The sequence below is a fragment of the Neoaquamicrobium sediminum genome, from assembly GCF_013240295.1.
Classification (GTDB): domain Bacteria; phylum Pseudomonadota; class Alphaproteobacteria; order Rhizobiales; family Rhizobiaceae; genus Aerobium; species Aerobium sediminum.
In genome coordinates, this window is record NZ_JABETK010000001.1 from 1,375,231 (window position 1) to 1,490,573 (window position 115,343).

At 64.1% G+C, this 115,343-nt stretch carries 96 protein-coding genes and 20 pseudogenes (2 of these 116 only partly in view); 34 read left to right on the forward strand and 82 right to left on the reverse strand.

Features of this window, described 5'->3' with window-relative positions:
* The 6 genes and pseudogenes from HK436_RS33440 to mtnK all read right to left on the reverse strand — a co-directional run.
* A pseudogene (locus tag HK436_RS33440) lies at positions 1–392 on the reverse strand (di-heme oxidoreductase family protein) (it extends 1,119 nt beyond the left edge of the window).
* A gap of 24 nt (positions 393–416) precedes the next feature.
* Complete coding sequence (locus HK436_RS06605) at positions 417–1,679, reverse strand: imelysin family protein (protein ID WP_173188251.1); 1,263 nt, start codon at positions 1,677–1,679, stop codon at positions 417–419.
* A 76-nt stretch (positions 1,680–1,755) separates the two neighbouring features.
* The gene (locus tag HK436_RS06610) at positions 1,756–2,892 is read right to left on the reverse strand and encodes an alpha-hydroxy acid oxidase (RefSeq protein ID WP_173188253.1); all 1,137 of its coding nucleotides are present in this window, start codon (positions 2,890–2,892) and stop codon (positions 1,756–1,758) included.
* Between the two features lie 121 nt (positions 2,893–3,013).
* A complete protein-coding gene (locus HK436_RS06615) occupies positions 3,014–4,234 on the reverse strand; it encodes an alpha-hydroxy acid oxidase (protein ID WP_173188255.1) in 1,221 nt (406 codons plus the stop codon).
* Between the two features lie 80 nt (positions 4,235–4,314).
* Complete coding sequence (mtnA, locus tag HK436_RS06620) at positions 4,315–5,406, reverse strand: S-methyl-5-thioribose-1-phosphate isomerase (RefSeq protein WP_173188257.1); 1,092 nt, start codon at positions 5,404–5,406, stop codon at positions 4,315–4,317.
* Complete coding sequence (gene mtnK, locus HK436_RS06625) at positions 5,403–6,671, reverse strand: S-methyl-5-thioribose kinase (protein ID WP_173188259.1); 1,269 nt, start codon at positions 6,669–6,671, stop codon at positions 5,403–5,405. The genes mtnA and mtnK overlap by 4 nt, the downstream gene beginning before the upstream one ends.
* 162 nt (positions 6,672–6,833) lie before the next feature.
* Between mtnK and HK436_RS06630 the strand changes: the two genes are divergently transcribed.
* The 10 genes and pseudogenes from HK436_RS06630 to HK436_RS06675 all read left to right on the forward strand — a co-directional run bounded on the left by HK436_RS06630 (position 6,834) and on the right by HK436_RS06675 (position 18,240).
* Positions 6,834–8,339 (forward strand): sugar ABC transporter ATP-binding protein, encoded by a 1,506-nt coding sequence (locus tag HK436_RS06630; protein ID WP_173188260.1) that lies wholly within the window; start codon positions 6,834–6,836, stop codon positions 8,337–8,339.
* Positions 8,339–9,325 carry an ABC transporter permease gene (locus HK436_RS06635; protein WP_173188262.1) on the forward strand — a complete coding sequence of 329 codons (987 nt, stop codon included), beginning with the start codon at positions 8,339–8,341 and terminating at the stop codon, positions 9,323–9,325. The genes HK436_RS06630 and HK436_RS06635 overlap by 1 nt, the downstream gene beginning before the upstream one ends.
* Positions 9,326–9,371: 46 nt before the next feature.
* Positions 9,372–10,418 (forward strand): substrate-binding domain-containing protein, encoded by a 1,047-nt coding sequence (locus HK436_RS06640; RefSeq protein WP_173188264.1) that lies wholly within the window; start codon positions 9,372–9,374, stop codon positions 10,416–10,418.
* A gap of 120 nt (positions 10,419–10,538) precedes the next feature.
* On the forward strand, positions 10,539–11,495 hold the full coding sequence (locus tag HK436_RS06645; RefSeq protein ID WP_173188266.1) for a sugar-binding transcriptional regulator: 957 nt from the start codon (positions 10,539–10,541) through the stop codon (positions 11,493–11,495).
* A 36-nt stretch (positions 11,496–11,531) separates the two neighbouring features.
* A pseudogene (locus HK436_RS06650) lies at positions 11,532–13,588 on the forward strand (bifunctional aldolase/short-chain dehydrogenase).
* Positions 13,589–13,808: 220 nt separating this feature from the next.
* A complete protein-coding gene (locus tag HK436_RS06655; protein ID WP_173188268.1) occupies positions 13,809–14,810 on the forward strand; it encodes a sulfate ABC transporter substrate-binding protein in 1,002 nt (333 codons plus the stop codon).
* A gap of 78 nt (positions 14,811–14,888) precedes the next feature.
* Entirely contained in the window at positions 14,889–15,710 is an 822-nt protein-coding gene (gene cysT / locus HK436_RS06660) for a sulfate ABC transporter permease subunit CysT (protein ID WP_173188270.1), read from the forward strand.
* Positions 15,707–16,603 carry a sulfate ABC transporter permease subunit CysW gene (cysW, locus tag HK436_RS06665; RefSeq protein ID WP_173188272.1) on the forward strand — a complete coding sequence of 299 codons (897 nt, stop codon included), beginning with the start codon at positions 15,707–15,709 and terminating at the stop codon, positions 16,601–16,603. The genes cysT and cysW overlap by 4 nt, the downstream gene beginning before the upstream one ends.
* A pseudogene (locus HK436_RS06670) lies at positions 16,600–17,621 on the forward strand (sulfate/molybdate ABC transporter ATP-binding protein). Before cysW ends, HK436_RS06670 begins: the two are co-directional and overlap by 4 nt.
* Before the next feature lie 157 nt (positions 17,622–17,778).
* Positions 17,779–18,240, forward strand: a complete 462-nt coding sequence (locus tag HK436_RS06675; protein WP_173188274.1) for an RrF2 family transcriptional regulator — start codon at positions 17,779–17,781, stop codon at positions 18,238–18,240.
* On the opposite strand, the gene HK436_RS06680 is transcribed toward HK436_RS06675, so the two are convergent.
* The 5 genes and pseudogenes from HK436_RS06680 to HK436_RS06700 all read right to left on the reverse strand — a co-directional run bounded on the left by HK436_RS06680 (position 18,237) and on the right by HK436_RS06700 (position 23,879).
* Positions 18,237–18,392: a hypothetical protein gene (locus HK436_RS06680; protein WP_173188276.1), complete on the reverse strand. Its 156-nt coding sequence runs from the start codon at positions 18,390–18,392 to the stop codon at positions 18,237–18,239. The two genes, HK436_RS06675 and HK436_RS06680, sit on opposite strands and share 4 nt — an antisense overlap.
* Before the next feature lie 127 nt (positions 18,393–18,519).
* Complete coding sequence (locus HK436_RS06685) at positions 18,520–20,163, reverse strand: ABC transporter ATP-binding protein (protein ID WP_173188278.1); 1,644 nt, start codon at positions 20,161–20,163, stop codon at positions 18,520–18,522.
* 1 nt (position 20,164) lies between these two features.
* Positions 20,165–21,319 carry an ABC transporter permease gene (locus HK436_RS06690; RefSeq protein WP_173188280.1) on the reverse strand — a complete coding sequence of 385 codons (1,155 nt, stop codon included), beginning with the start codon at positions 21,317–21,319 and terminating at the stop codon, positions 20,165–20,167.
* Positions 21,320–21,329: 10 nt separating this feature from the next.
* Entirely contained in the window at positions 21,330–22,247 is a 918-nt protein-coding gene (locus HK436_RS06695; protein ID WP_173189993.1) for an ABC transporter permease subunit, read from the reverse strand.
* 64 nt (positions 22,248–22,311) lie between these two features.
* Positions 22,312–23,879 (reverse strand): annotated as a pseudogene (locus HK436_RS06700) (peptide ABC transporter substrate-binding protein).
* Positions 23,880–24,232: 353 nt separating this feature from the next.
* On the opposite strand from HK436_RS06700, the gene HK436_RS06705 reads away from it, so the two are divergent.
* The gene (locus HK436_RS06705) at positions 24,233–25,327 is read left to right on the forward strand and encodes an acyltransferase family protein (RefSeq protein ID WP_173188282.1); all 1,095 of its coding nucleotides are present in this window, start codon (positions 24,233–24,235) and stop codon (positions 25,325–25,327) included.
* Positions 25,328–25,343: 16 nt separating this feature from the next.
* Here the strand turns inward: HK436_RS06705 and HK436_RS06710 are convergent, their stop codons facing one another.
* Together HK436_RS06710 and HK436_RS06715 are read right to left on the reverse strand one after the other, a co-directional pair.
* Positions 25,344–25,964: a ribonuclease D gene (locus tag HK436_RS06710; RefSeq protein ID WP_173188283.1), complete on the reverse strand. Its 621-nt coding sequence runs from the start codon at positions 25,962–25,964 to the stop codon at positions 25,344–25,346.
* Positions 25,965–25,981: 17 nt separating this feature from the next.
* Complete coding sequence (locus tag HK436_RS06715; protein WP_173188284.1) at positions 25,982–27,361, reverse strand: M20/M25/M40 family metallo-hydrolase; 1,380 nt, start codon at positions 27,359–27,361, stop codon at positions 25,982–25,984.
* Between the two features lie 434 nt (positions 27,362–27,795).
* Here HK436_RS06715 and polA point away from each other — a divergent pair.
* Positions 27,796–30,680 (forward strand): annotated as a pseudogene (polA, locus tag HK436_RS06720) (DNA polymerase I).
* Between the two features lies 1 nt (position 30,681).
* Positions 30,682–31,308: a LysE family translocator gene (locus HK436_RS06725; RefSeq protein ID WP_312860513.1), complete on the forward strand. Its 627-nt coding sequence runs from the start codon at positions 30,682–30,684 to the stop codon at positions 31,306–31,308.
* 17 nt (positions 31,309–31,325) lie between these two features.
* Here the strand turns inward: HK436_RS06725 and rpe are convergent, their stop codons facing one another.
* The 11 genes and pseudogenes from rpe to HK436_RS06780 all read right to left on the reverse strand — a co-directional run bounded on the left by rpe (position 31,326) and on the right by HK436_RS06780 (position 42,876).
* Positions 31,326–32,009: a ribulose-phosphate 3-epimerase gene (gene rpe / locus HK436_RS06730; RefSeq protein WP_173188285.1), complete on the reverse strand. Its 684-nt coding sequence runs from the start codon at positions 32,007–32,009 to the stop codon at positions 31,326–31,328.
* A 70-nt stretch (positions 32,010–32,079) separates the two neighbouring features.
* Positions 32,080–33,138, reverse strand: a complete 1,059-nt coding sequence (locus HK436_RS06735) for a sugar phosphate isomerase/epimerase family protein (protein ID WP_173188286.1) — start codon at positions 33,136–33,138, stop codon at positions 32,080–32,082.
* Positions 33,139–33,163: 25 nt separating this feature from the next.
* Entirely contained in the window at positions 33,164–33,991 is an 828-nt protein-coding gene (locus HK436_RS06740; protein ID WP_173188287.1) for a TolB family protein, read from the reverse strand.
* Positions 33,988–35,598, reverse strand: a complete 1,611-nt coding sequence (locus tag HK436_RS06745; RefSeq protein ID WP_173188288.1) for a glycoside hydrolase family 43 protein — start codon at positions 35,596–35,598, stop codon at positions 33,988–33,990. The genes HK436_RS06740 and HK436_RS06745 overlap by 4 nt, the downstream gene beginning before the upstream one ends.
* Positions 35,599–36,643: pseudogene (mgrA, locus tag HK436_RS06750) on the reverse strand (L-glyceraldehyde 3-phosphate reductase).
* Positions 36,644–36,696: 53 nt separating this feature from the next.
* Positions 36,697–37,844 (reverse strand): annotated as a pseudogene (locus HK436_RS06755) (Gfo/Idh/MocA family protein).
* Between the two features lie 11 nt (positions 37,845–37,855).
* Positions 37,856–38,601 (reverse strand): annotated as a pseudogene (locus tag HK436_RS06760) (sugar phosphate isomerase/epimerase family protein).
* A gap of 25 nt (positions 38,602–38,626) precedes the next feature.
* Positions 38,627–39,727 (reverse strand): ABC transporter ATP-binding protein, encoded by a 1,101-nt coding sequence (locus HK436_RS06765; RefSeq protein ID WP_376769152.1) that lies wholly within the window; start codon positions 39,725–39,727, stop codon positions 38,627–38,629.
* Positions 39,728–39,735: 8 nt separating this feature from the next.
* Positions 39,736–40,669 (reverse strand): annotated as a pseudogene (locus tag HK436_RS06770) (carbohydrate ABC transporter permease).
* Entirely contained in the window at positions 40,662–41,555 is an 894-nt protein-coding gene (locus HK436_RS06775) for a carbohydrate ABC transporter permease (protein WP_173188290.1), read from the reverse strand. Before HK436_RS06775 ends, HK436_RS06770 begins: the two are co-directional and overlap by 8 nt.
* Positions 41,556–41,637: 82 nt before the next feature.
* Positions 41,638–42,876 (reverse strand): ABC transporter substrate-binding protein, encoded by a 1,239-nt coding sequence (locus HK436_RS06780; RefSeq protein ID WP_173189996.1) that lies wholly within the window; start codon positions 42,874–42,876, stop codon positions 41,638–41,640.
* 405 nt (positions 42,877–43,281) lie between these two features.
* On the opposite strand from HK436_RS06780, the gene HK436_RS06785 reads away from it, so the two are divergent.
* Entirely contained in the window at positions 43,282–44,325 is a 1,044-nt protein-coding gene (locus tag HK436_RS06785) for a LacI family transcriptional regulator (protein ID WP_173188292.1), read from the forward strand.
* A 9-nt stretch (positions 44,326–44,334) separates the two neighbouring features.
* Here HK436_RS06785 and gnd read toward each other — a convergent pair.
* The 14 genes and pseudogenes from gnd to HK436_RS06855 form a co-directional block, all read right to left on the reverse strand.
* A pseudogene (gnd, locus tag HK436_RS06790) lies at positions 44,335–45,773 on the reverse strand (NADP-dependent phosphogluconate dehydrogenase).
* 139 nt (positions 45,774–45,912) lie between these two features.
* Positions 45,913–46,323: a RidA family protein gene (locus HK436_RS06795; RefSeq protein ID WP_173188294.1), complete on the reverse strand. Its 411-nt coding sequence runs from the start codon at positions 46,321–46,323 to the stop codon at positions 45,913–45,915.
* A gap of 51 nt (positions 46,324–46,374) precedes the next feature.
* Positions 46,375–47,064, reverse strand: coding sequence for an ABC transporter ATP-binding protein (locus HK436_RS06800; protein WP_173188296.1), 690 nt, complete (start codon positions 47,062–47,064; stop codon positions 46,375–46,377).
* A complete protein-coding gene (locus HK436_RS06805; protein WP_173188298.1) occupies positions 47,061–47,810 on the reverse strand; it encodes an ABC transporter ATP-binding protein in 750 nt (249 codons plus the stop codon). The genes HK436_RS06800 and HK436_RS06805 overlap by 4 nt, the downstream gene beginning before the upstream one ends.
* On the reverse strand, positions 47,803–48,783 hold the full coding sequence (locus tag HK436_RS06810) for a branched-chain amino acid ABC transporter permease (RefSeq protein ID WP_312860573.1): 981 nt from the start codon (positions 48,781–48,783) through the stop codon (positions 47,803–47,805). Before HK436_RS06810 ends, HK436_RS06805 begins: the two co-directional genes overlap by 8 nt.
* 10 nt (positions 48,784–48,793) lie before the next feature.
* Positions 48,794–49,714 carry a branched-chain amino acid ABC transporter permease gene (locus HK436_RS06815; RefSeq protein WP_173188302.1) on the reverse strand — a complete coding sequence of 307 codons (921 nt, stop codon included), beginning with the start codon at positions 49,712–49,714 and terminating at the stop codon, positions 48,794–48,796.
* A 196-nt stretch (positions 49,715–49,910) separates the two neighbouring features.
* Positions 49,911–51,056, reverse strand: a complete 1,146-nt coding sequence (locus HK436_RS06820) for an ABC transporter substrate-binding protein (RefSeq protein ID WP_173188304.1) — start codon at positions 51,054–51,056, stop codon at positions 49,911–49,913.
* A gap of 112 nt (positions 51,057–51,168) precedes the next feature.
* Positions 51,169–51,948 (reverse strand): tryptophan 2,3-dioxygenase, encoded by a 780-nt coding sequence (gene kynA / locus HK436_RS06825; protein ID WP_173189998.1) that lies wholly within the window; start codon positions 51,946–51,948, stop codon positions 51,169–51,171.
* 59 nt (positions 51,949–52,007) lie between these two features.
* Positions 52,008–53,636 (reverse strand): AMP-binding protein, encoded by a 1,629-nt coding sequence (locus HK436_RS06830; protein ID WP_173188306.1) that lies wholly within the window; start codon positions 53,634–53,636, stop codon positions 52,008–52,010.
* Positions 53,633–54,784: an acyl-CoA dehydrogenase family protein gene (locus tag HK436_RS06835; protein ID WP_173188308.1), complete on the reverse strand. Its 1,152-nt coding sequence runs from the start codon at positions 54,782–54,784 to the stop codon at positions 53,633–53,635. The genes HK436_RS06830 and HK436_RS06835 overlap by 4 nt, the downstream gene beginning before the upstream one ends.
* Positions 54,784–55,596 carry an enoyl-CoA hydratase family protein gene (locus HK436_RS06840; RefSeq protein WP_173188310.1) on the reverse strand — a complete coding sequence of 271 codons (813 nt, stop codon included), beginning with the start codon at positions 55,594–55,596 and terminating at the stop codon, positions 54,784–54,786. The genes HK436_RS06835 and HK436_RS06840 overlap by 1 nt, the downstream gene beginning before the upstream one ends.
* Complete coding sequence (locus HK436_RS06845) at positions 55,593–56,066, reverse strand: MarR family winged helix-turn-helix transcriptional regulator (RefSeq protein WP_173188312.1); 474 nt, start codon at positions 56,064–56,066, stop codon at positions 55,593–55,595. Before HK436_RS06845 ends, HK436_RS06840 begins: the two co-directional genes overlap by 4 nt.
* A 2-nt stretch (positions 56,067–56,068) precedes the next feature.
* On the reverse strand, positions 56,069–56,824 hold the full coding sequence (locus tag HK436_RS06850) for an SDR family NAD(P)-dependent oxidoreductase (RefSeq protein WP_194248445.1): 756 nt from the start codon (positions 56,822–56,824) through the stop codon (positions 56,069–56,071).
* A complete protein-coding gene (locus tag HK436_RS06855) occupies positions 56,824–59,115 on the reverse strand; it encodes a bifunctional salicylyl-CoA 5-hydroxylase/oxidoreductase (protein WP_173188316.1) in 2,292 nt (763 codons plus the stop codon). The genes HK436_RS06850 and HK436_RS06855 overlap by 1 nt, the downstream gene beginning before the upstream one ends.
* A gap of 150 nt (positions 59,116–59,265) precedes the next feature.
* Between HK436_RS06855 and HK436_RS06860 the strand changes: the two genes are divergently transcribed.
* Positions 59,266–60,096, forward strand: a complete 831-nt coding sequence (locus HK436_RS06860; RefSeq protein ID WP_173188318.1) for a hormone-sensitive lipase — start codon at positions 59,266–59,268, stop codon at positions 60,094–60,096.
* Positions 60,097–60,291: 195 nt separating this feature from the next.
* Complete coding sequence (locus HK436_RS06865; protein ID WP_173188320.1) at positions 60,292–60,528, forward strand: Lrp/AsnC ligand binding domain-containing protein; 237 nt, start codon at positions 60,292–60,294, stop codon at positions 60,526–60,528.
* Positions 60,529–60,531: 3 nt separating this feature from the next.
* Here the strand turns inward: HK436_RS06865 and HK436_RS06870 are convergent.
* The 19 genes and pseudogenes from HK436_RS06870 to HK436_RS06960 form a co-directional block, all read right to left on the reverse strand.
* A pseudogene (locus HK436_RS06870) lies at positions 60,532–62,117 on the reverse strand (FGGY-family carbohydrate kinase).
* On the reverse strand, positions 62,114–62,791 hold the full coding sequence (locus HK436_RS06875) for an HAD family hydrolase (protein WP_173188322.1): 678 nt from the start codon (positions 62,789–62,791) through the stop codon (positions 62,114–62,116). The pseudogene HK436_RS06870 and the gene HK436_RS06875 overlap by 4 nt, the downstream one beginning before the upstream one ends.
* Positions 62,792–62,820: 29 nt before the next feature.
* Positions 62,821–64,298, reverse strand: a pseudogene (locus tag HK436_RS06880) (mannitol dehydrogenase family protein).
* 1 nt (position 64,299) lies between these two features.
* Positions 64,300–65,072, reverse strand: a pseudogene (locus HK436_RS06885) (L-iditol 2-dehydrogenase).
* Positions 65,072–66,069: pseudogene (locus HK436_RS06890) on the reverse strand (ABC transporter ATP-binding protein). The pseudogenes HK436_RS06885 and HK436_RS06890 overlap by 1 nt, the downstream one beginning before the upstream one ends.
* 17 nt (positions 66,070–66,086) lie before the next feature.
* Complete coding sequence (locus tag HK436_RS06895; RefSeq protein WP_173188324.1) at positions 66,087–66,911, reverse strand: carbohydrate ABC transporter permease; 825 nt, start codon at positions 66,909–66,911, stop codon at positions 66,087–66,089.
* Positions 66,912–66,923: 12 nt separating this feature from the next.
* Positions 66,924–67,795, reverse strand: a pseudogene (locus tag HK436_RS06900) (carbohydrate ABC transporter permease).
* Positions 67,796–68,045: 250 nt separating this feature from the next.
* A complete protein-coding gene (locus HK436_RS06905; protein ID WP_173188344.1) occupies positions 68,046–69,356 on the reverse strand; it encodes an ABC transporter substrate-binding protein in 1,311 nt (436 codons plus the stop codon).
* Between the two features lie 141 nt (positions 69,357–69,497).
* Positions 69,498–70,394, reverse strand: a complete 897-nt coding sequence (gcvA, locus tag HK436_RS06910) for a transcriptional regulator GcvA (RefSeq protein ID WP_173188346.1) — start codon at positions 70,392–70,394, stop codon at positions 69,498–69,500.
* Positions 70,395–70,692: 298 nt separating this feature from the next.
* Positions 70,693–71,649 (reverse strand): sugar-binding transcriptional regulator, encoded by a 957-nt coding sequence (locus tag HK436_RS06915; RefSeq protein WP_173188348.1) that lies wholly within the window; start codon positions 71,647–71,649, stop codon positions 70,693–70,695.
* A gap of 112 nt (positions 71,650–71,761) precedes the next feature.
* Positions 71,762–72,196: a universal stress protein gene (locus HK436_RS06920; RefSeq protein ID WP_173188350.1), complete on the reverse strand. Its 435-nt coding sequence runs from the start codon at positions 72,194–72,196 to the stop codon at positions 71,762–71,764.
* A 13-nt stretch (positions 72,197–72,209) separates the two neighbouring features.
* A complete protein-coding gene (locus tag HK436_RS06925; protein WP_173188352.1) occupies positions 72,210–74,882 on the reverse strand; it encodes a TRAP transporter permease in 2,673 nt (890 codons plus the stop codon).
* 91 nt (positions 74,883–74,973) lie between these two features.
* The gene (locus tag HK436_RS06930) at positions 74,974–75,954 is read right to left on the reverse strand and encodes a TAXI family TRAP transporter solute-binding subunit (RefSeq protein WP_173188354.1); all 981 of its coding nucleotides are present in this window, start codon (positions 75,952–75,954) and stop codon (positions 74,974–74,976) included.
* A gap of 89 nt (positions 75,955–76,043) precedes the next feature.
* The gene (locus tag HK436_RS06935; RefSeq protein WP_173188356.1) at positions 76,044–76,895 is read right to left on the reverse strand and encodes a beta-keto acid cleavage family enzyme; all 852 of its coding nucleotides are present in this window, start codon (positions 76,893–76,895) and stop codon (positions 76,044–76,046) included.
* On the reverse strand, positions 76,895–78,247 hold the full coding sequence (locus HK436_RS06940; RefSeq protein ID WP_173188358.1) for an aspartate aminotransferase family protein: 1,353 nt from the start codon (positions 78,245–78,247) through the stop codon (positions 76,895–76,897). The genes HK436_RS06935 and HK436_RS06940 overlap by 1 nt, the downstream gene beginning before the upstream one ends.
* Entirely contained in the window at positions 78,244–79,131 is an 888-nt protein-coding gene (locus HK436_RS32890; RefSeq protein WP_173188360.1) for a MurR/RpiR family transcriptional regulator, read from the reverse strand. Before HK436_RS32890 ends, HK436_RS06940 begins: the two co-directional genes overlap by 4 nt.
* A gap of 72 nt (positions 79,132–79,203) precedes the next feature.
* The gene (locus tag HK436_RS06950) at positions 79,204–80,436 is read right to left on the reverse strand and encodes an MFS transporter (protein WP_173188362.1); all 1,233 of its coding nucleotides are present in this window, start codon (positions 80,434–80,436) and stop codon (positions 79,204–79,206) included.
* A 161-nt stretch (positions 80,437–80,597) separates the two neighbouring features.
* Complete coding sequence (locus HK436_RS06955) at positions 80,598–81,164, reverse strand: thioredoxin family protein (protein ID WP_173188364.1); 567 nt, start codon at positions 81,162–81,164, stop codon at positions 80,598–80,600.
* A gap of 180 nt (positions 81,165–81,344) precedes the next feature.
* Positions 81,345–81,851 (reverse strand): YciE/YciF ferroxidase family protein, encoded by a 507-nt coding sequence (locus tag HK436_RS06960; RefSeq protein ID WP_173188366.1) that lies wholly within the window; start codon positions 81,849–81,851, stop codon positions 81,345–81,347.
* Positions 81,852–82,218: 367 nt separating this feature from the next.
* On the opposite strand from HK436_RS06960, the gene HK436_RS06965 reads away from it, so the two are divergent.
* Positions 82,219–82,368, forward strand: a complete 150-nt coding sequence (locus HK436_RS06965) for a hypothetical protein (RefSeq protein WP_173188368.1) — start codon at positions 82,219–82,221, stop codon at positions 82,366–82,368.
* Position 82,369: 1 nt separating this feature from the next.
* On the opposite strand, the gene HK436_RS06970 is transcribed toward HK436_RS06965, so the two are convergent.
* From HK436_RS06970 to HK436_RS07015, 10 genes are all read right to left on the reverse strand, one after another.
* Positions 82,370–82,735, reverse strand: a complete 366-nt coding sequence (locus HK436_RS06970) for a DUF1850 domain-containing protein (RefSeq protein WP_173188370.1) — start codon at positions 82,733–82,735, stop codon at positions 82,370–82,372.
* A gap of 1 nt (position 82,736) precedes the next feature.
* Positions 82,737–84,854, reverse strand: a complete 2,118-nt coding sequence (locus HK436_RS06975) for a TRAP transporter permease (protein ID WP_173188372.1) — start codon at positions 84,852–84,854, stop codon at positions 82,737–82,739.
* Between the two features lie 90 nt (positions 84,855–84,944).
* On the reverse strand, positions 84,945–85,901 hold the full coding sequence (locus HK436_RS06980) for a TAXI family TRAP transporter solute-binding subunit (RefSeq protein ID WP_173188374.1): 957 nt from the start codon (positions 85,899–85,901) through the stop codon (positions 84,945–84,947).
* A 198-nt stretch (positions 85,902–86,099) separates the two neighbouring features.
* The gene (locus HK436_RS06985; RefSeq protein ID WP_173188376.1) at positions 86,100–87,434 is read right to left on the reverse strand and encodes a sigma-54-dependent transcriptional regulator; all 1,335 of its coding nucleotides are present in this window, start codon (positions 87,432–87,434) and stop codon (positions 86,100–86,102) included.
* Positions 87,431–87,769 carry an ATP-binding protein gene (locus HK436_RS06990; protein ID WP_173188378.1) on the reverse strand — a complete coding sequence of 113 codons (339 nt, stop codon included), beginning with the start codon at positions 87,767–87,769 and terminating at the stop codon, positions 87,431–87,433. The genes HK436_RS06985 and HK436_RS06990 overlap by 4 nt, the downstream gene beginning before the upstream one ends.
* Entirely contained in the window at positions 87,766–89,223 is a 1,458-nt protein-coding gene (locus tag HK436_RS06995) for a sensor histidine kinase (RefSeq protein ID WP_173188380.1), read from the reverse strand. The genes HK436_RS06990 and HK436_RS06995 overlap by 4 nt, the downstream gene beginning before the upstream one ends.
* Before the next feature lie 64 nt (positions 89,224–89,287).
* Positions 89,288–89,905 carry a LysE family translocator gene (locus HK436_RS07000; protein ID WP_173188382.1) on the reverse strand — a complete coding sequence of 206 codons (618 nt, stop codon included), beginning with the start codon at positions 89,903–89,905 and terminating at the stop codon, positions 89,288–89,290.
* Positions 89,906–89,973: 68 nt separating this feature from the next.
* Complete coding sequence (locus tag HK436_RS07005; protein WP_173188384.1) at positions 89,974–90,678, reverse strand: glutathione S-transferase N-terminal domain-containing protein; 705 nt, start codon at positions 90,676–90,678, stop codon at positions 89,974–89,976.
* Between the two features lie 115 nt (positions 90,679–90,793).
* On the reverse strand, positions 90,794–92,011 hold the full coding sequence (locus HK436_RS07010; RefSeq protein ID WP_173188386.1) for a beta-ketoacyl-[acyl-carrier-protein] synthase family protein: 1,218 nt from the start codon (positions 92,009–92,011) through the stop codon (positions 90,794–90,796).
* Between the two features lies 1 nt (position 92,012).
* Positions 92,013–92,267, reverse strand: coding sequence for an acyl carrier protein (locus tag HK436_RS07015; RefSeq protein ID WP_173188388.1), 255 nt, complete (start codon positions 92,265–92,267; stop codon positions 92,013–92,015).
* A gap of 189 nt (positions 92,268–92,456) precedes the next feature.
* Here HK436_RS07015 and HK436_RS07020 point away from each other — a divergent pair, with 189 nt between their 5' ends.
* The 5 genes and pseudogenes from HK436_RS07020 to HK436_RS07040 all read left to right on the forward strand — a co-directional run bounded on the left by HK436_RS07020 (position 92,457) and on the right by HK436_RS07040 (position 94,827).
* Positions 92,457–93,296: an urease accessory protein UreD gene (locus HK436_RS07020; protein ID WP_173188390.1), complete on the forward strand. Its 840-nt coding sequence runs from the start codon at positions 92,457–92,459 to the stop codon at positions 93,294–93,296.
* A 13-nt stretch (positions 93,297–93,309) separates the two neighbouring features.
* Positions 93,310–93,612: an urease subunit gamma gene (locus HK436_RS07025; RefSeq protein ID WP_173188392.1), complete on the forward strand. Its 303-nt coding sequence runs from the start codon at positions 93,310–93,312 to the stop codon at positions 93,610–93,612.
* Between the two features lie 9 nt (positions 93,613–93,621).
* Positions 93,622–93,876 (forward strand): DUF1272 domain-containing protein, encoded by a 255-nt coding sequence (locus tag HK436_RS07030; RefSeq protein ID WP_173188394.1) that lies wholly within the window; start codon positions 93,622–93,624, stop codon positions 93,874–93,876.
* Between the two features lie 38 nt (positions 93,877–93,914).
* Positions 93,915–94,510: pseudogene (locus tag HK436_RS07035) on the forward strand (HupE/UreJ family protein).
* Between the two features lie 11 nt (positions 94,511–94,521).
* The gene (locus tag HK436_RS07040; RefSeq protein WP_173188402.1) at positions 94,522–94,827 is read left to right on the forward strand and encodes an urease subunit beta; all 306 of its coding nucleotides are present in this window, start codon (positions 94,522–94,524) and stop codon (positions 94,825–94,827) included.
* A 32-nt stretch (positions 94,828–94,859) separates the two neighbouring features.
* On the opposite strand, the gene HK436_RS07045 is transcribed toward HK436_RS07040, so the two are convergent.
* Positions 94,860–95,342 carry a hypothetical protein gene (locus tag HK436_RS07045; RefSeq protein ID WP_173188403.1) on the reverse strand — a complete coding sequence of 161 codons (483 nt, stop codon included), beginning with the start codon at positions 95,340–95,342 and terminating at the stop codon, positions 94,860–94,862.
* Positions 95,343–95,528: 186 nt separating this feature from the next.
* Positions 95,529–95,984 (reverse strand): hypothetical protein, encoded by a 456-nt coding sequence (locus HK436_RS07050; protein ID WP_173188404.1) that lies wholly within the window; start codon positions 95,982–95,984, stop codon positions 95,529–95,531.
* Between the two features lie 215 nt (positions 95,985–96,199).
* Between HK436_RS07050 and ureC the strand changes: the two genes are divergently transcribed.
* From ureC to HK436_RS07090, 9 genes and pseudogenes are all read left to right on the forward strand, one after another.
* Complete coding sequence (ureC, locus tag HK436_RS07055; RefSeq protein ID WP_173188405.1) at positions 96,200–97,912, forward strand: urease subunit alpha; 1,713 nt, start codon at positions 96,200–96,202, stop codon at positions 97,910–97,912.
* A gap of 35 nt (positions 97,913–97,947) precedes the next feature.
* Positions 97,948–98,244 carry a putative quinol monooxygenase gene (locus HK436_RS07060; protein WP_173188406.1) on the forward strand — a complete coding sequence of 99 codons (297 nt, stop codon included), beginning with the start codon at positions 97,948–97,950 and terminating at the stop codon, positions 98,242–98,244.
* Positions 98,245–98,323: 79 nt separating this feature from the next.
* Positions 98,324–98,395, forward strand: a pseudogene (locus tag HK436_RS31220) (hypothetical protein); the annotation flags it as partial.
* A 101-nt stretch (positions 98,396–98,496) separates the two neighbouring features.
* On the forward strand, positions 98,497–98,871 hold the full coding sequence (locus HK436_RS31225) for a glutathione S-transferase C-terminal domain-containing protein (RefSeq protein ID WP_244648881.1): 375 nt from the start codon (positions 98,497–98,499) through the stop codon (positions 98,869–98,871).
* A 104-nt stretch (positions 98,872–98,975) separates the two neighbouring features.
* Positions 98,976–99,248: pseudogene (locus HK436_RS33980) on the forward strand (urease accessory protein UreE); the annotation flags it as partial.
* 114 nt (positions 99,249–99,362) lie between these two features.
* Positions 99,363–100,088, forward strand: coding sequence for an urease accessory protein UreF (locus HK436_RS07075; RefSeq protein WP_376769133.1), 726 nt, complete (start codon positions 99,363–99,365; stop codon positions 100,086–100,088).
* Between the two features lie 168 nt (positions 100,089–100,256).
* The gene (locus tag HK436_RS07080; RefSeq protein WP_312860515.1) at positions 100,257–100,526 is read left to right on the forward strand and encodes a DUF3995 domain-containing protein; all 270 of its coding nucleotides are present in this window, start codon (positions 100,257–100,259) and stop codon (positions 100,524–100,526) included.
* Complete coding sequence (gene ureG, locus HK436_RS07085) at positions 100,523–101,164, forward strand: urease accessory protein UreG (protein ID WP_173188407.1); 642 nt, start codon at positions 100,523–100,525, stop codon at positions 101,162–101,164. The genes HK436_RS07080 and ureG overlap by 4 nt, the downstream gene beginning before the upstream one ends.
* 39 nt (positions 101,165–101,203) lie before the next feature.
* Complete coding sequence (locus tag HK436_RS07090) at positions 101,204–101,974, forward strand: class II aldolase and adducin N-terminal domain-containing protein (protein ID WP_173188408.1); 771 nt, start codon at positions 101,204–101,206, stop codon at positions 101,972–101,974.
* 3 nt (positions 101,975–101,977) lie between these two features.
* On the opposite strand, the gene HK436_RS07095 is transcribed toward HK436_RS07090, so the two are convergent.
* From HK436_RS07095 to HK436_RS07110, 4 genes are all read right to left on the reverse strand, one after another.
* Complete coding sequence (locus tag HK436_RS07095) at positions 101,978–102,595, reverse strand: nucleoside triphosphate hydrolase (RefSeq protein WP_173188409.1); 618 nt, start codon at positions 102,593–102,595, stop codon at positions 101,978–101,980.
* A 24-nt stretch (positions 102,596–102,619) separates the two neighbouring features.
* Positions 102,620–103,306 (reverse strand): D-lyxose/D-mannose family sugar isomerase, encoded by a 687-nt coding sequence (locus HK436_RS07100; RefSeq protein ID WP_173190001.1) that lies wholly within the window; start codon positions 103,304–103,306, stop codon positions 102,620–102,622.
* A gap of 9 nt (positions 103,307–103,315) precedes the next feature.
* Positions 103,316–104,239, reverse strand: coding sequence for a D-alanyl-D-alanine carboxypeptidase family protein (locus HK436_RS07105; protein WP_244648590.1), 924 nt, complete (start codon positions 104,237–104,239; stop codon positions 103,316–103,318).
* Between the two features lie 91 nt (positions 104,240–104,330).
* Positions 104,331–104,990, reverse strand: coding sequence for a peroxiredoxin (locus HK436_RS07110; RefSeq protein ID WP_173188410.1), 660 nt, complete (start codon positions 104,988–104,990; stop codon positions 104,331–104,333).
* 353 nt (positions 104,991–105,343) lie between these two features.
* On the opposite strand from HK436_RS07110, the gene HK436_RS07115 reads away from it, so the two are divergent.
* Positions 105,344–105,751, forward strand: a complete 408-nt coding sequence (locus HK436_RS07115) for a hypothetical protein (RefSeq protein ID WP_173188411.1) — start codon at positions 105,344–105,346, stop codon at positions 105,749–105,751.
* A 37-nt stretch (positions 105,752–105,788) separates the two neighbouring features.
* Here the strand turns inward: HK436_RS07115 and HK436_RS07120 are convergent.
* Positions 105,789–107,377: pseudogene (locus HK436_RS07120) on the reverse strand (peptide chain release factor 3).
* A 183-nt stretch (positions 107,378–107,560) separates the two neighbouring features.
* Between HK436_RS07120 and HK436_RS33445 the strand changes: the two are divergent.
* A pseudogene (locus HK436_RS33445) lies at positions 107,561–109,454 on the forward strand (PhoX family protein).
* Positions 109,455–109,507: 53 nt separating this feature from the next.
* Here HK436_RS33445 and HK436_RS33450 read toward each other — a convergent pair.
* The 7 genes from HK436_RS33450 to HK436_RS07155 form a co-directional block, all read right to left on the reverse strand.
* Entirely contained in the window at positions 109,508–110,053 is a 546-nt protein-coding gene (locus tag HK436_RS33450; RefSeq protein WP_376769134.1) for a YhaZ family DNA alkylation repair protein, read from the reverse strand.
* Positions 110,050–110,607: a hypothetical protein gene (locus HK436_RS33455; RefSeq protein ID WP_376769135.1), complete on the reverse strand. Its 558-nt coding sequence runs from the start codon at positions 110,605–110,607 to the stop codon at positions 110,050–110,052. The genes HK436_RS33450 and HK436_RS33455 overlap by 4 nt, the downstream gene beginning before the upstream one ends.
* Before the next feature lie 107 nt (positions 110,608–110,714).
* Positions 110,715–111,653: a glutaminase gene (locus HK436_RS07135; RefSeq protein WP_173188412.1), complete on the reverse strand. Its 939-nt coding sequence runs from the start codon at positions 111,651–111,653 to the stop codon at positions 110,715–110,717.
* Positions 111,654–111,705: 52 nt separating this feature from the next.
* Positions 111,706–112,296, reverse strand: coding sequence for a glutathione binding-like protein (locus tag HK436_RS07140; RefSeq protein WP_244648592.1), 591 nt, complete (start codon positions 112,294–112,296; stop codon positions 111,706–111,708).
* Positions 112,293–112,766 carry an SRPBCC family protein gene (locus HK436_RS07145; protein ID WP_173188413.1) on the reverse strand — a complete coding sequence of 158 codons (474 nt, stop codon included), beginning with the start codon at positions 112,764–112,766 and terminating at the stop codon, positions 112,293–112,295. Before HK436_RS07145 ends, HK436_RS07140 begins: the two co-directional genes overlap by 4 nt.
* Positions 112,766–113,098 carry an ArsR/SmtB family transcription factor gene (locus HK436_RS07150; protein ID WP_173188414.1) on the reverse strand — a complete coding sequence of 111 codons (333 nt, stop codon included), beginning with the start codon at positions 113,096–113,098 and terminating at the stop codon, positions 112,766–112,768. The genes HK436_RS07145 and HK436_RS07150 overlap by 1 nt, the downstream gene beginning before the upstream one ends.
* Positions 113,099–113,231: 133 nt before the next feature.
* Entirely contained in the window at positions 113,232–114,137 is a 906-nt protein-coding gene (locus HK436_RS07155; protein WP_312860574.1) for a haloalkane dehalogenase, read from the reverse strand.
* Between the two features lie 26 nt (positions 114,138–114,163).
* On the opposite strand from HK436_RS07155, the gene HK436_RS07160 reads away from it, so the two are divergent.
* A complete protein-coding gene (locus HK436_RS07160; RefSeq protein WP_173188416.1) occupies positions 114,164–114,610 on the forward strand; it encodes a MarR family winged helix-turn-helix transcriptional regulator in 447 nt (148 codons plus the stop codon).
* A 9-nt stretch (positions 114,611–114,619) separates the two neighbouring features.
* On the opposite strand, the gene HK436_RS07165 is transcribed toward HK436_RS07160, so the two are convergent.
* On the reverse strand, positions 114,620–115,343 hold the 3' portion of the coding sequence (locus HK436_RS07165; RefSeq protein ID WP_173188418.1) for a class II glutamine amidotransferase. 77 nt of this gene lie beyond the right edge of the window; only the last 724 of its 801 coding nucleotides appear in the window; its start codon lies beyond the right edge, outside the window — the gene reads right to left on this strand; its stop codon occupies positions 114,620–114,622.

Consider the following 115,343-nt stretch of genomic DNA (forward strand, 5'->3'; position numbering starts at 1 on the left):
CCCCGACCGTCCTTGATGTGGCAGGCCTGGCAGGCGCGTGCATTGAAAAGCGGGCCCAGCCCGTCCGAAGCGATCGTCGACGACGGCGCGGTGACCCAGTCCTTGCGGAAAAGCCCGTTGCCGACCAGAAAACGCTGCTCGTCCTCGAAAACGAGATTCTCACCGGGATGAGAAAGCGCGTTGGCGTCGGAGACGCGTTTGGTGGTGCCTGCCCCGCCCTGCATCAGCTCGAATGGCTCCGGCCGGGAGAAATCCGTCGCAGGACGCGTCACGGCCTCGACGCGGGCACGATCGGCCTCGGAAAGGTCTTCGCGTGACGACTGCGCCGCCGCGACGGTTGCTGGCATAAGCAGCAGTGCGACGGTCAGGAGCCTGGCGGAAAAGCTTGGCATGGTCCCGCGGTTACGAACCGCTCCCTATTCGAAGACGGCGTCGGGATTGTCGAGGCTGTCGGAACCTTCGATGGTGACACCGCCAAGGTCAAGCGCTGCGATCACGCGTTCGAGCGAGCGGGTCTGCTTGACCAGCCCGTCGATGACGGCCTGCACCACCGCATTGCCCTCATCGTTGCCCTCGCCGATCATCTGGTCATAAGCCTCGCCGGCTTCCGCGCGCGCCTTGAGCGCGGTTGCCGCTTCCACGGTCGCTGCAAGATCGGCCTCGATCTCGTCGGCGACCGCCGCATCCTTCTCGCGCACGAATTCGGCCAGAGAGGCACCCGACACAGTGGATCCGTCAACGCGCTGGTAGCTGCCGTGATAGACGTTCGAGATGCCCAGCACGTCGTAGTAGTGCGAATTGTGAGTGTTGTCGGAGAAGCAGTCGTGCTCCTCCTCCGGGTCATGCAACAGCAGCCCGAGCTTCATGCGTTCGCCCGCCAGTTCGCCGTAGGACAGGGAGCCGAGACCGGTGAGGATGGCCGAAAGCCCGGCCTCGGGCGATTCCTCGGTCAAGGCCGCACGCGCCGCGCCATCGGTCTGCCAGTTGGCGACCATTTCCTCGAGATCGGCGATCAGAAGATCCGATGCAGCCGCGAGATAGGCGGCGCGACGGTCGCAATTGCCGTTGCTGCAATTGGCTGTGTCGAAATCAGTCGCCGGGCGTGCGCCGGCGCCAGCGTCCGTGCCGTTGAGGTCCTGCCCCCAGAGCAGGAACTCGATCGCGTGGTAGCCGGTCGCGACATTCGCCTCGATGCCGCCGATCTCCTGAAGCGACTGGATCAGCTTGGGCGTAATCTCCGAGGCGTCGACCGTCTGTCCGGCGGCGCTGACGGAGGCGTTGGCAATGATGTTGACGGCGTAGAACTGGTTGGTGTCGCTCTCCATGCCGTAGCTTGGGTCGACATAGTCGATGAGGCCTTCATCGAGCGGCCAGGCATTCACGCGGCCCTCCCACTCGTCGACGATCGGATTGCCGAAGCGGAAAGCCTCCGTCTGCTGATAAGGCACGCGGGCGGCAAGCCAGGCTTCGCGCGCGGCCGTCAGATTGCCTTCGGTCGGGTCGGCGGCCAGCGCCTCGATCGCGCCATCTAGCTGCTGCGCCGTTTTCAGACTGTCCTCGTAGCCGGCCAGCGCGATGTCGGCATAGGTATCCAGAATGGCGGCAGGCTCGGCAGCCTGCGCCTGCGCGCATAGCGCCAGCGGAGCAGCAGTCAGAAGCAGAATGCGGGCGATCGACATGGCGGTAATCCTCCGTGGTTGCCCGCTATATCTCACGCTAAAACATGAATATCAAGGTCAGCTTATGAAGCGTTTCCTAGCGCGCCAGTACCGAGCCGTCCACGTCGGTGATGCGTCGCTTGCCGCACAGTGCCATGGTGATGTCCAGCTCCTTGCGGATGATTTCCAGCGCCAGCGTCACGCCTTCGCGGCCCATGGCCCCGAGCCCGTAGAGGAACGGGCGGCCGATATAGGTGCCCTGCGCACCAAGGGCGATGGCCTTCAGGACGTCCTGACCGGAGCGGATGCCGCCGTCGACATGAACCTCGATCCGCCCATCGACGGCCTCCACGATACGCGGCAGCATCGAGATCGACGACCTTGCGCCATCAAGCTGGCGGCCGCCGTGATTGGAGACGATGATCGCGTCGGCGCCCGTCTTCGCCGCCATGCGGGCATCCTCCTCGTCAAGAATACCCTTGATGATGAGCTTGCCGCCCCAATGCTCCTTGATCCAGGCGACGTCGTCCCATGAAAGCTTCGGGTCGAACTGCTCGGCGGTCCAGGACGACAGGGACGACAAGTCGCCCACGCCCTTTGCATGGCCGACGATGTTGCGGAAGGTACGCCGCTGCGTGCCCAGCATCGCAGCACACCAGCGCGGACGCAGCGCCATGTCGAACAGGTTGGCAATCGTCAGCTTGGGCGGCGCCGACAGTCCGTTGCGGACGTCCTTGTGGCGCTGGCCGAGGATCTGCAGGTCGGCGGTGAGCACGAGGGCGGAGCAATTCGCAGCCTTGGCCCGGTCGATCAGATTGCGCACGAAGTCGCGGTCGCGCATCACGTAGAGCTGGAACCAGAACGGCTTCGTCGTCACCGACGCCACATCCTCGATCGAGCAGATGCTCATCGTCGACAGCGTGAAAGGAACGCCGGCCGCTTCGGCCGCCTGCGCGGCCAGCATCTCGCCGTCTGCATGCTGCATACCGGTCAGTCCGGTGGGCGCCAAGGCCACGGGCATCGATACCTTCTCGCCGATCATCGTCGTTTCCAGCGAGCGGTCGGTCATGTCGACCAGCACACGCTGGCGCAGCTTGATGTCGGCGAAGTCCTCCTCGTTGGCGCGATAGGTGCCTTCGGTCCACGCGCCGGAATCGGCGTAGTCGAAGAACATGGTCGGCACGCGCCGCCTGGCGAGTTCCTTCAGGTCGGCGATGGTGAGGAGATGGGACATTGCGTGGCCTGCATGCGGATGAACGTCTGGCCTTGCGGCCGGCTGGCATTTCGGATGCCGGAATTTTTGCCCCCGGCAAAGAAACCAAATGCCTGCGGATGCCCCGCTCTGCAAGTCTTCTCTATGCCGAAGCGTCTGTTTCCGCCGATCGCGCAAGCCGGATCAGCATACGGGGATACATCTCGTCCAGTGTGTTGATGCCCAGCAGCGCCATGTTCCGGTCGATCTCGTCGTGAAGGATGGAAAAGGCGTGGCGCACGCCGGGCTCACCGCCGATGGCGGCGGCATAGATGAACGGCCGGCCCAGAAAAACGAACGACGCGCCGAGCGCCAGCGCCTTCAACACGTCCGTTCCGCGCCGGAATCCGCCATCGATCATCACCGGGATCCGGCCGCCGATCTCCTCGGCGACCGCGGGCAGGATACGCAGCGGAGATGCCGTGCCGTCGAGCTGCCGGCCGCCATGATTGGACAGGATCACGCCGTCGGCGCCGCGATCGAGCGCGATGCGTGCATCTTCGCGCGTCATGATGCCCTTGACGATGAAACGCCCGTTCCACCGCTTGCGGATGAGGTCGAAATGATCCCAGCTCAGCCTGTCCTTGGGGCCGAACTGGCGCACGACATTGCGCGACAGGATCGCCGATCCGCGCTCGACCGACGCATTCTCGAAATGCGGCATGCCGTGCCGGACAATCGTCCGCAGAAAGGTTCCAAGGCTCCAGCGCGGCCGCACCATGCCATCCCAGAACAGGCGCGGGGTGGGGCGCATCGGCGTCGAGAAGCCGTTGCGGATGTTGTTCTCGCGATTGGCCATGACCGGCGTGTCCACCGTCAGCACGAGCGTACCGAACCCCGCCTGGGCGACACGATCGACGAGCGCCAGCATCCAGCGCTCCTCTCCGGGCACGTAGGCCTGAAACCAGGCCTGAGGATTGGCGGCGGCGATCTCCTCCAGCCGGATCAGCGACGTGCCGCTCATGATCATTGGCATGCCGCTGGCGGCGGCAGCCTGCGCCAGCACCAGATCGCCGCGATAGGCGGAAAGCGCGCTAAGACCGACGGGCGCGATGCCGAAGGGTGCGGCATAGGTTGTGCCGAAAAGCTCCCGCTTCTGCGAGCGTTTGGAAACGTCGATCAACGCGCGGGGCAGGAAACCGATCTCGGCAAAGGCCGCGCGATTGTCATGGAGCGACGCGTTGGTTTCGGCGGCACCCGAGACATAGCCGAAGACCGGTCTCGGCAGATGCCGCCGCGCCGCCACCTCGAAATCGTCGAGCGCCAGAATGTTGCGCAACCGGCGCGGGGCCGTTGCGGGCGTCCCGTCATATTTCACGCTCATGCAGTTCTTCCCCTGACGACAGGAAGACCATCTTCGCGCCGGCGGACGCACCCCGCAACCGCAAAAGACCTGCTGGCGGATCAGCTTTCGGGAAACAGCCCCTTCAACCCTTCGGCTGAGGCTTCGGCGACACCGCGCTCTGTGATGAGACCGGTCACGAGCCGCGCCGGCGTCACGTCGAAGGCGGGATTTGCCGCCTCGGTCTCGTCCGGCGATATGCGAACCTGCACCACCTCGCCGGAGGGCGCGCGGCCCCAGACCAGAGACACCTCGTCCCCCGAACGCTCCTCGATCGGGATTTCGGCGAGCCCATCCTTCACCGTCCAGTCGATGGTTGGCGACGGCAGGGCGACGTAGAACGGAACGCCGTTGTCGCGCGCGGCCAGCGCCTTCAGATAGGTGCCTATCTTGTTGCAGACATCGCCATTGGCCGTGGTGCGGTCGGTGCCGACGATCACCATGTCGACCTGGCCGCGCTGCATGAGATGGCCGCCGGCATTGTCCACGACCAGCGTGTGCGGCACGCCGTGGCCGGCCATCTCCCATGCGGTGAGCTGCGCGCCCTGATTTCGTGGCCGTGTTTCGTCAACGTAGACGTGGACGGGAATGCCCTCTTCCGTGGCCATGTAGATCGGCGCGGTGGCGGTGCCATAGTCGACGGTCGCCAGCCAGCCGGCATTGCAATGGGTGAGGATGTTGACGCTTTCGCCCGGCTTCTTCGACGCGGCGATCTGGCGGATCAGCGTCAGGCCGTGCGAGCCGATCGACCGGTTGAGTTCGACGTCCTCGTCGGCGATCTCCGCGGCGCGCGCGTAGGCGGCGTCGGCGCGTTTAGCCACGGGCAGCGGCTTCAGGAGCCGCGTCATCTCATCAAGCGCCCAGCGCAGGTTGATCGCCGTCGGACGTGTCTCGTGAAGCGTATGCCATACCGCTTCCAGCGCTTCGTCAGACGGATCGGCGCGCATGGCGAGGGCGACACCGTAGGCTGCGGTGACCCCGATCAGCGGCGCGCCACGCACCCACATGTCGCGGATGGCTGTCGCAACGTCCTCTACGCTCGACAGGGTTACGATCCGGAACTCGTGCGGCAGCCAGCGCTGGTCGATGATGTCGACCGCTCTGCCATCGTCGTTCAGCCAGATGGTACGGAAATGTTTGTCACCGACCCTCACGCCACCGCTCCCGTCTCGATCAGCGCTGCAAGCGCATTGGCTTCCTTCATGCCGTTCAGATGGGCACGGTTGACGGCGATCTGCCGTCCGAACTTGAGCGCTTTCGCCTCACATTGCGCCCGCATGTCAGGATCCTCGATCGTCTCGAAGTCGGCGTTGTGCGCGAGACCGAGGATGCGGCGGTGAATCTCGATGCCGGCGAAACCGAGCAGGTCGACCCACATCTCGCGCAGCAGCTCGCCCCGCGCCTGCTCCGCGCCGAGCGGGTCGTCCTGCGCTTCGAACAGGCTCTTCTGGTAGAGGATGCCGTTCCGCTCGGTGCGCCACAGGCGCGAAAACTCGGCCAAGAAGCCGTTCCAGCAGCGCTCCTGCACATCCAGAAGGTAGGCGCGCATCGCATCGCGATTGCCCTCCTGCTCGTGGCCCGACTGGGAGAAATAGGACATCCAGAAATTGGCGAAGAGCATGCCGACATCGAAGGCCATCGGGCCATAGAAGGCGAATTCGGGATCGATGACCCTGGTGTCAGTCTCCGTGACCATGATCGAGCCGGTGTGCAGGTCGCCATGCACGAGCGTCTCCGCCCGCGCGGCAAAGATGTGCTTCATGCGCTGCGCGGCAACCTTGAGGTCGCGGTCGGCACGCAACTGCGCCACCAGACCGTCGAGCTGCGGTGAGGTGTGCGAATTCATCTCCGCGTCGAAATAGGGGTCGGAGAAAACCAGGTTCTCGGTAATGTCGCACAGTTCGACATTGTCGGCGAAGAGCGCCAGATCGGCCTTGCGCTCCCGGGTCTGCATGGAAAGGTCCGACCCACGGAAAAGCGTGCGCGCCATGAACAGCGCCAGGTCGTCGGCGATGCGCGGCAGCATCCGGCCGTCGATCAGCGCACGGCGCAGGATCACGTGCGGCGACAGAAACTCCATGACGATCAGCGCCTGCTGCTCGTCGAAATGGAAGATCTCCGGCACCTGGCCGGGCGCGCGTGCAGCCTGGCGCGTCAGCGTGTGGTATTCGAAGAAGGAGCGCTTAAGCGGCAGCGGCCAGCTCTCGCCGACAAGGCGCACATAGGGCAGGGCCTGCTTGACGATCAAGCTGCCTTTGTCGCCGTCGACGATGAACACCAGGTTGAGGTTGCCATCGCCGACCTCGCGGACGCGCCATGCGGACGGATCGTCTCCGAGACGGGCGCGCAGCGCCTCCAGCCCACCCAGCCTCGGGCCCAGCGTTTCGGCATTCAGCGCCTCGAAAGATGCGGCGTCCATGCAACTCCTCCCGTCACTGAGCATGGTTGCGGATACGGTCTTGATACGCCGGTTCTCCGCCTCTGAAGGAAAACGCTAGAGACGAGACTGGCAATTGTCAATCATGTTGACAATTGCCGATACAGTGCCGTAGCGTCCGGTGCCAGGGAGGAGTTGGCGGCCATGGAAGCCATGTTCCGCATTGCGGGTCTGGAGAAGGCGTTTGGCCCCATTCGGGTGCTGAGCGACGTCGATCTCGAGTTGCGCGCAGGCGAAGTCACCGTGCTGATGGGAGCCAACGGCGCCGGCAAGTCGACGCTGGTGAAGGTGATCAGCGGCGTGCATGCGCGCGACCGCGGAACGATGCATCTTTCAGGCGAGCCGTTCGATCCCGCCTCGCCCGCCGAGGCGATCCGCGCCGGGGTGGTGACGGTTCACCAGAACATCAATGACGGCGTGGTGGCCGCCCTCGACGTCGCCACGAACCTGACCATGGACAGGCTCACCGGCAAGGACGCGCCTTTGCTTTTCAATCCGCGCCGCGTCAGGCGCGAGGCGCAGGCGGTCGCCGACCGGCTTGGGCTGCAGGTCAACCTTTCCGCCAGCATCTCCGAGCTTTCGCTCGCCGACCGGCAGATGGTGGCAATCGCGCGCGCCATGGCGCACGAGCCCAAGGTTATGATCCTCGACGAGCCGACATCGTCGCTGTCGAGCGCGGAAGCCAACCGCCTGTTTGCGGTGGTCGAGCGGCTGCGCGAGCATGGCGTCGCCATTCTCTACATCTCGCATCGCATGTCCGACATCCGCCGCATCGCGGACCGCATCGTCGCGTTGCGGGATGGGGTGATTGCGGGCGTCTTTGCCGACAAGCCGCTCGACTACGAGGGCGCGGTCGACGCGATGCTCGGCCGGGCTATGGATTTATCGACGGTATCGGTGAAGGACGCGACGCGAAAGGTCTTCGAAGCCAAGGACCTGCGCATCGCAAGCCAGGCCAGACCCTTTTCGCTCGCGGTCGGCGACGGCGAGGTGGTCGCGATCACCGGGCTTGTCGGCGTCGGCAAGACCGCGCTGGCGGAAACGCTGTTCGGTGTGCGCCGACCGCTCGGCGGGACGATGACGCTGGAGGGGCGCGAGTATCGCCCTCGTTCGCCGGCCGACGCCATAGAAGAAGGCGTCTTTCTCGTCGCCAAGGATCGTGCGGAAAGCGGCATCGTCGCCGATTTCAATCTCTACAAGAATATGAGCCTGCCGTTCCTGCGCCGCCTCGCGCGGCTGGGCGTGTCGCAGCCGCGCGCCGAGCGCGCCATCGCCCGCCGGCAGATCGAGGATCTCGGCATCGTCTGCCGTGGCGAGCGCGACCGGATGCAGACCCTTTCCGGCGGCAATCAGCAGAAGGTGATGGTAGCGCGCTGGACTGCGCAGCCTTCCTCGCTGCTGATCCTTGACGAGCCCTTCCAGGGCGTCGACATCGCCGCAAGGCGCGACATTGCGGCGAAGCTGCGCGCCGGCGCGGCGGGTAGGGCAACGCTCCTTCTCCTGACCGAACTCGACGAGGCGCTCGAGACCGCCGACCGCATCCTCGTGATGTCGGAACACACCATCGTTGGCGAGCACCGAAACGCCGGCCTGGACATGGACAGACTGCTGGCGCAGGTCGCCGGCGAAGATATACGAGGCGCCGCCTGATGGCCGACACCGTCATCCGCTACGGATTCCTGGCCCTTCTGGCCGCACTGATAGTGTTCTTCGCGTTCGCCGCACCCGGCTTCGCCTCGCCGCAGAGTGCCGTCTTCATCTTCCAGTCGGTTGCCATCACCGGCATCCTCGCACTGGGCGTGACGGCAACGCTCGTCGTCGGCGGCTTCGACCTGTCTATCGGCTCAGTCGCCACCAGCGCGATGATGGCAGCCGCCTACGCGATGGTGGTGCTGGAGCAGAACGCGCTTGTCGCGGTGCTCTTCTGCCTGGCCATCGGCGCCCTGGTCGGCCTCGTCAACGGCATCATCATCGTCTACATGCGCGTGCCCGACCTGCTTGCCACGCTCGGCATGATGTTCCTGCTGGTCGGGCTGCAACGCATACCCACGGAAGGCCGCTCCATCGCCACAGGCATGACCATGCCCGACGGCTCGACGGCGACCGGCACGTTCAGCCCGACGTTCCTGGCGCTGGGGCGACACCGGCTCGACTTCTTCATCGACAACCTGCTTCCGGTCTCCGTCGTGGTGTTGCTGGTGCTGGCGGTCCTGATCTGGTTCTTCCTCGAATTCACGCGGTTCGGGCGGATGATGTATGCGGTCGGCAGCAACGAAAAGGCGGCTGAACTCGCAGGGGCGCCGGTCAAGGCCTACAAGATCTGGGCTTATGTCATCTCCGGCGTCTTCGCCTCGATCGGCGGCATTCTGCTCGCCGCGCGCTTGGGCCGCGGCGACATCGCCTCCGGCAACAATCTGCTGCTCGATTCGGTGGCCGCCGCGCTGATCGGCTTCGCGGTGCTGGGTGCCGCCAAGCCGAACGCCTTCGGCACGGCGATCGGCGCTCTTTTCGTGGGCGTCCTGCTGCAGGGGCTGACGATGATGAACGCGCCCTACTACACGCAGGATTTCGTCAAGGGCGCGGTTCTCGTCGTCGCGCTCGTCTTTACATTCGCGCTCTCCAACAGGGCGAGATGAAGGGTTCAACAAGGCTGCAACAAGCCACAGAGTGGAGGAAACGAGCATGAGCATTACTCGCAGGACATTCAGCGCCCTTGGCCTTGCCGCGGCCGCGGGCATCTTCGCCTTGCCGGCGCTGGCACAGGACCGGCCGGCGCCGTTCGACAATGCCGCCGACGTCCAGATCGCGCTGGTGCGATACCTGTCCACCGGCGACTTCTTCCAGGCCTATCTGGCCGGCGTCGAATCGCAGGCCAAGGCGCTGGGCGTCGACCTGCGCGTGCTGGACAGCCGTCAGGATGCCGCGCTGCAGGCCGACATGGTCGACCAGGCGATCGCGCTCGGCGTCGACGGCATCATCATCCAGCACGGCCTGACCGAATCGATGAAAGAGGCCGCCCAGCGTGCAGTCGACGCTGGCATCAAAGTCGTCGCCTTCGACGTGAATGTCGAGAACGAGGCGATCCCGCAGATCGAGCAGTCGGACCGCGACCTCGCAAGGCTCGCGCTGGAACAGGCTATCGAGGACAATGGGGAGGCCTGGAAGGCAGCCTATGTCTACGTTGCCGGCATCGCCCCGCTCGACCGGCGCGACGAGACCTGGCGCGAATTCAAGGAGCGCTATTCGGGTATCGAGGAAGTCGCCATGTTCGGCACGCTCGACAATCCGATCGCCAACTCCGTCGCCAATCAGGCGCGCTCGGTGCTGACCGCCAATCCTGGGATCCAGGTCGTGTTCGCACCCTATGACGAGTTCGCGAAAGGCGTGAAGATCGCGGTGGACGAAGCCGGGCTTTCCTCGGACATCAAGATTTATTCGGCCGACATTTCCACCGCCGACATCTCGGCAATGCGCGAGCCCGGCAGTGCATGGGTCGCGACGGCCGCCACCAACCCGGCCGTCGTCGGCCAGGTTTCGGTGCGCGCGCTCGCCATGATGCTCGCAGGCGAGGAGCCGGGCGCCAGCGTCATCGTGCCGCCGACGCTGATCACGCAGGCCGAACTCAACGACAGCGACATCAAGAACATGGAGGAATTGTCGGCCAAGATGCCCCAGTTCAACCATGCCGACGTCGCCATGCCTGAGTGGATGCCGAACCCGAACGAGTAGGCGGTTTCAAGCTTCGGGCGGGGCGGTTCGCAACGGACCGTCCCGCCCGTTTCACTTTACCGGTCTCGCTCGCGCGCAGTACGTACTTTTGTCATGACGACGAAAGGAAGGGACAGAGCCATGCCAATCCGCCCCGGCGACCAGATCGTGCACAAGGCCGCGTGGCTCTACTACACGCATGGCCTGCGGCAGGACGAGGTCGCGCGGCGTCTCGACATTTCGCGCGCATCGGTGGCGCTCTACCTGCGCAAGGCGCGAGAAAGCGGCATCGTCACCATCGCCACGTCGACGCATCTCTTTGCCAGCGACGTGCTGGCACGGCGCGTGGAGGACACCTACGGGCTCGCCGGCGTGTGGGTCGCGCCTGAAACGGGACCGGTCTTCGAGCCTGCCGTCGAAATCCCGGCACTGGCGGCAAGCGTCTTCCTTTCGCTGGCGGCCAGCGGCCAGAAGATAGGCATCGCCTGGGGCCGAACGGTCTATTCGATCGCAGACGTCATGTCCTATGCAGATCTTCAGGACGTTACCGTCGTGCAGCTTTGCGGCAATCTCGGCGCGCCCTACTCCTACCGGCCGGACCAGTGCACGATGGAAATCGCCCGGCGACTCAATGCCAAGGGCCTCAATTTCTACGCACCGCTGGTCCTGTCGAGCGAGCGTCTGGCGCGCGAACTGCGGGACGAACCGGTGATCCGAGAGCAGCTCGCGGGTGTGTCGGATTGCGATCTGGCGCTGTTTTCGGTCGGCATGGTCGACGAGGACGCCCACGTGGTCAAATGCGGCGCGATGACCGCCGACGAGGTGCACGCCGTGCGCGATCGCGGAGCGGCGGGCGTCATCGCCGGCCAGATGATCGACGCCACGGGCGAGCTCCTCGACTGCGACTACAATCGCCGGGTCATTTCCGCCGACTTCGCCTCTTTCCGGCATATCCCGAAGCGGATGATGGTCGTGCAGGAAAGCGCCAAGCTCGACCCGCTCAAGGCCGCCCTTGCCGGCAAATTCGCAACCCATCTGGTGCTTTCGCAAAGCATGGCCGAACGCCTTCTCGCCGAAGCGGCCGACGCTGCGGCCTGACATTCGTATCCTCCCAAAACCACTGACGGACAAGACATGAAGAACCTCTGGAAAGACACCGACGCCGAAGCCCTGGTTGCCGCCTATGGGCAAAAGGGCGTCGAGCGCGACCTTGCGCTGCGCGTCTACACCACCCGCCTGCTGGGCGGAGAGCCGCGCCTCGTGCTGCATGGCGGCGGCAACACCTCCGTCAAGCTCGAGGCAACCGACCTCGTCGGCGACCACTGGCCGGTGCTGTGCGTGAAGGGCAGTGGGTGGGACATGGGCGTGATCGAACCGCAGGGCCTGCCGGCAGTGAAGCTCGCGCCGCTGCTCAAGGCGCGCGCGTTGGAGAGCCTTTCCGACGAGGACATGGTGTCGCTGCAACGCGCCAACCTGATCGATCCCGGCTCGCCGAACCCGTCTGTCGAAACGCTGCTGCACGCCTTCCTGCCGCAAAAGTTCGTCGACCACACCCATTCGACAGCCGTGCTCGCCATCGTCGACCAGGGCGACGACAGTGAAGCGCTGATCCGCAAGGTGTTCGGGCCGAAGATGGGATACGTGCCCTATATCAAGCCAGGCTTCGATCTCGCCAAGGCCGCAGCTGAAATCTACGATCAGGATCCTTCGGTCGAGGGGCTCATCCTCGACAAGCACGGTATTTTCACATTCGCCGAGACGGCGAAGGATGCCTACGATCTGATGATCCGCTACGTCACCGTGGCGGAAGACTATGTGGCGCAGAACACCGCGAACCCGCTGGTGCCGGTCACGCTACCCAAGCGCCTGCCGGACCCGGCGCAGATAGCCCCCTGCTGCGCGGGGCGGTCGCGATGCGCCACGGCGAAGGCCGCTTCGACCGGATGGTCAGCGACTTCCGTACGTCGCCCACGATCCTGGAATTCCTGAACGCGGAAGGGCTGGAGCGTCGCGCCGCCCGAGGCGTTTCCACGCCCGACCTTTCGATCCGCATCAAGACGGGTCCAATGGCGCTGCCTGCACCCGACGCCGACAATCTGGACGCCTATGCCGAGACGGTGAAGACGCATGTCGCCGACTATGTCGCCGAATACACCCGCTACTTCGAGGAGAACGACGCGCGCGACGAGGTGAAGCGCACCATGCTCGACCCGATGCCGCGGCTTCTGCTCGTGCCGGGGCTGGGCATGTTCGGTTTCGGCCGCACGCTGAAGGACGCGAAGATCGCCTCCGACGTCGGCGAGATGTGGATCGAGGCCGTGCGCGGCGCCGAAGCGATCGGCGATTTCCGCCCGCTTGCCAAGTCCGACCTTTTCGAGCTCGAATACTGGTCGCTGGAGCAGGCCAAGCTCGCCGGCAACAAGCCGAAGCCGCTGACGGGGCAGGTCGCGCTTGTAACCGGCGGCGCCGGCGCCATCGGGGCCGCAACGGCAAAGCTGTTCGCCAGCCAGGGCGCACATGTGGTTGTCGTCGACCTCGACGCTGAGAAGGCAAAAGAAGCGGCCAAGGCTGCAGGCAACGGCTCGATCGGCGTCGGTGCCGACGTGACGAAGCCGGAAGACATCGCCGCCGCCTTCGAACAGGCCGTGCGCAATTACGGTGGCGTCGACATCGTGGTCTCGAACGCGGGAGCCGCCTTTGAAGGCGGTATCGGCGAGTTGGACGACGCGCTGCTGCGCAAGAGCTTCGAGCTCAATTTCTTCTCGCACCAGAACGTCGCGCAAGCGGCCGTGCGCATCTTCAAGCAGCAGGGCACCGGCGGCACGCTGCTGTTCAACACCTCCAAGCAGGCGGTCAATCCGGGTCCGAAATTCGGCGCCTACGGCATACCGAAGGCCGCAACGCTGTTCCTGTCGCGGCAATACGCGCTGGAATATGGCGGCATCGGCGTGCGCGCCAATGCCGTCAACGCCGACCGCATCCGCTCCGGCCTGCTTACCGATGAGATGATCGCCAACCGCTCGAAGGCGCGCGGACTTTCCGAAAAGGACTACATGTCCGGCAACCTGCTCGGGCTGGAGGTGACGGCCGAACACGTGGCGCAGGCCTTCCTGCACCATGCGCTGGCCGAGCGCACGACCGCCGACGTCACAACCGTCGATGGCGGCAACATAGCGGCAACGCTGCGCTGAGCCGTTACACACTCGCCCGCGTCGCGCCCTCTGGCGGCGACGTGGGCAACATCACTGCGCGTATCTACCTTCTCGTAGATGGAAAATCCTGAACTAGCCTTATTGCAGGGTGTATTTTCTATTTCCTAGACATACGAACCCTTAAACGTACCTCTTCCGCGATTGCGAAGGCGGATATTCTGCGTGTATTGGACGCATGTCCTTCCTCACGGAGTTCCTCATGAAACGCCTTCTTCTCGCCGGCGCCGCCGCCGCGCTCCCTTTCGCCGCGCCCGCGCAGGCGCAATCGCCGGACAAGATCCTCAACTCCTCCTACGACATCGCCCGCGAGCTTTTCGCCGCGATCAACGAGGCCTTCGTGCCCGCCTATAAGGCGCAGACCGGACGCGACGTTACGGTGGACCAGTCCCACGGCGGAACCTCGGCCCAGGCGCGCTCGATCGCCGAAGGCCTTGAGGCGGATGTGGTGACCTTCAACCAGACGACCGACATCGATTTCCTCGTGCAGCAGGGCTTCGTTTCGGAGGACTGGCAGAGCGAGTTCCCGAATAACGCCTCGCCCTACTACTCTTTCCCGTCGTTCCTCGTCCGCGAAGGCAACCCGAAGAACATCACCGACTGGGACGATCTCGCCCGTGACGATGTGGAAGTGATCTTCCCCAACCCCAAGACCTCCGGCAACGCACGCTATACCTATCTCGCCGCGGTCGCCTACGCCAAAGAAGCCTTCGGGGACGACGAGGAGAAGATCGCGGAATTCGTCGGCAAGATCTTCGACAATGTCCCGGTGTTCGATACCGGCGGCCGTGGTGCCACTACGACGTTCATCGAGCGCGGCATAGGCGACGTGATCATCACATTCGAGGCCGAGACCCGCTCGATCGCCCGCGAATATGGCGAAGACAGCTACGACAGCGTCGTGCCGTCGGTGAGCCTGCTGGCCGAGTTCCCGGTGGCCATTGTCGACCGCGTTGCCGAGCGGCGCGGCAGCCAGGAACTGGCGAAGGATTATCTGGATTTCCTCTATTCGGAAGAGGGACAGCGCATCGCCGCAACGTTCGGCAATCGCGTCCACGATGAAAAGGTGACGGCCGAGTTTGCCGACCAGTTTCCCGAGGTGCGCTTGGTGACGGCCGAAGACGTCTTCGGCGGCTGGGACCGCATCCAGGAGGAACACTTCGCTTCGGACGCCAAGCTCGACCAGATTTTCGGCGACCGCTGAGTCCGTCAATTCGCTAGTGTGCGGCCGGCGGTTGGAAACCCGCCGGCCGCAACCCTTGCCCCGAAAGGTCCAGCGATCTTGAGACGTCGAATTCTGCCCGGTCTGCCGCTGTCGCTTGGCATCACGCTGTTCTATGTGGCGCTGATCGTGGCGTTGCCGCTCGGCGCGCTCATCTTCAAGGCCGCCAGCCTCGGACCCGAGGAATACTGGCGCATCATTTCGTCATCCCGCGCCATAGCCAGCTACCGCGTCACGGCCTTGTCCGCGCTCGCCGCGACGGCGTTCGGCCTCGTCTTCGGGCTGGCGCTTGCCTGGGTCCTGGTCCGGTACGAATTTCCCGGTAAACGGCTGATCGACGCGCTGGTCGACCTGCCTTTCGCGCTCCCGACCGCGGTTGCCGGCATCGCCCTTACCTCGCTATTCGCGCAGAATGGCTGGCTCGGCTCGATCCTCGCCTCGGTCGGCATTCAGGTCGTCTACACGCCGCTGGGCATCATGGTGGCCATGTTCTTCACCAGCCTGCCCTTCGTGGTGCGCACGGTGCAGCCTGTGCTGGAAGACCTCGATCCGGCGCTCGAAGAAGCCGCGCAGTCGCTCGGCGGTTCGGATGGCACGATCTTCCTGCGCGTGATCCTGCCACTGCTGACGCCTGCGCTTCTGGCCGGCCTGTCGCTTTCATTCGCGCGCAGCCTCGGCGAGTTCGGCGCCGTCATCTTCATTGCCGGCAACCGCCCCTCTTCGACCGAGATCACGGCGCTGCTGGCCTTCATCCGTCTCGAGGAATTCAACTACAGCGCCGCGGCAGCGATCGCTTCGGTGCTGCTGTTCACGGCCTTTGTCATGCTTGCCGTGACGAACTACCTGCAGGCGCGCGCCCTGCGCTACATGGCGAGGGCATGACTATGGCGCAGCACCCCGCCAAACCGCCACGGGTCGGCGATACGCCCGCCATTCGCTGGACACTGATCGCCTTCGTCGTTTTCTTCGGCTCGCTTCTCGTGCTGGCACCGCTGCTGGTGATCTTCACGCAGGCTTTCGCGCTCGGTATCGGCCATTTCGCGGAAACCATTGCGCTTCCGGATACGCGACACGCGATCTTCCTGACCGTACTGACGGCACTGATCGCCGTGCCGCTCAACACGATCTTTGGCATCGCGGCCGCCTGGGCGATCACCAAGTTCGAGTTCTGGGGGCGGCGTTTTCTGCTGATCGTGATCGAAATCCCGTTCTCGATCTCGCCGGTGGTCGCGGGCGTTGCCTATCTCTTCGTCTACGGGCTTCAGGGCCTGTTCGGCCCGGCGCTGCAATCGGCCGAGATACAGATCCTGTTCGCCCTGCCCGGTATCGTGCTCGCCTCGATGTTCGTCACCGCGCCGTTCGTCGCGCGCGAGCTGATCCCATTGATGCAGGCGCAGGGGCGGGACCTCGAAGAGGCGGCGACCTCGCTGGGCGCCTCGGGCTGGCGTACATTCCTGACCGTGACGCTGCCCAATATCCGCTGGGCGCTGCTCTATGGCGTGGTGCTCTGCAACGCGCGTGTGATGGGCGAGTTCGGCGCGGTCTCGGTGGTGTCCGGAAAGATCCGCGGCCAGACCAACACGCTGCCGCTGCACATCGAGCTGCTCTATCACGACTACAACACCGTCGGCGCATTCGCGGCCGCCTCGATACTCGCCGTGCTTGCGCTCGTCACCATTGTCGCCAAGCTCGCGCTGGAGCGCCGCGGCGCGGGACGCGCAGGCCGTCCGGCGCTGGCCAGCCCAACAGTCGCCATCCAGGAAAAGACGTCATGAAGATCACCCTCGACCAGGTCGTGAAGACCTTCGACACGTTCCGCGCCGTGCATGGCGTCTCGCTGGAAATCGAGAGTGGCGAACTTGTCGCGCTGCTCGGGCCTTCCGGCTCGGGCAAGACGACGATCCTGCGCATGGTGGCGGGCCTCGATATGCCGATGCCGGATCAATCCATTTCGGCGACGAAGACGCCACGAACATCCCCGTGCGCGAGCGCGGCGTCGGCTTCGTCTTCCAGCACTATGCGCTGTTTCCGCATATGACGGTGGGCGAGAACGTGGCCTTCGGCATGAAGGTGTCAAAGGTGCGCCGGTCGAAGGACGAGATCGCGCGGCGCGTCGAGGATCTGTTGCGGCTCGTGAGGCTGGAAGGGCTGGGCAACCGGTTCCCGACGCAGATCTCCGGTGGGCAGAGGCAGCGCGTGGCGTTGGCGCGGGCGCTGGCGGTCGACCCCAAGGTGCTGCTGCTCGACGAACCGTTCGGCGCGCTGGACGCCAATGTGCGGCGTGACCTGCGGCGCTGGCTGCGCGAAATCCACGACGAGCTCGGCATCACGACGCTGTTCGTGACCCATGACCAGGAAGAGGCGCTGGACCTCGCCGACCGCGTCGTCATCCTCAATGAGGGGCGGATCGTGCAGCAGGGCACGCCGGAAGATGTGTGCCGGCGGCCGGGATCGGCGTTCGTCATGAAGTTCCTGGGCGACACCAACCGCCTGGCCGGAACGGTGACCGGCGGCATCGCCCGGGTCTCTGGCGCGACCGTTCCCGCTCCGGGTGTCGGGGACGGGCCGGTCGAGATACTGGCGCGGCCGGTAGACCTCGGCTGGGCGACGGCGGGCGACGGCATTCCGGCGCAGGTGGCCCGTGTGATCGACCAGCCCCAAGGTCGGCGCATCCTGGCCCGCATCGAGACCGGAGAAGCTGTCGAACTGGATGTGCCGGCCGACATGCAGGTCGCGGCCAGCGACCATGGCTATGTCAGTATCCTGCGCGGCAACGTGTTTCCGGTGTCGTGATCATCGCCGGCACTGCCGATGTCGGAGCCTTGCGGCTTGTATGTGCCGCCGCCCGATCCTATGAGGAATGGGTGCCTCGCCGCGACAAGGTAAAGCTGGATTGACTGGCCGTCGCATCGCTCTTGCGTAGGCGCGGTGGTCGGAGAATGATGCGGACATGCTCACCAAGAAGGGCAAATACGGCCTGAAGGCTCTCGTTTATCTGGCTCACCTGCCGCCCGGCCAACTCGCCTTCGTCAACGACATCGCCGTTGCCCGGAACATACCGAAGAAATTCCTCGATGCGATACTGGGGGAGCTGCGGAATGCCGGCTTCGTCGAGAGCCGGAAAGGCAAGGACGGCGGTTATCGGCTGGCAAAGCCGGCCGGCGACATCAGGATCGGCCATGTCGTGCGGGTGCTGGATGGGCCGCTCGCGCCGATCTCCTGCGCGAGCCAGACGCGCTACCAGCGCTGCGAGGACTGCGACGAGGCGACCTGCGAGGTCCGGCAGATGATGCTAAATGTTCGTCGCGCCATTGCCGAAGTGCTCGACGGCCAGAGCCTTGCGGAAATGCGCGATGCCGACAATGACGCGGTTGGCGGCCTTCGTGAGGTACGCGTCACAGGCGCTATCTAGGCAACCAGGCCGAAGACGAAGGCTGCGGTGAAAACCACCGAAACCGTGAAGATGAGATAGGTGAAGGCGCTGCCGCGTGGGCGAACGATGGCCCGTTCCGCCGCCCCTTGGTGTGCCTGGCGGCTGGATCGATTGCTGTTTCCGTAAGACATGGTTCCTCCGTCCATGTCTTTAATCTATAAAATCAGTAGACTTTGTCGACTATAAATTTTCTACCGTTCACCGCTTCGTCGCCGCCTGGCCCGGAAAATTTGCGACAACCGGCGAAAAATATTCCACTCAGTCAATCAGACCGGCTGCGAATGCGCCGGTCTGCTGCCGGAACGGCGTCCCGTCGATGGCCGCCGCCATAAGGGCCTGGGTGTAGGCTTCACGCGGGTGATCGAAGATCGCGTCCGTCGGCCCCTCCTCGACGATCCGGCCCTGTTTCATCACCACGATGTGGTCGGCCATCGCCCGCACAACCGCGAGGTCGTGGCTGATGAAGAGGTAGGAAAGATCGTGCGCTTTCTGCAAATCGCGAAGAAGATCGACGATCTGCTTCTGCACGGAACGGTCGAGCGCAGATGTCGGCTCGTCGAGCACGACAACCTTCGGCTTAAGGATCATCGCGCGGGCGATGGCGATGCGCTGGCGCTGGCCGCCGGAGAATTCGTGCGGATAGCGATTGCGCATGGCCGGGTCGAGCCCGACCTCGTCCAGCGCCTCGATGGCGCGCCGGTCACGCTCGCGCGCAGGCAGTTGCGGCTCATGTACCTTCAGGCCCTCGGTCACCACCTGGCCGATGGTCATACGCGGCGATAGCGAGCCGAACGGGTCTTGGAAGACGAGCTGCAGTTCCTTACGCATCGGCCGCATGGCACGCTTGTCGGCGGCGCTGATGTCGGCCCCTTCGAAGCGGACCGTACCCTCGCTCGGCAGGAGCCTGAGCAGCGCGCGACCGAGCGTCGACTTGCCGGAACCCGACTCGCCGACGACACCGATCGTCTGGCCCTTGTGCAAGGCGACCGAAATTCTGTCGACGGCGCGGATTTCGGCCTCTGGGCCCGAGAACCATCCGCCACCGCCGCCAAAGACAACCTCGACGTCACGTCCCTCAAGCAGGATCGGCGCCTCCAGCGGTGGCGGCGCCTTGCGGCCGGTCGGTTCCGCTGCCAGAAGCTCCATCGTGTAGGGGTGCTTGGGCGTGTCGAACAGAACCGATGTCTCCCCTTCCTCCACTACCTCGCCGTAGCGCATCACATAGACCCGGTCGGCGAAGCGGCGGACGATGCCAAGATCGTGCGTGATGAAGACGATGGCCATGCCCAGCTTGCGCTGCAACTCGGCTAGCAGCGCGAGAATCTGGGCCTGTATGGTTACGTCGAGCGCGGTGGTGGGCTCGTCGGCAATCAGCATGTCGGGATCGTTCGCCAGCGCCATGGCGATCATAACGCGCTGACGCTGTCCGCCGGAGAGTTCATGCGGATAGGCATCGACCCGGCGGGCGGGATCGGGAATGCCGACAAGCTCCAGCAACTCGATGACACGCTCGCGGGCAGCCTTTCGCGACATCCCCCGATGGAAGACAAGCGGCTCCGCGATCTGCCGCCCGATGCGATAGAGCGGATCGAGCGAGGTCATCGGCTCCTGGAAGATCATGGTAATCTTCTCGCCGCGGATGCGGTTGAGCTTGCGCTCCGATAGGCCGATCAGCTCCTGGCCGCGATAGGTGGCGGAACCACGGGCGCGGCCATTGCTTGCAAGCAGGCCCATCAGCGCCATGGTGGTCTGGCTCTTGCCGGACCCGGACTCGCCGACGATCGCCACGGTCTCGCCCGGCTTCACGTCGAGATCGATGCCCCGGACGGCGTGAACCATGCCGTCATTCGTCTCGAACTCGACATGCAGGTCGCGCACGCTGAGGATGGATTCCTGCGTCATGTCAGCGATCCTTCGGGTCGAGGGCGTCGCGCAATCCATCGCCCAGGAAGTTGAGCGCGAACAGGATCGCCGTCAGCGTCACCGCCGGATAGATTAGAAGCCATGCTGCGCCGCGCATGTTGGCCGCACCTTCGGCGATCAGCAGGCCGAGACTGGTCAGCGGCTCCTGTACGCCGAGGCCTAGGAAGGACAACAGGCTTTCAAGCAGGATCGCCTTGGGCACCAGCAGCGTGACGAACACGACCACCGGGCCGAGCGCGTTGGGAATGATGTGGCGGCGCACGATGCCGGCATCGCTCACGCCAAGCGCTTCTGCCGCCTGCACATATTCCTGGCGTTTGATGGTGAGGGTCTGGCCGCGAACGATGCGCGCCATGTCGAGCCATTCGGTGCAGCCGATCGCGATGAAGATCAGCACGAAGTTTCGCCCGAAAAACACCACCAGCAGGATGACGAAGAAGATGAAAGGCAGCGAATAGAGGACGTCGACCACGCGCATCATCAGATTGTCGACACGGCCGCCGAGATACCCCGCGATCGCGCCGTAGGTGACGCCGAGCAGCAACGCCATCATCGATGCCAGCACGCCGATCGCCAGCGAGATGCGGATGCCGATGAGGATGCGCGTGAGCAGGTCACGGCCGTTGGCATCCGTGCCAAAGACGAAGCGCAGCCGCTGAACGTCCGCCACCATGAAGGCGCTTGTCGCGCCTTCCATCATCTCGTTGCCTTCTTCATCCTCAAGGCGCGCATTGGAGAAAAGGTCGGAACGGTCGATGTAGCGCACGATGCGCGGATCGAGCGCTTCGTCGTCGGAGACCGGGGCGCGAACGGTGGAGCCGGAAAGCTCGATCTCGCCGATGTCCACCCGCGCCCGTCCGAGCGCGCTTTCGAAGGCCGGCACGATAGCGTCCTCCTTCGGATATGCCTCCAGGCTCGCCGGCGCGCGCACATATTGCGGATAGATGCGGTCATAGGGATGCGCATGGATCCAGGGACCCACGATGCCGGCAAGCGCCAGCAACAGCAGGACAACGGCGCTAGCGACAGCCGCGCGATTGCGTCTCAGGCGAAGCCAGGCATCCTGGCCGAGGGACCGCCCAGCGACCAGGGGCTCCCGAGGACCTGATGCTTGTTCAAGCGTGGTGTTGCTCATTGACGCCTCCTCAGTCGTAGCGCACGCGCGGGTCGAGCCACGCATAAAGCACGTCGACGATGAGGTTGAAGACGATGACGAAGCAGGCGATCACCACCACCGTGCCCATCACCAGCGTATAGTCGCGCCCGAGCGCGCCCTGCACGAAATAGCGGCCGATGCCGGGGATGCCGAAGATGGTTTCCACGACCACCGAACCGGTCAGCAACGCCGCGGCCGTCGGTCCGAGATAGGACACCACCGGCAGGATCGCGGCACGCAGCGCATGGACGCCGACCACAACATAGGATGGCAGGCCATAGGCGCGCGCGGTGCGCACATGATTGGATCGCAATGCCTCGATCGTGGCGCCGCGCGTCAGCCGGGCGATGATCGCGATCTGTGGCAGGGCCAGCGTGGCGATGGGCAACACCATGTGCTGCCAGGTGCCCCAGCCGCCGGCCGGCAGCCAGCCCATCATGACGCCGAAAAAGAGGGAAAAAACCGGCGCAATCACGAAGGTCGGGATGGTGATACCGAAAGTCGCCGTGCCGACCACCATGTAGTCGACCCAGGTGTTCTGGCGCAGTGCCGCCAGCGCGCCGAGGAACACGCCGACGACAAGCGCGATGGAAAGCGCAATGCCGCCGAGCTGGATCGACACCGGCAGGCCGGTCCTGAACAGGTCGACCACCGAGAAGTCACGGCGTGTGAACGAGGGCCCGAGGTCGCCCTGCGCCAGATTGCCGAGATAGATTAGATATTGCTGCCAAAGCGGCTTGTCGAAATTATAGGCGCGTTCGAGGTTCTTCATGATCAGCGGATCGAGCGGGCGTTCGAGATCGAACGGGCCGCCCGGCGCCAGCCGGATCATGAAGAAGGCGATGGTGACGATGATGAACAGCGTCGGCACCGCTCCGGCAAAACGCCTGAGCACGTAGGCAAACATGGCCTGCCCGGTCAAGGTCGCCCATGCGCGGCCGGGGCCGCGCATGGGCAAGTCGTGTCTGGGATTACTGCTCGATCGACATCCAGCGGGTGCCGTGGACGTTCATCACGTTGTCTTCCCAGCCGTTGAGCTTGTCGGAAACGAGCGAACCCGACGAATAGTAGAGGATCGGGATGATCGGCATTTCTTCCAGAAGCAGAGCCTCGGCCTCCTTGAGGATTTCCGCGCGCGCGTCGATGTCGATCGTCCCTGCGGCCTTGTCCATCAGGGCGTCGTAGTCGGCATTCTCCCAGCGGGGATAGTTGAAGCCGAGATTCTCGCTCTCGAACAGGAACAGGAAGTTCTGCGGATCGGAATAGTCGCCGATCCAGCCGGCGCGCGTCATGTCGAAGTCGCCGTCCTGCTTCATGTAGTCGAAATAGCCGGTGCCCTCCATTTCGACGATGGTCGAGTTGATGCCGATGTTCTTCAGCATGTCGCTCAGCGCCGTCATGGTGTTCTTGTGGTTCTCGCCGGTGTTGTGGCGCAGCTCGATGCTGAGCGAACCCTCGGCCACGCCGGCTTCCTCGAGCAGGGCCTTGGCGGCATCCTCGCGGTCGAGGATGTCGTCCTCGGCATAGGGGAGAGTGGCGTTCTCACCGTAATTTCCGATGCCTGGCGGCACGAAGGACCATGCCGGGATCATGGTGCCGCGCCAGATCTCGTCAGCCAGGAACTCTCGGTCGATGGCCATCGAGATCGCTTGGCGCACGCGCGGATCGGCAAGCTTTTCCTTCTTCACCTTCACCGGCAAATAGTAGACGCCGAGATAGGGCGCGATGCGGAGCTGCTCGCCGAGGTTCGCCTTCATGTAGTCCATCTGCTGGTTGTCGAGGTCCGAGCAGGAGTGGACTTCACCCGCCTCGAAGCGACGCAGGCAGGTGGCGCGGTCCTCGAACGGGATGAAGTTGACGACGTCGATCTTGACGTTATCCGCATCGTGGAAATGCGGGTTCTTGCGCATCGTGATCTTGTCGTTGGGTGTGAAGTTCTCCAGCATGTAGGCGCCGTTAGTCACCATGTTGCCGGGGCGGGTGAACTCGGTGCCGTGCTCTTCGACGGAAGCCTGATGAAGCGGCAGGCCGGTCTGATGGGTCAGCAGTTCGAGAAAGTAGGGGTCGGCGCGTTCAGCGTGATCTCGAGCGTGTTGTCGTCCAGCGCCTTGGCGCCGAGTTCCGCAAGCTCCTTCTCGCCCTTGTTGATCGCCTCGGCGTTCAGGATCGGATACTGCATGTTGGCGTAGGGCGCCGCCGTTTCCGGGTTCTGGATGCGCTGATAGGTGAAGACGAAGTCGCTTGCCTTCACCGGGTCTCCGTTCGACCACTTCGCATCCTGCCGCAGCTTGAAGGTGTAGACGAGGCCGTCATCGGAGATTTCCCAGCTCTCCGCAACGCCCGGAACCACTTCGGCCTTGTTGTTCTGAACCACGAGACCTTCGTAAAGGTCGCGCATCAGGTGACCTTCCGCCACCGTCGTCGTTTTGTGGTGGTCGAGGGTCGTCGGATCGGTGTCGTTGCCGCGGTTGTAGACCACTTCGGCAAAAGCCTGGGTTGCGACGAGGCCGCCGGGCACAACCATCGCAGCCGAAAGCATGGCCGCATTCATCAATTGACGTAGCATCGGTACTTCCTCCTCTGGAACCGGTCCCCGCCGCCGGGTGAGGCAGATTATGAACAAGCCTAATCCGAGAGCAAGCGTGAATCGGACGCGCGGCCGCCCATGCGCCCTTTCCGCAATGCGATTAGCCTGAAGGCATAATTTTCGCACGAACACGCGCATCAAAAAGGTGAAATTGACGGAATCTTGCTCTCCGGTGCATGCAAGAAAGTCTTCACCAAGCCAGCAAGATGCCCGCCGTTCCGTTGGCGGGTTAATGGTTCGCTGGCCTCGGCGTGCTAGGTTTGCGCCCAATCAAAAGCGCATTCCGCAAGCGCAGGGAGCACGAAATGGCTGAAACCGCGACACGCATCGGGTGGGTCGACATCGCCAAGGGCATCTGCATCATCTTCGTGGTGATGATGCACTCGACGCTCGGCGTCGGCAGCACCATGGGCGGCGAAGGGTTCATGCACTATGTCGTGGCGTTTGCGCGCCCCTTCCGAATGCCCGACTTCTTCCTGATTTCCGGCCTCTTCCTCGGGCTCGTCATCGACAGGCCGTGGCTGCGCTACGTCGACCGGAAGGTCGTGCATTTCCTATATTTCTACGTGCTGTGGCTGACGATCCAGTTCGTCTTCAAGGCGCCCGGCATGGTGGCCGAAGACGGGCCCGCCGCGCCACTGACAGCCTATCTCTGGTCGTTCATACAGCCGTTCGGCACGCTGTGGTTCGTCTATATGCTGCCGATCTTCTTCATCTTCACGCGGCTGGTGAAGACGCTGCCGGTCTGGCTGGTGCTGGGTTTCGCCGCCGTGCTCGAGATTCTGCCGATCCACACCGGCTGGGTGCTCTTCGACGAGTTCTGCTCGCGCTATGTCTACTTCTTCGCCGGCTATGCCTTCGCAACGCGGATTTTCGACCTTGCCGAATGGGTTGCCGCGAACCGCGCCAAAGCTCTCGGTCTTCTTGGGCTGTGGGCGGTCATCAACAGCATCTTCGTCTTCACGCCAGCGCCGGCCTCCTTCGCCATCTTCCACCAGCCGGGCGGCGATTCCGCCGGTGCCGCGGGACTGGCGGTTCTGCCGTTCATTTCGCTCGCGCTTGGCGTCGCCGGCGCGATGGCGATCGTAACCGTGTCGGCCCTTGTCGCACAGGTTTCATGGATGCAATGGCTATCTTGGCTCGGCGCGCACTCGATCGTGATCTACCTCGCCTTCTTCCTGCCCATGGCCGTATCGCGCGTGATCCTCATCCGCACCGGCATCATCACCGATATCGGCACGATCTCGCTGCTCGTGACCATCGCAGGCGTGATCGGCCCGGTCATGCTCTACGGGCTGATCCAGTGGACCGGCTGGGGCAAGTTCGTGTTCGAGCGACCTGACTGGGCGATTATCGACCGCCCCGCCAGGCCGCAGCGTGCCGCGCTGCCGGCCGAATAGAACGGCAAAACCTCTCTCACGAGTGGGCGAAGATGTCCTGCTCGTCCCAGCCCATCAGATCGAGCCTGGCGCGGGTGGGCAGGAAGCGGAAGCAGGCTTCGGCCTCTTTCGTCCGTCTGTCGCGCTCCAGCCTGAACAGCAGCTTTTCGCGAAGCTGGTGCAGGTAGAGAACGTCGGAAGCGGCATATTCGAGTTGCTCCGGCGTCAGCGTCTCGGCTGCCCAGTCGGACGATTGCTGCACCTTGGACAGGCTGACACCCAGCAACTCGTTGCAGATGTCCTTGAGACCATGGCGATCGGTATAGGTCCGGGTCAGCCGTGAAGCGATCTTGGAGCAGAAGACCGGCTCCGGCATCACGCCGAATGCGTGGTAGAGCACCGCAAGATCGAAGCGGCCGAAGTGGAAGAGCTTGGTGATCTTGCGGTTGCGGAGCAGCGAGACGAGGTTGGGCGCACGCTTCTGACCGGGCGCGATCTGGATCACGTCGGCCGTGCCGTCACCGGGCGAAAGCTGCACCACGCAGAGGCGGTCGCGATGCGGGTTCAGCCCCAGCGTCTCGGTGTCGATCGCAATCGCATCGACGTCATAGTTGGCGAGATCGGGCAGGTCGCCCTTGTGAAATCGGATGGTGGTCATCGAGCGGCCTTTCGGGTTCAGGAGGTCAGCGCGGCGAGGATGCGCGCCCAGCTTCTCTGGCCCTTGTGGAACGAGGTGAGGTCGTATTTCTCATTGGGCGAATGGATGCGGTCGTCATCGAGGCCGAAGCCCACGAGCAGGGTGTCCATCCCGAGGCGGCGCTTGAAATCGCCGACGATCGGGATCGAGCCACCCATGGCAAGCACGAGGGCCTTGTTCGGCCATTCGTCCGTCAGCGCCGAAGCGGCCTTGGTCACCATCGGGGAATCGTAGGCAAGCTGCAGCGCCGGCGACCCGCCATGCTTGTGAAAGGTTACCGAGCAGTCGGCCGGGACCCTGTCCTCGACGAACTTGCGGAATGACGCGCGGATCGCCTCGGGGTCCTGATTGCCGACGAGGCGGAAGGACACTTTCGCCGATGCCTGCGCGGCGATCACCGTCTTGAAGCCCTCGCCCTCGTATCCGCCGGAGATGCCGTTGAATTCGGCGGTCGGGCGCGCCCACACCATTTCCGGGATCGAGCGTCCCTTTTCGCCCGACGGGACCGACAGGCCGATGTCGCCCAGAAGAGGGCTGATGTCGAGCTTATCCCAAGATGCCTTGATCTGGCTCGGCGTCTCTTCCACGCCGTCATAGAAGTCGGGGATCGTGATGCGCCCCGTCTCGTCGTGCATGTCCGCGAGGATTCTGGAAAGGATGCGGATGGGATTGGCCGCCGCACCGCCATAGACGCCGGAGTGGAGGTCTCGGTTGGCGGCGTGGATCGTCACCTCCTCGCCCACGAGTCCGCGCAGGCCGACCGTGATGCAAGGCGTGTCGCGGTTCCACATGCCGGTATCGCAGACCATGGCGAAATCAGCCTTCAGCTCCTCCGAATTGGCGTCGAGGAACGGCTTGACCGAGGGCGAGCCGGATTCTTCCTCGCCTTCGAACAGCAAGGTGATCTTGCACGGCAGACTGCCATGCACCTGCTTCCAGGCGCGGCAAGCCTCCACGAACAGCATGAGCTGCCCCTTGTCGTCGGACGAGCCGCGGCCGGTGATGACCTTTCTGCCGGGCTCCAGATCCTTGATGCTCGGATCGAACGGGTCGGCATCCCACAGGTCCAACGGGTCAACCGGCTGAACGTCGTAATGGCCGTAAAACAGGACATGCGGAGAACCTTCCGGCCCGTCGTGATGGGCAACGACCATCGGATGGCCGGGCGTGTCGCGCACGCTTGCATCGAAGCCGATGCCCTTCAGATCATCGACCAGCCATTCGGCGGCGCGGCGGCAATCCTTCGCGAAGGCCGGGTCAGTCGAGATGGAGGGAATGCGCAGCAGCGAGAACAGCCGTTCGAGGCTGGATTCGAGGTCTGCGTCAATACGGTCGAGGACGGGAGCGAGTGCGGACATGGTTGGACCTTTCGATTCTGCGGCCGCGACCCTATCGTCCGGCGCACCGCTCGAAAAGCCCTGCTTCCTTATGCCAGCAGCACAAGAAAGTGCCGCCGTGGTGGAGGGGAACCACGGCGGCCTTACTCGAAACGATGCGGGAGCCCGGAGAGGGGGATGAGGCTCCCGCAATGTCCGGTTCAGGCGGGGGACGGGCCTATTTCCCGGACTCGGCGAAAATTGCCGATGACCTGCATTTGGGTCTTTGAAAATGGCGATTCAAGGGCGTCAACATTACATCTCTGTAACATGGCTGTGATGGGCGGCCTGCCCCGACGACGTGGCAGGAACAAGGGGCTCTGAAGCGGTTTGCGATGGACACCACGGATGCCCCGCGCTAGGCGTTTGTCCATGAAAAAGGCGATCATCTCTTCCTCGTCGACGGCTCCGGCTACATCTTCCGCGCCTATCACGCACTGCCGCCGCTCACACGTAAATCCGACGGCCTTCCTGTCGGCGCGGTCTCCGGTTTCTGCAACATGCTCTGGAAGCTGATGCAGAACGCGCGCGACACCGATGTCGGGGTCACGCCGACGCATTTCGCGGTCATCTTCGACTATTCGTCGAAGACGTTCCGCAACGAACTCTATCCGGAATACAAGGCGAACCGCTCGGCGCCGCCGGAAGACCTGATCCCCCAGTTCGGCCTGATCCGCGAGGCGACGCGCGCCTTCGACCTGCCATGCCTGGAAATGGAAGGGTTCGAGGCGGACGATCTGATCGCCACTTATGCGCGACTGGCATGCGAGGCCGGCGGCGACACCACCATCATCTCCTCCGACAAGGACCTGATGCAGCTCGTGGGTCCCACGGTGTCGATGTACGACCCGATGAAGGACAAGGAAATCAACGTCCCCGAGGTGATCGAGAAGTGGGGAGTGCCGCCGGAGAAGATGATCGACCTGCAGGCGCTGATGGGCGACTCGGTCGACAACATTCCCGGCGTTCCCGGCATCGGCCAGAAGACGGCGGCGCAGCTTCTGGAGGAATATGGCGACCTCGACACGCTGCTGGAGCGGGCGGGCGAGATCAAGCAGCAGAAACGGCGCGAGACGCTGATCGAGAATCGCGACAAGGCGCTCATGTCGCGCGAACTTGTGCGGCTCAGGAACGACGTTCCCGGCGTCGAGCCGCTGGACGATTTCGTGCTGCAGCCGCCGAACGGCCCGAAGCTGATTTCCTTCCTCAAGGCGATGGAATTCACCACGCTGACGCGGCGCGTCGCCGAGGCGTCCGGCGCCGAGGCCGCCGAGATCGAGTCGGCGCAGGTGGACGTCGAATGGGGCGAGGCAGCGCACGGTCCGGATGTCGGTTCAAAGCCTGCTGACGCAACTGCCGAGGGGGATGCCGCATCGGCTGCGGCGGCGGCTGGAGACACGCCGGGCGCGCTCGTTGCGGCCCGCGCCGCCGAGGCGGTCGCGCAGAAGGTCGACAACACCGCCTATGACTGCATCCGCGACATCGCCACGCTGCGCGAATGGATCGCGGAGGCGCGCGAGGCGGGCGTCGTCGCCTTCGATACGGAGACGACATCCCTCGACCCGATGCAGGCGGAGCTGTGCGGCTTCAGCCTCGCCACGCGGCCCGGACGCGCTGCCTATGTGCCGCTGATCCACAAGTCGGGCGCCGGCGATCTGCTGGGCGGCGGGCTGGTGGAAGGCCAGATTCCTGCGCGAGACGCGCTGGCCGAACTGAAGCCCCTGATGGAAGATCGCAGCGTCCTCAAGGTCGCGCAGAATCTGAAATACGATCTCGTCATCATGCAACGCCACGGCATCGACGTTGCGCCCTATGACGACACGATGCTCCTGTCCTACGTGCTCGACGGCGGCTCCAACAGCAGTCACGGCATGGATGCGCTGTCCGAGCGCTGGCTGGGCCATACACCGATCGCCTTCAAGGACGTGTGCGGTTCCGGCAAGGCGATGGTCACCTTCGACTTCGTCGATCTCGACAGGGCCACCTGCTATGCCGCAGAGGATGCCGACGTGACGCTGCGGCTGTGGCGGGTCCTCAAGCCACGGCTTGCCGAAAAAGGCCTCGTCTCCGTCTATGAGCGGCTGGAACGCCCGCTGGTGCCGGTGCTCGGCCGGATGGAGCAGCGCGGCATTTCAGTCGACCGCCAGATTCTGTCGCGGTTGTCAGGCGACTTCGCCCAGGGCGCGGCGGCACTGGAGGATGAAATCTACCAGCTTGCCGGCGAGCGCTTCACCGTCGGCTCGCCGAAACAGCTCGGCGACATCCTGTTCGGCAAGATGGGACTTCCGGGCGGATCGAAGACCAAGACCGGACAGTGGTCGACCACCGCGCGCGAACTCGAAGATCTTGCGGCAGCAGGCCACGAGCTGCCGCGCAAGATCGTCGACTGGCGCCAGCTCACGAAGCTGAAATCGACCTATACCGACGCGCTGCCCGGCTTCATCAACCCGCAGACGAAGCGCGTGCACACGTCCTATGCGCTGGCGTCCACGACCACCGGTCGCCTGTCGTCGTCCGATCCCAACCTGCAGAATATACCGATCCGCACCGCGAAGGCCGCAAGATCCGCACCGCCTTCATCGCCGAGCCCGGGAACCTGCTGATCTCGGCCGACTACAGCCAGATCGAGCTTCGCGTGCTCGCCCATGTCGCCGATATTCCCCAGCTTCGCCAGGCCTTCGCCGATGGCATCGACATTCACGCGATGACGGCATCCGAGATGTTCGGCGTGCCGGTCGAGGGCATGCCGGGCGAGGTGCGTCGGCGCGCCAAGGCGATCAATTTCGGCATCATCTACGGCATCTCGGCATTCGGGCTGGCCAACCAGCTTGCGATTTCGCGCGAGGAGGCCAGCGCTTACATCAAGAAGTATTTCGAGCGCTTTCCGGGCATCCGCGACTATATGGACGCGGCCAAGGCGCATTCGCGCGACAACGGCTACGTCGAGACGATCTTCGGCCGCCGCATCCACTTCCCCGAGATACGCTCGCCGAATCCCTCCGTGCGGGCGTTCAACGAGCGCGCCTCGATCAACGCCCCGATCCAGGGCTCGGCCGCCGACATCATCCGCCGCGCGATGGTGCGGATGGAGGCTGCGTTGGAGAAATCAGGGCTGCACAACACTCAGATGCTGCTGCAGGTGCACGACGAACTGATCTTTGAAGCGCCGGAAGGCGAGATCGAGGCGGCCATGCCGGTGATCCGCGATGTCATGGAGAATGCCGCTATGCCGGCGCTCGCCATGAAGGTGCCGCTGCACGTCGACGCCCGCGCCGCGAAGAACTGGGACGAGGCGCATTGAGGTGGAAACGGTCGCCGTCGCGCTGCCGACACTGCTCTCCTTCGCGCTCGCCTCGACGATCATCGAGCTGACACCCGGCCCTAACATGACCTATCTGGCGCTGGTTTCGGCCTCGGAGGGACGACGGGTCGGCTTCGCTACCGTTGCCGGGGTCGCGCTTGGTCTGGCCGTGATCGGGTTCGCGGCGGCCTTCGGCGTCGCAGAGCTCATAAGCGCTTCGCCGCTTGCATACGAAATCCTGCGCTGGGCCGGCGTGGCCTTCATGCTCTATCTCGCCTGGGACGGATGGCGCGGCGGCGGCGATGTCGTGGCATCGGATGCCAGGGTCGGAGGCCGTTACTTCCTGCGCGGGCTCGTCACCAACCTGCTCAACCCGAAGGCTGCGATGTTCTACGTCGCCGTGCTGCCGACATTCATCGACGCTGCCGGGCCCCTCCTGGCGCAGACCGTGACGTTGACCGTCGTCTATGTCTTGGTCGCAACACTCATTCACGCGGGCATCGTCGTGCTGGCCGGTGCGCTCGAACCGCTGCTGAACGACCCGCGCCGGGAGCGGATTGCGCGACGCTCACTTTCAGCCCTGCTGGCGCTCGTCGCGGTCTGGTTCGGCTGGACCACGGCCCGCTGAAAGGACACCGACGTTTCCTAGACCATTCGCCCCACGGCTGTATCCGCCGCAGAACGGATGGCGGAGATGTTCGTGGCATAGGCGTCTTTCGATCCGCCCTTGAACACCGCCGAGCCTGCGACAAGCACGTTCGCACCGGCCTTCGTGACCAGCGGAGCCGTTTCCGGCGTCACGCCGCCATCGATCTCTATGTCGATTGGCCGGTCGCCGATCAGCGCCTTCACGCGGCGCACCTTTTCCACGACCGAGGGAATGAAAGCCTGTCCGCCGAAGCCGGGATTGACCGTCATCAGAAGCACGAGGTCGAGCCGGTCGAGCACGTATTCGATGACGCTTTCCGGCGTCGACGGGTTGAGCGATACGCCGGCCTTCTTGCCGAGCGCCTTGATCGCCTGCAGCGAGCGGTCGAGGTGAGGACCGGCCTCGGCATGGACGGTGATGATGTCGCAACCGGCATCCGCGAAGGCGGCCAGATAGGCATCCGTCGGCGCAATCATGAGATGGCAGTCGAACACCTTATCGGTGCGGTTGCGGATCGCCTTGATGATGGGCGGGCCGAATGTGATGTTCGGCACGAAATGTCCGTCCATGACATCGAGATGAATCCAGTCGGCGCCTGCGGCAACCACCGCCTCGACCTCGTCGCCGAGCCGGGAAAAGTCGGCCGAAAGCACGGACGGTGCGATGATGGTTCCGGTCATTGCGGACGGCTCCCGTTGATCTGCCGTCCGCCTAGCGTGTGCGTTCGCCGTTGTCGAGAGGCCGAAGACCTTATCCTATGCCCATCATCTTGCGCAGCGCGGCGCGGTCGACACCGGAATCGGCGAAATCGTCGAATGCCTTCTCGGTGACACGGATGATGTGGTGCTCGATGAAGGGCGCGCCTTCGGCCGCCCCGTCCTCCGGGTGCTTGAGACAGCATTCCCATTCGAGCACCGCCCACCGGTCGTACCCGTACTGAGCGAGCTTCGAGAAGATACCGCCGAAATCGACCTGGCCGTCACCCAGCGAACGGAAGCGGCCGGCCCGCTCGGTCCAGCCCTGATAGCCCGAATAGACGCCCTGCCGGCCGGTCGGATTGAACTCAGCATCCTTCACATGGAAGGCCGAAATGCGCTCGTGATAGATGTCGATGAAAGCGAGGTAGTCGAGCTGCTGCAGCAGGAAATGCGACGGATCGTAGTTGATGGTGCAACGCTTGTGGTCGCCGACCGCATCCAGAAACATCTCGAAGGTCGCGCCGTCGAAAACGTCCTCGCCCGGGTGGATCTCGAAACCGAGATCGCAGTCGGCATCCTCATAGGCATCGAGGATCGGCTTCCAGCGTTTGCCGAGCTCGCCGAATGCCTCCTCGACGAGACCGGCGGGGCGCTGCGGCCAGGGATAGAGATAGGGGAAGGCCAGTGAACCGGTGAAGGACACGCTCGCCTTGAGCCCCAGGTTCTGCGACGCCTTCGCCGCTAGCTTCATCTGCTCGACCGCCCACGCCTGCCGCGCTTTCGGATTGCCGCGCACCTTCTCCGGCGCGAAGCCATCGAACTGCGCGTCGTATGCAGGGTGGACGGCGACGAGCTGACCCTGGATGTGGGTGGACAATTCGGTGATCTCCACGCCCGCCTCGGCGCAGACGCCCTTGACCTCGTCGCAGTAGTCCTTCGACGACGCCGCCTTTTCCAGGTCGAAGAGGCGCCCGTCATTGCTCGGCACCTGAATGCCCTTGTAGCCGTGTCCGGCTGCCCACCTGGCGATCGATGGCAGCGTGTTGAACGGCGCCTCGTCGCCAGCGAATTGCGCCAGAAAGATCGCAGGGCCCTTCATCGTAGCCGGCATGTCATGTTCCTTTCCTGTGTCGATTTCACGGGCGCGCGTAGCGCACGTAAGCGAAGGCAGTCGAGTCCGGCGCCCAGCAGGGCACATTGATCGACCCCTGCCCGCCAAACAGCGAGACGGCGGTGCGGATGCCGCCGCCCTCGGGGTTCATCAGGCGCAGCTCCACGTCTCTGTCGCGCGGATGGCCTTCCGTGCCCGCTTCATAAGCCAGATAGAGCACCGCGGTTCCGTCCGGAGAGGGGTGCGGAAACCAGTTCACGCGGTCGTCATTCGTCATCTGCTCGATGCCGCTGCCGTCGGTGCGAACGCGCCATAGCTGCATCGTTCCGCCCCGGTCGGAATTGAACCATATCCATTTTCCGTCCGGTGTGTAGTCCGGCCCGTCATAATGACCGCCACCATCGGTGAGCCGGGTCTCTTCGCCGCCGGAAGACCGGACAGTGTAGATGTCCATGCCGTCATCGCGCGCCGCCGCGTACGCCATCGTCCTGCCGTCGGGCGACCAGCCATGCCACCACGACGGTACGTTGTCCGTGATCCGCCTCGGCACGCCACCATCGATGGGCAGCGTGTAGATGCAGGACTGCCCGGTTTCGGACTTGTCGCTGATGACGAGCGTGGTGCCGTCCGGCGAGATGCCGTGATCGTTGTTGCAGGCCGTGGCGAAGCCGGTATCGATGCGCTGCGGTTTCGCGCTGTCTGCAAGATCGAGCCGCCAGATCAGGCCATCGCCATTGAACACGAGAAACGTCCCGTCGGGCGACCAGTTTGGCGCCTCGATCAGCACGTCGGTGACATAGACCACGCGTTCGCCACCCGTCGCGGGCTCGTGGATGACGATTTCGCTCTTCATCCCACGCGCCCGTAGGTGAACCAGTCGAAATCGGCATGAAGGCCGCTGCCGCTGGTGTCGAATGCGGCCATGCCGACAAAGGCCCCGGTAAACGAGCCGTGCTCGCCGCGACCGCCTTCGTCCGAGATCACGCTGGCGTCGAGCGTCGGCCCGACCTGAATCCACTCGCCCTCGCGCTCGTAGCTGAAGTCAAGCGTCGCGCCACGAACCTCGGCCGCCAGCGTGACGGGCGCATCGCCCGGCAGCGGGACCGGGTTGGAGAGCGGAAAGGTCAGCCTGCCGTCCGGCCAGTCTCCGGGGCAGCTCATCACGGTCAGCACACGGCCGTGGCGCGCGTCGTGCGTGACGGCGAGAAAATGGAACTTGTGTCGATTGTAGTAGTGGACGAGACCGGCGGCCTGCTGAAATGTCTTGGGCTCATAGTCGAGCCGAGTCTCGGCGCGGAAGGAAAAGACGTCCTGTCGCCGCGCGACAAGCGCCTGCTCGTACCAGCTTCCGATCGACTCGCGGCCGAACAGCCGCAGGAAGCCCGGGCGGTCGCTCAACGAGAACAGTCGCTGCCAATCCGGCGTGCGCAGCCACTGGAATTCGAGTGGCAGCTTGCCATCATCGAAATCGTAGCGCTCGACGGCTGGCGCATCGACAGGCTGCACGTCCAGCGGCGCGGGAACCTCGACCGCCGGCACCTGGCCGCCCTGCTCCAGATAGAGCCAGCCATCCTCCTTCCAGACGCATTTCTGGATTGCCGTTTCCCGGCCGAGCGGCGAGCGCCGCAAGCCGGGCAGCGGCCGCGAGGTCAGATGCGTGTGGTAGATTTCGCCGTTCGGCGTCTCCACAAGCTGGCCGTGCCCTGCGCGTTGGAGAACCGCGTCAGGATCGTCCTTCGAAGTGATGAGATGGGTGCGCGGATGCAGCTCGTAGGGTCCGTCGATGGCCCGGGAGCGTGCCATGGTGACGGCATGGTCGTAGCCGGTGCCGCCCTCCGCCGTCGTCAGATAATACCATCCGGCCCGCTTGAAGAGATGCGGCCCCTCCACCAGCCCGTGCGGACTGCCGGCGAAGATGTTGCGCGCCTCGCCAACAAGCGTCTTCGCCTTCGCGTCCCACTCCTGCAACAGGATGCCTGCAAAGGACGGGTGCTTCGGCTGTCCGCCCACGCCGGACGAGACATGGTTCCACACCATGTTGAGGAACCACTTGCGGCCATCCTCATCGTGGAAAAGCGACGGGTCGAAGCCGGACGAATTGCCATAGACCGGGTCGGACCACGGCCCCTCGATGGACGGCGCGGTGACGATGTAGTTGTGGGTATCCTTGAAGGCCCCGTCGATGCGTTTGACGTCGGTGTAGACCAGCCAGAACAGCCCGTCGGCATAGGACAGGCACGGCGCCCAGATGCCGCCGGAGTCCGGATTGCCGCGCATGTCGAGCTGGCTCGCGCGATCGAGCGGCCGCCCGACCAGCCGCCAGTTGACGAGATCCTTCGAGTGGTGGAGCTGCACGCCCGGATACCACTCGAAGGTGGATGTCGCGATATAGTAGTCGTCGCCGACCCTGCAGATCGAGGGATCCGGATTGAAGCCGGGCAGGATCGGGTTGCGGATCATCTACTTCCTCTGCGGCCCTTCGCGTTCGGCGGATGCCGCCCACAGGTTGATGTCCGCATCCTTGGCGAACTGGTCGATCTCAGCGAGTTCCTCGGTCGTGAAGTTTGGATTGGCGAGCGCGCCGACGCAGTCCTCCACCTGTTCAGGGCGGCTGCGCCGATCAGCGCCGTGGTTACACGGCCGCCCCTCAATACCCAGGCCAACGCCATCTGCGCCAGCGTCTGTCCGCGCCGGGACGCTATCTCGTTGAGCGCACGGATATTGGCCAGGTTCTTCTCGTTGAGGAAGCCGGGACGCAGTGATTTGCCCTGCGCCCGCGCGCGTCGTCGGGGATGCCGCCGAGATATTTGCCGGTCAGCATGCCCTGCGCGAGCGGCGAGAAGACGATCGAGCCCACGCCGAGATCGTCGAGCGTGTCGAGCAAACCGTCCTCCTCAACCCAGCGATTGATCATCGAGTAGCTTGGCTGATGGATCAGGCACGGCGTGCCGAGTTCCTTGAGGATCGCCACCGCCTCGCGCGTGCGCTTCGAGTTGTAGGACGAGAGGCCGACATAGAGCGCCTTGCCGGAGCGCACGGCATGGTCGAGCGCCATCATCGTCTCTTCAAGCGGCGTCTCGGGATCGAAGCGGTGCGAATAGAAGATGTCGACATAGTCGAGCCCCATCCGCTTGAGGCTCTGGTCGAGCGAGGCAAGAACGTATTTGCGGCTGCCCCATTCGCCATAGGGGCCGGGCCACATGTTGTAGCCGGCCTTCGCCGAGATGATCATCTCGTCGCGATAGCCGGCGAAATCATCGCGCAGCATCTCGCCGAAAGCGACTTCGGCAGAGCCCGGAGGCGGGCCGTAATTGTTGGCGAGATCGAAATGCGTGATGCCAAGGTCGAAGGCCTTGCGGCAGATCGCCCGCTTGGTTTCGTGCGGCGTGTCGCCACCGAAGTTGTGCCATAGGCCGAGCGAGATGGCAGGCAGCTTGAGACCGGACCGTCCGCAGCGGTTGTAGGTCATGGTGTCGTAGCGGGTATCGGCTGGCTGCCAGGTCATGTCGGTTCCTTTCACGAGGGGCCGGCGCGGAAGACGCGCCGGCCCCGTCGTAACTATTTCTTCCGCGCTAGCATAGCCTTGGCCTGCGCGGGCGAAAGCGCTTCCGGCCGCTCGCAGGTCGTGCGCATGGCTACGAACCTGCCGGTCTCGCCCGAACGCAGGATGCCGGTCATCACGTCGATGACGTGCAGCGAAAGCTCCAGCGAGCAGCGATGCGGCCGGCCCTCCAGAATGCCCAGCGCCATGTCGGCGAGACCCGACGCGCGGTAGTTCGCCATCATGCCCTGGGCATGCTGCTGGTTGGGCACTGCGAAGGCGTGCTCCCATTTCGGCAGCTTCTTCACCGCATCGTTGCGATTGGTCATCATCACGTCGCCGCCGAAGAAGTTGGGGTCGGGAACGAAGATCGTGCCCTCCTCGCCATAGAGCTCGATCGGCGCATGGCCGTGCTTCCACACGTCCCAGCTTGCATTGAAGGTCACCGTGGCGCCGTTCTCGAACTCCATCAGCGCATGGATCGTCGTCGGTGTCGTCACCTTGATCTTCTCGCCGAAGCGCGGCTTGGAGGTGATCGTACGCTCGCTCGCAGGTGTTGCCGCGAGCGCGGCCACGCCACGCGCTTCACCGGGCCGATGAGCTGGACGAGATTGGTGATGTAGTAGGGGCCGATGTCGAGGATCGGCCCGCCGCCCGGCTGGAAGAAGAAGTCCGGGTTCGGGTGCCAGTGCTCCATGCCGTGGCTCATGACGTAGCACGTGCCGCTGGTCACGCGCCCGACCTTGCCGCCATCGATCAGGCTGCGCACGCGCTGATGCGCGCCGCCGAGGAACGTGTCCGGCGCCGAACCGACACGCAGCCCCTTCCGGTCCGCCCGCTTCTTCAGGTCCTGCCCTTCCCGCACCGACAGCACGAAGGGCTTTTCGGAATAGACATGCTTGCCGGCATCGAGAATCGCCTTCGACACCTCATAATGAGCTGCCGGAATGGTCAGGTTGACCACGATGTCGATATCGTCGCTGGCCAGGAGGTCAGCGACGCTGGACGCACGCACGCCGAACTCCTTGGCGCGGGCCTGCGCCATCTTCATGTCGAGGTCCGCGCCCGCGCGCATCTCGATGCCCTTGAACAGTGGCGCAAGCATGAAATAGGCGGCCGAGATGTTGCCGCAGCCGATCACGCCGACTCCGAGTTTCTTCGCCATCCCGGTCTCTCCTAAAAGTTCTTTGCTGCCTCGATCGACCGCCGCGCGAAACGCCCGGCATCGCTCGGGTTGTCGTGTTCCATGACGAAGATGCGCGCCGGCGTCTTGTCGCGCAGCGCCTTCATGATCGCCGGCCAGTCCATCGTGCCGTGGCCGACATCGGCCCAACCGTCCTCGTCCTGGGCTTCGCCTGCGGGCGCGATATCCTTCACATGGGCTGCAACGATGCGAGAAGCGTATTCATCGATCCATCGCATCGGGTCGGCGCCGCCGCGTACCACCCACGCAACGTCCATCTCCCAACCGATCTCCGGCGCTGCATCGAGGATCACGCGCTGCGGCACCGGGCCGTCGCTGCAAGGCACGAACTCGAAATCGTGGTTGTGCCATGCAAATCGCAGGCCGGCCTTGCGGCAATTCTCATGCACGGCGGCAAGCCGCGCCGCGAAGGCCCGCCAGCCGGCTTCGTCGGACGGTCGGGCCTCGGCGGCGATATGCGGGCAGATCAGCGTGCCGATGCCAAGCGTCTCGGCGATGCGGCGCGCAGTGGCAAAGTCGTCCTCCAGCATGTCGAGGGAGAAGTGTCCCGTCGGCATCGTCAGGCCGTTGCGATCGAGCATGGCGCGCAGGCCGGCGGGTCGTCGTAGAGACCGCCGAACCCTTCGACCTGCGCATAACCTGCCTTTGCGACCATGGCGAAGACGTCTTCCCAGGGCTGGAACTTGCGGGCGGAGTAAAGTTGGAATGACCAGTTCATCGTATCTGTCCGTCGGTTGGGAAAATCAAATGCGTTCGCCGGTGCCGGCGTCGAAAATGGAGGCGCGGCCGGGGTCGAAGCCGATGCGCACCATGTCGCCCTTGGCGACCGCCCGCTCGGCATCGATGCGGAAGCTCAGGTTCTGGCCGCCGAACTTGCCCCAGACCAGCGAGTCGGAGCCCATCGGCTCGACGATTTCGATCGTCAGGTCGGTCTGGAAAGGCATCGCACCAGCGCCGTCGCCGAGCATCACGTGTTCCGGCCGCACGCCGAAGACTGCCTTTCCGGTACGCGCGCCGCCCGCGAATTCGTAGCGGTCGAGCGGCACCTTGACGCCATTCGCCTCGAAGACGGCGCTGGCGCTATCCGAGACACACTCGCCCTCGATGAAGTTCATGCCCGGCGAGCCGATGAAGCCGGCGACGAAACGGTTGACCGGACGCGAATAGATCGCCTGCGGCGTATCGAGCTGCTGGATAATCCCGCCACGCATGACCGCGATGCGGTCGGCCAGCGTCATCGCCTCGATCTGGTCGTGCGTGACATAGATCATCGTGTTCTCGAGCTTCTGGTGAAGCCGCTTGATCTCGACGCGCAGCTCGGAGCGCAGCTTGGCGTCGAGGTTCGACAAAGGCTCGTCGAACAGAAACACGTCGACGTCGCGGACCAGAGCCCGACCGATCGCGACACGCTGCCGCTGGCCGCCGGACAGTGCCGATGGCTTGCGCTTGAGGAGCGGCTCGATCTGCAGGATCTCCGCTGCGCGCGCGATGCGACGCTCGATCTCATCCTTGGGCAGCCGGGCGTTCTTCAGCCCGAAAGAGAGGTTTCCCTCCACGGTCATCTGCGGGTAGAGCGCGTAGGACTGGAACACCATGCCGATGCCACGGTCCTTGGGCTCGTCCCAGGTGACGTTGCGGTCGTTGATGAAGATCTGGCCGGCGGAGACGTCGAGCAGTCCTGCGATGCAGTTGAGCAGCGTGGACTTGCCGCAACCCGAAGGACCGAGCAGAACGAGGAACTCGCCTCTGCCGACCTCCAGGTCGAGGCTTTTCAAGACCTCGACGGCACCGAAATTGAGCGAGACGCCGCGCACCGCCACACTCGGCGTGTTGCTGGTATCCATCATATGCATCAACCCTTGACCGCGCCCCGGCGATGCCGCGCACGAAAAGCTTGCCTGAAATGAAGTAGACGATCAGCGGCACCAGCCCGGTGAGCAACGTCGCCGCCATGTTGACGTTGTATTCCTTCACGCCCTGGACCGAATTGACGATGTTGTTGAGCTGAACCGTCATCGGGTAGTAGTCGGGACGCGTGTAGACGACGCCGAACAGGAAGTCGTTCCAGATGCCCGTCACCTGCAGGATGACCGCCACGACGAAGATGGGCAGCGACATCGGCAGCATGATCTTGAAATAGATGCCCCAGAACCCGGCGCCATCGACGCGCGCGGCCTTGAACAGCTCTTCCGGCAGCGAGGTGAAGTAGTTGCGGAAAAGCAGCGTCAGGATCGGCATGCCGAAGATGCAGTGGACGATGATCAAACCGTAGAGACCGCCGTAAAGCCCGATCTCACGCAGCATGATGACGATCGGGTAGAGCATCACCTGATAGGGGATGAACGCGCCGAAGATGAGGATGGTGAAGAACACATCGGCGCCCTTGAAGCGCCAGTTCGCCAGCGCATAGCCGTTGACCGATGCGATCGCGATCGACAGCACGACCGAAGGAACGGTGATGCGCACCGAATTCCAGAAGCCACGGCTGAGCCCCTCGCAATTGAGACCCGTGCAGGCTTCGGCCCAGGCCTTGACCCAGGGCTGGAAGGTGATCTCGACGGGGGCGAGAAGATGTTGCCGAGGCGGATTTCCGGCATGCCCTTCAGCGAGGTGACGATCATCACATAGAGCGGCAGCAGGTAGTAGACGGCCACGACGAAGAGCGTGCCGTAGAGGATGATGTTGCGCCGGGAGATGACCTTGCGGGGACGGGGACCGCTCGGACCAGCAAGTGGCTGGTCCGCGTGGACGGCCGGCGCGGAAACGGGAATAGCGACGTCAGCCACGCTTCTTGCCTCCGAATTCGAGATAGGCCCAGGGGATCAGCACGATCAGCACGGTCAGCAGCATCATGGTCGATGCGGCGAAGCCCTGGCCGAGGTTCTGCGACAGGAACATCGCGTCATAGACGTATTTGGCGGGCACCTCCGACGCGATACCCGGCCCGCCGCCGGTCTGGGCCACCACGAGGTCGTAGACCTTGACGATGCCCGAAGCGATTATGACCAGCGTCGTGATGAATACAGGGCGCATCATCGGAATGACGATGAAGGCGTAGGTCTTCCACATCGGTATGCCGTCGACACGCGCGGCCTTCCAGATGTCCTCGTCGATGCCGCGCAGGCCAGCGAGCATCAGGCACATGATGAGACCGGTGCTCTGCCAGAGGGCGGCAATCAGAATGCCGTAGATGACGATGTCGGCATTGTAGAGCGGATCGAACGAGAAGCTTGTCCAGCCCAACGAGCGAACGATGCCCTCGATGCCGAATTGCGGATTGAGGATCCACTGCCAGACAAGGCCGGTGACGATGAAGGACAGTGCGAACGGGTAGAGGAAGATGGTGCGGAAGGTGTTTTCGAACCTGATCTTCTGGTCCAGCAGCGCCGCCAGCAGAAAGCCGACGACGAGCGAGAAGACGAGAAGGCAGACACCATAGATCAGCAGGTTCTGGATCGAGATGATCCATTTGCTGGACGACCACAGCCGTTCGTACTGATCCAGCCCGACGAAATTCTCGCGCGGCAGAAGCCGCGAATTCGTGAAGGAATAGATGATCGTCCAGATCGTGCCGCCGGCAAAGACCACCAGCGCGGTGAGGATCATGGGGATCGCGGCAATCTTCGCGCTCAGATTCCTGAACAGCGGGTTCGGGCGCCGGGCCTCGTGCATGACGGCAACTCCCTGATGAGGGTCACGCTTGCGCCCGCCGCCCCCGACTTCCAGGGGCGGCGCGGCGCTGCTGGCTCGCAGATCAGTCGGCGTTGGCCACCAGGTCAACGAAGCGCTTCTGCGCGTCCTCGGCCGTGATGCTCGTATTGTTGAAGAACTCGACGAACAGATCGTTGATCTGCGTCAGCGAGTCCGCCGACATGAGCTGGTCGGGCGACTGGATGATGTTGCCCTGGGCAAGAATCTCCAGACCCTTCTTCATGCAGTCGTTGGCCGCTTCCAGGTCGACATCGCCGCGCACGGGCAACGAACCCTTCTTGAGATTGAAGGCGACCTGCACTTCCGGCGACAGCATCAGCTTGGCGAGGTCCGCCTGGGCGGCGCTCTTCTCCTCGTCATCCAGAACCGGGAAGTAGAAGGCGTCGCCACCGGTCATGATGACCTCGTTGACGCCCAGTCCGGGCAGGCAGGTATAGTCTTCGCCCGCCACCTGGCCGGCGACCTGGAATTCGCCCTGAGCCCAGTCACCCATGATCTGGCCGGCGGCCTGGCCGGTGATGACCATGTTCGTCGCCTGGTTCCAGTCCTGCACGTTCGACTTCGCCGACATGGAACGCGCCTGCGCGGCTGCCTCGAAAACCTTGGCTAGCTCTTCGCCGGCGGCAAGGTCTGCATCCTTTTCGCCGAAGATCTTGGTGTAGGCATCCGGCCCGGCAATCGCAGTCAGCAGGACCTGGAACGCCAGCGTGGTCTGCCACGGCTGCTGGCCAACGGCGAGGGGTATGATGCCCGCTTCCTCGAGCGCGGGAGCGGCGGCGGCATATTCCTCCCAGTTGGTCGGAACCGGCACGCCAGCCTTTTCAAAAGCCGCGTTCGAAAGCCAGAGCCACTGCTGCGAGTGGATGTTGACCGGCACGCAATAGATCTTGCCGTCGAGGGTGCAGGAATCCAGCAGCGAGCTCGGATGCACCACCTCGCGCCATTTGCCTTCCTCGGCAATGTCGGTCAGATCGCGCATCAATCCGGCTTCCACCAGCTCCTCGGCCTGGCGTCCGTGGTTGAATTGCGTGGCACCCATGGGGTCGCCGCCGGTGATGCGGCTGATCATGATCGGCCGGGCGGTGCCGCCGGAGCCGGCAATTGCGCCGTCGATCCATTTGTGACCGCTGGCGTCGAACGCCTTCGCGAACTCGGCAACGGCCGCCGCTTCGCCTCCAGAGGTCCACCAGTGCGTGACTTCGAGTTCTGCGGCCTGCACCGGGCCGGCAATGTTGAGAGCCGCCGTCGCAGCGAAGGTGGCGGTAAGGAGCCTATAACGCATCATATTTCCTCCCTGAAACTGTAACGTTACAGATCAAAGCGTAGGGTAATCCAGAAGGTCGCGCAACGGGGAAAGCGGCGTCAGCGGCGATTTTTTCGAACCTCGAACTAATGTACTACTCGCTCCTGCGCAGCTCGGGCTCGTGGCGAAAACATGTTGCATTGCGGTATTTCGCTTCGAATTTGTATCTAAAGCGCTGATTCATAGAAGCTGTGCGTTGCAGCATATAGCCCGCCGAGTGCGCCATTCTGACCCCATGGAGATCAGATCGATTTCACCAATCGGCAGATTTCCCGTGCAACTCTTCTCAAAAACTGTAACGTTACAGTTTCCATTTTCAGCTCGGGACTGGTGCGGCTGGGGCGAATGCGTTAGGCCGTGCGCCGGGTTAACGGGCAGCGACGTATGAACGACCAGCGCAGGAACGGACAGAACGAGGCGGCAGCCGGCGGCCGACCCACCCTCAAGACGATCGCCTTCATGACCGGGCTCGGCGTCACCACGGTTTCGCGCGCCCTGAAGGACGCACCCGACATCGGCGAGGAGACGAAGAAGCGCGTCCAGCTCGTCGCGCGCCAGGTCGGTTATCGCCCCAACCGCGCGGGCGTTCGCCTGCGCACCGGCAAGACCAACGTGATCTCGCTTGTCCTCAATACCGACGAGCAACTGATGGGCTTCATATCCGACATCATCTACGGTGTGTCGGAGGAGCTGGCCTCGTCCTCCTATCACCTGATCCTGACGCCCTATTCCAGCCGCAACGATCCCATGGATCCGATCCGTTACGTGGTAGAGACCCATTCTGCCGACGGCGTCATCATCTCGCAGACGGAACCCAACGATCCGCGCGTGCGCTACCTGACGGAACACGGATTTCCGTTCGCCACTCACGGGCGCACGCATACGGGGATCGAGCACCCGTGGCACGATTTCGACAACCACGCCTTCGCCATGCAGGCCGTGCGAGCTCTGGTGGCAAAAGGCAGACGCCGGCTTGCCCTGCTCGCGCCGTCGCCGAAGCTCACCTATTACCGTCACATGAGCGACGGATTCGCCGAAGGTGTCGAAGAGCAGGGTTGCGCCGCCATCCCGTTTCGCGATGCCTGGGTGGACATGCCCGTCGAACAGATCAAGGCAGCCGCGACGGCGCTTCTACGACGCAGCACGCCACCTGACGGTCTCGTCTCGGGCAGCGGTGCAGGCGCCTTTGCACTTGTCGCAGCCATAGAGGAACGCGGGCTGCAGCTAGGCCGCGACATCGACATCGTCACCAAGCAATCGACACCACTGGTTCAGATGTTCCGCCCTCAGATCCTTGTGGTGAACGAGGATTTCCGCCTTGCCGGTCGCGAACTGGCCCGCGCTGTCAGGGCGAGCATCGACGGCGCAGTGCCGGCATCATTGCAGACGCTTGCCGTACCCGATGGCGTCGAAGCCCCCAGACCCTGACCTCAGCCCTTAACTCGCCGCGCCGGATCCCCACGGTCCATGGTGTTCACCCTCGACGTCGACGCGCTCGAAGCCGTGGGCTCCGAAATAGTCGCGCTGGGCCTGGATGAGATTGGCGGTTCCACGCGCCTGCCTGAACGCATCGAAATAGCCCAATGCTGCCGAAAGCGCGGGCGCGGGCAGTCCTCAAGTGCCGCGTGCGAAACCACACGGCGGAGTGACGGCTGCGCCTCGTTCATCATCTCCACGAAATCGCCGATCAGCAGGAGGTTTTCCGCCTTCGTATCGGCTTCGAAGGAGCGCGCCAGCGTTCCAAGGAATTGCGAGCGGATGATGCAGCCGGCGCGCCAGATGCGCGCTATCGTCGGCATCGGCAGGTTCCATTTGAACTCCGACGACGCCTCGGCCATCACCGCGAAGCCCTGTGCGTAGGCCGCGATCTTGCCGGCAAACAGGGCAAGTTCGAGATCGTCGATGAAGGCCTTGTCCGGAGCGCGCGGCGACGGCTCGGAAGCACCTCCGTAGGCGCTGGCTGCAGCCTCGCGCAGCTCCTTTTCGGCAGACAGGCTGCGCGCGGCGACGGCCGATTCGATCGCGGTCGCCGGCACCCCCATCATCTGCGCCTCGACCGCCGACCAGCGGCCTGTGCCCTTCTGGCCCGCCCGGTCGAGGATCATGTCGACCATGGGTTTGCCCGAAACGGGGTCGGCAGCTTCCAGCACGGCGGCCGTGATCTCCACCAGATAGGAGTTCAGCCTGCCCTCGTTCCAGCGCGCGAAGATCGCGCCGATCTCTTTCGCTTCCATGCCGAAGCCGTCGCGCAGGATGCCGTAAATCTCGGCGATCATCTGCATGTCGGCATATTCGATGCCGTTGTGGATGGTCTTGACGAAATGACCCGCCCCGCCCTCGCCCAGCCAGGCGCAACACGGCTCACCCTCGTAGCGGGCGGCGATGGCGGTGAGGACGGATTCGACCCGCTTGTAGGCGTCTTCCTTGCCCCCGACCATGATTGACGGGCCGTGACGCGCGCCTTCCTCGCCGCCAGACACGCCCATGCCGATGAACGTCAGGCCCGACCCTTCAAGCTCGGCGAAGCGACGCATCGTGTCGCGGAAGTTGGCGTTGCCGGCATCGATGATGATGTCGCCCTTGGCAAGCAGGTCGCGCAGCCCCTCGATCTGCTCGTCGACCGCCTTGCCGGCCTGCACCATGAGGATGATGGGGCGCGGCGGCTTGATCTGCGCGACGAGTTCCTCGAGGGAGGCACAGGGCACGATGTTGCCCCGCAGGTCACCGGCATTTTCGAAGAAGGCACCGGTACGGGTCGAGGTGCGGTTGTAGACGGCTATGGGATAGCCCTTCTCGGCGATGTTGAGCGCGAGATTCGAGCCCATGACACCGAGGCCGATCAGGCCGATTTCCGCTTGGACATGAGGCGTTTCCATCGATGTGGGTTTTTTGTTCTGGCGGCAATGATGAACGCCAGCCAATCGATGCGTCAACCTGCTCCTTCCGCATGGCAGCCATGACGGAAGCGCTGCACAACGCTATGGCAAAAGAACCGCGCGGGCGGTCCGACGATCCTCAGGGCAGGACCGCCGTGGCCTCGATCTCGACCTTGGCCTCATCCTCGATCAGGGCAACGACCTGAACCATGGTCATCGCCGGGAAATGCCGGCCCATCACGGCCCTATAGGCTTCGCCGATACCCTTCAGGTTGGCGAGATAATCCTGCTTGTCGGTGACATACCAGGTCATACGGACGATGTGTTCCGGTCGGCCACCGGCTTCCGCGAGGATCGCCACGATGTTTTCCAGCGTCTGCCGCGTCTGGCCGACAAGGTCCTTCGCCTCGAAGACCTGATCGCCGGTCCAGCCGATCTGGCCGCCCATCCAGACGGTACGGCCTTCCGTCATCAGTCCGTTGGCATAACCCACAGCCTTCTTCCAGGATGCTGGATGGAGAAGTTGGTGCGGGGTTTGTGTGTCGGTCATCGGTATATCCTCCGATAGACAGGCGCTTGCCGCCTGTTCTTCGTTGCGGCGTCAAACGCCGAGATAGCGGTCCTGAAGCGATGGTGTGAGTTCATCCGGGCGACCGCTCCAGACGGTAGCGCCCTTTTCCAGCACCACGCAGCGATCGGCCGAGGGCAGCAGTTCGGACAGCGTCTTGTCGACGATGAGGATCGACTGGCCCTCCGCCTTCAGCACGCGGATCACGGCCCAGATGTCGTTGCGGATCACGGGCGCGAGGCCTTCGGTCGCCTCATCGAGGATCAGCAGGCGCGGATTGGTCATCAGCGCGCGGCCGATCGCCAGCATCTGCTGCTCGCCTCCCGAGAGTGTGCGCGCCATCTGGTCACGTCGCTCTTCCAGCCGCGGAAACAGCCGGTTAATCTCGCCGAGGTTCCAGCGGCCCGAGCGGGCGGCGGCGGCAAGCAGGTTCTCCGCAACCGTGAGATTGGGGAAGCAGCGGCGGCCTTCCGGCACCAGTCCGATGCCCAGCCGGGCGATCCGATGGGGCCGCATGGCCTGTATCTCGCGCCCGCCAAGCCGCACCTTGCCGGCACGCGCCGGGGTCATTGCGAGTATCGAGCGGATGGTCGTGGTCTTGCCCATGCCGTTGCGGCCCATCAGTGCCACGACCTCGCCCTCGGCAACGTCCAGATCGACACCGAACAGCGCCTGGCTCGCGCCGTAGAAGGTCTCCAGCCCGGCAATCTCGAGCAGCTTCATTCGGCACCTCCCAGATAGGCGCGTCGGACCTCCGGATCGCTGCGTATCTCATCGACGGTGCCGGTTGCGATCACCCGGCCATAGACCAGCACCGAGATGCGGTCGGCCAGCGCGAACACGGCGTCCATGTCGTGTTCAACCAGCAGGATCGGCGCCTCACGGCGCAGCCCGTCGAGGAAACCTGTCAGGGTCTTCGACCCCTCCGGGCCCATGCCGGCCATCGGTTCGTCGAGCAGGAAGGCCCGCGACCCGAGCGCGAGCGCGATGGCGATCTCGAGTTGGCGGCGCTCGCCGTGCGAAAGCTCTGCGGCCGCAACACGGGCGCGGTCCTTGAGGCCGGCGCGTTCCAGCGCCGCCATCGCAGGCTCGACCAGCGTCGCATCACGCATCACCGGCTTGAAGAAGCGGAAGGATGTTCCCTGCCGCGACTGAACGGCAAGCATGACATTGCGCAGCGCCGAGAATTCGGGCGCCAGCGAGGACACCTGGAACGAACGCCCCAGGCCCATGCGGGCGCGCTCTGCCGCGCCGATATGGCTGACAGGCTTTCCTAGAAACTCGATCTCGCCGCTGTCCGGTTTCAGCGTGCCGGCGATCTGGTGGATGAGCGTCGACTTCCCGGCTCCATTGGGGCCGATCAGGGCGTGAATTTCGCCCGGAACGAGATCAATGCTGACATTCTCCGTTGCCCGCAACGCCCCGAAAGACTTGCACAGATCACGGATGGCAAGAACGGCTTCAGCCATGACGCGCCCTCCCGGCAAGCAATCCGATCAGCCCTCCACGGGCGAACAGAACGACACCAAGCAGCAGGAGCCCGAGGAAGAACTGCCAGCGTTCGGTCAGGCCGCCGAGGATGTATTCGAACATGACGAACAGCATCGCGCCTGCGAGCGGGCCGCACAGCCGGCCGACACCGCCCAGAATGATGAGCACGATGAACTCGCCCGACATGTGCCAGGACAGCATCGACGGGCTGACGAAGCGGTTGAGATCGGCATAGAGCGCCCCCGCCAGCGCGGTGATCATGCCCGAAATAACGAAAGCGACGAGCTTGATGCGGAAGGGCGCAATGCCGACGGAAGCGACACGCACCTCGTTCTGCCGCGAGGCCTGCAGCGCCGCTCCGAAACGCGAGTCGCGCAGCAGGGCAAACAGCACGAGGCCGACCACCAGCAACGCATAACAGATCAGGAAATAGTTTTGAGGCACGAGCGTGTTAACGCCCGGAAACGTGCTGCGGATCGTGATCGACAGCCCGTCTTCGCCGCCATAGGCGGGCCAGGAGATCGCGAAATAATAGGTCATCTGCGCGAAGGCGAGCGTGATCATGATGAAATAGACGCCCGACGTACGCAGGCTTATGGAGCCGATCGCCGCCGCAAGCAGCCCGCCCGCCAGGATGGCAGCCGCCCATATCACGGGCATCAGCTTGCTGCCCGGCACCGCGAACAGTCCGAAATCAAGCGGCTGGCCCGAAAAGGCATGGCTAGCCAGGATGCCGGCCGCATAGCCGCCGATGCCGAAGAAGGCCGCGTGGCCAAACGACACCAGGCCGCCCAGGCCCAGCGCAATGTTGAGACCGATGGCCGCGAGGCCGAGGATTGCCATGCGGGTCGCAAGCGTGACGTAGAACGGCTTGCCGAGCTGCATGGCGATGAAAGGCACGGCCAGCAGCAGCAAGGCCAGAACCAGATTGATCGCCGTTTCGCGTGAGATCGTCATCGCCTTACCCCTTCGCCGCAAAGAGGCCCTGCGGGCGCACCGCAAGAATGATGGCCATGACGATGTAAATCAGCATCGATGCGACCGCGCCGCCGACGAGACCCGCCCGCGACGGGTCCATAAACACACCGAAAAGCTGTGGCAGCAGGATGCGTCCCATCGTGTCGGTGAGACCGACCAGCAACGCGCCGACGAGCGCGCCCTTGATCGAGCCGATGCCGCCGATGACGATCACCACGAAGGCGAGGATGAGCACCGGCTCGCCCATGCCGACCTGCACGGATTGCAGCGCGCCGACCATTGCGCCCGCAAGGCCGGCAAGTGCCGCGCCCAGCGCGAACACAACCGTATAGAGCGTGCGGATGTCGACGCCCAGCGCCCCAATCATCTCACGGTCGGACTCGCCGGCGCGGATGCGCATGCCCAACCGGGTGCGCGAGATCAGGAGGAACAGCCCGACGGCGACGGCGACGCCGACGCCGATGATCGCCAGCCGGTAGAGCTGGTAGCGGGAGCCGCCCGGGATCGGGACGGTTCCCTGCAACAGCGGCGGGATGTCCAGATAGAGCGGAAAGGACCCGAAGAGCCAGCGCGTGCCTTCGGAGAAGATAAGGATCAGGGCAAAGGTCGCCAGAACCTGGTCGAGATGGTCGCGTTCGTACAGCCGCCTGATGACGAGGATTTCGACCAGCGCGCCAGCAGCCGCAGCCGCAGCGAGGCTGGCCGCGAGCCCCAGCCAGAACGAGCCGGTCGCACCCGCGACCGCGGCACAGGCGAACGCGCCGACCATATAGAGTGACCCGTGGGCAAGGTTGATCAGCCCCATGACGCCGAAGATCAGCGTCAGCCCGGCGGCCATGAGGAACAGCATCACACCGAGCTGTAGCCCGTTGAGAATCTGTTCGATGAAGAGAGCGGTTTGCACGGGTGGAATGTCCGGGTCAGGCCTGTTGCTTCGCTGTCTGATGGGTGCGGCATTGTTGTCCCCTTTCCCCGTTCGTGGAGAGAGGTTTGAAGAAGGGGCGGCACGATGGTCTCAACAAGTCCCCGCCCCCTCATCCGCCTGCCGGCACCTTCTCCCCGCCTGCGGGGAGAAGGAAGCCTGCCGCTAAGCGATGGACCTACTGCAACGAGCACTCGGCCGCGTAGGCGTCCTTGTGATCGGTGAAGGCAGTCGAGACGATCTTGTTCGTCAGCACGTCACCTTCCTTGATAACTTCGCGAACGTAGATGTCCTGTATCGGATGGTTGTTGGTGTTGAAGGAGAACTTGCCACGGACGCTGTCGAAGTCGGCTTCCTTCAGCGCGGCCCGGAACGCATCCGCGTCCTTGACACTCGCCTTGCCCGCCGCAGCGACGATAAGGTTCGCCGTGTCGTATGCCTGTGCGGCATAGACGGACGGCAGGCGGCCGTATTCGGCCTGGAAGGTTTCGACGAACTTTGCATTCGCCTCGTTGTCGAGATCCTTCGCCCAAGAACCGGAGTTCTTGACGCCGAGGGCCGCGTCACCGATCGCGCCCAGCACATCCTGGCTGAACGAGAAGCCGGGACCCATCAGCGGGATGTCGACGCCCGACTGCGCGTACTGCTTGGTAAAGGCGATGCCCATGCCGCCCGGAAGGAACATGAAGACGGAGTCGGCGCCGGAAGCGCGGATTTGCGCGATCTCGGCTGCGTAGTCGGTCTGACCGAGCTGGGTGTAGACCTCGCCCGTCAACTCGCCCTTGTAGAAGCGCTTGAAGCCGGTCAGCGCGTCGGTACCGGCCGGATAGTTCGGCGCAAGGATAAAGGTCTTCTGGTAGTCCTGGTTTGCATACTGGCCCATCGCCTCGTGGAAGTTGTCGTTCTGGTAGGCGACGTTGAAATAATTCTCGTTGCACTGCGACCCGGCAAGCGGCGAGGGCCCCGCGTTGACAGAGAGGTAGAACTTGCCCTGCGCCACGGCGCTCGGCACGACGGCCATGGCAAGGTTCGACCAGATGATGCCGGTCAAAATGTCGACCTGGTCCGACTGGATCATCTTGTCGGCGATCTGCACGGCGAGCTCGGGCTTCTGGCCGTCATCCTCGGTCACGACCTCGATCTCGGATGCCGCGTCGCCGGCATTCTTGAGCGCGAGCATGAAGCCGTCGCGGGCATCGATGCCGAGGCCAGCACCGCCGCCCGAAAGCGTGGTGATCATTCCGATCTTGACCGGCTCCGCAAAAGCCGCGCCCGATACGCTCATGGCAAGCGCGGCAAGACCCGCTGCAATCACTTTCTTCATAGTTTTACTCCCGTTGTTACCTGGAACCCCTCTGGGTTCCCTACGTTGGAAAAATCCGCGGGCCTTGGCCAGCCCGTCTCCTTAATTTTGTTGGGCCTTTGCGGCCGCCGCATCAAAGCTCCGTCCTCACGGTCCAGAGTTCGGGGAAAAGCTCGACCTCCAGCATGCGCCGGAGATAGGAGACGCCTGCGGTGCCGCCCGTGCCCCGCTTGAGCCCAATGATACGTTCCACCGTCGTCACGTGATTGAACCGCCAGCGGCGGAAATAGTCCTCGAAATCGACCAGCTTCTCGGCCAGCTCGTAAAGCGCCCAATGGGTTTCCGGCGCCCGATAGACGGCCTGCCAGGCAGCCTTGACGGCATCGTCCGGCTGTCGCGTGGCGCGCCAGTCCGTCCGTTTCGCATCACCGCCGATGTCGAAGCCGTTGCGGGCAAGCAAGGCAATGGCCTCGTCGTAGAGGCTCGGCCGCGCAAGAATGGATTCGAGCCGCGCCAGGATTTCCGGCCGATGGTCGTGCGGCTTGAGCATGGCCGAATTCCGGTTGCCGGCAAGGAACTCGATGGCCCTGTATTGCCAGGACTGGAACCCCGACGACTGGCCGAGATCGCCGCGAAACCGCGTATATTCCGACGGCGTCATCGTGCGCAGGACGTCCCAGGCGCTGTTGAGCTGCTCGAAGATACGGGCAACGCGCGTCAGCATCTTGAAAGCCGGCTGAAGATCGTCACGCCGGATCGCCTCCATCGCCGAGGAAATCTCGTGGATGGCAAGCTTCATCCACAGTTCGGATGTCTGGTGCTGGATGATGAACAGCAACTCGTCGGGCGAGGCGGACAGGGTCTCCTGCGCGTCGAGAATTTTGTCCAGGTGCAGATAGTCGGCGTAGGACATCCGGCCGCGAAAGTCGGTCTGCGCGCCTTCAGGCGTCGTGGTCTTGGCGTTCTCTCCGGTCACGCCACGCCTCCTTCACGCAGCCGGAACCGCTGGATCTTGCCGGTCTGCGTCTTCGGCAGTGCGGTCACGAATTTCACCGAGCGTGGGTATTTGTAGGGCGCGATCGTCGCCTTGACGTGGTCCTGCAGGGCGCGGATCGTATCGCCGTCGGCCACGGTTCCCGCGGCAAGCACGACATAGGCCTCGACGATCTGGCCACGCTCGTCATCCGGCGCGCCGATGACGGCGCATTCGGCAACGAACGCATGCGCCAGCAGCGCGGCCTCGACCTCCGGCCCGGCGATGTTGTAGCCGGCGGACAGGATCATGTCGTCGGAGCGGGCGGCGAAGCGGAAACGGCCGTTCTCGTCCTGCACGAAGGAATCGCCGGTGAGGTTCCAGCCGTCGCGCACATAATCCATCTGCCGCTCGTCGGCGAGATAGCGGCAGCCGGTCGGTCCGCGAACGGCAAGCCGGCCGATCGTGCCGCGTGGCAGTTCCTTCATGTCGCCGTCGACGATCTTCGCCTCGTAGCCGGTCACCGGCCTGCCGGTCACGCCGGGTGCGCGATCGTCCAGCCGGTTGGAGATGAAGATGTGCAGCATCTCGGTCGCACCGATGCCGTCGAGGATAGGCTTGCCGGTCTTGGCAACCCACTCCTCGTAAACCGGGGCAGGCAGCGTCTCGCCCGCCGATACAGCGATGCGCAGCGACGACAGATCCGCGCCCTCGTCCATCGCCTTCATCATTGCGCGATAGGCGGTCGGTGCTGTGAATGAGATCGTCGCTTTGTAGGTCTCGATGATCTCGACCATGTTCGGCGGCGTCGCGCTTTCGAGCAGCGTCGCCGCGGCACCGAACCGCAGCGGAAAAACCGCCAGCCCGCCAAGCCCGAAGGTGAAGGCCAGCGGCGGCGAGCCGACGAACACGTCGTCCGGCGTCACGTTCAGCACTTCGCGTGCGTAGGCATCGGCGATGATGAGAATGTCGCGATGGAAATGCATGGTCGCCTTGGGCACGCCCGTAGTGCCCGACGTGAAACCGAGCAACGCAACGTCGTCGCGACCGGTTTTCACCGCCTCGAAGGTAACCGGCTTGTCGAGCGCGGCACGGTCGAGTTCCGCATCGTGATTTGCGGTGCCGTCGAAACCCACCACCTGCTTGAGGAAACGGCTGTCCTTTGCGCAGGCGACAAGCTCGTCCTTGATGCGCGTGTCGCAAAGCGCGAGTGCGATCTCCGCCTTGTCGACGATCTTGGCGAGTTCGCCGGCGCGCAGCATCGGCATGGTGTTGACCACCACTGCGCCAGCCTTTGTCGCCGCCAGCCAGCAGGCGACCATCGCAGGATTGTTGGGCGAACGGATCAGTATACGGTTGCCGGGCTTGACGCCGTAATTCTCAACGAGCGCACGCGCCAGCCTGTTGGTCCAGTCCGATAGTTCCTTGTAGGTCCGGCGCCGGCCGTTGCCGATGAGCGCCGTGCGGTCCCCGTACCCCTTCTCGACCAGACGATCGGTGAGCTCGACCGCGCAGTTGAGGTAATCCGGATAGTCCAAACCCTGCTGCGGTAAATCCGGCCACTGGTCGAGAGACGGAAGGTTGTCGCGACTGAATGTATCGACGTGCCCGCTGGGCCCGAGGCTCATGACGCTGCTCCCCTTGTCTGCCGCGCGATCACCACCTTCTGGACGTCTGATGCGCCCTCATAGATGCGCAATGCGCGAATTTCCCGGTAGAGGCTCTCGACGATGTGTCCCCTGCGCACACCGTCGCCCCCATGTAGCTGCACCGCCTTGTCGATCACGGCCTGCGCGCGGTCGGTGGCGTAGAGCTTGGCCATCGCCGCCTCGCGCGTGACGCGGGCGGCACCCGCATCCTTGGTCCATGCCGCGCGATAGACGAGCAGCGCGGCCGCATCAACATCAAGCGCCATGTCGGCGACATGACCCTGCACCATCTGCAGGTCGAAGAGCGGCGCCCCGAAGAGTTCCCGGTTGCCAACACGAGCAACGGTTTCATCCAGCGCGCGGCGGGCGAAGCCCAGCGCCGCGGCCCCGACGGTCGAGCGGAAGACATCCAGCACCGACATCGCGATCCTGAAGCCTTCGCCCGGCCGGCCGATCATCGACGATGCAGGGACCCGCACCTGATCGAAAGACAGACGGGCCAGCGGGTGCGGCGCGATCACCTCCAGCCGCTCGGCAACAATCAGGCCGGGCGTATCGGCTGGGACTACAAAAGCGGAGATGCCCTTTGCGCCCGGCGCCTCGCCGGTACGGGCGAAGACACAATAGAGATCGGCGATGCCGCCGTTGGAAATCCAGGTCTTCTCGCCGGAGAGCACGTAGTCGCCGCCGTCCCGCGTCGCCGTCATCTCCATGTTGGCGACGTCGGATCCGGAGCGCGGTTCGGACAGGGCAAAGGCGGAGATGGCCTTGCCCGCGCGGGTCTTCTCCAGCCATTGGCGCTGCTCCGGCGTGCCAAACAGGCTGATTGCACCGGTGCCGAGCCCCTGCATGGCGAAGGCGAAATCGGCGAGGCCGTCATGCCGGGCAAGCGTCTCTCGGGTGATGCAGAGCGTACGCACGTCGAGCGGCTGCGGGTCGGCGGGATCGACCGCCGTCGGCTTCAGCCAGCCAGCATCGCCGAGGGCCCCGACGAGCCGACGGCAGGCCGCGTCGACATCCGAATGGTCGACCGGCAGGTTGGCCGTGCTCCACGCTTCCAGCCGTTCTGCATGCTCGCGATGGCGGTCCTCGAAGAAGGGCCAGGACAGGAAGGAACGGTCGGCCATCAATCCCCCTCGAACACCGGGCGTTCCTTCGCTACGAACGCCCGATACGCCCGTTCGAAGTCCCGCGTCTGCATGCAGATCGCCTGCGCCTGTGCTTCCGCCTCGATCGCCTGATCCAGTCCCATCGACCATTCCTGGTTGAGCTGGGTCTTGGTTATGCCATGCGCGAAGGTGGGACCGGCGGCCAGCTGCTGCGCCAACTTCAGCGCTTCGGCCTCGAGTGCGTCGGCTTCAACGAGGCGGTTGTAGTAGCCCCAGCGCTCGCCTTCGGCAGCGCTCATCGTGCGGCCCGTATAGAGCAGCTCCGCCGCGCGGCCCTGGCCGATGATACGCGGAAGCATGGCGCAGGCGCCCATGTCGCATCCTGCAAGGCCGACGCGGGTGAACAGGAACGCGGTCTTCGCCTCCGGCGTCGCGAGCCTTACGTCAGAGGCCATGGTGATGATCGCACCGGCCCCGACCGCAACACCGTCGACGCCCGAGACAATCGGCTTGCCGCAATTTATCATCGCCTTGACGAGGTCGCCGGTCATGCGGGTGAAGGCGAGCAGGCCCTTCATGTCCATGTCGACCAGCGGGCCGATAATGTCGTGCACGTCGCCGCCCGAGCAGAAATTGCCGCCATTGGGCAGGAAGCAGACGACATCGACATCTTCGGCATAGACGAGGTCGCGGAAAGTGTCGCGAAGCTCGGCGTAGCTTTCGAAGGTCAGCGGGTTCTTGCGCTCGGGCCTATCGAGCCGCACGGTCGCGACCCGGTTCTCGACGCTCCAGAGAAAATGCTTCGGCTTGAGGCCCGCCATCTGGCTCAATGTTCGTTCTCCCAATTGCTGCGGAAGGCTTTCAGCATGACCGAAAGCCGCCGAGCATCCTCCTCGCTCACCTCGCCCAGAAGCTCGGCGATCCATATCTCGTGGGCCTCAGCCATCGCCGCAAACCGCGCCGAGCCAGCTTCCGTGAGCCTCGCGATCGATGTGCGCCGGTCGCCGTCGCGGTTGGCGCGCACGACGAACCCGTCGGTCACCAGCCGGTCGACGATGCCGGTCACGTTGCCGTTCGAAACCAGCAGAAACCGCGACAGGTCGCTCATCAGCATGCCTTCGGGTTGGCGATAGAGCGCCGACATCACGTCGAAACGCGGCAGCGTGGTGTCGAACTCGCGCTTCAGCCGCTCGCGCAATTCACCCTCGACGACCCGCGCGGCGCGCAGCAGCCGGATCCAAAGGCGCAGCCGCTCCTTGTTGGCAGCGGGTTTTTCCAGCGTCTCTGGGGATGCGTCCATCGTCATCCGCCTCCCGAGATCGGAATCGCCTGGCCAGTCACCGAGATGGCCGCATCGCTGACGAGCCACATGGCGGCGGCGGCCACCTCCTCCGGCTTGATCAGCCGGTGGTTGGGATTGATCTCCGCAAAACCGCGCCGCGCTTCTTCTTCGCTGCGGCCGGTCTTGTCCATGACGCGGCGGATCGATTGCTCCAGCATCTCGGTCTCGACATAGCCGGGGCAGATGGCGTTGACGGTGACGCCGGTCTTGAGCAATTCGGCGGCAAGCGAGCGGGTGAGGCCGACCACGCCGTGCTTGGAGGCCACATAGGGCGCGACATAGGCAGAGCCGTGCAGGCCGGCGACCGACGCGATGAAGACGATGCGCCCGCGCCCGCGCTCGGCCATGCCGGCAAGCGCCGGACGCACGGTCAGGAATGCGCCGGTGAGATTGACGTTGACGATGCGGTTCCAGTCCTCGAGCGTCGTGCGATGCGCGGGCGCGCTGGAAGCGATGCCGGCATTGGCCACGACGATGTCGAAGGGACCGCGTGCGGCTTCCGCCTGCGCATAGAGCGCCCGGACCGAATCCTCGTCGGTCACGTCGGCGACAATCGCGTGGATGTTGTCTGCCTTGTCGGCGACCTTAGCCAGCTCGCTTTCGCGGCGCCCACAGATGGTCACGGCGACGCCCGCTCCAGCCAGCGACAACGCGATCGCGCGACCGATGCCCGACGAGCCGCCGGTGACGAGCGCGTGCTTCCATGCCATCGTCATCACACTTTCCCCGACATCTGTTCCTGCCGTTCGGCAAGGCGATAGAGCTGGTCGCGGCCCGGCAGGTAGGGGTCGGGCCACACCACGCCACGGTCGCCCAGTTGGGCTGCGGCGTGAAGCGTCCAGTACGGGTCGGCCAGATGCGGCCGGGCCAGGCACACCAAGTCGGCGCGGCCCGCCATCAGGATCGAGTTGACGTGGTCGGGCTCGTAGATGTTGCCGACCGCCATCGTCGCCATGCCCGTCTCGTTGCGAATGCGATCCGAGAAGGGCGTCTGGAACATGCGGCCATAGACCGGGCGCGCGCGCTTCGAGGTCTGGCCTGCAGAGACATCGCAGATGTCGACGCCGGCGGCCTGCAGCAGCCGCGCGATCTCCACCGCCTCGGCCGGCGTGATGCCTTCTTCGCCCACCCAGTCATTGGCCGAGATGCGCACGGAGATCGGCTTGTCCTCCGGCCACACGGCCCGCACCGCACGGAAGACCTCCAGCGGATAGCGCATCCGGTTTTCGAGGCTGCCGCCATATTCGTCATCACGCAGGTTGGTCAGCGGCGAGATGAAGGATGACAGCAGATAGCCGTGGGCCATGTGCAGCTCGAGCATGTCGAAGCCGCAGCGCTGCGCCATCTCGGCAGCCGCCACGAACTGGTCGCGCACCATATCCATGTCGGCGCGGTCCATCGCCCTGGGCGTCTGGTTTTGCGGGGACCATGGCACCGCCGATGCGGCAAGCAGCGGCCAATTGTCTTGCGTCAGCGGAGCGTCCATTTCTTCCCAGCCGAGCTGGGTCGAGCCCTTGGCGCCCGAATGGCCGATCTGTGCGCAGATCTTTGCCTGCGTCTCGGCGTGGACAAAATCGACGATGCGTTTCCACGCAGCCTCGTGCTCCGGCGCGTAGAAGCCGGGGCAGCCGGGAGTGATGCGTCCTTCCGGCGAGACGCAGGTCATCTCGATATAGACCAGTCCAGCACCACCCTTGGCGCGCTCGCAATAATGGACGAAGTGCCAGTCGGTGGGGCAGCCATCCACGGCCTTGTATTGCGCCATCGGCGAGACGACGATGCGGTTCTGCAGCTCCATGCCGCGCAGCCTGTAGGGTGCGAACATCGGCGCGCGGTTCTCGTTGGCGGCGCCGCCCGCCTGCCGCTGGAACCACGCCTCGGCGCTGCCCAGCCATTCGGCGTCGCGCAGCCGCAGGTTTTCGTGGCTTATGCGCTGCGAGCGCGTCAGCAGCGAATAGTTGAACTGCACGGGGTCGAGATCGAGATAGCGCTCGACCTCCTCGAACCATTCCATCGAGTTGCGCGCCGCCGATTGCAGCCGCAGCACTTCCAGCCGGCGCGCCTCCTCGTATTTGGCGAAAGCGGCTTCGAGCGTCGGTTCGGAATGCAGATAATCGGCCATGGCGATGGCAGACTCCAGCGCAAGCTTGGTGCCGGAACCGATCGAGAAGTGCGCGGTCGCAGCCGCATCGCCCATCAGCGCGAGGTTGCGATACGACCACCGCTCGCACAGCACGCGCGGGAAACTGATCCAGGCTGATCCGCGAATGTGGTTGGCGTTGGTCATCAGCGCGTGACCGTCGAGGTGATCCCTGAAAATCTCCTCGCAGACGGCGATCGACTCCTGCTGGCTCATGTCGCCGAAGGCGAACTTCTCCCACGTCTCCTGCGAGCATTCGACGATGAAGGTCGCTGTATCCGGATCGAACTGGTAGGCATGCGCCCACACCCAGCCGTGCTTCGTCTTCTCGAAGATGAAGGTAAAGGCGTCATCGAATTTCTGGCGGGTGCCGAGCCAGACGAACTTGCATTTGCGCGTGTCGATATCCGGCCGGAAATGCTCGGCGAACTCCATTCGCGTCTTCGAGTTGAGCCCGTCGGCGGCGATCACCAGATCGTAATCGGCCATCAGTTCGGCGCGGTCGCCCACTTCCGTCTGGAAACGAAGATCGACGCCGAGCTCGCGTGCGCGCTCCTGCAGCAGCAGAAGCAACCGCATGCGGCCGATGCCGCAGAAACCGTGTCCGGTGGACAGCGTCCGTACGCCCTTGTGAATGACGGCGATGTCGTCCCAGTAGGCGAAATGTTCGCGGATCGCGGCCGCGCTCTTGGGGTCGTTGGCAGCGAGGTTGTCGAGCGTCTCGTCCGACAGAACGACGCCCCAGCCAAAGGTGTCATCAGCCCGGTTGCGCTCGAACACGGTGACGTCGTGCGCGGCGTCGCGCAGCTTCATCGAGATGGCAAAGTATAGGCCGGCGGGGCCACCGCCGAGCACTGCAACCTTCATCCGTCACGTTCCCCGTTCTTTTATTTTCAGGGAGCATGGCACCGATCCCGGCATGCTTCAAGCCTAAAATTTCAAGGTTGAAATATTTTGCGTACTGGACAGTATGAAGCCGGCAGGCGAAGGAATGGAGCAGGGAGGGCGTGAGCCGACATGATCTATCACCGCATCACGGACTGGGACGACGCTTATGCCAATGGTGCCAACATACCTCAGGGCGATCGCTGGCCGCAGGCTTGGGTCGAGCCAGCAAAGGCGTTCCGCGACCGGCTTGCCAGGGACGGGCGCGCGCAACTAGGGCTTGCCTATGGCGATGCGCCCCGCAACCGGTTCGACCTGTTCATGCCGCAGGGCGAGGCCAAAGGTCTCGTCGTTTTCGTCCATGGTGGTTTCTGGCTGCGGCTCGACAGGAGCTTCTGGTCGCATCTGGCCGCAGGCCCGCTTGCGCATGGCCACGCTGTCGCCATGCCCTCCTACACGCTCTGCCCGGACATCCGCATCGCCGGCATCGTCAGGGAGATCGGCTCGGCCGTCGAAGCCGCGGCCGGCATGGTGGCCGGTCCGATCCGCCTCACCGGGCATTCGGCCGGGGGCCATCTCGTCAGCCGGATGATCTGCGCGAACTCGCCGCTGCGGGACGCCGTACGATCGCGCATAGCCAACACCGTTTCGATCTCCGGCGTGCACGATCTGAGACCGATGATGGCAACGGCAATGAATGAGACGCTCAGGATCGATCGGGCGGAAGCGGAAGGCGAAAGCCCGGCGCTGCTGGAGCCGATGGCGGCTGCGCGGATCGCCTGCTGGGTGGGCGCGGCCGAGCGCTCCGAGTTCGTGCGGCAGAATGCGCTGCTCGCCAATGCATGGACCGGACTCGGCGCGGAAACGCTGACGGTCGAGGAGCTCGACCGGCATCATTTCAACGTCATCGACGGGCTGGCCGACCCGGACCATGCGCTGACGCGAACGTTATTGACAGGCTGACGGCCAGACACGAGTCTGGCTGAAAGAGAGTGCGTCCTTCGAGGCTCGCTCCGCTCGCACCTCAGGATGAGGGAGGGTGTGCATCGAGCCCGCTATGCCGGAGTTCGACAAACTACTTCCCTCATCCTGAGGTGCGACCCTGAGCTTGTCGAAGGGGAGCCTCGAAGGACGCACCAACATTCCGGAGTATTTTTGATGAGAGCGGTTTTCGTACAGCTTCAGGTTTCGCCGGGCAGGACCTACGAGGTCGCCGACGAATTGTTCAAGCGCGAGGTCGCGTCCGAGCTTTATTCGACCAGCGGCGACTACGACCTGCTGATGAAGATCTACATCGAGGAAGGCGTGGATATCGGCAAGTTCATCAACGACAACGTCGCCAACGTGCCGGGCATCGTCCGCTCGCTGACCACGCTGACGTTCAAGGCGTTCTGAGGCTCACTCCATCCGCTCCAGCGCCTTCCTCTGCTGGTGCATTTCGAGGAACACCCGGTAGTCGCGGTCGAAGCGCGCGTGGGCGGCGGCGTTGGGCTGGCGCTCGCGACCTTGCTGCCGCATGCCGGCGCAGGCTTGCGCGAGCGAGGGGTAGAGCCCGGCGGCAGCGGCAGCGGCCATGCCGGAACCGGTCAGCACGGCATCGTCGCCAAGAGGCTCGACCACGCGGCAGCCGGTGGCATCCGAATAAAGCTCCATCAGGATCGGGTTGCGCGTATGCCCGCCGGTGACGTGCAGCGTGTCGATGACGAAGCCGCCGTCATTCAGCGTATCGAGGATGTGACGGACGCCGAGCGCAATCGCCACGCAGGTGCGCCAGTAGAGCTTCGCGAGGCTGTCGAAGGATGAGTCCAGCGTCAGCCCGGAGATCACGCCGACCGCATGCGGGTCCGCGAGCGGCGAGCGGTTGCCATGGAAGTCCGGCAGGACATGCAGCCGGCCGGCAAAACCATCTCCCTGCTCGGCCCGCAGCACGGCAATACGCTTTCCGATGCGCCGGTGCATGGCGGCGTCCCGCTCCCCACCCGCGCCATGCCAGCGGATGACGTGATCGAGCAAGGCGCCCGTCGCCGACTGGCCGCCCTCGATCATCCAGAAGTCCGGCAACGTCACGCCCCAGTACGGACCCCAAGCCCCTGCAAAGGACCGGCGATCCCTGGACATCGCCATGACACAGCTCGACGTGCCCGCAATCAGTGCCATGTGGCGCTCGAGCTCGTCGTCATCGGCAGCGAAGCCTCCGATGACGCCTAGCGCGCCGGCATAGGCGTCGATCATGCCGGCCGCGACCCGGCAGCTTGTCGTCAAGCCGAGTTCGCGGGCCGCCGCCTCCGTGAGCGCACCGAGGTCGGCTCCGACGGGGACCGTCCGATCCGGCAAGCCGCCATGCGACGGCAGCTCGGGCAGGCCGACGGCATCGAAAAATCGCGCTGCCAGCCCGGCTCGGCATGCGCCAGGAACGTCCATTTGCAAGCCAGCGTGCATTGCGACCGCGCCAGCGATCCGCTGGCGCGGTAGGTCAGGAAGTCCGCGAGGTCGAAGAAATGCCCGGCGGCCTGCCAGCTTTCGGGCAGATGGCGCTTGACCCACATCAGCTTGGGCGCCTGCATCTCCGGTGACATCACGCCGCCGGCATGGTCGAGGACGGCATGGCCGGTGGCGGTGCATTCGTCGGCTTCTGCGATGGCGCGGTGATCGAGCCAGACGATCGTGTCCCACCTTGCCTCACCGGTCGACGACAGCGTCAGTTGCCGACCGGCCGTGTCTCGCGCCACGAGTGAACAGGTAGCATCAAAGCCGATGCCGACAATCGATTCCGGTGCCGCGCCGGAAACGGACAATGCGGCGCGCACTGCCGCACACACCGCCGACCAGATGTCTTCCGAATCGTGTTCGGCGTGGTCAGCGCTGGGCCGATTCATCAGTATTGGATGCTCGCCGCGCCCGAGCAGCCGCCCGGTGCTATCAAGCACGCCGGCCCGCGCGCTGCCCGTTCCGACATCGACGGCGCAAACCAGCGGCTCGCTCACGGAAGCGACGCCTCCGCGAGAAGCGCGGGCAGGCTCCGCATGTCATCGAAAACCAGATCGGGCCCGAGCGTTTCAAAGGCTTCACGCAGGCGGCCCGGTCCGGCATGGGAGCCGCCGGCAAACGCAAAAACCCGCATGCCCGCGGCTTTCGCCGCCTCGATGCCGGCAGGGCTGTCCTCGATGACGATGCAAGCGGCCGGGTCTGCCGCCATCTGGCTGGCGGCATGCAAAAAGAGATCCGGAGCAGGCTTTCCTCGCTTCACCATGGTCGCACTGTAGATGGCCGGCTCCAGCAGGTCCAGAATGCCCGCGACCTCCAGCGACAATCGAATGCGCTCCGGTCGGCTGGAAGAAGCCACGCAGCGCTGGTGCGGAAGCGCCAGCAGCGTTTCGCGTATTCCATGGATCGCCTTGAGTTCGGCGCGGAACCGCGCCGACATCAACCGGCGCGTCTCTTCCAGGTGCTCTTCGGTGAAGCGCAGGCCGTAGCGCAGCACCAGCGTCTCGCCGATCGTCGTCATCGAGCGGCCGAGGAACAGCCGGTAGGCGGTTGCCTCGTCGATGTCGCAGCCGGCGCTTGCGATCACGTCGCGGAGCACCGCGATCGAGATCGGCTCGCTGTCGACTAGAACGCCGTCGCAATCGAAGATGACCAGTTCGGTCTCGCGTTTCATGGATATTCAGTCGCCTCCGGCAAGGCCGGTCAGAGCTTGCCGGCGAGATAGGATTTCAATGCGCCCCTCGCCCCCTGCTCCCACACGGCATTGAGGTTGCGGGAAAAAGCGTCCGCGAAGGCGGGCACATTGCCCATATCGCCGAAAATGTCGGAAAGCGCCAGAAAGGCCTGCGGCGACTGCCGGGCCTGAAGGGCCGCCTGTTTGAGGCGCTCCGCACTCGCGTCATTCGGCTCGATGGTCCGGCCTGAGTCACTGGTCCCCGTGCAGTAGCGGCACCACAGCGCCGAGACCAGGGACAGGCCGGTCACGCCTCCGCCAGCCTTCAACCGGTCGGCAGCCGACGGCAGGATGAATTTCGGTTGGCGGTTGGAGCCGTCCTGGCACAGCCGCGCAACGGTGTCGCCGATCTTGGGGTTGGCGAAACGCCGCTCTATCAACGCCAGATAATCCTCGAGCTTCGTGTCGGGCACCGGCGGCACGACCGGAATGATCTCCTCCCGCTCCAGCTTTTCGAGGAAACCGCGGATCAGCGGTTCCTCCATCGCCTCGTGCACGAAATGAATGTCCATCAATGCCGCCGGATAGGCGATTGCCGCATGGCCGCCATTGAGCATGCGGATCTTCATCAGTTCCCACGGCGCGACATCGTCGACTAGCGTCACGCCGACATCTTCCAGCGGAGGCCGGCCGGCCGAAAACCTGTCCTCCAGCACCCATTGCCGAAACGGTTCGCAGAAGACGGGCCAGGCATCGGTGACACCGAATTCGCGCGCGAGAATCTCGCGTTCGCGGTCGCTGGTGGCCGGCGTGATGCGATCGACCATGGCGTTGGGGAATGCAACGTTCTCCTTCACCCATTGCGCGAGGTCCGGATCGACCAGCGAGGCAAGACCGGCGACCGCATCTTCGGTGACGTGGCCATTGCCCGGGATGTTGTCGCACGACATGACGGTGAAGGGCGCGATGCCAGCCGACCGCCTCCTCATCAGGCCGGCAACGATCATGCCGAACACCGTACGCGAGGCAGCAATGTCGCGCGCATCGGCGACGATAGCGGGATGCGCCGCGTCGAACCGCCCCGACGCGGAATCTATGAAGTAGCCCCCTCGGTTATGGTGAGCGAGACTATCCGGATTGCCGGGTCGGCCAGCCGCGCGATCGTCGCCTGCGCGTCGCCAGGCTCGACAAAGTCGATCATCGCGCCGGTTACCCTTGCGCTCATATGTCCGGCATCCTGCTCGACCAGGGTCGAGAGGAAATCCTGCGCGGCAAGCTTCTGCCTGCCCGTCCGCTCCGCTTCCAGCACGCCGGCACCCACGATCGCCCAGTCGTGCCCCCGTCCCGCGTTGAAAAGGTCGTCCAGATAGGCGACCTGATGCGCACGATGAAAATTGCCGACACCGAAATGCAGAATGCCCGGTGAAAGCGCCTCGCGCTGATATTGCGGGCGCGCGACGCCTTCGGGCAGGCGGTCGAGCGTGGCGAGGGAAAGTGTCGTTACCATCTCAGCTCATCCAGTTGCCGCCGTCGACATTGTAGGTCTGGGCGACCACGTAGTCGGCTTCCTTGGTCGCCAGAAAGATCGCCATTCCGACGAGATCCTGCGCGGTGCCCATGCGGCCATAGGGAACGGCCGCGCCGACCTGCTTCTTCTTTTCGCCCGGAGCCAAACCTTCATGCTTCGCAAACAGGAGTCGACATGCTCCCAATGCTCGCCTTCCACGACACCCGGCGCGATCGCGTTGACGTTGATGCCGTGCCGGATGAGATCGAGGCCCGCGGATTGGGTGAGCGAGATGATCGCGGCCTTGCTGGCGCAATAGACGCCGACCAGCGCCTCGCCGCGACGCCCGGCCTGGCTGGCCATGTTGATGATCTTGCCACCCTTGCCGCGCGCGATCATCGACCGGGCGACGGCCTGCATGGTGAACAGCGCGCCGGCGACATTGACGGCAAACAGGCGATCGTAGCTCTCGCGGGTGATATCGACGATCGGCGCCATGTCGAACAGGGCGGCATTGTTGACGAGAATGTCGATGCCGCCGGCATGTTCTTCGGCAGCCTTGACCGCCTCATCGATGGAGCTTTGGCGGGTCACGTCGAGCTGGAGCGCGTAGGCAGCATCGCCGATCTGACGCGCGGTCTCACTGGCCCTGTCGAGATCGATGTCGGCGATGGCGACCGTCGCACCCTCGCCGGCATAGGCTTCGGCGAAGGCGCGGCCGATGCCACGCGCCGAGCCCGTGATCAATGCCGATTTGCCGGCCAGACGCCCCATCAGATCGCGTTCCCGTCCGCGTCGAAACGATGAATCTTCGACGGTTCGGGCGTGAGCCAGACCGCATCGCCATGGTGCACCGTGAATTCGCCATCCGCGCGCGCCGTGACCTGGCCGACGCCTTCGACCTGGATGTGAAGGAACGTGTCCGAACCCAGATGCTCCGCGACACCGACCACCCCTTTCCAGGCACCGTCGGTGGTCGACAGCCTGATATGTTCGGGCCGCACGCCGATGGTCGCCGCGTTGTGCCTGGCAGCTTCTTCGCCGGTGACGAAGTTCATGCGCGGCGATCCGATAAACCCTGCCACGAAGAGATTGCGGGGCGAACGATAGAGGTCGAGGGGCGAGCCGACCTGCTCGATGTTGCCGGCATTCAGCACCACGATCTTGTCGGCCATCGTCATCGCCTCGACCTGATCGTGGGTGACGTAGATCATGGTCGTCTTAAGCTGCTGGTGCAGCTCGCTGATCTCCAGCCGCATCGTCCCGCGCAGGGCGGCGTCCAGGTTGGAGAGCGGCTCGTCGAACAGGAAGGCCGAGGGCTGGCGCACGATGGCGCGGCCGATGGCGACACGCTGGCGCTGGCCGCCTGAAAGCTGCCCCGGGCGCCGTTCGAGATAGGCGGTGAGGTTCAGCGTCTGGGCCGCTGCCCGCACCTTGGCGTCGATGGTTTCCTTGTCGGCCTTCGCCATTTTCAGGGGAAGGCGATGTTGTTGTAGACGCTCATATGCGGATAGAGCGCATAGGACTGGAAAACCATTGCCAGGCCGCGCTTGGCGGGTGCCTCGCCCGTCATGTCGGCGCCGTCGATCAGGATGGTGCCGGAGGTGGTGTCTTCCAGACCCGCGATCAGCCGCAGCAGCGTGGACTTGCCACACCCCGATGGGCCGACGAAGACGACGAACTCGCCGTCCGAGATCTCAAGGTCGATGTCGGGGATGATGACTGTCGCCCCGAAAGCCTTGTGCACATTCTTGAGCGTGATGTTGCCCATGGCTTCCTCCCGAAACCTTATTTGACGGCGCCGAAGGTGAGCCCGCGCACGAGCTGGCGCTGCGAGAACCAACCCATGATGAGGATCGGCGCGATGGCGAGCGTGGATGCCGCCGACAGTTTGGCCCAGAAGAGACCCTGCGGGCTGGAGAAAGAGGCGATGAACGCCGTCAGCGGGGCTGCGTTCGCCGCCGAAAGGCGGATCGACCAGAACGCCTCGTTCCAGGCGAGAATGATGTTGAGCAGCATGGTGGACGCGATGCCTGGCACCGCCATCGGCGTCAGCACATAGACGATCTCGCCCATCAGCGTCGCGCCGTCCATGCGCGCGGCCTCGAGAATCTCGCCGGGGATTTCGCGGAAGTAGGTGTAGAGCATCCACACCACGATCGGCAGGTTGATGAGCGTGAGGACGACTGTCAGGCCGATCCTCGTGTCGAGCAGGCCGGTATCGCGGAAGATGAGGAACATCGGCACGAGCACGCCGACGGCCGGCATCATCTTGGTCGACAGCATCCACATAAGGATGTCCTTGGTCCGACGCGTCGGCGAGAATGCCATCGACCATGCGGCCGGGATGGCGATCAGCAGCGCGATCAATGTCGAGCCCAGCGAGATGATCACCGAATTCAGGAACGGCTTGAAATAGTCTCGCTGGGTCTGGACCTCGACGTAGTTCTCGAAGGTGCCGGAGGGGATGAGGCTGATGCCTGCGATCGCCTCGGGCTCGGTCTTCAGCGAGGTGACGACCATGTAGAAGATGGGAAAGAAGATCACCAGGGCGACCACCCAGGCGGCTGCCGTGGCGATCCATTTGCGGCGTGTGGAGACTGCGCGTGCCATATCGTCTCTCCCTTACCTGTCGAGGTTGCGGCCGACGGCGCGCATCAGGAAGATGGCGACGATGTTGGCGAGAACGACCGCGATCACGCCTCCGGCCGATGCGCCGCCGACGTCGTAGGACAGAAGCGCCGTGCGGTAGATCAGGAAGGCGAGGTTTGTCGTGGCGTAGCCGGGGCCGCCATTGGTGGTGACGAGAATCTCGGCATAAACGGCGAGCAGGAAGATCGTCTGGATCAGGATCACAACCGTGATCGCCCGCGCCAGGTGCGGCAGGGTCAGATACCAGAAGCGGTTGGCGAAGTTGGCGCCGTCCATTTCGGCCGCCTCCTTCTGCTCCTCGTCGAGCGACTGCAGGGCCGTCAGCAGGATCAGGGTCGCGAACGGCAGCCATTGCCAGGCGACGATGATGATGACCGAGGTGAGCGGATATTGAGCGAACCAGTCGACGGGCTGGAGACCCAGGAAGCGCGAGACATCCGCCAGCACCCCGTAGCCGGGGTGCATGATCATGTTCTTCCAGATGAGCGCCGCGACCGGCGGCATCACGAAGAAGGGGGAGATGACGAGGATACGCACGATGCCCTGGCCGAAGATCGGCTGGTCGAGCAGAAGCGCCAAAGCGATGCCGCCGACGATGGTGATGAACAGCACCCCGACGACAATGAACAGCGTGTTGATGATCGCCTGATAGAAGGCCGGATCCGTATAGAAGTAGACGTAGTTGAAGAAGCCGGCGAAGCCGCGCATGGCCGGGTTCAGCATGTTGTAGTTCTGGAACGAGTACCAGATCGTCATGGACAGCGGCACGATCATCCAGATCAGCAGCAGAACGACGGCGGGGCCATCATCAGGCGGGCAAGCGTTCTGGTTTGTCGCGTAGCCATGGCAGGGGTCCCTTGCTGGGTTCCTGTTCCGTATCGTCCGGCGAGATTTGCCGGAAAGTGCGTCCTTCGAGGCTCGCTGCGCTCGCACCTCAGGATGAGGGAGGTAGTTTGATCGAGCCAACCGCTTGTGGGGCTGATGCACGGCAGTCCTCATCCTGAGGTGCGAGCGCAGCGAGCCTCCAAGGACGCATGATCTTCCGAAAGGGCGGCCGCCCGGCCGGAGCCGGACGGCCAGGCTTCGGGAGGAAGCCTATTTGATGTAGCCGGAGCGGGTCATTTCGCGGGTCGCGACATTCTGTGCCTGCGCCAGCGCGTCATCGACCGACATCTGCCCGGCGAGAGCCGCCGAGAAGAGCTGGCCGACCGTCGTGCCGAGCCCCTGGAATTCCGGGATCGCGACGAACTGGCCACCTGTGTAGGGCACCGGCTTCACCGACGGATTGGTGATGTCGGCAGCGTTCATGGCAGCAAGGGTTGGCTCCGCGAAGGGCGCGGCTTCCTTGTACGCCTCGTTCTCGTAGAGCGAGGTGCGGGTTCCGGGCGGAACGTTGGCCCAGCCCTCCTTCTCCGCAACCAGCTCGGTATAGGCCTTGTTCGTCGCCCAGGCGATGAAGGTCTGCGCCGCGTCGGCCTTGGCCGAGCTCGCCGGCACCGCCAGGTTCCAGGACCACAGCCAGTGACCGTGATTGCCGTTGCCGGTATCGGGGAAGATCGCATAGCCGACCTTGTCGGCCACGGTGGAATCTTCCGGATTTGAGACGAAGGATGCCGCGACCGTCGCGTCCATCCACATGGCGCACTTGCCCTGCTGGAAGAGCGTCAGGTTCTCGTTGAATCCGTTGGACGAGGCACCCGACGGGCCGGCCTCGTTCATCAGGTCGACATAGAACTGGAAGGCTTCCTTCCACTCCGGCTGGTCGAACTGGGGCTGCCAGTTCTCATCAAACCAGCGGCCGCCATAGGAGTTCACCAGGGCGGTGATGAACGCCATGTTCTCGCCCCAGCCGGCCTTGCCGCGCAGGCAGATGCCGTTCACATCCGGGTTGTCCGCCTTGATCTTGCGCGCTGCCTCGCCGATGAATTCCCAGGTCGGCGATTCCGGCATTTCGAGGCCCGAACCCTCGAACAGGTCGGTGCGGTACATGATCATCGCCGACTCGCCGTAGAACGGCGCGGCATAGAGCTTGCCGTCCACGGACAGGCCGCCACGAATGGCGGGCAGCAGGTCGTCGACGTCGTAGTCGTCTCCGAGACCGTTGAGCTCGAGCAGCCAGCCCTGCTTTGCCCAGATCGGCACCTCGTAATTGCCGATGGTCATCACGTCATACTGCCCGCCGCTGGCGGCGATGTCGGTGGTGACCCGCTCGCGCAGAACGTTCTCCTCCAGCGTCACCCACTGCAGCTCGATATCCGGATGCTTGGCCGTGAAGTCTTCGGCGAGCCGCTGCATGCGGATCATGTCGCCGTTGTTGACAGTTGCGATGGTGATCGTCTCGGCGAGCGCAGTGCCCGACAGGGCGACGACGGAGCATGCGCCGAGCAGCGCAGATCTCAGTTTCATGGATATCCTCCCTAGAACCATGATGAGCAATTGCTAGTTTGTTGGGCAAATATTCAGTTTAACTTGCCGAAAGTCAAGCCGGATTCGATGCTGCGGCGCAGCATCGATCTCAGGCGACGGACACCTCGATGCGGGATTGCCTCAATCCGATTGTGACGCCGCAGCCTCTGCTAGGATCCATGATCGGAAGGCGCTGATCTTCGGCAGGTTGCGGCGCCCCTGTGGATAGACCAGCCAGAAGGACGCCTCGTCCTCCCATAGGAGATCGAAAGGCTGAATGAGGCGGCCCGAAGCGAGTTCGCTCGTGAAGAAAAATGGAGTCAGGATAGCGACGCCCTGACCCGCGATCGCCGCGCGCGCCTCATTGGCCTGCGAGCCCATCTCGTTCTGTGGACGACCCTTCAGTCCCTCCGGAGAGACGCCCGCGGCCGTCAGCCACTGTGCCCACCAAGGATCAGTCGGGGTCAGGATCGGCAGGCGCAGAAGATCGGCAGGTTCGTTGATGCCGCCGATCGAGGCTGCAAGCTCCGGACTGAGCATCGGGGTGAAAATCGTCGGCAGCAACGGATGAGCAACAAGGCCGGGCCAGTTGCCGGTGCCGACCCGGATCGCAACATCCACATCTTCCCGGCTAAAGTCGACGTAGCGCGGCGACGTTTCCAGCCGGACCGCGATCGACGGATTGGCAAGCTGGAACAGACCCAGCCTCGGCGCCAGCCAGTTGGTGGCGAGCGTGGGCACGGTGCTGATCGTCAGCTTGCCCGCAACATCGTCACGCATCGTGCCGAAGGCTGCGGAGAGGACGTCGAGCGCCTGCGTCGATGCTGCGGCGAGACGAAGTCCCGTCTCCGTCAGCTCGACCTGACGGGGCCGCCGCAGGAAGAGCGGCGCCCCAACGCGCTCTTCAAGCGCCTTGATCTGATAGCTCACCGCCGCCTGCGTCATGCCGAGCTCGTCGGCAGCGCGCGTGAAGCTGCCGTGACGCGCCGCCGCCTCGAAAACGCGCACGGCAGAAAGTGGCGGCAGGTGACGATACATAAGTAATCCTTATGTCTGATGATCGACGTTTTGTTGGATTTTAGCGCCTTTTGGGACGATCTGAAACACTGATGCATAAGCAGGCTTTCAGGAAAGCGGCCCCCTCATGGTTACAATAGAATCCCCGATGCGACATCGCGAGCGCACAAGGTCAAGCTGGGCAAGCCTGGTGCATGCCATTCTGTCGCGATTGACGCGCAAGAAGACGAGAAGGACAGAAATCCGCCACTTGACGGGCCACATGAAGCGGGACATCGGACTGATCGACAGCCACGATCCGCGAAGACGAATCTAGCCGCTACATGGCGAGAAGGGCAGCCGCCGTGCGCTCGTCGGTAATCAGGCCATTGACGAGGCGACCGCTGACGGCGGCGAAGATGCCCGGCAGCTTGCGTTCGCCCATGGCGAGCGCGATGACCTCGGACGAATCCCGCGAGGGTATCGGTGTCGAGGCGACGCGGTCGTTGATGACATCCTCCACCGGTCTGCCCTTGCTGTCGAACGCCCAGCCGACGATCTCGGCGACTGCGCCGGCCTTACGCAACGCCTCGAGCTCGTCCTTGGAGATAAAACCGTCCTGGTAGAGCGGCGCCTCCGGCCCGAGATCGCCAACGCCGACAAAGGTAACGTCGGCCTGGGCGGCGAGTGTCATCGTCGCGCGGATGAGTTCCTGACCGTGCAGCAGGGCGCGCTCTTCCGGCGACGAGGCGATGACCGGCAGAGGCATCGGGAAAGAGCGCGACTTGACCTTGTCGGCCATTGTGAAGACGACATTGTAGAAAGCAGCCGAACCGTCCGGCGCGATATTTCCGGTCAGCGACACGACCTTGTGCTGCTGGCATTCCATCGCAGGCAGCTTTTCGATGGCGGCCTTCAGCGTGCGCCCGGTGCCGAGCGCCATCACGATCGGCTGCTGTGAAGACAGCCGCCTCTCGATCTCGGCGGAAGCGGCTTCCGCGACGCCAAGCGTTGTCGAAGCCGATCCGGGGTCGCTGGGCACGACCTCCACAAGATCAAGCCCAAACCGCTCGCGCAACCGGGAGGCCAGTTCGAGGCAGTTCGCAATCGGATGATCGATGCGTACCTTCACCAGCCCTTCGGACACCGCCAGCGATACAAGGCGTTGCGCAGACTGGCGCGAGACGCCGAGCTTGGTCGCAATCTGGTCCTGCGTGTTGCCAGCAACATAGTAGAGCCAGCCGGCTCGGGCCGCATCGTCGAGCCTGGATGATGTGGTATCGCGAACTGTGCTCATGGGTACCTGTGCAGGACCGGCGAGAAACAAATGATCGCCGCGTCGCAGCGATCAACTCTGGCCGCGCAGGCACGCACAGTCAATCCGTGCCTTTCGGCCGCTCCCTGTATGGTCAATCGTTATCGCGGACGACCAATACCGATGTTTTGGAATGGCGCACGACGCGGGCAGCGTTCGGACCGATCAGGTAGTCCTCAGGCCCCTCTCGTCCCGCGGCGAGCACGATCAGATCGGCCTTCACCACACCGGCATAGTGCAGGATCTGGCGATAGATCGAGCCATGACCGACGATATGGCGATGCTTGACCTCGGCCGGCATGTGCTTGCCGGTGAACTCGTGCAATGCCTTGTTGGCGTGGTCGATCGCCTCCTGTTCGTGCCCCTTGGGGAAGAAACCGCCAACGATGGAAAGGCCATAGTCGGGCACCACCGTCATCACATGCAGCGTCGCGCCGAAGAGCCTTGCATAATCGACGGCGGTGCCAATCGTGCGCGTTTCGTTTTCGGCGTCGCCAAGATCGACCGAGACCAGGATGTTCTTGTACATGGTCGTACCTACCCTACGCGGCTTTCGGATTGCCGAACAGCGTGCCGCCGCGGCGGCGCTGGGTGAAGACGACCAGCCCGAAGAGCAGCAGCGCGGGAATGTAGAAGATCTCGCGCGGCATCCGCTCGGTGGTCACTTCGATGGCAGTGATCTGAACCGGACGTTCCGGATCGTAGAAATCCAGGTTCGACAGGGTGCGGCCGGCAAGGCTGTTCATGTCCATCGGCTCGTCGAGGATCGCCTTGTCATCCTGGACGGTGACATTCATGCCCATGGCGTTCTCGAAACGAGCCTCGCCGCTTTCGCCCTGGGGTCCGAGGTCGAACGCCATCGTCCGCTCGACCAGGGTGTCGGGATTGTCGAAGTCGGGGCCGGTGATGACGAGACGGGCCTGGGCACCGTCGGGCTCACCTTCCATCACCTCGAACAGGCGCGTTGGCTCTACCTGCTCGTAGGGCGGCTGCACGAGGTCGAGGAAGAAGCCCGGCCGCAGCAGCATGAAGGTGACGAGCAGAAGTGCTGCCGATTCCCAGAGGCGCGAGCGGGCCATGAAGAAGCCCTGCGTGGCGGCTGCAAATATCAGCATCGCAAGGGTTGCCTGGATAACCACCCAGATCGCCCCTGCCCAGCTCACATCTATCAGCAGCAGATCGGTGTTGAAGACGAAGATGAACGGCAACAGCACGGTGCGCAGCGAATAGAAGAACGCGGTGAAGCCCGTCTTGATGGGATCACCACCGGAAACCGCCGCCGCCGCGAAGGAGGCAAGCCCCACCGGTGGTGTGACGTCGGCCATGATGCCGAAATAGAAGACGAACATGTGGGCCGCGATCAGCGGGATGAGGACGCCGTTAGCGGCGCCCAGCTCCACGATCACCGGCGCCATCAGCGAAGAGACGACGATGTAGTTCGCCGTGGTCGGCAGGCCCATGCCCAGGATCAGGCTAATGATCGCGGTGAAGACGAGGATCAGGAAGATGTTGCCGCCGGAGAGAAATTCGACGAACTCCGCCATCACCTGCCCGATGCCGGTCAGCGTGACCGTGCCGACGATGATGCCGGCGGCGGCCGTTGCGCAGGCGATGCCGATCATGTTGCGCGCACCGGAAATCATGCCGACGATGAGATCGTCGAAGCCTTCGCGCATCGCGGCGCTGGTCTCAGCGCTTTGCATGCCCCTGAACATGGCCTTCAACGGCTTCTGGGTGAGCATGATGATGATCAGCAGGATGACCGCATAGAAGGCCGACAGCCCCGGCGAACGGCGCTCGATCATCAGGAACCAGACAAGCACGAACAGCGGCAGCAGATAATGCAGCCCCGTCTTGATCACCTCGGACGCGATCGGCAGCTCCACCACGGGCGCATTGGGATCGTCGAGTTCAAGATCGGGCTGCTTGGCGGCATACCAGATCAGCAACACATAGGCCGCCAGCAGGGCAAGCAGCAGCACCGGCGCGGAAATTGCCGGCAGAAGCCATTTCACCATGTTGATCGCGTAGTAGATCGCGCCTGCCAGGATGACGATCGACAGGGTCACCAGGCCTGCACGCAGCAGTGCGATCCTGGCCGGGTGCTGCACCCGCTTGGGCAGCGAGGGCATGTCGTTCTTCACCGCCTCGAGATGCACGAGGTAGAGCAGAGCGATGTAAGAGACCACCGCCGGCAGGAAAGCGTGCTTGATGACCTGCAGGTAGGAAATGCCGACATATTCGACCATCAGGAACGCGGCCGCGCCCATGACCGGTGGCATGATCTGACCGTTGACCGAACTTGCGACTTCGACCGACCCGGCCTTTTCGGCGGAGAAGCCCACCCGCTTCATCAGCGGGATCGTGAAGGTGCCGGTCGTCACCACGTTGGCAATCGAGGAGCCGGAGATCAGACCGGTCATCATCGAGGCCAGCACGGCCGCCTTGGCAGGGCCGCCCTTGAGGTGCCCCAGCAGCGCGAAAGCGAGCTTGATGAAGAAGTTGCCGGCGCCTGCGCGGTCGAGCATCGACCCGAACAGCACGAACAGGAAAACAAAGGCCGTCGAAACACCCAGCGCAACACCGAAGACGCCACCGGTCGACAGCCACATCTGGTCCATGGCGCGCGCGAACGATGCGCCACCCCAGCGGATGATGTCAGGCACGAAGGTCGACGAACCGAAGAATACATAGGCCAGGAAGACCAGTGCGACGATCACCAGCGGCGGGCCGAGGGCTCGTCGTGTCGCCTCGAGCAGGAGAACCATGCCGAGCCCGGCGGCAACAAGGTCCTGCGTGATCGGCAGGCCTGGGCGCTGGGCAAGGTCACGGTAGAAGATGAAGATGTAGAGCGCGCAGAAGGCAGCCAGAATGCCCAGAACCCAGTCGAGCAGAGGGATTCGGTCGCGCGGACTGCTGGACAGGGCCGGAAAGGCCATGAAGGCGAGGAATACGCCGAATGCCAAGTGGATGGAGCGCGTCTGCGTGTCGTTGAAGACGAGTTGCAGACCGGTCATGCGAGACAGCATGAAGGGCAGCGGCGAAGCGATGTAAAGCTGGAACAGCGACCAGCACAGCGCAACACCTGCGATCACCAGACCGGCCGTGCCGACCGGATTGCGCGCGCCGGTATCACTCGATGCCACGAGATCCTGAAGTTCGTCGTCGGTCATGGCCGTTGTTGCCTTGCCGGCAGTCTTCGGATCGTTCGCCATCTGGGTCCCCTCCTGACGCGCACATTGCCCTAATGGGCCATGTTGATCGAAAACGGGGCGCCCGGCAATCGGACGCCCCGAATTTCTGGTTTTACTGGAGCCAGCCCTTCTCCTTGTAGTACTTCTCGGCGCCCGGATGGACCGGCGCGGAGTTGCCCTGGCCGACCATGTCTTCCGGCGTCAGGTTGGCAAGCGCCGGATGCAGGCTCTTGAAGTTGTCGAAGTCGTCGAAGACGGCTTTGACGAACTGATAGACGACTTCGTCGTCGACGGTAGCCGAGGTCACGACCGTGGCGCCGACACCGAAGGTATTCACGTCATTGTCGGTGCCGCGATACATGCCACCGGGGATCACAGCCTTGAAGTAGTACGGATTGTCCGTGACCAGCTTTTCGACGGCCTCCCCCTCGACCGGAACGATCACGCTGTCGCAAGTCGTTGTGGCTTCCTGGATAGCGCCCGCCGGATGACCGACCGTGTAGGCGAAGGCGTCGATGTTGTTGTCGCAGAGCGCGGAGCTCTGTTCGGCCGGTGCCAGCTCGGCGGCGAGCGCGAAGTCGGCGTTGGTCCAGCCCTTCTCTGCGATCAGCAGGTCCATCAACGCACGCTGGCCGGAGCCGGGATTGCCGATGTTGACACGCTTGCCCTTGAGGTCGTCGAAGCCGGCCACGCCTGCTTCGGAGCGTGCCACGACGGTCAGCGGCTCGGCGTGAAGCGAGAACACCGAACGCAGGTCTTCGTGCGCGCCACCCTCGGCAAAGTTCGCCTCGCCATTGAACGCGTTGTACTGCACGTCCGACTGCACGACGCCGAACTCGAGGTCGCCGCCCTTGATCGCGTTGACGTTGAAGACCGAACCGCCAGTCGATTCGACCGAGCAGCGGATGCCGTGTTCGCGGCGGGTCTGGTTCATCAGGCGGCAGATCGCGCCGCCGACCGGGTAGTAGACGCCGGTGACTCCGCCGGTGCCGACGGAGATGAACTGCTGCTCCTGCGCAACGGCGCTACCGGCGGCCAGCGAGCCGCCCATTGCCATCGCCAGGCCGAGGCCGATCAGGTTTCTGGGTTTCATATTTGCGTCTCCTTGCTCCTTGCACGTTCCCCTTAGCGGGTTGGTTGATATAACCCGGATCCCTCCGTGCGCGAGGGTCGGTTGTTCGGTCACCCGGAGGCTGCCGAAATCTCGCTGACGGCCGATGCGGGTACTCGCCAAAGCCTGCGCAAATCCGCGGCCTTTGCAACCCCACGATCGCAATCTCCTGCCTTCGCCACCGTCGCAGCGACGATTGCGGCGTTATCCGACGCCAATGACCCATCGGGCAACCAGAGATTGTTCTCGAAACCGACACGGGCGTGCCCGCCTGCGCGCGCCGCGCGCGCCATGAATTCCGTCTCGCGGGGCCCGAAGGCGCACAGCATCCACTGATGCCGATCGATGCCGGCGGAAAGGAACGCGGCGAGCTCGCCATCCGTGGCGCCCTGTTCGGTGTACCGGCCGAGCACCGCGAGCACTGCAAGCGGCCCATCCGGCAGCAGACCGCGCGCGGCAAGCGCGTCAAGGCGCGCCAGTTCGGCCGCCTCGTAGATGATGATCTGATGCAGTGTGCCGGTTTTCTCCATACGCTCGAAGAGCGAGGCGGCCAGGCGCTCGTCACCGTTTTCGGGCAGGATTTCGCGCAGTGCGATCGATACGGATTCCGGCTGCAACGCGTCGATGACTGCAACCTGCTCGTCAGGTGTATAGCGTCCGACAGCTTCGGTGGTGACCTGCACGACCAGATCGTTCCCGACGGCCTTGCGCACGGCTGCGACTGCCTCGCGATAAAGCGCCGCGTCGAGCGTGTGCGCTCCGGTGCCGTCGCGCACATGAAGATGAATCATCGCCGCACCGGCGGCCAGCGCCTCTGCCGCATCGCGCGCGATCTCGTCCGCCGTCATCGGCAGGCGCGGATGATCGGCTTTTGTGCGCCGCGCGCCGTTCGGTGCGACGGCAACAGCGAAAGGATGGGACATCAGGAGCCGATTCCGGCAGCAGTGGCCGCCGCGGCGACTGCCCGCTGGAGCTTCTCGACGATCATGCCGACATGATCCTCGCCGATGATGAATGGCGGGGCGACCAGAACATGATCGCCGGCCTTGCCGTCGACCGTTCCCCCAGCCGGATAGACCATCAATCCTTCCTCCATCGCGGCAGCCTTGATGCGCGCATGCAAGCGCAGGGCGGGATCAAAAGGCTTCTTCGTCTCGCGATCTTCGACCAGTTCGACGCCGATGAACAGGCCACGGCCGCGAATATCGCCAATACGAGGATGGCTTGCGAACGCCTCGCCGAGACGCTCTTTCAATCTCGCGCCCATGAGGCGGCAGTTTTCAAGGAGCCCGTCTTCCTCGATGACACGCTGGACGGCCAGCGCGCCTGCGGCTGCCGTCGCGTGGCCGATATAGGTGAAGCCGTGCTGGAACGCCCCCGAGCCGCCGGTGATCGTTTCGAAGATGCGCTCGGAGAGGATCGTCGCACCGATGGGCTGATAGCCGGCTCCAAGCCCCTTGGCACAGGTGAGAATGTCGGGCGCGATGCCGTCCTGCTCGCAGCCGTAGAGCGTGCCGGTGCGACCCATGCCGCTCATGACTTCATCGAGGATCAGCAGGACGCCATAGCGGTCGCATATCTCGCGGATTCGACGGAAGTAGCCCGGCGCCGGGGGCACGGCTCCCGCGGTCGCGCCCACGACTGTTTCGGCAATGAAGGCGATAACGGTTTCCGGCCCGAGCCTGAGGATTTCGACCTCCAGCTCGTCGGCGGCGCGGATGCCGTATTCCTCCGATGTCTCGTCCGATCGACGGTTGCGGTATTCGAAACAGGGCGCGATATGGCTGGCCGGCAGAAGGATCGGCTCGTAGATCGCGCGCCGTCCCGCATTGCCACCCACCGAGAGCGCCGCAATGGTGTTGCCGTGATAGCTCTGGCGACGCGCGATGAAGTGCCGCCGGCCTGTCTCACCGCGTTCGAAGAAATATTGCCGCGCGAGCTTCATCGCCGTCTCGTTGGCCTCGGAGCCGCCCGAGACGAAATAGACATGGCCGAGCCCTTCCGGCGCGCGTTTGATCAGATGATCGGCAAGCGCCTCCGCCGGCTCGTTGGTGAAGAAGCCGGTGTGTGCGTAGGGCAGGCGGTCGAGCTGCGCCTTGATCGCGTCAATCACGCGACGCTTGCTGTGTCCGAGGCAAGACACGGCCGCGCCGCCGGAAGCGTCCAGATAGCGCTTGCCAGCGCTGTCGATGACGAATGGTCCATCGCCGCTCATGGCGACGGGCAAGTCGCGGGATGGTTCACGATGCAGGATGCGGGTGTGGTTCGCGCTCATGGCTTAGGCTCTTCTGGCAGATAGGCGGAGATGGCTTCGAAGGTGGCCTCGCGGCGGCGCAGCGCGTCCAGCGCGCCATCACCGGCGCGCGCCAGCACCAGTATGGCCAACGCCTGGGCGGCAGCGATCGGTCCGATGGGCGAGGCGATGTGGGCCGGGCTTTCGTTTGCCGCGACAAGCGTGACGTCGGCAAGCCGGGCAATCGGGCTCAGCGGACCGTCGGTGATGGTGACGACGCGGACGCCCGAGTTCCGTGCATGGCGCGCAACATCGACGGTCTCGCGGCTGTAGGGCGCGACCGAGACCACCACCAGACAATCGTTCTCGCGCAGATGATGCAGCTCGTCGAGCGGAGCGCTTCCGATGCCAGTCATCAGCCGCACATGCGGCATGAACAGCGACAGCGAGTAGTGCAGGCTGAAGGCGACGGGGAAGCAGCTTCTGATGCCGGCGATTGCCACCGCGGGCGCGGCGACCAGCATGTCGGCGGCCTGGACAAGGCTGCGTCGCGCCTGCGAAGCGAGCGCACGGGAAACGTTGTCCCCCTCGGCCTCGGCCATCGCGTCGAGCAACAGGTCTTCTGCGCCCGGCCCCCTCGATCCGCTGATGACGCGGTCGGCACGATCCGAGAACGCACCCTGCCTGCCTGCGGTGAGCCATGCGCGATGGGCTGCCTGAAACGCGTCCCAATTGTCGATGTCGAGCGCCTGCATCAGACGGGTCATCGATGTCGGCGAGACGCCTGCCTGCCGCGACAGCGTTCGCAGCGAATGCAGGGCGACATCCTGCGGGTTCTCTCGGACGAAACGGGCGGCGCGACGAAGCTGCGGCGAGAATGCGCCGTAACGGGCTTCGATACGCTGCCAAATTTCCTGAAGGCTCACGACGCTTCCGCCCTACGAAACACTTGTCACGCAGTAAAGCTGGAATGAAACGTTTGTGTCAATCAGATTCCGTCAGGCCGGAACTGGGCGCGGTCGGCTGCTGCGAAGCAGGATCAGCACCATGATCGAGATGTTCATGACGTTCCAGCCGATCCCGTTCCAGAAGGCGGCCGCGTAGGAACCGGTGAGGTCGTAGATCCAGCCTGAAAGCCAGCCGCCTAGCGCCATGCCGGCGATCGTCGCCATGATGACAACGCCAACGCGCTGTCCGGCTTCGCGTGCCGGCAGATATTCGCGCACGATCATGGCGTAGCTCGGCACGATGCCGCCTTGCGACAAGCCGAAGACCATGGACACGATATAGAGCGAGACCAGGCCGTCGAACGGCACATAGGCGAACAGCGCCAGGCATTGCAGTACGGAGCCGATCAGCAGCGTCTTTACGCCGCCGATATAGTCCGCCAGGAAACCGGAGACGAGCCGGCTCGCGATGCCGCCGACCAGCATAAGCGACAGCATCTCCGATCCGCGCGCGACGCCGTAGCCAAGGTCGACGCAGTAGGCGACGATGTGAACCTGCGGCATGGACATCGCCACGCAGCAGCCCACGCCGGCAAGGCACAGCAGCAATTGCAATGCGCGCGGCGAGAGATCGATGGAGCGCTTATGCGCCACGCCTGTGGCAGCGACTGACTCCGGCTCGGCATAGGGCGCGCGGCGGCGCAGCAACTGCGCCAGCGGTACCATCGTCACCAAACAGAAGATGCCGATCGCGATATAGGTGAAACGCCAGCCCTCGGTGGGCAGCGTAAACTGCATCACCAGCGGCCAGATCGCGCCGGCAAAATAGTTGCCGCTCGCGGCGGCGGCGACAGCAACGCCGCGACGACGGTCGAACCAGTGCGAGAGATCGGCGATGAGCGGGCCGAAGGTGGCGGACGCCCCGAACCCAATCAGTGCCTGCAGCAGCGCGAACAGCCAGATGGAGGGTGCGATGGCTGCCAGCACGTAACCTGCAAGGAGCGAGCCGGCCGCAACCATCATCGGCAGCAGGATGCCGGCCCGATCGACGAACCTGCCGATCATGACGTTGCCGAAGGCGAAGCCGATCATGGTGGCGGTGTAGGGCAGCGAGGCGACGCCACGATCGACGCCGAATTCCGCCTGCACCGCCGGCAAGACGACGATGACCGACCACATGCCGACACTGCCGATCGTGGCGATCAGCACCGAGACGAGCAGCCTCGTCCAGGCATAGCGGCCGTCTATGTCGGCCCGAGCCTTCGCGTTCGCCGCGGCATCCATTGCGTTTCCGATCCCTTTCGGCGGCGGTCCCGCCATCATGTTTTCAATGGCAGCATCGTCGCTTCGGGCCGCGGGCCAAAGCGCCACGGGCAAGACATCGACCATTCCAGACAGTTCAGGTCGGCGTGATGAAAACTGCTATCAGATGAGCCATTGCGGGTTCAGGCCCAGTCGCCGCCGTCCTTCCACTTGATCGAGCAGCCTACAGAGGCGACCTGCTCGCGCGGTCCCTCGCCCGTCTGCGCGATCTTGACCATCGCTTCGTAGAGATCGCGGCGAAGGTCGGCCGGCCCCTGCTCGCGGCGCGAGGCATCGAGCCGGCCGCGATATTGAAGGCGCATGTCCGCGTTGAAGCCGAAGAAGTCCGGCGTGCATGCGGCGCCATAGGCCCGTGCAATCGACTGGTCCTCATCGTGGAGGTAGGGGAAGGCCATGCCGTGCTGGCGCGAGAACGCCTTCATGTTCTCGAATGAGTCTTCCGGATAGGCGTCGGCGTCGTTGGAGTTGATCGCGACGAAACCGATGCCGTGGGCGCTCAGGTCTCGCGCATCGCGCACGATGCGGTCGATCACCGCCTTCACATAGGGGCAGTGGTTGCAGATGAAGGCCACGACGAGGCCGCCGGGGCCGACATGCTCGGAAAGCTGATGCTCGTTACCATCCACACCGGGAAGGATCGCGTCGATCCCCTTCCAGCCAAAATCGCAAACGGGCGGAACCGCCGCCATGTTCATCCTCCATCGTCGGTGCATCGACGCCCATCATAGACATGTTTGGCTGCACCCGCGAAGTCCGGCGGCTCAATCGGAAAAAGCATCGGCCCGCCGCTCGGGAAAGCGGCGGGCCGGAAAGCCGGCTGCCAGGCGAGGGGAACCCGGCTGCGGCGTACTACTCGTGGACCCTGGGGTCTATTCGGCAGCCTTGAGGTTGACCCGACTCTCAGCCAACTTCGTCAGCTTTTCGTCAGTTGCCTTTTCCTCGTCGAGGTTCTTCTGAAGGACGGCGGCGCAGTCGTTGCGTCCCAGTTCCTTCGCCCATGCGACAAGCGTGCCGTAGCGCGTCATTTCATAGTGCTCGACGGCCTGAGCGGCGGCGATCAGCGCGGCGTCGAGCACGCGGTCGTCGTCGACCTCACCAGCGACTTCGTCCGCTTCCTTCAGGATGCCATCGATAGCCGGGCAGTTTACCGCCTTGGCCTCGACCCCATGCATCTTGAACACCTGCTCCACCCTTTCGATATGGCCTTCCGTCTCAGCCATGTGCTTCTCGAAGCCCTTGCGGAGTTCGGCGCTCGTCGCCTTGTCGATCATCTTGGGAAGGTTCTTCAGTAACTGCTTTTCCGCATAGTAGATGTCGCGGAGCGTGTGGACGAAGAGGTCGTCCATCGTTTTGATGTCCTTGGAAAAAATGCCCATCGTCGTAGCCTTTCTTGCTTCTTCTTTTTAAGGGGCGGCTGGCTCCCGGCGTTCATTCGATTGACGCCGGGGCCAGTGTCTGTCCGGACATCTCTCCAACGTCGAAGCGCGGAGGCGGTTCCGCTTGGTCCTGGCCAATCGGGATAATTTTTCGGCAGCGGGGCGGCGAGAACGGGCGTTGCGCAAATGCAACACGGGCAGGCAATCGTCGCGCAGCCGCGAAAGGGCCGCGAATCACTCGCAATTGCGTCACGGATCGCGCCCTAAACAGCTACCCATTAACAACGCGTTCACGGGTTATTCACGGGTCTGCGCTACAATCAATGCCATTCGGAAGGGACATCCGAGAGGACGGGAAATTCGGGTCATGACGGTCTGGGCTCACATCATCAGCCGCGCAGTTTCGGTGCGCGAATTCTTCATGCCGAGCTACCGCCCGGAGCGCCATTACATGCGCGGCCCCGGCCCCGCCTGCGCACGCATCCGCGGCGTGCACCCCGACGCCAGCTTCCAGTAAGTCAGGGCTTTCCGCAGGGTTCGATGACGACCGGCCCCGCCGCGTCAGCGCCCACCTCGACACACCGGCCCTCCGCACAGACCGTCCAGCCCGAAGCCGTTGCGCCCGAGGCGGCAAGTACCATTCGCGGCAGTGGCGGTATCGACGGCTTCCAGCGCCACCATCCATCATGAAGAACCGAACCCTCGGGCGGGTCCATGCCGGCGCCCGAGCCCTTGACGCGTGCCTGCAACGCGTGAAGGCCGGCCGGTGTCGCCAGCCAGTCCTCCTGCCATGCGGTCTTCTCGACCGAGTGCTCCCAGGAGAGCGTGAACAGGCTCGCCGCCAGCATCAGCGTCTTGCCGGCCGCGGCGATGCACACGCTCATCCTATTCGCCCGCCTCGCGCGCAGGCGGCACCTGCTCGCGGGTGCGCCACCAGTGCAGGCCGATCATCGCGGCCGCCAGCGCAAAGCCGATCTCATCCGTTGCCGGCAGGGCGGCGATCAGCGTGAAGGCGGCAGCGGCTGCAAGCAGACGCTCCCATATCGCGAGATCGGCGCGCAGATAGCCAATGACGGCGACGCCCCACAGCATGATCGACAGGCCGGTCTTAAAGACGATGTAGGCCACCGCCGGCCAGAAGCCGATCGACTGGGTGAGAGCACCGCCGTCCTGCAGCATCAGTGCGGGCGTATAGACGGCCATGAACGGGATGACGAAACCGGCGGCGGCGATCTTGATCGCCTGCATTGCGATCCTCAATCCGGTTTCCCTGGCGATCGGCGCGGCCGCGAAGCAGGCAAGCGCCACAGGCGGCGTCAGATCGGCCAGAATGCCGAAATAGAAGACGAACATGTGGCTGACGATCAGCGGAACGCCCAGCGCCAGCAGAGCCGGACCGGCGATGGTCGAGGTGATGATGTAGTTGGGGATCGTCGGGATGCCCATGCCGAGGATCAGACAGGTGATCATCGTCAGGACCAGCGACAGGAACAACGAGGTCTGGCCGACCGATACGATGTACTGACCGAAGGTGTTGGCGACGCCGGTCAGCGTCATGGTACCGATGATGACACCAACGACCGCGCAGGCGACACCAACAGGCAGGGCAGTCTTTGCGCCCTCGGCGAGGGAATCGCGGCAGGCCGCGAGCGTGTCGCGACCGCCCGCTATGAAAACGTTCACCAGGATCAGTGCCACAACAGCCGCCAGAATGACATTGATGCCGAGGCGGAAGAAGCTTGCCGCAACCACGCCAAGGCCGATCCAGAAGACGTAGCGCAACACCGTGTTGGGCAGGCCGAGCGCAACGGTGGTGCCGAGGATGAGCAGGACTGTCAGAGACAGTCCGACGGTGCCGGCGAAGAGCGGCGTGTAGCCGGAAAAGAGCAGGTAGACGAGTGCCGCCAGCGGCAGGATCAGATACCAGCTCTCGCGGAGCGCGCGCAGCGGAGACGGCAGTTCGGAGCGAGGCAGGCCCATCAGGCCGCGCTTACCCGCTTCCAGGTGAACCATCCAGAAGGCCGAGGCGAAGTACAGGATCGCGGGGATGATCGCCGCCTTGACGACCTCGTAATATTCGATGCCCAGCGTCTCGGCCATGATGAAGGCCACCGCACCCATGACCGGCGGCATGATCTGCCCGCCCATCGAGGACGTCGCCTCCACGCCGCCCGCAAAAGCGGGGCGGTAGCCGAAGCGCTTCATCAACGGGATGGTGAACTGGCCGGTTGTCACGACGTTTGCGACGCCCGAGCCGGAGATGGTGCCCATCATGCCGGACGAGATGACGGAGACCTTGGCTGCGCCGCCGCGCGCATGACCGACCCAGCCCAGCGATACGTCGGTGAACAGCTTGATCATGCCCGCCCGCTCCAGGAAGGAGCCAAACAGGATGAAAAGGAAGATATAGGTCGCCGATACGTAGATCGGGATGCCGTAGATGCCTTCAGTGCCGAACGCCATGTGGTCGATCACCTGATCGAAAGCGTAGCCGCGATGGTTGAGCGGTCGCGGCAGGTATTGGCCGAACAGGCAGTAGGCGAGGAACAGGCCCGAAATGATCGGCAGCGCCGGTCCCATGATGACCCAGGCGGCGATGAATACGGTGACAATCGCTACGACGCCGACGGCGATGTCGCGCGTGAGCGGAAACCCCGTCCGCTGAATCAGTGGGACGTATTCCCACCACTGATAGAAGGCGACCGCCATGCCGGCGGCACCCAGCGCCCAGGCCACGGCGCGCACGGGAAGCGCTCGGCCGGTCATCGCCGCGACCAGCGGGAAGGTCAGCAGCACCAGAAAGCCGAGATGGAAGGCGCGCACCACCTGGCTCGGCAGGTTGATGATGTGCGCTGCGGAACCGATCTGGTAGAGCGAGAAGGCTACCGCGATCCAGAACAACACCCTGCCTTCACGGGTCAGCGGAAAGCTGCCATGGGTGGGGTCGTGAATGGCTGCCGCGGCCTCGTCCGCCTTGGACGGGCTGGATGCTGCATTGGTCATCGCGTGCTCCGAAAAGGATAGCCACGTTGCTGCGGGCAACGGGCCGGCGCGAAACCGCGCCGGCCGATTGCACGCCCCGAAGGCGAAGGCCTAGAGGAGGCCAGCTTCCTTGTAGTAGCGCTCTGCACCCGGGTGCAGCGGGATCGGCAGGCCCTGCGGCCCCTTCTCCGCCGAGATCGCGCGGGCGGCAGCATGCGCGGCGACCATCTCGTCGAGGTTCTCGAACAGCAGCTTGGTCATCTGATAGGCGACCTCGTCGGTGACACCGTCATGCGTGACGAGGATGTTGGTGATCGCCACGGTCGGCACGTCCTCGGCCTGGCCTTCATACGTGCCGGCAGGGATCGTCGCCGCGATGAATGGCGCGCCCATGCTTTCCGCGATCTCGGCCGGCACCGCCACGACAGTGGTCGGCAGCGAGATCGCCAGATCCTTGATCGAGGCGACGCCGAGGCCGGCGGACTGAAGCGTAGCGTCGAGCTGGCGGTTCTTGATGAGTTCGACGGATTCGGCGAACGGCAGGTATTCGAGCTTGCCGAGGTCGTCGTAGCTCATGCCGGCCGCCTCGAAGATGGCTCGCGCGTTCAGCTCGGTGCCCGATGCGGGTGCGCCCACGGACAGGCTCTTGCCCTTGAGCCCTTCCAGATCGGTGATGCCGGACTCCTGCGAGGCGACGATCTGAACGTAGTTCGGATAGATCGCGGCGATGGCGCGCAGCTTGTCCAGCTTGCCAGGGAAGCCGGCTTCGGTGTTGCCCGCCCAGGCGTTCTGAACCGAGTCGCCGAGCGCCAGCGCGATCTCGCCACGGCCCTGCTGCAGCAGGTTGAGGTTTTCGACCGACGCCTTGGTCGACTGGACCTGCGTCTGCACGCCATCCATGTTGTCGCTGTAGATCTTCGCCAGCGCCACGCCCAGCGGATAATAGACGCCCGAAGTGCCGCCGGTAAGCACGTTGATGAATTCCTGAGCCTTGGCAGCGGTCGCGCCGAAGCCCAGCGACACGGCGACAGCGCCGGCGGCAAGCAGATTTCTGGTGACGTGTTTCATGATGCAAAGTCCTCCCTGACTTCCTGTCGTGACACGGCACCGATGCCGTGCACCCGGATGAAACCTAGCATCCTGCGTGCCATTTCCAAGCATTTCGCCAAACCCTTGGAATTCCCGGCTCTCAGCGAGCTTCTTCCTGCTGGTCGCGGCAGGATTCCGCCTGACCCTACGAAAGCGCGGCAAGAATCCGCCGAAGTCTCAGGATCGCGACGGCCTCAGCCCATGGCGCTGGATCTTTTCGTTCAGCGTTCGCAACGGCACTCCAAGCAGGCGGCTCGCCTCCTGCGTATTGCCCCCGGTTTCGGCCAGCATCTGTGCAATGAGCCGCGCCTCGTAGGTCGCGACGCGCTCTGCAAGCGACGGCTGGTTAGCCTGCCCCGCGACCGCCGACCCCGGATCCAGCGTTAGTCCGAGCGCAAAGCGTTCGGCGGCGGCGCGCAGCTCTCGCACATTGCCCGGCCAGTCGGTATCCTCGAGAGCAGTCAGCAGGCCCGCATCCGGCTCTCGCGGATCAACGCCGTGGCGGTTTGCCGCCTCGATGCAGAAATGGCGGAACAGCAAGGCCACATCCTGGCGGCGCTGGCGCAGCGGCGGGATGGTGACGATGACCGTCGCAAGGCGGAAATAGAGGTCGGCGCGAAAACGCCCCGCGTCGCTCTCCGCACGCAAATCCGCCTTGGTCGCGGCAACGAAGCGGACATCGACCGGCACGTGCCGGTTCGAGCCGAGCGGTTCGACCTCGCGTTCCTGTATCACACGCAAAAGCTTCGCCTGAAGGCCAAGCGGCATCGATTCGACTTCATCAAGGAAAACCGTGCCGCCATTCGCGTGCTCGATGCGACCGACGCGTTTCTGGGCCGCTCCGGTGAACGCGCCGCGATCGTGGCCGAATACCTCGCTTTCAAAGACGCTTTCGGGAATGGCGGCGCAATTGAGGGCGACGAAGGGACTGCCGCTGCGCTTGCCGAAATCATGCAGCGCGCGCGCCACGACCTCCTTGCCGGTACCCGTTTCGCCATGGATGAGCACATCGACGTCGAGCGATGCCAGTTGCGCGACCTGCGCGCGCAGCGCCCGGGCCGGGCCGGAATCGCCTATGAAGCGCGTCTCGACCGACGCGGAAGCGCCAACCGCATCCCGCAGCCGCTCGACCTCGCTGTTCAGCCGGCGTTGCGAGACGGCGCGGTCGAGCACGGCGACCAGATGGTCGGCGTCGTAGGGTTTTTCCAGAAAGTCATGCGCGCCGCCACGCATCGCCTCAACCGCGAGGGGAACATCGCCGTGACCGGTAAGGAGGATAACGGGCAGAGCGGGGTCCCTGCGTCGTGCCTCCGCAAGCAGCGCGAGACCGCCCATGCCAGGCATGCGGACATCCGTGATCAGCGCGTCGCAGCCGCGCGCGTTGAACCCCGCCAAAGCGGCCTCGGCGTTGGGTGCGGTCACAACATGGAACCCGCTGAGGACAAGCCACTCCCGCGCGGATTCGCGCACATTCTCCTCGTCATCGACGAGCAACACGAAGCCCCGGCTCATTCGGCGGCCTCGCGGAGCCGGTTCTCGCTGATCGCGGGGAGGTCTATGCGGAAGGTGCAGCCGCCTTCCTCGCGCGTTTCGAAATTCATCCCGCCACCGAACTCGTCCAGGATCGCGCGCGATATGGACAGGCCGAGCCCCAGCCCCTCGCCGGTGAGCTTGGTCGTGAAGAACGGTTCGGCGATGCGTTCACGCAGATGGTCCGGTATGCCGGCGCCATTGTCGCGAACGAAAAGGCGCACGCGCTGCCCGTCGTGCTCGCTCCACAGCTCGACCTCTCCCTCCGGCCTCTCCTTCACCGCATCCAGCGCGTTGACAACCAGATTGAGGATCACCTGTTCCAGCCGTGTGGTGTTGGCAAGGACACTCGGAGGCGACGACGATTTGCGCAGCTTGACCTGCGCGCCCTGCTCGGTTGCGCGCGCCGCGCCAACTCGACCGCAACGGCCATCGCCTTGTCGACATCCACGGGCTCGAGCCTGACCGGTTCGTTGCGCGCGAAGGACTTCAGGAGCTTGACGGTTCGCTGGATGCGGCGCACCAGATCGCGCGCCGAACGCACCTTGTCCGCCACTGCGGCCGCGTCACCGCGCGACGCCAGCAGTCCGGTCGAAGCAAGTGTATTCTCCATCGCCGCGAGCGGTTGGCTCACTTCGTGAACAATCGCAGCCGACATCCGTCCGAGTGCCGCCAGCTTGGCCGCTTGAATGAGGGACTCCTGCGCCTGACGCAGCTCCGCTTCGGCGCGGCGGCGATCCTCCACCTGCCTGTTCAGTTCGGCGGTTCGTTCGACCACGCGCCGTTCGAGTTCGGCGTGGGCATGCAGCCGCGCCCGCGTGAGCTGGCGCCGCTGTCGCATGTAAAGGCCGGCGCCGGCGATCAGCAGGCCGGCCAGCGCGGTCAGCAGCGCCAGCAGCAGGCTGTTGGCGCGGATCGGCGCGAGGCTTGCGAGCCCGAGCAGCCTCCATCCATCCGGCTCTATGCCCACCTGCAGAACGAGGCGGCGCGCATCCTCGCCGTCGACAAGCGCCGTTTCCGGAAGCCTGCCGGCATCGGAAAAGATCGGGTTGGCTGATGCGAGATCAGCGCTGCCATATTTGCGGGTGCGGGCGAGGTCGAACAGGGTTTCCTCGCTCAATGCCTGCAGCGGCCGGTATTTCCACGGCGCATGACCGGTGAGGAATACGACCCCGTCAGCGTCGGTGACCGCGACGATCGACCGGGCATCGGTCCACGTCGCCTCGATCTTGCGCATGTCGACCTTGACGATGGCAACGCCGACGATCCGGCCGTTGTCGCGAATGACCGAGGACAGGAAATAGCCGGGTATGCCCGTCGTCGCGCCGACCGCATAATAGCGCCCCTCGCCGCGCGCGAGCGCGTCGGTGAAATAGGGGCGATACTGATAATTCTCGCCGACAAAGCTGGTCGGCTCGGCATGGTTGCTGGCGGCGACTGCCAGACCGTCCAGCTTCATCACGTAGAGTTCGTCGGCGCCGGAATCAGTTCGCACTGCCTCAAGATAGGCGTTGGCGCGCTCAATCGTCGCTGGCTCGGGAGAGGCCAACACGTCGAGAATGCGCCGGTCTCGCGCAATCACGGCGGGCAGGTAGCGGAAGCGCTCGATCTCGCCCTCGACGGTGCGTGCAAGCACATGCAGCTCGTCGTCGAGAGCCGCCAGCGCACGGCGCTTTCCAGCCTCAAGCGAGATGAACCATACCGCCGACGCGGCCGACGCGATCAGCGCCAGTATGGCGACGAGGCCGCGGCGAAAACGGAAACCGGGCATGGTCCTCCCGAGATGCTGCCCATTGCGTGGCCTCATAGTAGAAGCCGCGCGCTCGTCGATGCAACTACGACCGCGTAGCGATCGCCGCGGCGGCGCCAGCCATGAAGGTTGCCGCCGTGCGGTTAAGCGCCTTGAGCGCGCGCGGTGTCGCCAGGAACCAGCGTGCCTTGGCAGCCAGCGCCAGGTAAGGCATCAGGACCACGAGCAGAACCATTGCGGTGATTGCGATAAGCACGCCGTAGTCGGACGGGGTGATCGAAGCGATGTCGATGATGGTCGGCGTGATCGCCAGATAGAACACCATCACCTTCGGATTGCCGAGCGTGACCAGCAGCCCGCTCAGCACGCAGGTCCAGATGCCGCCGCGGGTACGGTCGGCATCGACCTTTTCGGCGGTGATGCCGGTGCGCCAGAAGTTCCAGGCCATCCAGGCGAGATAGGCAACACCAACCCACTTGATGACGAGAAAGGCGGTGCCGAACGTCTGGGCTACGAGTGCCAGCCCCAGAACCACCGCCGTCAGATAGACCAGATCGCCAAGAACCAGCCCGAATGCCATGAAGATGGCCGAGCGGAAACCGGAGCCGAGCGCCCGCGCAATGAGAGCGACGACGCCGGGGCCAGGAATTGCCGCTGCGATGGCGAGCGCACCGGCATAGGTGACGAAGCCTGCGAGGGTCATGTCTGGGAAGCCTCCGAGAATTGCGGCTTCCCTATCGCATGACGCGGGCCTCTTTGGAAGCGCGTCGCCTACCCGCGCGCGGGTATGGTGAGGCCCTTCTGGCTTGCCGGCCGCGCCAGGCATCGATCCAGCCACGCGATCGTTTCGGGGAAGTCGTTGAACCCGATAATTTCGTCAGCCTCATAGAAGTCGCGCAGCGTGCGCACCCATGGGAAGGTCGCTATGTCGGCAACGGTGTATTCTTCCCCCATGAGCCACTCGCGACCCTTCAATCGCGCCTCCAGCACACCCATCAGGCGCTTCGATTCATTGACGTAGCGCTCGAGCGGCCGCTTGTCCTCGATCTCCTTGCCGGCAAACTTGTAGAAGAAGCCGAGCTGACCGAACATCGGTCCCACGCCCGCCATCTGGAAGAAGACCCACTGGATCGTCTCGTAGCGGGCTGCCGAATCCGCCGGAATCAGCCTGTCGGTCTTCTCGGCGAGATAAAGAAGGATTGCCCCGGACTCGAACAGGGCCAGTGGCTTGCCACCAGGCCCATCCGGATCGACGATTGCCGGGATCTTGCCGTTGGGGTTGAGGGACAGGAAGTGGTCCGTCCAGGTCTCGTTCTTGGTGATGTCGATCAGGTGAGCCTCATAGGGCAGGCCCAGTTCCTCCAGCGCTATCGAGATTTTCACGCCGTTGGGCGTGGGGAAAGAATAGAGCTGCAGCCTGTCTATGTCCCGGGCCGGCCAACGCGTGGCGACCTGGAAGCCGGAAAGATCGGTCATGGGAACGTCCCTGTTACGGTGGTGCCACAGAACGCGGCGGGAGAGGATAACCGGTTTTAGATAGCGAGCCGGCTTGCCGATACAAGGCAACCGGGACCGGCTTCCTGACACTGTTTCAGGGACGGTATGCCTTTACGGCAACAGTCGCGTTGGTGCCTCCAAACGCGAAAGAATTGCTGATTGCGGCGCGTATCTCGCGTTGCCGCGCCGCGTTGGGCGTCACATCGAGGTCGCAGGCCGGATCGGCTTCACGATAATTTGCAGTCGGCGGCACGACCCCGTCGGTGATCGCCTTGACGCATGCGATCAGTTCGATCGCGGCCGTCGCCCCGAGGCAATGGCCATGCATGGACTTGGTGGACGAGACCGATAGCCGATCCGCCGCCGCCCCAAAGGCACCACGGATCGCCTGCGTTTCTATCTGGTCATTTGCCTTCGTGCCGGTGCCGTGCGCGTTGACATAATCGACGTCTTCGGGCGCGAGCCCGGCGTCCTCGAGGCAGTTGCGGATCGCGTTCGTCGGCCCGTCGACAGTGGGGGCGACGATATCGGTGGCGTCGGCCGACATGCCCGCACCCGCGTATTCTGCAAGAATGGTCGCGCCACGCGCCAGCGCGTGGTCGAGCGTCTCCAGAACGACGACGCCGGCGCCCTCGCCGATAACCAGACCTTCGCGATCGGCGGAAAACGGCCTGCATGTCTCCTTGGCAAGAACCCGCAACGCCTCCCAACCCTTGAGGATGCCCCAGACCAGCGGCGCTTCAGTGCCGCCTGCCAGCATCACATCGGCTCGGCCGAGCAAAAGCTGGTCGACGGCACTGCTGATCGAGTGATTGGCAGTGGAACATGCGGAACTCACGCCGTAGACAGGCCCGCGCAGCCCGAGATCCATGCTGACCTGACCAGCGGGTGCGCCGGTCATGGCGCGCGGCACGGAGAATATGTTGGCGCGCGGCCGGCCATCCAGCAGGATGCCCCGATAATTGTCTTCGATGGTTTCCCAGCCGGCAACGCCCGCGCCAATGACGGCACCAACGCGTCGGGTGTTGTTCTCGTCGATGCCAAGGCCCGCCTGTGCGGCGGCCTCACGCGCGGCGATCACCGCAAGCAGGCTGAACCGGTCCATGGTGACGAGCCGGCGATGCTCGATGCCGTGCTCTGGCAACGTCTTTATCTCGGCGCCCGTATTCACCTTGAGATCATGCAGCGGAACCGTCGTCAGCGGGCCGATGCCCGAGCGGCCGGCACGCATGGCGTCCCAGATCGCCGCTACGTCGGTGCCGAGCGCGCAGACGCCGCCCAGGCCGGTAATGACGATCCGCGGTCTGGCCATGTCAGGATTTTTGCTGGATCAGGCCGCGCACGGCTTCGACGATATCGCCGACATTCGAGAGATTGGACCAGGCATCGACCGTGCTCATTTCGATCTCGATGCCGAACTCGTCCTCGAGGTCGAATATGATTTCGGTCAGCTCCAGCGAATGGATGCCGAGTTCCGTCAGGTCCGTGGCCAGCGTGACCTCGCCTGCATCAGGGCTGGCGTGCGCCTTGATCTTTTCGATGATTGTCGCCGCCAGTTCGTCACTCATTCCGCTACCCCCAAACCAGACTGTGCCCGCAAACGGGGCAAAACTCCTTGCATGCGCCTCTCCACGCACCTGTGACCTCTATAAGAACCCATTCGCCCTTGCGCAACAAGTGTCCCTGGCGACAATGCGCGGCAGCGGCGCGAATGGCACGAGCGTTGCTTTCATTTTGCGGCAAGGAGCCCGCATCGGATGAACCAACTGCAACCCCGCCTCGAGCAGACCAAGCTGCAACGCGTATCGGCAAGCGGTGGATTGTCGGTGCGACGGCGCGACGGCACCACCCGCCTGGAAAGGCTCTATCAGGAAGGCGCCGCCAAAATCCGGCTGCCGGCGCGCGGGGACGGCCCACTGGAAGCGATCCTGATCAACACTGCCGGCGGCCTGACCGGCGGCGATCGGCTCGCATGGGACATAGAAGCCGGCGAAGATACGGCCGTCACCGTCACCACCCAGGCCTGCGAAAAGGTTTACCGGACCACGGCGGGGCATGCCGAAGTTACCTGCAAAGTCGTGGGCAGATCGGGCGCGCGGGTCGCATGGCTGCCTCAGGAGACGATCGTTTACGACCGCTCCGCTTTCCGTCGCACGCTCGATGTGACCCTTGCCGAGGATGCCGAGGCATTGCTCGTCGAGGCGACCATCTTTGGGCGGCGGGCGATGGGCGAAACCGTTCGGACGGCGATCTTCCGCGACCGCTGGCGCGTGCGCTGCGGAGATCGACTGGTTCACGCCGAGGACTTCGCGATCGGCCCCGATGTCGCGGCCACAATCGGCAGGAAGGCAGGGCTTGGCGGCGCTGGAGCCTGCGCCACCGTCCTTCTCGTGGGCGCTGCGGCTGGCGCCCATCTCGACTCGGTGCGGACCATCGTCGACGGTGCCGGCGGCGCGTCGGCATGGCAGGTCGGTTCGACTGGCAAGCTTCTTGCGAGGCTGGTCGCAACCGACGGCTACGCCCTGCGCGAGCGGCTGGTTCCGCTTGTCGCGATGCTCAACGGACAGGCAGGCCTGCCTAAAACCTGGTCACTTTAAAGGGTGGAGAACGATGAACCTGACGCCGCGTGAAAAAGACAAGCTGCTGATTTCCATGGCCGCCATCGTGGCCCGCAGGCGGCTGGAGCGCGGAGTCATGCTCAACCATCCCGAAGCGATCGCCCTGATTACCGATTTCGTCGTCGAAGGCGCCCGTGACGGCCGTACCGTTGCAGACCTTATGGAGGCCGGCGCGCATGTCGTGACGCGGGAACAGGTGATGGAGGGCGTGGCCGAGATGATCCAAGACGTGCAGGTGGAAGCGACATTTCCCGACGGCACCAAGCTCGTCACCGTGCACGAACCGATCCGCTAGGAGTTCGCGATGCTTGAACTGCGCCCCAACTGCGAGTGTTGCGACCGCGACCTGCCACCCGCGGCACGGGACGCCGTGATCTGCACCTTCGAATGCACCTTCTGCGCAAGCTGCGCCTCCGACGTGCTCGGCGGCGTCTGCCCGAATTGCGGGGGCGAACTCGTTCGCCGTCCGATCCGGCCCGCCGACAAGCTTTCACGCTTCCCTGCATCGACGCAGCGCGTGCTCAAGGCGGATGGCTGCGCGCCGAAGGAAGCCGCATGAAGAGGTTTCATCGAGATGACAAACCAAGGGAACACTCCATGACAAGAACCAGGATCGCATCGCTTGCGGCATTCGCCTTCATCGCGAGCGCAAGTCCGGCTCTCGCCCACCTCGACCCCGTGGAGCACGGCTCCTTCATGGCCGGCTTCTCGCACCCGCTGTTCGGCACCGACCACATCCTTGCCATGGTCGCGGTCGGCCTGTGGGCAGCACTGCTTTCCGGCCGAGCCCTGTGGCTGGTCCCGCTTGCCTTCGTGGGAACCATGCTCGCCGGCTTCCTGGCCGCGATGGCCGGCGCGCCGCTGCCATTCGTGGAGCCGGCAATTCTCGCCTCGGTGGTCGTCATCGGGCTGCTTGCAGCGATCGCGCTCAACGTGCCAACCGGGGCGGCGATGGCCATGGTCGGCTTCTTCGCATTCTTCCACGGGCACGCCCATGGCGGGGAGATCGGCGAGGCGGGCGCCTATGCCTATGCTGCCGGCTTTGCCATCGCCACGGGATTGCTTCACGCTGCGGGTGTGGCGCGGGTCTATTCGTCGGCAGGCTCTTCGGCGGCGATGCCGGCCGCACGGTCACGCGTATCGCTGGCGCTTTGACGGCGCTGGGCGGTATCTGGCTGGCCATCGGCGGCTGAGGGAGGCGTCAATGATACCGGGCGAGATAATCACCGCAGAGGGCGAGATCGAACTCAACGCCGGCCAGCCGACGGTGACGATCAAGGTGGCAAACAGCGGCGATCGGCCGATCCAAGTCGGCAGCCACTACCACTTCTTCGAGACGAATGAGGGGTTGCGCTTCGATCGGGAAAAGGCACGCGGAATGCGTCTCGACATTGCCTCCGGCACGGCCGTTCGTTTCGAGCCCGGGCAGGAGCGCGACGTCACCCTCGTGCCGCTCGGCGGCCAACGCCAGGTCTACGGCTTCAGGCAGCAGGTAATGGGCCCGCTATGAGCGGACAGGCGGCCAGCCCTGCCTTCGTATTATCAGGGCTCGCCGCCCGCGACGAAGATCGTCACGGCGTTCTGGTCGTGAAATTCGAGGGCGATGACGTCGGTGAGCAGGACAGAACGCGAATCGATGGCATGGTAGAAGATCGCGCTACCCTGGATAGCTTCGCGCAGAACGGCGACGTCGTCCTTGTACTCTTCCATCTTCGCTTCGACTGCCGTTTCTTCCTCGCCCAGATCCGGGAGGAAGACGATCTCCACATCATCGATGGAGAACCGCTTGCGCACGTCCGCTGCGTTGTCGGTCGACTTCTCGATCGCCGCCAGAATGCGCTCTTCATCGGCGGCCGTCTTGCTTTCACCCGTCTTCACATCAGAACCGACGATGGTGTCGATGGCCTCCTCCGAATCCAGACCCTGTGCGAGCAGTGCGACATTGGGCGCAGATGCGAGGAGAAAGGCAGTCGCGAATACGGCATGAAGCCAGTTCGGCCTGTCGGAGGCAATCGTGAATGGCAAAAGTCAGGCTCCCTTTCATTTGATCGGGCTGATCGCGCCCGAACCAGACTCATCAATGCGCGACCGGCGCATTTGGTTCAGGCCAAGCCTACACAAGCGGTCGGCACAGCGAAACCGACGGATCGTCGCGCATCAGTCGGCCGGCGCGAGATCAAGCTCGCGCCGGCCGATGAAAGTAAGCGACAATCACATCACGTAGACGGTAACCTGACCATCCGCTTCAATCTGGGCCGCAACCACCGCCGAGGTGTCGACGCCCTGGCTGCGAAGTTCCTCGCTGAGCGCCGCATTGGCGCCGATCGATGTGCGCAGCTCATCCACACTGTCGCTGTTCTGGCTCACGGCCTGATCGAGCGCGGCCTGATCGTGACCTTCCAGATCGCTGACGCTGACAACCTTGACGGTGTCGACCTCGCTCAGCGTACCGATCGCCTGTGCGTTGGACGAGCCGGCGCCGATCGCCGTCAGCGCGGATTCGAAATTCCCACCGATCGCGGCCGTGGTGCCGGTATCGACGTCCGGCATCGTCGTGGTCGCGCCGGCATCGCCGGAGAGGTCCATCTTGCTCTCCGCAAGGGCCGGAGCGGCGAGAACCGAAGCACCCATAAGAGCGGCGGTGGTGAGGCCAAGAATGCGTTTCATGATCGTACCTTTCATTCCGTTCGGGTTTGTCCCTTCTTTCGGAGCGACCGCGTCGAGGCGGCCACCGGGGAAATGCACGGGCCCGCCTCCGGTTTCATGAACGCAGCGACCTTTTCGGGGTCATTTGGTGGCGGCAATGTGCAAGCCGCCCGACGCCTTCGCCAAACGCCTTTTACGGCTCCGCCGACAGCACACTGATCCGAGGGAAACAGCCCATGCCCGCAAGAATCCAGCGCTCCGCCTATGCCCGCATGTTCGGCCCAACCACGGGCGACAAGGTGCGGCTGGCCGATACCGAACTGTTCGTCGAGGTCGAGAAGGACTTCACCGTCTATGGCGAAGAGGTGAAGTTCGGCGGCGGCAAGGTGATCCGCGACGGCATGGGGCAGAGCCAAGCGAGCCGCGCCGACGGCGCCGTCGATACCGTCATCACCAATGCGCTCGTGCTCGACCACACCGGCATATACAAGGCCGATATCGGGCTCAGGGACGGACGCATCGCCGGCATCGGCAAGGCCGGCAATCCGGATACCCAGCCGGGCGTCACCATCGTCGTCGGGCCGGGCACCGAAGCAATCGCCGGCGAGGGCAGGATCCTGACGGCGGGCGGCTTCGACGCGCATATCCACTTCATCTGCCCGCAGCAGATCGAGGAGGCGCTGATGTCGGGCGTCACCACGATGCTGGGCGGCGGCACCGGCCCGGCCCATGGCACGCTGGCGACGACCTGCACGCCCGGCCCATGGCATCTCGGGCGGATGATCCAGTCGTTCGACGCGCTTCCGATGAACCTCGGCCTGTCGGCCAAGGGCAACGCATCGCTGCCGGCCGCACTGGAGGAGATGATCCTCGGCGGGGCCTGCGCGCTGAAGCTTCATGAGGACTGGGGCACGACGCCGGCGGCTATCGACAACTGCCTGTCGGTCGCGGACGACTACGACGTGCAGGTGATGATCCACACCGATACGCTCAACGAGAGCGGCTTCGTCGAGGATACGGTCGCGGCCTTCAAGGGCCGCACGATCCATGCCTTCCACACCGAGGGAGCGGGCGGCGGCCATGCGCCGGACATCATCAAGGTGTGCGGGCTTTCAAACGTGATCCCCTCATCCACCAACCCGACCCGCCCCTATACCCACAACACCATCGCCGAGCATCTCGACATGCTGATGGTGTGCCACCACCTCTCGCCTTCGATTCCCGAGGACATCGCATTCGCCGAAAGCCGCATCCGCAAGGAAACGATCGCGGCGGAGGACATTCTCCACGACATGGGCGCCTTCTCGATCATCTCGTCGGACAGCCAGGCGATGGGCCGCGTCGGCGAGGTCATCATCCGCACCTGGCAAACCGCGGACAAGATGAAGCGCCAGCGCGGCGCGCTGAAGGAGGAGAGCGGCGACAACGACAATTTCCGCGCCCGCCGCTACATCGCCAAATACACCATCAACCCGGCGATCGCCCACGGGATCAGTCATGAGATCGGCTCGATCGAAGTCGGCAAGCGCGCCGATCTCGTCTTGTGGAACCCCGCCTTCTTCGGCGTGAAGCCGGACATGGTGCTGATCGGCGGCTCGATCGCGGCCGCGCCGATGGGCGATCCCAACGCCTCGATCCCGACGCCGCAACCGGTGCACTATCGCCCCATGTTCGCGGCGTATGGCAAGGCGGCCACCAATTCGTCCGTCACCTTTGTCAGCCAGGCTGCGCTCGACTTCGATCTCGGAAGGAGGCTGGGTGTCGAGAAGAACATGGTGGCCGTCGCGAATACGCGCGACGGCATCGGCAAGCATTCGATGCTGCACAACGATGCTACTCCGTATGTCGAGGTCGATCCGGAGACCTACGAGGTTCGCGCCGATGGTGAACTGCTCACCTGCGAGCCCGCGACCGTGCTGCCGATGGCGCAACGCTATTTTCTGTTCTAGCGTGCCGGCCGACATGCACAGGGAGGCTGCCAGCCATGATCTACGTCGTCGCCACGCTCACCATCAAGCCCGGTTCACTGGAGGCTCTGCGCGAACCCGCAGCAGCCTGCATGGCAGAAACCCGCAAGGAGAAGGGCTGCATCTCCTACGAGTTGTTCGCAAGCCTCGCAGACCCCGAGAAACTGGTCTTCATCGAGCAGTGGGAGACGCGCGAGGACCTCACCGCCCATTCGAAGCAGCCGCATCTCCTCGCCTGGCGCGATGCCAGCGCGCCGCACCTCGTCGAGCGCCGGATCGAGATTGTGCATCCCGAGCAGATCGAGCAGTTCTGAAGCGCTGCAACGCAAGGGAGGACAACGCATGTATCAGGCCGTCGGATCGCCGGGTTCCCGCCTCATCCGGGTCACCTGGATGCTGGAGGAGCTCGGCCAGACCTACAGCATTCTCAAGGTCAAGCAGCACACCGACGAGATGCGCCGCTACAATCCCTCGGGCAAGGCGCCCGCGCTGATCGATGGCGAGGTGGTGGTCACGGATTCGCGGCGATCTGCGCCTATCTCGCCGAAAAGCATCCCGAGAAAGGTATGGCGCCGCAGACGCCGGCCGAGCGCGCCCACCTCAACGCCTGGCTTTTCTTCGCCCAATCGGAACTCGAGGCGCCGTTGTGGAACAAGCTCAAGCACCGCATGCTGCTGGCCGAAGAAGAGCGGGTCGATGTCGGACCCTGGACGACAGCGGAATTCACCCGCGAGATACGCGCGCTGGAATTGCGTCTCGGCGAGCACGAATACGCCATGGGCGACCGCTTCACCGCTGCGGACGTGATTCTCGGCCATTGCGGGCAGTGGGCACGCAGCGCGCGCTTCGACGTGGCCTCGGACCGGGTCAATGCCTATTTCGACCGGGTGCTGGCCCGCCCCGCACTGGCGCGTGCGAAAGCCCGCGAGGAGGCCGCGTGAAGCTGCAGATCAACCAGGATTTCACCAAGCTGCCGCGCGCAGGCGCGTTTGTCCGCGCGGCCGAGGCAGCAACCGGCACAGAGCCGTTCGACAGCGTTGTGCTGGTGCATGACGAGCGGCACCTGCGCCGGCGCGTGGTCGAGCTTGCCGGCGGCGATAAGGTGCTGGTCGACCTGCCGGAGCCCACGGCGCTGGAAGACGGCGACCTGCTGGTGCTTGACGATGGCCGCACGGCGCTGATCGTCGCGGCGGAGGAGGAGGTCTACGAGATCGTACCACGCGACAGGCTGCACCTTGCCGAATTGTGCTGGCACATCGGCAATCGCCATCTCGCCGCGCAGATCGAGACCGGGCGCATCCTCATCCTGCGCGACCATGCATCAAGGCGATGCTGGAAGGGCTCGGCGCGACGGTCAAGGACATCGTTGCGCCCTTCAACCCCGTGCGCGGCGCCTATTCCGGCCATTCGCACGGACACGACCACCATCATCATGGCGAAGCCGACAAATTCGGACGCCTTCCCGGCGACCCGCATTACGGGCACAACCATGCTTGAAGGCGGGACGGCCTCGCTTCTGCGGCTGATGGCATGGCTGTCACCGGCCTTTCCCGTCGGATCGTTCAGCTACAGTCACGGGCTGGAGCGCGCCGTTCATGACGGGCTGGTCGAAACCGGAGCCGACCTTGCCGAATGGATCGCCACCCTGCTGACCGAGGGTTCCGGCTGGAACGACGCGGTGTTGCTGGCAGAGAGCTTTCGCCTTTCCGCCAACGGGGCTTCGCTAATCGACGTCGCCGAACTTGCCGAAGCGATGGCCGGCTCCGCAGAACGGCATCTGGAATCGACGCTTCAAGGCGCGGCTTTCCTCACATCGGCAACAGCCTGGCAGCCTGATATTGCCGATCGCCTGCCGGCCAACTGCGCCTACAGCGTGGCGGTCGGCGCGGTGGCGGGGATGCAGGGCGTGGGACTGGAAAGCGCGCTTGCCGCATATCTCCAGGCCTTCGCATCGAACATGATCCAGGCCGCGATCCGGCTATCGGTCATCGGCCAGAGGGAGGCGGTCGCAATCCTCGCCGGGCCCGAAACGACGGTGGCGCAAACCGCCGCGCGTGCCTCACTCTCTTCGCTCGACGATCTGGGTTCGGCGACGCTCGTCGTCGAGATCGCGGCGATGAACCACGAAACGCAATATTCGCGGCTGTTTCGCTCATGACCCTGGTCGCCATCCTCGTTGCGCTGGTGCTTGTGCTGCTCGCGGCACTGCATGTCTACTGGGGTCTTGGTGGGGTCTGGCCGGGGACGGACCAGAAATCCTGCGCGCGGGCGATTGCCGGGTTCAAGGGCATCGATCGCATGCCGTCGCCGCCTGCGGCTTTTTGGCGTGGCGGCCGCACTTGCCGTCGCGGCCCTGATCGCGCTGGCTCTGGCCGGCATCGTCACGTTGCCGCTGCCGGCCGCGCTCATCCGGCTGGGCGGGCTGGGCGCCGCACTCGTCTTTCTAGGGCGCGGCATCGCGGGCTTCACACCTGCCTGGCGGCGGATCACGCCGGAAATGCCGTTCGCCCGCAACGACCGGCTTTATTTCTCACCGCTCTGCCTGCTGATCGGCGCGGGCTTCACCCTCCTGCTCATTCAAGGAGTAGCCACATGACCTCACCAAACGGCCCCTTGCGCATCGGCATTGGCGGACCGGTCGGTTCCGGCAAGACGACGCTGACGGAAAAGCTCTGCAAGGCGCTGCGCGACGATTTCTCGATCGCCGTCATCACCAACGACATCTACACCAAAGAAGACGCGCTAATGCTGGCGCGGCTGCAGGCGCTGCCGGAGGAGCGCATCATGGGGGTGGAGACCGGCGGCTGCCCGCACACCGCCATCCGCGAGGACGCCTCGATCAATCTGCAGGCGATCGCCGAGATGCGCCGCAAGATTCCCGATCTCGACATCGTCTTCATCGAGTCGGGCGGAGACAATCTCGCGGCGACCTTCTCGCCGGACCTCGCCGACATCACCCTCTACGTAATCTCGGTCTGCCAGGGTGAGGAAATCCCGCGCAAGGGCGGGCCGGGCATTACGCGCTCCGACTTCCTGGTCATCAACAAGTCCGACCTCGCGCCATATGTGAACGTCAATCTCGACGTGATGACGGACGATGCAGGGCGGATGCGCAAGGGCAAGCCTTTCGGCTTCACCGACCTGTCGCGCGGGCGCGGCCTCGACGCCGTCGTGGGCTTTATTCTTGAGCAGGGTGGCCTGGAACCGGTCCGCAAGGTTGCGGCAGAGGCCTGATCGGGCCATGCTTGCGCCGAACCAGCGGAGCATCCAGAGATGAGCGTTACCCAGCTTTCCGAACGCAACCGGTCGAACCTTCCGTTTCAGGAAGAGCGCGCCGATCTCGCGGCAGCATTTCGCTGGACGGCCCGGCTGAATATGCACGAGGCGGTAGCCAATCATTTCTCGTTGGCCGTCAACGAAAAGGGCACGCAGCTTCTCATCAATCCGAACCAGATGCATTTCTCGCGCATCCGGGCGAGTGACCTCTTGCTGATCGACGCCGACGATCCCGAAACGATGAACCGGCCGGACGCGCCCGACCCGACCGCGTGGGGCCTGCACGGCGCGATCCACCGCAACTGCCCGCATGCGCGCTGCGTCATGCATGTCCATTCCGTGCACGCCACGGTGCTTGCCTCGCTTGCCGACTCGCGGCTGCCGCCCATCGACCAGAATTCAGCGATGTTCTTCGACCGCGTGGTGGTCGATGAGCATTATGGCGGCCTCGCCTTCGAGGAGGAGGGCGAACGCTGCTCCAGGCTCTTCGCCGATCCGAAGGTCAAGGTGATGGTGATGGGCAATCACGGCGTGCTGGTCATCGGCGACACGGTGGGCGATACGTTCGACCGGCTCTATTATTTCGAGCGCGCCTGTGAGACATATATCAAGGCCCTTTGGACGGGCAGGCCGCTACGTATCCTTTCCGATGCGGTCGCCGAAACGGTGGCAAGCCAGATGGACGATTATCCCGTGAACAGCGCCGGCCGCCATCTTCAGGAGCTCAGGCTTATCCTCGACGGGGAGGGCTCGAACTACAACGCCTGACTATCAGCCGTTCCTGATGGTCTCGTCGGGTGGGCGGCGGGAGGCCAGCACGCGCTCGGCATTGGGCAGGTCGTTGGAGAACACACGATTGCGCGCCTCGTCGGCGGCATGCCCATGGTCGAGCCAACGCTGCACCAGCCGACGTTCAAGTTCCTGCATCGGCACATCAAGCCAGACGGAGTAGTCGAACAGCGGCCCAAGCCCATACCAGCGGCTTTCGTCGAGCAACAGGTAGTTGCCCTCCACGAGAACGAATCGGGCCTCCGCCGGCACAACCGCCGCGCCTGCGCGGGCAAGATCGGCCTTGCGATCGAACACTGGAACGGTCACATCCGCATCGGCTCTGCCCAGGCGTTCCAGCACATGGCGCAGGCCATCGAAGTCGAAGGTTTCCGGCGCGCCCTTGCGGGCCCGCAAACCGCGGGCATCCAGCACCGCGTTGTCATAGTGGAAGCCATCCATCGGCACGGTCACGGCGGTGCCTTCGGGCAGCAAGGGCATCAACGCTTCGGCGAAGGTCGACTTACCCGAACCCGGCGGCCCGGCGATCGCCACCACAATCCGCTTGCGGCCGGCCGCCTTGCGAAACAGCGTCGCCGCCAGATGCGCAATCTCCGACATGGCCTCCTCCGTACGGCCCGATTGTCAGCCGAGCCACCTTCGATAGTCCGATACGAGCAGGTGCGTCGGCTCGACATCCTCCTCGATCCTCGCGAAACGCTTGATCGGCTCAGCGAAGACATTGTCGGTCTCGTCGTCGTTGACGGTGGAGACCTCGCCGATCAGCACATCATCGTCCTCGGCCCAGAAGGCATGCCAGACGCCGGGCAGCAGCGTCACGCTCTCGCCGGGATGGAGCTTAAGGATGCCGCCGGGTTCCAGCGTGCGCACCACGCCGTCGGTGGACACCTTAACCTCGGCCGCCTCGTCGATCGAGCCGTCGGGCGCAGACATATAGAGCTTGAGCGCCAGCGTACCGCCGCCGCGGTTGATGATGTCCTCCGCCTTGACGTCATGGCGATGCATCGGCGCGAGCTGGTCCTTGCGCGAGATCATGATCTTTTCGGCATAGAGCATGCCCCGGCCGTGGGCCAGGTCGGCTGCGTTGCCATTGCGCACGGTGAACAGGAACAGGCCGGTCGAGGCAAAATCGCCGGTGCCGTAATCGGTGATGTCCCAGCCGAGGCGCGCATCGACAATGCCGCCGATCCCGGCGCGCCGCGCCTTCATGTCCTCAGGCGACCAGTAGGCGAATGGCGGCAGCACATAGCCGTGGGATCGGATGAAGGCATCCGCATCGGCAAGGATGGCATTCACTTCAGACCGCTTCATCATGTCTCCTCAGCGCGAGGCGCTCGCCTGCGACGCGCGCGGCATATAGACCTCGATCAACTGTTCCATATGTTCGTTGCGGACGGCCGCGCTTTTGCCGCCCATGACAATGGCGACGATGCGCCGCCCGCCGCGCCCGACCGACGTTGCCAGGTTGAAGCCGGACGCGCGGATATAGCCGGTCTTGAGCCCGTCAACACCCGCAACCCGCCCCAGCAGGTCGTTGTGGCCGCGAATGACCTTGCCGGCATAGGCAAACTCGCGGTTGCTGAAATAGTGATAGTAATGGGGAAAGCGCTTGCGCAACGACATGGCCAGGATCGCCATGTCGTACGCGGTGGTCTGCTGCTCGGCGTCCGGCAGGCCGGAGGCGTTGCGGAACGTGGTCGAGCGCATGCCCAGCGAACGCGCCTTGGCCGTCATCATCGCAGCGAAGCGTTCCTCCGTGCCGCCGAGATACTCACCAACGGCCGAAGCGACGTCATTGGCCGACCTTACGCAAAGCGCAAGGATCGCCGAGCGAACGTCGATGCTCCCGCCCTTCTTCAAACCGAGCTTGGACGGCGGCCGCCCGGCTGCGTAGGCGGAAACGGGTATGCTCGTCATCACGTTGAGCTGCCCGCTGTCCATAGCCTCAAACAGCATGTAGAGCGTCATCATCTTGGTGAGCGACGCAGGGTAGCGAGGCTCGCGGGCTTTGTCTTCGTAGAGGACCCGCCCGCTATTGGCGTCAACGACGATGGCTGCGTATTTCTCCGACGGCAGCGGCGCAACCGCCGACTGCATGACCGTCTGCGTCGTGCAGCCCGCCAGAAACACGAATGCCGCCATGATGATGGCGGCGCGGCGCGTGATGCCCGTTACGGCACGAGTTGCGGCTTGCAATAGGTCCCCGAGTGATCGATCCGGCAATATCTGACGGATTCGGATCATGCCCGAGCCTGTCCGCCATCGCAATCCCGTCACAAAAACGGCGGCGATGGCATCCATCGCCGCCGTATGCATGACCTGGTGCTTGTGCAGATCAGGCCGAGGGCTGCTTGGTCTTGCGCAGATAGGGCAGGATCGTCTCGTAGGAGCCGAAACGCTTGGTGGCGTCCTCGTTGGAAACCGCCGCGGTGATGATGACGTCCTCGCCCTGCTTCCAGTTGGCCGGCGTCGCCACCTGATGCTTGGCCGTAAGCTGGATCGAATCGATCGCGCGCAGGATTTCGTCGAAGTTGCGCCCGGTGGTCATCGGGTAGGTGAGCACCAGCTTGATCTTCTTGTCGGGGCCGATCACGTAGACAGAGCGCACCGTGGCGTTGTCGGCCGGCGTGCGGCCCTCCGCGCTGTCGCCGGCGTCGCTCGGCAGCATGTCGTACAGCTTGGCGACCTTCAGGTCCTTGTCGCCGATCAGCGGGTAGTCGACAGCGAAGCCCGTAGCCGTCCGGATGTCGTCTTTCCACTTGGCGTGGCTTTCGACAGGATCGACCGAGATACCGATGATCTTGACGCCGCGCTTGCGGAACTCGCCCTCAAGACCGGCCATCGTGCCGAGTTCCGTCGTGCAGACGGGCGTGAAGTTCTTCGGATGAGAGAACAACACGGCCCAGCCGTCGCCGATCCAGTCGTGAAAGCTGATCTGTCCCTGCGTTGTGTCGGCCGTGAAATCCGGTGCGGTATCGTTGATGCGAAGGCCCATGGCGTTTCTCCTCAATGGCTGTTGTGCTGATCATAATGCAATGGCGGCGCAAGACGAGAGTTGACGCGGCAAATTGCGACGATTTGTAGAACGGAACGAGCGATTATGCCGTCCGTTCAGGAATGCTTTGCTCAGCATTGACTTAGCTGAAGGGCATACCGCATCTTGGCAATCAATCCACCAAAAATAGTCGTCCACCCGCACCCGGCCCGATTGTCGCGAAAGCGGGACAGGCGTAGATTTGGCGCATCGGCTGGAGTGGCAGCACAGGCCGAACGCTATTGCGTTGCGATCAAACGGCCTCGACCATCGGAGGGGCAAACGGTCGCCCCTGCTGCAATTTGGGGAACATCATGCCATTTCTTGCTACACTCTATTTTCGTACGGCCATCCTTTTCCTCATTATAGGTATCGGTATCGGCCTCCACATGTCGATTTCGGGCAATCACGGGGTCATGGGCGCGCACGCCCATCTCAACCTGCTCGGCTGGGTGACTTCGGCGCTGTTCGGCACGTACTACGCGGTCAATCCGCTCAAGGCCGCCGGCAGGCTGCCCTTGCTGCAATACGCCATCTACGTGATCGGCATCGTGATCATGATCCCGGCGCTCTACGTCCTGCTTGCAGGCAATCCGGGTGCGGAGCCTATCGTGGCCATGGGGTCGCTGATCGTGTTTGCCGGCGTTCTGCTGTTCGGCTGGATCATCTTCAGCGGGGACGGTGTCGCCAGGGCAACAGGCATGCGCCAGCCGGCAGAGTAGCCACGCCGCCGCGCAGGGCATTCAATGCTGTCTTCGGCTACGCCGCGTCGCGGACCTGATAGTCCTTGATCGCGGCGAAGCGGATTTGTTTCCACCGTTCGGCCTCATAGTTGAGGCCGAATTCGTGCGGGGCCAGGAAGACGGGATCGCCGTCGAGATCGCGGGCGATGTCGCCGCGATGCGCTTCGACGAAACGCTCGAGCTCCGCGCGGCTATCGGCCGAAATCCAGCGGCAGACGGTGAAGCGCGCCATCTCGAAGTCGACGGGCAGTCCGTATTCGACGTTCAGGCGCTCCTTGAGCACGTCGAGCTGCAGTGCGCCGACGACACCGACCATGGCGGGCGAGCCATCGTCGGGCGAAAAGAGCTGGACGACCCCTTCCTCGGCCATCTGCTGCAGGGCTTCCTTCAGCTTCTTTGCCTTCATCGGGTCGCCGAGCCGCACGCGGCGCAGGATTTCCGGCGCGAAGTTCGGAACGCCGCGGAACAGGATTTCCTGCCCTCGGTCAGCGTATCGCCAATGCGCAACGTGCCGTGATTGGGGATGCCCACAACGTCCCCGGCATAGGCCTCGTCGGCGGTGATGCGCGATCGTGCGAAGAAGAACTGCGGCGCGGACAGGCTCATCGCCTTGCCGGTGCGTACCAGCTTGGCCTTCATCCCGCGCTGCAGCGTGCCCGAGCACACGCGCACGAAGGCGATGCGGTCGCGGTGGTTGGGGTCCATGTTGGCCTGAATCTTGAAGACGAAGGAGGTCATCTTGCCCTCGGTCGCCTCGACGCGGCGTGAATCGGCTTCCTGGGCGCGCGGTGCAGGGGCCCATGCGCCCAGCGCCTCGATCAGGTCACGCACACCATAATTGCGCAGCGCCGAGCCGAAGAAGACCGGCGTCAGGTGTCCTTCGCGGAATGCGGCAAGATCGAACGGCCGGCAGGCCTCGCGCGCCAGCTCCAGCTCCTCGATGAAGGCCGGCCGCTCGTTTTCAGGCAGCAGCCCGGCGACGCGATTGGAGTCTGGACCGTTGACCTTGGTGCGCTCGACCTCGTCGTCGCCGCGCCGGACGGCATTGTCTGCAAGGTGGTAGGTACCGGAGAAGGTCTTGCCCTGGCCGATGGGCCAGGTGATCGGCGCGGTGTCGAGCGCCAGCTTCTGCTCGATCTCGTCAAGGATCTCGAAGGTGTCGCGTGCCTCGCGGTCCATCTTGTTGACGAAGGTGACGATCGGGATGTCGCGCAGCCGGCAGACCTCGAACAGCTTCAGCGTGCGCGGCTCGATGCCCTTGGCGGCGTCGATGACCATGACGGCAGAATCCACCGCCGACAGCGTGCGGTAGGTATCGTCGGCGAAATCCTCGTGGCCCGGCGTGTCGAGCAGATTGTAGACGTTGTCGCCATATTCGAACGTCATCACCGAGGTGACGACGGAGATGCCGCGTTCGCGCTCGATCTTCATCCAGTCGGAGCGCGTCTGGATCTTGTCCTTCTTGGCCTTCACCTCGCCGGCGAGCTGGATCGCGCCGCCGAACAGCAGCAGCTTTTCAGTCAGCGTCGTCTTGCCCGCGTCGGGGTGCGCAATGATTGCGAAGGTGCGGCGGCGCGACACCGCCTTTTCGATCGTTTCGGCCATGTGAAGAGGTTCCTTCGGTCGGCGGGCTTATAGCTGCGGCGTCGAGCCATGTCGAGAAAAGCCGACTGCACTTTTCATCGGGCTGTCATCAATCTGTGTGGCCGGCCGGGTAGGCAAACACGACAAGCTCCGGCGTACGCGCCGAGCTTCGTTGCAAGCCACCGGATGAGAAGGGAGCAAGCCATGACCGATACAAGACAGGAAAGACCGACATTCGACGAGTGGGACGAGATCAATTTCCCGCGCCCCGAGGAAAACGAGTTCGACCGCGTTGTGGAACGGGCGATCTCGCGGCGCGGTTTTCTGGGCGGCGTGCTCGCCTTCGGATCGGGCGCGGCCGTCATGGGGGCCGGCATTCTCAATTCCGTTCCCGCTCGCGCCGCACAGGATTCGCGCTTTGCCTTCAAGCCGATCCCGATTTCCACCGACAACACCGTGCATGTGCCGGAGGGCTATCGCTGGCAGCGCCTGGTAAGCTGGGGCGACCCGCTGTTTTCCGGCGTGGCCGAGCTCGATCACGCAACCGGCGGTTCGCCAGCAGACGCGGAAAAGATCTTCGGCGAGAACACGGACGGCATGGAGCTGTTTATAATCGGCGGCAAGCAGGTCATCGCGGTCAACCACGAATACACCAATAACGACGTCAACCTGCCCGGGGCCACGGACGGCGTACCACGCGACGCGCAGGACGTGTTGAAGCTGCAGAACCTGCAAGGGGTTGCCGTCTTCGAGATCAGCGAAACCGACGGCAGCTGGTCCGTGGTCAAGGACAGCCCGTTCAACCGTCGCATCACGCACAACACGCCGATGCGCATCGCGGGGCCGGCCGCAGGCCACGACCTGATGAAGACCGAGGCCGATCCGACCGGCACCGAAAGCCTTGGCACCTTCAACAATTGCGGTTCCGGCAGGACACCCTGGGGACCTATCTGACCTGCGAGGAAAACTTCAACGGCTATTTCGGCGCCACGGGGAGACGCAGCTCGAAGGGCTGACCGCCGAAGGCTACAAGCGCTACGGCATTGCCGCGGAAGGCTGGGGCTACGACTATCACAAATGGGATGGGCGCTTCGACACGTCGAAGAACCCCCACGAACCGCACCGCGCCGGCTGGATCGTCGAGATCGACCCTACCGATGCGGCAAGCACGCCTGTAAAGCGCACCGCGCTCGGCCGCATCAAGCACGAGAACGCGGCGGCGACGCTCGCGCCCGACGGTCGTGTGGTCGTCTATATGGGCGACGACGAGCGCGGCGAGTTCATCTACAAATTCGTCTCGCGCGACATCTATGTGCCGGGCGGCGACACCTCGACGCTGCTGGACGAAGGCCAGCTTTACGTTGCCCGCTTCGACGATGACATGACCGGCAAATGGATTGCCCTGACGCCGGAAGCAACCGGCATGTCGGCTGCCGAAATCGCCGTCTTCACCCGGACTGCCGGCTCCCGGGTCAACGCGACGACGATGGACCGGCCGGAATGGGTCGCGATCAACCCGCTCGCCTGCGAAGCCTATTGCGCGCTGACAAACAACAGCCGCCGCGGCGTCAGGGCCAATGCGGGCGGTGACTGGACGCCCGTCGGCGGGCCGAACCCGCGCGAGGCCAACGAATACGGCCAGATCGTGCGCTGGCGCCCCGCCGATGACGACCATGCGTCGGACACGTTCGAATGGGACCTCTACGTCATGGCCGGCAACCCGACCGTCCACGAGGGACCCTATGCGGGCTCCGAGAACGTCAACGAAGGCAACCTCTTCAACTCGCCCGACGGCATGGCGATCGATTCCACCGGTCTGATCTGGATCCAGACCGATGGCGACGATTCCAACGAAGGCCACTTCGCAGGACAGGGCAACAACCAGATGCTGGCCGGCGACCCGGTCACCGGGCGTATCGAACGGTTCCTGACCGGCCCGAACGGATCCGAGGTGACGGGTCTTTGCTGGTCGGCGGACAGGCGCACGATGTTCGTCGGCATCCAGCATCCGGCCGCACCCTTCCCGGACGGCGAGGGCAAACTGCCGCGCTCCTCGATCATCGCGATCAAGCGTGAAGACAACGCCCCCGTCGGCTGACCGGAACACGCCATGGGCGCGTTATGAAACGCGCCCATGGAGCCTTCGCTGAATCAAATCGCCAGATCAAACCCGCCTTCGGCCACCGTGTCGCCGTTCAGCATCAGCTCCACCTTGTGGAAACCTGCATTGTGGGTGCGGGTGGTGAAGTCGCGGATTGTCTGGGAGATGGACAGCGGCTGCGTCGCACCTGGCTCGAGCGCGAAGGTCTTGAGCTTGAAGACCTTGCGCGAGGCGGCACCGTTCTTCTTCACATAATGAACGGCATAGTCGGCAACGACCTGCTGCGTCTCGCGCGCCTGCGAAACGACGGTCGCGGCAATTGTCAGGCGGTCGCCCAACGCAAGGCGCACCGGCGCAACTGAAAAACCCTCGATCCGGGCCTCAACCTTCTCGGCCGCCCCAACCAGCGCCAGCGCAGAGCGGTCGCCCTTCTTGATCAGGGTGCGCAGGGCCTGCCTGACGATCCATCGCGTGCGTTCGTCCTCCTGCGGCCAGCCTGCCAATTTATCGACAAGCCAGGCCGGATGGTCCTTGCTGATGTCGTTGAGGTGGTTGGCGACGGATTTGCGAACGTAGAGGCTTGGATCGCTCTTCAACGCCTCCAGGATCGGCCATGTGAGCGACGGGTCCGCGACGATCGGCCGGAGCTGGAACGACCATGGCAGGCGCGGCCGCGCCCCTCGCTGGCTAGCCTGCGGACGTGTTCGTTCCCGTCGAGCGACCATTCCCGCATCATCGACAACGTGCGGTGAAGGTCGTGTTGGAGGAAATGCCGGATCGCGAACTCGGCCGAGCCATACCGGGTGAACAGCTTCAACGCGTCCATCGAGCGATCGAAATCCTCGAGGCCCCGCACGATGACGAATTCACACAGTGTGATCGATGCAAAGCCATGCCCGATACGCGGCGCGAGTGCCGAGAGAATTTCCAATGCCCGCTCATAGTCGGACGGCAGCGTCGCCGCGAAAGCGTCCGCCGCCAGCCGCATGCGCTGCATGATGCCGAGATCGTCGAGCCCGGTGGTGGCGAGCGTCTCGAACCGATCCGCATCGAAATCCGGCCAGATGGTCTTCGTATCCTCGGCGAACCGGCGCATGCGCGCGCGGTCGAATATTTCCTTCAGCGCGGCGGCAGCCGGTTGATCGCTCACGTAAGCACCCGTGTGTTTCGTCAGATGCCGCGACCATAGACGCTACTCCCTGACGGATGATGTCAGGAGGTGACGAAATCCACAGCACCTTGCACGATACGCAGATGTCAGCCGAACACTGACCAGCCCATGCGCTCGGCCAACTGCTCCAGCGCGAGCGTGCCGAGAAGCGAATTCCCGTTGTCGTCCAGTCCCGGCGACCACACGCCGATGGATGCAACACCAGGTGCGATAGCCAGAATGCCGCCGCCGACGCCACTTTTCGCCGGCAGGCCAACCCGGAAGGCGAACTCGCCCGATCCGTCATACTGCCCGCATGTCAGCATCAGCGAATTGACGCGGCGTGCCAGCATTCGCTGCTGGTCGGTCGGTTTGTCGCCGCCGTCCATCAAGTAGCGGCCGGCGAGCGCGAGCTGTCGCGCAGAAAGGGCGATCGCGCACTGGCTTACATAAGGCTTCATCACCGCCTCGACCTCGTGGTTGAGGTTGCCGAACGACTTGCACAGATTGGCCATGGCGCGGTTGTTGAATCCGGATGAGGATTCCTTGTCGAACACCTTGCGGTCGATACTGACATCCTCGCCGATCTGGTCCGCAAGGAATTCTCGCACCGTCTTGTGCGTATCGCTCTTTGCCGAAATGTCGAGCAGCATGTCCGACACGACGATCGCGCCGGGGTTGATGAACGGATTGCGCGGAATGCCCTTCTGTCGCTCCAGATCGACGATGGAATTGAACGGATCGCCGGACGGTTCGCGGCCGACCCGTTTCCAGACCTCGTCGCCGAAAGCCTGCAACGCAAGCGTGAGCCCGAAAACCTTGGAGATGCTCTGTATGGCGAAGGGCTCGTCGGCGTCGCCGCCCGCGGCCGTGGCGCCACCGGCGGTGACAATGGCTATTCCGAAGCGGTCGGTATCGATCTCTGCAAGGCCCTCGATGTGGTCTGCGGCCTTGCCGAAGCGTTCAATCACGCCCATGCGGCCGACGACTTCCTCGACCGCGCTTTCGAGTTCCTTGATTTCGACTTTCACGCCGCGCTTCGCCATTGCCTTCTCCGGTTGGTCCGGAGCGCAACGCGCAGCGCGGCGTTTCGATCCGTCAGGCGGGGAGCCCCTCCGCCCGGAGCGCCGCCTGTACGGCAGGGCGCGCCTCCACCCTGGCAGCGAAATCCAGGAGCCGACCATCGACTTCGTAACCGAAATCGCGCGCCCAGCGCACCATCACGTAGAACAGCGCGTCCGCGCCGCTGAAGACGTCGCCGAACAGGTAGTCGCCCTCGATCCGCCCGGCCAGATAGGTGAGACGGGCAACGATCGCCTCCCGCGCAGCCTGCTTTTCAGTCTCGGCGGGCGAGAACATCGAGCGCATGAACGGCCGATGGACCTCGGTGGCGAGAAAGGCGAGCATCTCGATATTGCGCGCCCGTCCGAGCGGACCGGGAGGAGTGAGCGCTGGAGTCTGGTCCGACACCCAGCCGATAATGGCGACGTTCTCCGTCAGCACGGAGCCGTCATCGAACTCGAGGGCCGGTACATAGCCTTTGGGATTGATCACGGTGAAATCGTCACCGTGCTCGGTCGTGCGTGTGCGCAGGTCGACCTTTACCGGCTCGACGGTGATACGAGCCTCGGCCAGCGCGATGTGATCGGCAAGGCTGCAGGCGCCGGGGGTGAGATAGAGCTTCATCATGCCGCCCTGCCGCTTTCGAGATAGGTTTCGAGGCCGTCCAGCGATTCGTTCCAGCCCTCCGCATGGCCATCGCGCGATGCATCGCTGAGGAAGAACGCCTGATGGAACGTCAGCCGGGTCTTGCCGTCTTCGACCGGCTCGAGGGTGATCGTCACCACCGTCTCGTGTTCGCTGTTGCCGGCCTCATCCTGCCAGGCGTGCGTGAAGACGATCTTCTCCGGGGGCGTGAGTTCGCGGTAGACGCCGCCGACCCAGTGGTCGGTGCCGTCCGGCGCACGAAGGCAGGAGCGGTAGCTGCCGCCAGGCCTGACATCGGCTTGTGAATGCGGAACGGTGAAGCCTTTCGGGAAGAACCAGTTCTTCATGTGCTCTTCCTGCGTCCAGCAGGCGTAGACCAGCTCGCGGGGCGCATCGAGGACCCGCTTGATCGTCAGTTCGGGCCGGGCTTGGGCTTGTGTCGAGGCATTCATCAGCGGTCTCCCTTCTGGATTTCCTTGAGGTAGTCGTCGAGCTGGTCGAGGTTTTCTTCCCAGTAGCGCCGGTAGTCTTCCAGCCATCCGGCGAGGTCGCGCAGCGGATCGGGGCGTAGGCGACGGGGCCGGAACTGCGCTTCGCGTCCCTGCTCGACCAATCCCGCCCGCTCCAGAACCCGCAGATGCTTGGACACGGCCGGCATGCTCATCTGGAATGGTTCCGCCAGTTGCGAAACCGTTGCCTCGCCACGCGACAGCCTGGCGAGGATGGCCCTGCGCGTCGGATCGGCGAGGGCTGAAAGCGTGAGGCTCAGGGGATCGTTTGGCATCTATTGAACCATCTGGTTACTTAACTTTCTGGTTCAATACATTTCGCGACCTGTAGAGTCAACCCCCTGTCAGTCACCGCAGGAAAAAGGCTCCCAAGGCACCCCTCCGGGCCGCCTCGGACTTCAAGGTCGTTCAGCAGAGCCCGTGACGACCCACCCAGGAGGCAATGGCCTTGCCGATCGCTGCCGGCTGATCCTCCGGGCACACATGACCGGCCAGCCCGCACCGCTCGATCTCCAGAGACGCGATGTTCTGTCGGGCCCAATCGGTCATCCTGGGTCCGATCATCAGCGTTCCTTCCTCGCCTTCGAAGGTCAGCAGCAGTTTTGGCGTGTCGGAAGAATCCGCCAGCCAGGCATCGTAGGCGACGATTCGCTCTATCGTGTCGGCGGGTTCGCCCTCGATCGGTATCTCGCGCGGCCAGGCGAGCAGCGGACGCCTGCTCTCGCGCGTCGCGTAAGGCTTTCGGTAGACGTCGTGATCCTCCGGCGATAGCCCGCTGCGGACGGTCAATTTCAGTGCCTGCTCAATGAAGAAGTTCTCGTCGAGCACCTTGGCCTCGCCCGTGCCCTCACCGCGCAGCGTCTCGTATCGGGCACGATGCGCGCCTGGAAAATCGGCCCAGGTCATGGGTCGCAGGATCGTTTCCATCAGAACGATGCCGGCGACGCGGGACGGGTTGCTGGCGGCCCAATCCATGGCGAGCGCGCCACCCCAGTCGTGCCCGACCAGAACCACCCTGTCCAAATCCATCGTGTCGAACCAGGCATCGAGGTAGGCAGCATGGTCGGCGAAACGGTATGCGATTTCGGGCTTACCGGACTGCCCCATCCCTATCAGATCGGGGGCAATAGTGCGCACCGGCGCATCGATATTGGCGATGACGTTACGCCAGACATGAGAGGAGGTCGGATTGCCATGCAGGAACACCAGCGGCACACCGGCTCCCGCATCTCTGTAGAAAATCGTTGAGCCAAGGACAGGCAGGACAGGCATGGGTTTATTCCTTCTGTTCGATTTGGTAAGGTGCCTGTCTATATCCGTTTAGACAGGCGCCTGTCAATATGCCCGATAGCTCATCCTCTGCGCCGCGATCCATCGGCGTGCTTCTGCGTCTCGCCCATCAACAATTTTCGTCCGCCGTCGACGGCGCACTGGCGGAGCAGGGTTTCGGAGACATCCGCCCGCACCACGCCAATGTCTTCACCTTCGTGCCGCCTGAAGGCATTCAGGTATCGGACCTCACGCTGAAGGCAGGTGTGCGCAAGCAGACGATGGCCCAAGCCGTGGAAGAGCTGGAGGCGCTTGGTTATGTCGAGCGACGGCCGCACCCCACCGACAGGCGGGCGCGCCTCGTAATGCTGACCGAGCGCGGGAAGCAGATTCGGCCGCTGGCGATGGCTACCGGACAACGCGTAGAAGAAGACTGGGGCAAGCGCCTGGGGCAACAACGATTGGAAGCCCTGCGCTCCACCCTTGAGCAAATCCTCGACGTCTCCGAGGATCGCTAACGCGAACCGTCAGCCGGCTAGAGCGAGCGAGGCCACAGCCGGCGCGAAGGGGCGAACGCTCATGCCTGCACGCGTCATCGTCACGAAGCTGCCTTCAGGCACCGGCGCCCATTGGGGTCCGTCGCGATCGAACGGCTCGGAAACGAGACAGCGGCCCGACCCGCCGCGCAGTTCCCCCGCATAGAGGGTCGGCGCGGTGCCGATCGTCGCATAGCGTATCGCATAGAGCGTTTCGCCATCGGCGAAGGCTGCCGTCAGCTTCAGGGCAGATTCCATCGCCGCCTGACCGGCAGCGGCCACGACATGCGCAACCGCGCGTGTGGCAGCGCCGTGCGGATCGGTTTCAAGGCCCTCGGCCAGCATCAGCAGGAAAAAGAGTTCCGAATCGGTGGTGCCATGCAGTTCCGCGTAGAGCGCGTCGGGCAGGCTTTCTTCCAGCCGGCGGCGGATACGCTCGAAACCGCCGATCTGGCCGTTATGCATGAACGACCAGCGGCCTGAAACGAAGGGATGGCAATTGTCGCGGCTGGTCGCACCGCCGGTCGAGGCGCGCACATGCGCGAGGAACAGCCCGGACCGTATCTGCCGGCACAAGCTTCTCAAATTGCAGTCGGACCAGGCTGGGAGGACGTCGCGATAGCGGCCGGGCTCCGGCCGCTCGCCATACCAGGCTAGGCCGAAGCCATCGCCATTAGTGGCCGTCTTGGCTTCCAATGCCTGATGGCTTTGGGCG

Excerpts from the sequence above, each read along its gene's own strand:
- HK436_RS06605 (WP_173188251.1), bottom strand. The coding sequence starts at position 1,679 with ATGTCGATCGCCCGCATTCTGCTTCTGACTGCTGCTCCGCTGGCGCTA.
- HK436_RS06610 (WP_173188253.1), bottom strand. The coding sequence starts at position 2,892 with ATGTCCCATCTCCTCACCATCGCCGACCTGAAGGAACTCGCCAGGCGG.
- HK436_RS06615 (WP_173188255.1), bottom strand. The coding sequence starts at position 4,234 with ATGAGCGTGAAATATGACGGGACGCCCGCAACGGCCCCGCGCCGGTTG.
- mtnK (WP_173188259.1), bottom strand. The coding sequence starts at position 6,671 with ATGGACGCCGCATCTTTCGAGGCGCTGAATGCCGAAACGCTGGGCCCG.
- HK436_RS06630 (WP_173188260.1), top strand. The coding sequence starts at position 6,834 with ATGGAAGCCATGTTCCGCATTGCGGGTCTGGAGAAGGCGTTTGGCCCC.
- HK436_RS06635 (WP_173188262.1), top strand. The coding sequence starts at position 8,339 with ATGGCCGACACCGTCATCCGCTACGGATTCCTGGCCCTTCTGGCCGCA.
- HK436_RS06640 (WP_173188264.1), top strand. The coding sequence starts at position 9,372 with ATGAGCATTACTCGCAGGACATTCAGCGCCCTTGGCCTTGCCGCGGCC.
- HK436_RS06645 (WP_173188266.1), top strand. The coding sequence starts at position 10,539 with ATGCCAATCCGCCCCGGCGACCAGATCGTGCACAAGGCCGCGTGGCTC.
- HK436_RS06655 (WP_173188268.1), top strand. The coding sequence starts at position 13,809 with ATGAAACGCCTTCTTCTCGCCGGCGCCGCCGCCGCGCTCCCTTTCGCC.
- cysW (WP_173188272.1), top strand. The coding sequence starts at position 15,707 with ATGACTATGGCGCAGCACCCCGCCAAACCGCCACGGGTCGGCGATACG.
- HK436_RS06675 (WP_173188274.1), top strand. The coding sequence starts at position 17,779 with ATGCTCACCAAGAAGGGCAAATACGGCCTGAAGGCTCTCGTTTATCTG.
- HK436_RS06680 (WP_173188276.1), bottom strand. The coding sequence starts at position 18,392 with ATGTCTTACGGAAACAGCAATCGATCCAGCCGCCAGGCACACCAAGGG.
- HK436_RS06685 (WP_173188278.1), bottom strand. The coding sequence starts at position 20,163 with ATGACGCAGGAATCCATCCTCAGCGTGCGCGACCTGCATGTCGAGTTC.
- HK436_RS06690 (WP_173188280.1), bottom strand. The coding sequence starts at position 21,319 with ATGAGCAACACCACGCTTGAACAAGCATCAGGTCCTCGGGAGCCCCTG.
- HK436_RS06695 (WP_173189993.1), bottom strand. The coding sequence starts at position 22,247 with ATGTTTGCCTACGTGCTCAGGCGTTTTGCCGGAGCGGTGCCGACGCTG.
- HK436_RS06705 (WP_173188282.1), top strand. The coding sequence starts at position 24,233 with ATGGCTGAAACCGCGACACGCATCGGGTGGGTCGACATCGCCAAGGGC.
- HK436_RS06710 (WP_173188283.1), bottom strand. The coding sequence starts at position 25,964 with ATGACCACCATCCGATTTCACAAGGGCGACCTGCCCGATCTCGCCAAC.
- HK436_RS06715 (WP_173188284.1), bottom strand. The coding sequence starts at position 27,361 with ATGTCCGCACTCGCTCCCGTCCTCGACCGTATTGACGCAGACCTCGAA.
- rpe (WP_173188285.1), bottom strand. The coding sequence starts at position 32,009 with ATGACCGGAACCATCATCGCACCGTCCGTGCTTTCGGCCGACTTTTCC.
- HK436_RS06735 (WP_173188286.1), bottom strand. The coding sequence starts at position 33,138 with ATGCCGGCTACGATGAAGGGCCCTGCGATCTTTCTGGCGCAATTCGCT.
- HK436_RS06740 (WP_173188287.1), bottom strand. The coding sequence starts at position 33,991 with ATGAAGAGCGAAATCGTCATCCACGAGCCCGCGACGGGTGGCGAACGC.
- HK436_RS06745 (WP_173188288.1), bottom strand. The coding sequence starts at position 35,598 with ATGATCCGCAACCCGATCCTGCCCGGCTTCAATCCGGATCCCTCGATC.
- HK436_RS06765 (WP_376769152.1), bottom strand. The coding sequence starts at position 39,727 with ATGGATACCAGCAACACGCCGAGTGTGGCGGTGCGCGGCGTCTCGCTC.
- HK436_RS06775 (WP_173188290.1), bottom strand. The coding sequence starts at position 41,555 with ATGCACGAGGCCCGGCGCCCGAACCCGCTGTTCAGGAATCTGAGCGCG.
- HK436_RS06780 (WP_173189996.1), bottom strand. The coding sequence starts at position 42,876 with ATGCGTTATAGGCTCCTTACCGCCACCTTCGCTGCGACGGCGGCTCTC.
- HK436_RS06785 (WP_173188292.1), top strand. The coding sequence starts at position 43,282 with ATGAACGACCAGCGCAGGAACGGACAGAACGAGGCGGCAGCCGGCGGC.
- HK436_RS06795 (WP_173188294.1), bottom strand. The coding sequence starts at position 46,323 with ATGACCGACACACAAACCCCGCACCAACTTCTCCATCCAGCATCCTGG.
- HK436_RS06800 (WP_173188296.1), bottom strand. The coding sequence starts at position 47,064 with ATGAAGCTGCTCGAGATTGCCGGGCTGGAGACCTTCTACGGCGCGAGC.
- HK436_RS06805 (WP_173188298.1), bottom strand. The coding sequence starts at position 47,810 with ATGGCTGAAGCCGTTCTTGCCATCCGTGATCTGTGCAAGTCTTTCGGG.
- HK436_RS06820 (WP_173188304.1), bottom strand. The coding sequence starts at position 51,056 with ATGAAGAAAGTGATTGCAGCGGGTCTTGCCGCGCTTGCCATGAGCGTA.
- kynA (WP_173189998.1), bottom strand. The coding sequence starts at position 51,948 with ATGTCCTACGCCGACTATCTGCACCTGGACAAAATTCTCGACGCGCAG.
- HK436_RS06830 (WP_173188306.1), bottom strand. The coding sequence starts at position 53,636 with ATGAGCCTCGGGCCCAGCGGGCACGTCGATACATTCAGTCGCGACAAC.
- HK436_RS06835 (WP_173188308.1), bottom strand. The coding sequence starts at position 54,784 with ATGGCCGACCGTTCCTTCCTGTCCTGGCCCTTCTTCGAGGACCGCCAT.
- HK436_RS06845 (WP_173188312.1), bottom strand. The coding sequence starts at position 56,066 with ATGGACGCATCCCCAGAGACGCTGGAAAAACCCGCTGCCAACAAGGAG.
- HK436_RS06850 (WP_194248445.1), bottom strand. The coding sequence starts at position 56,824 with ATGACGATGGCATGGAAGCACGCGCTCGTCACCGGCGGCTCGTCGGGC.
- HK436_RS06855 (WP_173188316.1), bottom strand. The coding sequence starts at position 59,115 with ATGAAGGTTGCAGTGCTCGGCGGTGGCCCCGCCGGCCTATACTTTGCC.
- HK436_RS06860 (WP_173188318.1), top strand. The coding sequence starts at position 59,266 with ATGATCTATCACCGCATCACGGACTGGGACGACGCTTATGCCAATGGT.
- HK436_RS06865 (WP_173188320.1), top strand. The coding sequence starts at position 60,292 with ATGAGAGCGGTTTTCGTACAGCTTCAGGTTTCGCCGGGCAGGACCTAC.
- HK436_RS06875 (WP_173188322.1), bottom strand. The coding sequence starts at position 62,791 with ATGAAACGCGAGACCGAACTGGTCATCTTCGATTGCGACGGCGTTCTA.
- HK436_RS06895 (WP_173188324.1), bottom strand. The coding sequence starts at position 66,911 with ATGGCACGCGCAGTCTCCACACGCCGCAAATGGATCGCCACGGCAGCC.
- HK436_RS06905 (WP_173188344.1), bottom strand. The coding sequence starts at position 69,356 with ATGAAACTGAGATCTGCGCTGCTCGGCGCATGCTCCGTCGTCGCCCTG.
- gcvA (WP_173188346.1), bottom strand. The coding sequence starts at position 70,394 with ATGTATCGTCACCTGCCGCCACTTTCTGCCGTGCGCGTTTTCGAGGCG.
- HK436_RS06915 (WP_173188348.1), bottom strand. The coding sequence starts at position 71,649 with ATGAGCACAGTTCGCGATACCACATCATCCAGGCTCGACGATGCGGCC.
- HK436_RS06920 (WP_173188350.1), bottom strand. The coding sequence starts at position 72,196 with ATGTACAAGAACATCCTGGTCTCGGTCGATCTTGGCGACGCCGAAAAC.
- HK436_RS06925 (WP_173188352.1), bottom strand. The coding sequence starts at position 74,882 with ATGGCGAACGATCCGAAGACTGCCGGCAAGGCAACAACGGCCATGACC.
- HK436_RS06930 (WP_173188354.1), bottom strand. The coding sequence starts at position 75,954 with ATGAAACCCAGAAACCTGATCGGCCTCGGCCTGGCGATGGCAATGGGC.
- HK436_RS06935 (WP_173188356.1), bottom strand. The coding sequence starts at position 76,895 with ATGTCCCATCCTTTCGCTGTTGCCGTCGCACCGAACGGCGCGCGGCGC.
- HK436_RS06940 (WP_173188358.1), bottom strand. The coding sequence starts at position 78,247 with ATGAGCGCGAACCACACCCGCATCCTGCATCGTGAACCATCCCGCGAC.
- HK436_RS06950 (WP_173188362.1), bottom strand. The coding sequence starts at position 80,436 with ATGGATGCCGCGGCGAACGCGAAGGCTCGGGCCGACATAGACGGCCGC.
- HK436_RS06955 (WP_173188364.1), bottom strand. The coding sequence starts at position 81,164 with ATGGCGGCGGTTCCGCCCGTTTGCGATTTTGGCTGGAAGGGGATCGAC.
- HK436_RS06960 (WP_173188366.1), bottom strand. The coding sequence starts at position 81,851 with ATGGGCATTTTTTCCAAGGACATCAAAACGATGGACGACCTCTTCGTC.
- HK436_RS06965 (WP_173188368.1), top strand. The coding sequence starts at position 82,219 with ATGACGGTCTGGGCTCACATCATCAGCCGCGCAGTTTCGGTGCGCGAA.
- HK436_RS06970 (WP_173188370.1), bottom strand. The coding sequence starts at position 82,735 with ATGAGCGTGTGCATCGCCGCGGCCGGCAAGACGCTGATGCTGGCGGCG.
- HK436_RS06975 (WP_173188372.1), bottom strand. The coding sequence starts at position 84,854 with ATGACCAATGCAGCATCCAGCCCGTCCAAGGCGGACGAGGCCGCGGCA.
- HK436_RS06980 (WP_173188374.1), bottom strand. The coding sequence starts at position 85,901 with ATGAAACACGTCACCAGAAATCTGCTTGCCGCCGGCGCTGTCGCCGTG.
- HK436_RS06985 (WP_173188376.1), bottom strand. The coding sequence starts at position 87,434 with ATGAGCCGGGGCTTCGTGTTGCTCGTCGATGACGAGGAGAATGTGCGC.
- HK436_RS06995 (WP_173188380.1), bottom strand. The coding sequence starts at position 89,223 with ATGCCCGGTTTCCGTTTTCGCCGCGGCCTCGTCGCCATACTGGCGCTG.
- HK436_RS07000 (WP_173188382.1), bottom strand. The coding sequence starts at position 89,905 with ATGACCCTCGCAGGCTTCGTCACCTATGCCGGTGCGCTCGCCATCGCA.
- HK436_RS07005 (WP_173188384.1), bottom strand. The coding sequence starts at position 90,678 with ATGACCGATCTTTCCGGCTTCCAGGTCGCCACGCGTTGGCCGGCCCGG.
- HK436_RS07010 (WP_173188386.1), bottom strand. The coding sequence starts at position 92,011 with ATGGCCAGACCGCGGATCGTCATTACCGGCCTGGGCGGCGTCTGCGCG.
- HK436_RS07015 (WP_173188388.1), bottom strand. The coding sequence starts at position 92,267 with ATGAGTGACGAACTGGCGGCGACAATCATCGAAAAGATCAAGGCGCAC.
- HK436_RS07020 (WP_173188390.1), top strand. The coding sequence starts at position 92,457 with ATGAACCAACTGCAACCCCGCCTCGAGCAGACCAAGCTGCAACGCGTA.
- HK436_RS07025 (WP_173188392.1), top strand. The coding sequence starts at position 93,310 with ATGAACCTGACGCCGCGTGAAAAAGACAAGCTGCTGATTTCCATGGCC.
- HK436_RS07030 (WP_173188394.1), top strand. The coding sequence starts at position 93,622 with ATGCTTGAACTGCGCCCCAACTGCGAGTGTTGCGACCGCGACCTGCCA.
- HK436_RS07040 (WP_173188402.1), top strand. The coding sequence starts at position 94,522 with ATGATACCGGGCGAGATAATCACCGCAGAGGGCGAGATCGAACTCAAC.
- HK436_RS07050 (WP_173188404.1), bottom strand. The coding sequence starts at position 95,984 with ATGAAACGCATTCTTGGCCTCACCACCGCCGCTCTTATGGGTGCTTCG.
- ureC (WP_173188405.1), top strand. The coding sequence starts at position 96,200 with ATGCCCGCAAGAATCCAGCGCTCCGCCTATGCCCGCATGTTCGGCCCA.
- HK436_RS07060 (WP_173188406.1), top strand. The coding sequence starts at position 97,948 with ATGATCTACGTCGTCGCCACGCTCACCATCAAGCCCGGTTCACTGGAG.
- HK436_RS31225 (WP_244648881.1), top strand. The coding sequence starts at position 98,497 with ATGGCGCCGCAGACGCCGGCCGAGCGCGCCCACCTCAACGCCTGGCTT.
- HK436_RS07075 (WP_376769133.1), top strand. The coding sequence starts at position 99,363 with ATGGCGAAGCCGACAAATTCGGACGCCTTCCCGGCGACCCGCATTACG.
- ureG (WP_173188407.1), top strand. The coding sequence starts at position 100,523 with ATGACCTCACCAAACGGCCCCTTGCGCATCGGCATTGGCGGACCGGTC.
- HK436_RS07090 (WP_173188408.1), top strand. The coding sequence starts at position 101,204 with ATGAGCGTTACCCAGCTTTCCGAACGCAACCGGTCGAACCTTCCGTTT.
- HK436_RS07095 (WP_173188409.1), bottom strand. The coding sequence starts at position 102,595 with ATGTCGGAGATTGCGCATCTGGCGGCGACGCTGTTTCGCAAGGCGGCC.
- HK436_RS07100 (WP_173190001.1), bottom strand. The coding sequence starts at position 103,306 with ATGAAGCGGTCTGAAGTGAATGCCATCCTTGCCGATGCGGATGCCTTC.
- HK436_RS07105 (WP_244648590.1), bottom strand. The coding sequence starts at position 104,239 with ATGATCCGAATCCGTCAGATATTGCCGGATCGATCACTCGGGGACCTA.
- HK436_RS07110 (WP_173188410.1), bottom strand. The coding sequence starts at position 104,990 with ATGGGCCTTCGCATCAACGATACCGCACCGGATTTCACGGCCGACACA.
- HK436_RS07115 (WP_173188411.1), top strand. The coding sequence starts at position 105,344 with ATGCCATTTCTTGCTACACTCTATTTTCGTACGGCCATCCTTTTCCTC.
- HK436_RS07135 (WP_173188412.1), bottom strand. The coding sequence starts at position 111,653 with ATGGCGAAGCGCGGCGTGAAAGTCGAAATCAAGGAACTCGAAAGCGCG.
- HK436_RS07140 (WP_244648592.1), bottom strand. The coding sequence starts at position 112,296 with ATGATGAAGCTCTATCTCACCCCCGGCGCCTGCAGCCTTGCCGATCAC.
- HK436_RS07145 (WP_173188413.1), bottom strand. The coding sequence starts at position 112,766 with ATGAATGCCTCGACACAAGCCCAAGCCCGGCCCGAACTGACGATCAAG.
- HK436_RS07150 (WP_173188414.1), bottom strand. The coding sequence starts at position 113,098 with ATGCCAAACGATCCCCTGAGCCTCACGCTTTCAGCCCTCGCCGATCCG.
- HK436_RS07160 (WP_173188416.1), top strand. The coding sequence starts at position 114,164 with ATGCCCGATAGCTCATCCTCTGCGCCGCGATCCATCGGCGTGCTTCTG.